The organism is Micromonospora globbae (genome assembly GCF_003610785.1).
GTDB lineage: Bacteria > Actinomycetota > Actinomycetes > Mycobacteriales > Micromonosporaceae > Micromonospora > Micromonospora globbae.
Window position 1 is genome coordinate 168920 of record NZ_RAQQ01000005.1, and the last position, 115343, is coordinate 284262.

General features: G+C 72.9%; 100 protein-coding genes, 1 pseudogene and 1 riboswitch (2 of these 102 running past the window's edge). Of the genes and pseudogenes, 34 read left to right on the forward strand and 67 right to left on the reverse strand.

What is annotated here, in order from left to right:
• On the reverse strand, positions 1–84 hold the start of the coding sequence (locus D7I43_RS08810; protein ID WP_120327925.1) for a TetR/AcrR family transcriptional regulator. 492 nt of this gene lie to the left of the window's left edge; only the first 84 of its 576 coding nucleotides appear in the window; the start codon lies at positions 82–84; the stop codon falls past the left edge of the window.
• Between the two features lie 224 nt (positions 85–308).
• On the opposite strand from D7I43_RS08810, the gene D7I43_RS08815 reads away from it, so the two are divergent.
• The 5 genes from D7I43_RS08815 to D7I43_RS08830 all read left to right on the forward strand — a co-directional run bounded on the left by D7I43_RS08815 (position 309) and on the right by D7I43_RS08830 (position 4967).
• Positions 309–1625: a D-arabinono-1,4-lactone oxidase gene (locus D7I43_RS08815; protein WP_120327926.1), complete on the forward strand. Its 1317-nt coding sequence runs from the start codon at positions 309–311 to the stop codon at positions 1623–1625.
• A gap of 223 nt (positions 1626–1848) precedes the next feature.
• A complete protein-coding gene (locus tag D7I43_RS08820) occupies positions 1849–2742 on the forward strand; it encodes an ABC transporter ATP-binding protein (protein WP_120327927.1) in 894 nt (297 codons plus the stop codon).
• Positions 2739–3791 (forward strand): ABC transporter permease, encoded by a 1053-nt coding sequence (locus D7I43_RS08825; RefSeq protein WP_240032863.1) that lies wholly within the window; start codon positions 2739–2741, stop codon positions 3789–3791. Before D7I43_RS08820 ends, D7I43_RS08825 begins: the two co-directional genes overlap by 4 nt.
• Positions 3791–4357: a hypothetical protein gene (locus tag D7I43_RS33540; protein ID WP_240032864.1), complete on the forward strand. Its 567-nt coding sequence runs from the start codon at positions 3791–3793 to the stop codon at positions 4355–4357. Before D7I43_RS08825 ends, D7I43_RS33540 begins: the two co-directional genes overlap by 1 nt.
• A gap of 121 nt (positions 4358–4478) precedes the next feature.
• Positions 4479–4967 (forward strand): GbsR/MarR family transcriptional regulator, encoded by a 489-nt coding sequence (locus D7I43_RS08830; RefSeq protein WP_120327928.1) that lies wholly within the window; start codon positions 4479–4481, stop codon positions 4965–4967.
• A gap of 122 nt (positions 4968–5089) precedes the next feature.
• Here the strand turns inward: D7I43_RS08830 and topA are convergent, their stop codons facing one another.
• The 6 genes from topA to D7I43_RS08860 all read right to left on the reverse strand — a co-directional run bounded on the left by topA (position 5090) and on the right by D7I43_RS08860 (position 13146).
• The gene (gene topA, locus D7I43_RS08835; protein WP_120327929.1) at positions 5090–7915 is read right to left on the reverse strand and encodes a type I DNA topoisomerase; all 2826 of its coding nucleotides are present in this window, start codon (positions 7913–7915) and stop codon (positions 5090–5092) included.
• Between the two features lie 415 nt (positions 7916–8330).
• On the reverse strand, positions 8331–9047 hold the full coding sequence (locus D7I43_RS08840) for a hypothetical protein (RefSeq protein ID WP_120327930.1): 717 nt from the start codon (positions 9045–9047) through the stop codon (positions 8331–8333).
• Complete coding sequence (locus tag D7I43_RS08845; RefSeq protein WP_120327931.1) at positions 9038–9580, reverse strand: hypothetical protein; 543 nt, start codon at positions 9578–9580, stop codon at positions 9038–9040. The genes D7I43_RS08840 and D7I43_RS08845 overlap by 10 nt, the downstream gene beginning before the upstream one ends.
• A gap of 102 nt (positions 9581–9682) precedes the next feature.
• On the reverse strand, positions 9683–12043 hold the full coding sequence (locus tag D7I43_RS08850) for a sodium-translocating pyrophosphatase (RefSeq protein WP_120327932.1): 2361 nt from the start codon (positions 12041–12043) through the stop codon (positions 9683–9685).
• Positions 12044–12355: 312 nt separating this feature from the next.
• Complete coding sequence (locus tag D7I43_RS08855; RefSeq protein ID WP_120327933.1) at positions 12356–12793, reverse strand: ATP-binding protein; 438 nt, start codon at positions 12791–12793, stop codon at positions 12356–12358.
• A complete protein-coding gene (locus D7I43_RS08860) occupies positions 12790–13146 on the reverse strand; it encodes an STAS domain-containing protein (RefSeq protein ID WP_120327934.1) in 357 nt (118 codons plus the stop codon). The genes D7I43_RS08855 and D7I43_RS08860 overlap by 4 nt, the downstream gene beginning before the upstream one ends.
• A 138-nt stretch (positions 13147–13284) precedes the next feature.
• On the opposite strand from D7I43_RS08860, the gene D7I43_RS08865 reads away from it, so the two are divergent.
• Both D7I43_RS08865 and D7I43_RS08870 read left to right on the forward strand, forming a co-directional pair.
• Positions 13285–15726: a DEAD/DEAH box helicase gene (locus tag D7I43_RS08865; protein WP_120328070.1), complete on the forward strand. Its 2442-nt coding sequence runs from the start codon at positions 13285–13287 to the stop codon at positions 15724–15726.
• A 210-nt stretch (positions 15727–15936) separates the two neighbouring features.
• The gene (locus tag D7I43_RS08870) at positions 15937–16515 is read left to right on the forward strand and encodes an LURP-one-related family protein (RefSeq protein ID WP_120327935.1); all 579 of its coding nucleotides are present in this window, start codon (positions 15937–15939) and stop codon (positions 16513–16515) included.
• Positions 16516–16996: 481 nt separating this feature from the next.
• Here D7I43_RS08870 and D7I43_RS08875 read toward each other — a convergent pair whose 3' ends face one another.
• The 7 genes and pseudogenes from D7I43_RS08875 to ssd form a co-directional block, all read right to left on the reverse strand.
• Positions 16997–17374, reverse strand: a complete 378-nt coding sequence (locus tag D7I43_RS08875; RefSeq protein ID WP_120327936.1) for an Rv3654c family TadE-like protein — start codon at positions 17372–17374, stop codon at positions 16997–16999.
• 155 nt (positions 17375–17529) lie between these two features.
• Positions 17530–17898 (reverse strand): TadE family type IV pilus minor pilin, encoded by a 369-nt coding sequence (locus tag D7I43_RS08880; RefSeq protein ID WP_120327937.1) that lies wholly within the window; start codon positions 17896–17898, stop codon positions 17530–17532.
• Positions 17895–18023, reverse strand: coding sequence for a DUF4244 domain-containing protein (locus D7I43_RS08885; protein WP_208418639.1), 129 nt, complete (start codon positions 18021–18023; stop codon positions 17895–17897). The genes D7I43_RS08880 and D7I43_RS08885 overlap by 4 nt, the downstream gene beginning before the upstream one ends.
• A 65-nt stretch (positions 18024–18088) precedes the next feature.
• The gene (locus D7I43_RS08890) at positions 18089–18688 is read right to left on the reverse strand and encodes a type II secretion system F family protein (RefSeq protein WP_240032880.1); all 600 of its coding nucleotides are present in this window, start codon (positions 18686–18688) and stop codon (positions 18089–18091) included.
• 278 nt (positions 18689–18966) lie between these two features.
• Positions 18967–19776 (reverse strand): annotated as a pseudogene (locus tag D7I43_RS08895) (type II secretion system F family protein); the annotation flags it as partial.
• 749 nt (positions 19777–20525) lie between these two features.
• Positions 20526–21722, reverse strand: coding sequence for a TadA family conjugal transfer-associated ATPase (locus D7I43_RS08900; protein ID WP_120327938.1), 1197 nt, complete (start codon positions 21720–21722; stop codon positions 20526–20528).
• Positions 21719–22819: a septum site-determining protein Ssd gene (gene ssd / locus D7I43_RS08905; RefSeq protein WP_120327939.1), complete on the reverse strand. Its 1101-nt coding sequence runs from the start codon at positions 22817–22819 to the stop codon at positions 21719–21721. The genes D7I43_RS08900 and ssd overlap by 4 nt, the downstream gene beginning before the upstream one ends.
• A 211-nt stretch (positions 22820–23030) precedes the next feature.
• Here ssd and D7I43_RS08910 point away from each other — a divergent pair, with 211 nt between their 5' ends.
• Positions 23031–24011 (forward strand): serine hydrolase domain-containing protein, encoded by a 981-nt coding sequence (locus D7I43_RS08910; RefSeq protein WP_240032865.1) that lies wholly within the window; start codon positions 23031–23033, stop codon positions 24009–24011.
• Positions 24012–24536: 525 nt separating this feature from the next.
• Positions 24537–25346 (forward strand): HAD family hydrolase, encoded by an 810-nt coding sequence (locus D7I43_RS08920; protein ID WP_120327942.1) that lies wholly within the window; start codon positions 24537–24539, stop codon positions 25344–25346.
• A 28-nt stretch (positions 25347–25374) separates the two neighbouring features.
• On the opposite strand, the gene D7I43_RS08925 is transcribed toward D7I43_RS08920, so the two are convergent.
• Positions 25375–26121, reverse strand: coding sequence for a Fic family protein (locus D7I43_RS08925; RefSeq protein WP_120327943.1), 747 nt, complete (start codon positions 26119–26121; stop codon positions 25375–25377).
• A 246-nt stretch (positions 26122–26367) separates the two neighbouring features.
• On the opposite strand from D7I43_RS08925, the gene acs reads away from it, so the two are divergent.
• The 5 genes from acs to D7I43_RS08950 all read left to right on the forward strand — a co-directional run bounded on the left by acs (position 26368) and on the right by D7I43_RS08950 (position 37984).
• Positions 26368–28356: an acetate--CoA ligase gene (acs, locus tag D7I43_RS08930; protein ID WP_120327944.1), complete on the forward strand. Its 1989-nt coding sequence runs from the start codon at positions 26368–26370 to the stop codon at positions 28354–28356.
• A gap of 265 nt (positions 28357–28621) precedes the next feature.
• Positions 28622–31417, forward strand: coding sequence for an immune inhibitor A domain-containing protein (locus D7I43_RS08935; RefSeq protein ID WP_120327945.1), 2796 nt, complete (start codon positions 28622–28624; stop codon positions 31415–31417).
• 403 nt (positions 31418–31820) lie between these two features.
• Complete coding sequence (locus D7I43_RS08940) at positions 31821–34127, forward strand: immune inhibitor A domain-containing protein (protein ID WP_120327946.1); 2307 nt, start codon at positions 31821–31823, stop codon at positions 34125–34127.
• A 325-nt stretch (positions 34128–34452) separates the two neighbouring features.
• The gene (locus D7I43_RS08945) at positions 34453–36858 is read left to right on the forward strand and encodes an immune inhibitor A domain-containing protein (RefSeq protein WP_120327947.1); all 2406 of its coding nucleotides are present in this window, start codon (positions 34453–34455) and stop codon (positions 36856–36858) included.
• 193 nt (positions 36859–37051) lie between these two features.
• Positions 37052–37984: an alpha/beta fold hydrolase gene (locus tag D7I43_RS08950; RefSeq protein WP_120327948.1), complete on the forward strand. Its 933-nt coding sequence runs from the start codon at positions 37052–37054 to the stop codon at positions 37982–37984.
• Between the two features lie 9 nt (positions 37985–37993).
• Here the strand turns inward: D7I43_RS08950 and D7I43_RS08955 are convergent, their stop codons facing one another.
• Together D7I43_RS08955 and D7I43_RS08960 are read right to left on the reverse strand one after the other, a co-directional pair.
• Positions 37994–38359: a hypothetical protein gene (locus tag D7I43_RS08955; protein ID WP_120327949.1), complete on the reverse strand. Its 366-nt coding sequence runs from the start codon at positions 38357–38359 to the stop codon at positions 37994–37996.
• Positions 38356–41400, reverse strand: coding sequence for an SseB family protein (locus D7I43_RS08960; RefSeq protein ID WP_120328073.1), 3045 nt, complete (start codon positions 41398–41400; stop codon positions 38356–38358). The genes D7I43_RS08955 and D7I43_RS08960 overlap by 4 nt, the downstream gene beginning before the upstream one ends.
• Positions 41401–41552: 152 nt before the next feature.
• Between D7I43_RS08960 and mycP the strand changes: the two genes are divergently transcribed.
• Positions 41553–42782, forward strand: a complete 1230-nt coding sequence (gene mycP / locus D7I43_RS08965; protein WP_120327950.1) for a type VII secretion-associated serine protease mycosin — start codon at positions 41553–41555, stop codon at positions 42780–42782.
• A 371-nt stretch (positions 42783–43153) separates the two neighbouring features.
• Here mycP and D7I43_RS08970 read toward each other — a convergent pair whose 3' ends face one another.
• Positions 43154–43447: a WXG100 family type VII secretion target gene (locus D7I43_RS08970; RefSeq protein ID WP_120327951.1), complete on the reverse strand. Its 294-nt coding sequence runs from the start codon at positions 43445–43447 to the stop codon at positions 43154–43156.
• A gap of 24 nt (positions 43448–43471) precedes the next feature.
• A complete protein-coding gene (locus tag D7I43_RS08975) occupies positions 43472–43792 on the reverse strand; it encodes a WXG100 family type VII secretion target (protein WP_120327952.1) in 321 nt (106 codons plus the stop codon).
• A 244-nt stretch (positions 43793–44036) separates the two neighbouring features.
• Here D7I43_RS08975 and eccE point away from each other — a divergent pair, with 244 nt between their 5' ends.
• The 4 genes from eccE to rarD all read left to right on the forward strand — a co-directional run bounded on the left by eccE (position 44037) and on the right by rarD (position 48081).
• Positions 44037–45935, forward strand: coding sequence for a type VII secretion protein EccE (eccE, locus tag D7I43_RS08980; protein ID WP_120327953.1), 1899 nt, complete (start codon positions 44037–44039; stop codon positions 45933–45935).
• 133 nt (positions 45936–46068) lie between these two features.
• Positions 46069–46455 (forward strand): phage holin family protein, encoded by a 387-nt coding sequence (locus D7I43_RS08985; protein WP_120327954.1) that lies wholly within the window; start codon positions 46069–46071, stop codon positions 46453–46455.
• Positions 46456–46618: 163 nt separating this feature from the next.
• Complete coding sequence (locus D7I43_RS08990) at positions 46619–47116, forward strand: GNAT family N-acetyltransferase (protein WP_120328074.1); 498 nt, start codon at positions 46619–46621, stop codon at positions 47114–47116.
• A complete protein-coding gene (gene rarD / locus D7I43_RS08995; RefSeq protein WP_120327955.1) occupies positions 47113–48081 on the forward strand; it encodes an EamA family transporter RarD in 969 nt (322 codons plus the stop codon). The genes D7I43_RS08990 and rarD overlap by 4 nt, the downstream gene beginning before the upstream one ends.
• Before the next feature lie 54 nt (positions 48082–48135).
• Here the strand turns inward: rarD and D7I43_RS09000 are convergent, their stop codons facing one another.
• Positions 48136–48825 carry an anti-sigma factor family protein gene (locus D7I43_RS09000; protein ID WP_120327956.1) on the reverse strand — a complete coding sequence of 230 codons (690 nt, stop codon included), beginning with the start codon at positions 48823–48825 and terminating at the stop codon, positions 48136–48138.
• Complete coding sequence (locus tag D7I43_RS09005) at positions 48822–49337, reverse strand: sigma-70 family RNA polymerase sigma factor (RefSeq protein ID WP_120328075.1); 516 nt, start codon at positions 49335–49337, stop codon at positions 48822–48824. Before D7I43_RS09005 ends, D7I43_RS09000 begins: the two co-directional genes overlap by 4 nt.
• A 240-nt stretch (positions 49338–49577) precedes the next feature.
• Here D7I43_RS09005 and D7I43_RS09010 point away from each other — a divergent pair, with 240 nt between their 5' ends.
• The gene (locus tag D7I43_RS09010) at positions 49578–51707 is read left to right on the forward strand and encodes a PhoX family protein (protein ID WP_120327957.1); all 2130 of its coding nucleotides are present in this window, start codon (positions 49578–49580) and stop codon (positions 51705–51707) included.
• A gap of 79 nt (positions 51708–51786) precedes the next feature.
• Here the strand turns inward: D7I43_RS09010 and D7I43_RS09015 are convergent, their stop codons facing one another.
• Positions 51787–52569: an IclR family transcriptional regulator gene (locus D7I43_RS09015; RefSeq protein ID WP_120327958.1), complete on the reverse strand. Its 783-nt coding sequence runs from the start codon at positions 52567–52569 to the stop codon at positions 51787–51789.
• 154 nt (positions 52570–52723) lie between these two features.
• Here D7I43_RS09015 and D7I43_RS09020 point away from each other — a divergent pair, with 154 nt between their 5' ends.
• Positions 52724–53911, forward strand: coding sequence for an MFS transporter (locus D7I43_RS09020; RefSeq protein WP_120327959.1), 1188 nt, complete (start codon positions 52724–52726; stop codon positions 53909–53911).
• 146 nt (positions 53912–54057) lie between these two features.
• Here D7I43_RS09020 and D7I43_RS09025 read toward each other — a convergent pair whose 3' ends face one another.
• From D7I43_RS09025 to paaA, 25 genes are all read right to left on the reverse strand, one after another.
• Positions 54058–55131 (reverse strand): polyprenyl synthetase family protein, encoded by a 1074-nt coding sequence (locus D7I43_RS09025; protein ID WP_120327960.1) that lies wholly within the window; start codon positions 55129–55131, stop codon positions 54058–54060.
• Between the two features lie 139 nt (positions 55132–55270).
• Positions 55271–56824 (reverse strand): NADH-quinone oxidoreductase subunit NuoN, encoded by a 1554-nt coding sequence (nuoN, locus tag D7I43_RS09030; RefSeq protein WP_120327961.1) that lies wholly within the window; start codon positions 56822–56824, stop codon positions 55271–55273.
• Positions 56821–58353, reverse strand: a complete 1533-nt coding sequence (locus tag D7I43_RS09035; protein WP_120327962.1) for an NADH-quinone oxidoreductase subunit M — start codon at positions 58351–58353, stop codon at positions 56821–56823. Before D7I43_RS09035 ends, nuoN begins: the two co-directional genes overlap by 4 nt.
• 64 nt (positions 58354–58417) lie before the next feature.
• A complete protein-coding gene (gene nuoL / locus D7I43_RS09040; RefSeq protein WP_120327963.1) occupies positions 58418–60376 on the reverse strand; it encodes an NADH-quinone oxidoreductase subunit L in 1959 nt (652 codons plus the stop codon).
• Positions 60377–60387: 11 nt separating this feature from the next.
• Positions 60388–60687 carry an NADH-quinone oxidoreductase subunit NuoK gene (nuoK, locus tag D7I43_RS09045; protein ID WP_120327964.1) on the reverse strand — a complete coding sequence of 100 codons (300 nt, stop codon included), beginning with the start codon at positions 60685–60687 and terminating at the stop codon, positions 60388–60390.
• Entirely contained in the window at positions 60684–61454 is a 771-nt protein-coding gene (locus tag D7I43_RS09050; RefSeq protein ID WP_120327965.1) for an NADH-quinone oxidoreductase subunit J, read from the reverse strand. The genes nuoK and D7I43_RS09050 overlap by 4 nt, the downstream gene beginning before the upstream one ends.
• Before the next feature lie 2 nt (positions 61455–61456).
• Complete coding sequence (gene nuoI / locus D7I43_RS09055) at positions 61457–62092, reverse strand: NADH-quinone oxidoreductase subunit NuoI (RefSeq protein ID WP_120327966.1); 636 nt, start codon at positions 62090–62092, stop codon at positions 61457–61459.
• Between the two features lies 1 nt (position 62093).
• On the reverse strand, positions 62094–63446 hold the full coding sequence (gene nuoH / locus D7I43_RS09060) for an NADH-quinone oxidoreductase subunit NuoH (RefSeq protein WP_120327967.1): 1353 nt from the start codon (positions 63444–63446) through the stop codon (positions 62094–62096).
• A complete protein-coding gene (locus tag D7I43_RS09065; RefSeq protein WP_120327968.1) occupies positions 63443–65899 on the reverse strand; it encodes an NADH-quinone oxidoreductase subunit G in 2457 nt (818 codons plus the stop codon). The genes nuoH and D7I43_RS09065 overlap by 4 nt, the downstream gene beginning before the upstream one ends.
• A 112-nt stretch (positions 65900–66011) precedes the next feature.
• Positions 66012–67328, reverse strand: a complete 1317-nt coding sequence (nuoF, locus tag D7I43_RS09070; RefSeq protein WP_120327969.1) for an NADH-quinone oxidoreductase subunit NuoF — start codon at positions 67326–67328, stop codon at positions 66012–66014.
• Positions 67325–68479 carry an NADH-quinone oxidoreductase subunit NuoE gene (gene nuoE / locus D7I43_RS09075; protein WP_120327970.1) on the reverse strand — a complete coding sequence of 385 codons (1155 nt, stop codon included), beginning with the start codon at positions 68477–68479 and terminating at the stop codon, positions 67325–67327. The genes nuoF and nuoE overlap by 4 nt, the downstream gene beginning before the upstream one ends.
• Positions 68480–68531: 52 nt before the next feature.
• Entirely contained in the window at positions 68532–69860 is a 1329-nt protein-coding gene (locus D7I43_RS09080; RefSeq protein ID WP_120327971.1) for an NADH-quinone oxidoreductase subunit D, read from the reverse strand.
• Between the two features lie 52 nt (positions 69861–69912).
• The gene (locus tag D7I43_RS09085; RefSeq protein WP_120327972.1) at positions 69913–70650 is read right to left on the reverse strand and encodes an NADH-quinone oxidoreductase subunit C; all 738 of its coding nucleotides are present in this window, start codon (positions 70648–70650) and stop codon (positions 69913–69915) included.
• Positions 70647–71327: a NuoB/complex I 20 kDa subunit family protein gene (locus tag D7I43_RS09090; RefSeq protein WP_120327973.1), complete on the reverse strand. Its 681-nt coding sequence runs from the start codon at positions 71325–71327 to the stop codon at positions 70647–70649. Before D7I43_RS09090 ends, D7I43_RS09085 begins: the two co-directional genes overlap by 4 nt.
• Positions 71328–71341: 14 nt before the next feature.
• Positions 71342–71707, reverse strand: a complete 366-nt coding sequence (locus D7I43_RS09095) for an NADH-quinone oxidoreductase subunit A (protein WP_120327974.1) — start codon at positions 71705–71707, stop codon at positions 71342–71344.
• Positions 71708–71842: 135 nt separating this feature from the next.
• A complete protein-coding gene (locus D7I43_RS09100; protein WP_120327975.1) occupies positions 71843–73120 on the reverse strand; it encodes a geranylgeranyl reductase family protein in 1278 nt (425 codons plus the stop codon).
• 139 nt (positions 73121–73259) lie between these two features.
• Entirely contained in the window at positions 73260–73484 is a 225-nt protein-coding gene (locus D7I43_RS09105; protein ID WP_120327976.1) for a hypothetical protein, read from the reverse strand.
• Between the two features lie 182 nt (positions 73485–73666).
• A complete protein-coding gene (locus D7I43_RS09110) occupies positions 73667–74395 on the reverse strand; it encodes a demethylmenaquinone methyltransferase (RefSeq protein ID WP_120327977.1) in 729 nt (242 codons plus the stop codon).
• Positions 74396–74499: 104 nt separating this feature from the next.
• Positions 74500–75798 carry a COG1361 family protein gene (locus D7I43_RS09115; RefSeq protein ID WP_120327978.1) on the reverse strand — a complete coding sequence of 433 codons (1299 nt, stop codon included), beginning with the start codon at positions 75796–75798 and terminating at the stop codon, positions 74500–74502.
• A gap of 244 nt (positions 75799–76042) precedes the next feature.
• Positions 76043–77233, reverse strand: a complete 1191-nt coding sequence (gene mqnC, locus D7I43_RS09120) for a cyclic dehypoxanthinyl futalosine synthase (protein ID WP_120327979.1) — start codon at positions 77231–77233, stop codon at positions 76043–76045.
• Between the two features lie 168 nt (positions 77234–77401).
• A complete protein-coding gene (gene paaE / locus D7I43_RS09125) occupies positions 77402–78511 on the reverse strand; it encodes a 1,2-phenylacetyl-CoA epoxidase subunit PaaE (protein ID WP_120327980.1) in 1110 nt (369 codons plus the stop codon).
• Entirely contained in the window at positions 78508–78984 is a 477-nt protein-coding gene (paaD, locus tag D7I43_RS09130; RefSeq protein ID WP_120327981.1) for a 1,2-phenylacetyl-CoA epoxidase subunit PaaD, read from the reverse strand. Before paaD ends, paaE begins: the two co-directional genes overlap by 4 nt.
• Positions 78978–79703 carry a 1,2-phenylacetyl-CoA epoxidase subunit PaaC gene (gene paaC, locus D7I43_RS09135; protein WP_120327982.1) on the reverse strand — a complete coding sequence of 242 codons (726 nt, stop codon included), beginning with the start codon at positions 79701–79703 and terminating at the stop codon, positions 78978–78980. The genes paaD and paaC overlap by 7 nt, the downstream gene beginning before the upstream one ends.
• A 76-nt stretch (positions 79704–79779) precedes the next feature.
• Positions 79780–80064, reverse strand: a complete 285-nt coding sequence (gene paaB, locus D7I43_RS09140; protein ID WP_120327983.1) for a 1,2-phenylacetyl-CoA epoxidase subunit PaaB — start codon at positions 80062–80064, stop codon at positions 79780–79782.
• A complete protein-coding gene (gene paaA, locus D7I43_RS09145; protein WP_120327984.1) occupies positions 80061–81131 on the reverse strand; it encodes a 1,2-phenylacetyl-CoA epoxidase subunit PaaA in 1071 nt (356 codons plus the stop codon). The genes paaB and paaA overlap by 4 nt, the downstream gene beginning before the upstream one ends.
• Before the next feature lie 369 nt (positions 81132–81500).
• Here paaA and D7I43_RS09150 point away from each other — a divergent pair, with 369 nt between their 5' ends.
• Positions 81501–82484, forward strand: coding sequence for a hypothetical protein (locus D7I43_RS09150; protein WP_120327985.1), 984 nt, complete (start codon positions 81501–81503; stop codon positions 82482–82484).
• Entirely contained in the window at positions 82484–83422 is a 939-nt protein-coding gene (locus D7I43_RS09155) for a serine hydrolase (protein ID WP_120327986.1), read from the forward strand. Before D7I43_RS09150 ends, D7I43_RS09155 begins: the two co-directional genes overlap by 1 nt.
• Positions 83423–83437: 15 nt before the next feature.
• On the opposite strand, the gene D7I43_RS09160 is transcribed toward D7I43_RS09155, so the two are convergent.
• The 3 genes from D7I43_RS09160 to D7I43_RS09170 are packed head-to-tail and all read right to left on the reverse strand — an operon-like array spanning position 83438 to position 86266.
• Positions 83438–84289, reverse strand: coding sequence for a menaquinone biosynthetic enzyme MqnA/MqnD family protein (locus D7I43_RS09160; protein ID WP_120327987.1), 852 nt, complete (start codon positions 84287–84289; stop codon positions 83438–83440).
• A gap of 33 nt (positions 84290–84322) precedes the next feature.
• A complete protein-coding gene (locus tag D7I43_RS09165) occupies positions 84323–85642 on the reverse strand; it encodes an MFS transporter (RefSeq protein ID WP_120327988.1) in 1320 nt (439 codons plus the stop codon).
• Between the two features lie 42 nt (positions 85643–85684).
• Entirely contained in the window at positions 85685–86266 is a 582-nt protein-coding gene (locus tag D7I43_RS09170) for an ArsR/SmtB family transcription factor (RefSeq protein ID WP_120327989.1), read from the reverse strand.
• A gap of 303 nt (positions 86267–86569) precedes the next feature.
• Between D7I43_RS09170 and D7I43_RS09175 the strand changes: the two genes are divergently transcribed.
• Positions 86570–88669 carry a HelD family protein gene (locus tag D7I43_RS09175; RefSeq protein ID WP_120327990.1) on the forward strand — a complete coding sequence of 700 codons (2100 nt, stop codon included), beginning with the start codon at positions 86570–86572 and terminating at the stop codon, positions 88667–88669.
• A gap of 46 nt (positions 88670–88715) precedes the next feature.
• Here the strand turns inward: D7I43_RS09175 and D7I43_RS09180 are convergent, their stop codons facing one another.
• From D7I43_RS09180 to D7I43_RS09195, 4 genes are read right to left on the reverse strand one after another with little or no spacing between them, the layout of a single operon-like run.
• Positions 88716–89315, reverse strand: coding sequence for a hypothetical protein (locus D7I43_RS09180; RefSeq protein ID WP_120327991.1), 600 nt, complete (start codon positions 89313–89315; stop codon positions 88716–88718).
• 4 nt (positions 89316–89319) lie between these two features.
• The gene (locus tag D7I43_RS09185) at positions 89320–89667 is read right to left on the reverse strand and encodes a YbaB/EbfC family nucleoid-associated protein (RefSeq protein ID WP_120327992.1); all 348 of its coding nucleotides are present in this window, start codon (positions 89665–89667) and stop codon (positions 89320–89322) included.
• A 9-nt stretch (positions 89668–89676) separates the two neighbouring features.
• Positions 89677–90603: a WXG100 family type VII secretion target gene (locus tag D7I43_RS09190; RefSeq protein ID WP_120327993.1), complete on the reverse strand. Its 927-nt coding sequence runs from the start codon at positions 90601–90603 to the stop codon at positions 89677–89679.
• Positions 90604–90614: 11 nt separating this feature from the next.
• The gene (locus D7I43_RS09195) at positions 90615–90935 is read right to left on the reverse strand and encodes a type VII secretion target (RefSeq protein ID WP_120327994.1); all 321 of its coding nucleotides are present in this window, start codon (positions 90933–90935) and stop codon (positions 90615–90617) included.
• A gap of 192 nt (positions 90936–91127) precedes the next feature.
• On the opposite strand from D7I43_RS09195, the gene D7I43_RS09200 reads away from it, so the two are divergent.
• The 3 genes from D7I43_RS09200 (at position 91128) to D7I43_RS09210 (ending at position 93727) form a co-directional block, all read left to right on the forward strand.
• Positions 91128–92117 carry an ABC transporter ATP-binding protein gene (locus tag D7I43_RS09200; RefSeq protein ID WP_120327995.1) on the forward strand — a complete coding sequence of 330 codons (990 nt, stop codon included), beginning with the start codon at positions 91128–91130 and terminating at the stop codon, positions 92115–92117.
• Positions 92118–92129: 12 nt separating this feature from the next.
• The gene (locus D7I43_RS09205; protein ID WP_120327996.1) at positions 92130–92867 is read left to right on the forward strand and encodes an ABC transporter permease; all 738 of its coding nucleotides are present in this window, start codon (positions 92130–92132) and stop codon (positions 92865–92867) included.
• A gap of 92 nt (positions 92868–92959) precedes the next feature.
• Positions 92960–93727 (forward strand): VOC family protein, encoded by a 768-nt coding sequence (locus tag D7I43_RS09210; RefSeq protein WP_120327997.1) that lies wholly within the window; start codon positions 92960–92962, stop codon positions 93725–93727.
• Between the two features lie 118 nt (positions 93728–93845).
• On the opposite strand, the gene D7I43_RS09215 is transcribed toward D7I43_RS09210, so the two are convergent.
• From D7I43_RS09215 to D7I43_RS09230, 4 genes are all read right to left on the reverse strand, one after another.
• Positions 93846–94649: an ABC transporter ATP-binding protein gene (locus tag D7I43_RS09215; protein ID WP_120327998.1), complete on the reverse strand. Its 804-nt coding sequence runs from the start codon at positions 94647–94649 to the stop codon at positions 93846–93848.
• Positions 94646–95761: a FecCD family ABC transporter permease gene (locus D7I43_RS09220; RefSeq protein ID WP_240032866.1), complete on the reverse strand. Its 1116-nt coding sequence runs from the start codon at positions 95759–95761 to the stop codon at positions 94646–94648. The genes D7I43_RS09215 and D7I43_RS09220 overlap by 4 nt, the downstream gene beginning before the upstream one ends.
• Before the next feature lie 13 nt (positions 95762–95774).
• Positions 95775–96710, reverse strand: coding sequence for an ABC transporter substrate-binding protein (locus tag D7I43_RS09225; protein ID WP_120327999.1), 936 nt, complete (start codon positions 96708–96710; stop codon positions 95775–95777).
• Between the two features lie 107 nt (positions 96711–96817).
• A riboswitch (cobalamin riboswitch) is annotated at positions 96818–96886 on the reverse strand.
• A gap of 170 nt (positions 96887–97056) precedes the next feature.
• Positions 97057–98922: a M14 family metallopeptidase gene (locus D7I43_RS09230; protein WP_120328000.1), complete on the reverse strand. Its 1866-nt coding sequence runs from the start codon at positions 98920–98922 to the stop codon at positions 97057–97059.
• A 215-nt stretch (positions 98923–99137) separates the two neighbouring features.
• Between D7I43_RS09230 and D7I43_RS09235 the strand changes: the two genes are divergently transcribed.
• Entirely contained in the window at positions 99138–100499 is a 1362-nt protein-coding gene (locus tag D7I43_RS09235) for a C39 family peptidase (RefSeq protein WP_120328001.1), read from the forward strand.
• A gap of 118 nt (positions 100500–100617) precedes the next feature.
• Here the strand turns inward: D7I43_RS09235 and D7I43_RS09240 are convergent, their stop codons facing one another.
• From D7I43_RS09240 to mqnE, 3 genes are read right to left on the reverse strand one after another with little or no spacing between them, the layout of a single operon-like run.
• Entirely contained in the window at positions 100618–100902 is a 285-nt protein-coding gene (locus D7I43_RS09240; protein ID WP_120328077.1) for a DUF4229 domain-containing protein, read from the reverse strand.
• Positions 100903–100947: 45 nt separating this feature from the next.
• Positions 100948–101370, reverse strand: coding sequence for a hypothetical protein (locus tag D7I43_RS09245; protein ID WP_120328002.1), 423 nt, complete (start codon positions 101368–101370; stop codon positions 100948–100950).
• Between the two features lie 24 nt (positions 101371–101394).
• Complete coding sequence (mqnE, locus tag D7I43_RS09250) at positions 101395–102564, reverse strand: aminofutalosine synthase MqnE (protein WP_120328003.1); 1170 nt, start codon at positions 102562–102564, stop codon at positions 101395–101397.
• A gap of 317 nt (positions 102565–102881) precedes the next feature.
• Between mqnE and D7I43_RS09255 the strand changes: the two genes are divergently transcribed.
• The 4 genes from D7I43_RS09255 to D7I43_RS09270 all read left to right on the forward strand — a co-directional run bounded on the left by D7I43_RS09255 (position 102882) and on the right by D7I43_RS09270 (position 108860).
• Positions 102882–104459 (forward strand): C40 family peptidase, encoded by a 1578-nt coding sequence (locus D7I43_RS09255; protein WP_120328004.1) that lies wholly within the window; start codon positions 102882–102884, stop codon positions 104457–104459.
• A 111-nt stretch (positions 104460–104570) separates the two neighbouring features.
• Positions 104571–106154, forward strand: a complete 1584-nt coding sequence (locus D7I43_RS33545; protein ID WP_240032867.1) for a hypothetical protein — start codon at positions 104571–104573, stop codon at positions 106152–106154.
• 346 nt (positions 106155–106500) lie between these two features.
• The gene (locus D7I43_RS09265) at positions 106501–108126 is read left to right on the forward strand and encodes a DEAD/DEAH box helicase (RefSeq protein ID WP_120328079.1); all 1626 of its coding nucleotides are present in this window, start codon (positions 106501–106503) and stop codon (positions 108124–108126) included.
• A gap of 104 nt (positions 108127–108230) precedes the next feature.
• Positions 108231–108860: a putative glycolipid-binding domain-containing protein gene (locus D7I43_RS09270; protein WP_240032868.1), complete on the forward strand. Its 630-nt coding sequence runs from the start codon at positions 108231–108233 to the stop codon at positions 108858–108860.
• Between the two features lie 15 nt (positions 108861–108875).
• On the opposite strand, the gene cds1 is transcribed toward D7I43_RS09270, so the two are convergent.
• The gene (gene cds1 / locus D7I43_RS09275) at positions 108876–109967 is read right to left on the reverse strand and encodes an L-cysteine desulfhydrase Cds1 (RefSeq protein WP_120328081.1); all 1092 of its coding nucleotides are present in this window, start codon (positions 109965–109967) and stop codon (positions 108876–108878) included.
• 10 nt (positions 109968–109977) lie between these two features.
• Positions 109978–110550, reverse strand: coding sequence for a redox-sensitive transcriptional activator SoxR (gene soxR, locus D7I43_RS09280; RefSeq protein ID WP_120328005.1), 573 nt, complete (start codon positions 110548–110550; stop codon positions 109978–109980).
• Between the two features lie 60 nt (positions 110551–110610).
• Here soxR and D7I43_RS09285 point away from each other — a divergent pair, with 60 nt between their 5' ends.
• Positions 110611–112044: an MFS transporter gene (locus D7I43_RS09285; protein ID WP_120328006.1), complete on the forward strand. Its 1434-nt coding sequence runs from the start codon at positions 110611–110613 to the stop codon at positions 112042–112044.
• Between the two features lie 89 nt (positions 112045–112133).
• Here D7I43_RS09285 and D7I43_RS09290 read toward each other — a convergent pair whose 3' ends face one another.
• Positions 112134–112592, reverse strand: a complete 459-nt coding sequence (locus D7I43_RS09290) for an Lrp/AsnC family transcriptional regulator (RefSeq protein WP_120328007.1) — start codon at positions 112590–112592, stop codon at positions 112134–112136.
• A gap of 269 nt (positions 112593–112861) precedes the next feature.
• Here D7I43_RS09290 and D7I43_RS09295 point away from each other — a divergent pair, with 269 nt between their 5' ends.
• Positions 112862–113128, forward strand: coding sequence for a BldC family transcriptional regulator (locus D7I43_RS09295; protein WP_120328008.1), 267 nt, complete (start codon positions 112862–112864; stop codon positions 113126–113128).
• A gap of 79 nt (positions 113129–113207) precedes the next feature.
• Here D7I43_RS09295 and D7I43_RS09300 read toward each other — a convergent pair whose 3' ends face one another.
• The 3 genes in view from D7I43_RS09300 to D7I43_RS09310 are tightly spaced (at most 14 nt apart) and all read right to left on the reverse strand, a layout consistent with a single transcriptional unit that may run on beyond the window.
• Positions 113208–113837: a UbiX family flavin prenyltransferase gene (locus D7I43_RS09300; RefSeq protein ID WP_120328082.1), complete on the reverse strand. Its 630-nt coding sequence runs from the start codon at positions 113835–113837 to the stop codon at positions 113208–113210.
• Between the two features lie 14 nt (positions 113838–113851).
• Positions 113852–114784, reverse strand: a complete 933-nt coding sequence (gene mqnP, locus D7I43_RS09305) for a menaquinone biosynthesis prenyltransferase MqnP (RefSeq protein WP_192902109.1) — start codon at positions 114782–114784, stop codon at positions 113852–113854.
• On the reverse strand, positions 114763–115343 hold the final stretch of the coding sequence (locus D7I43_RS09310) for a menaquinone biosynthesis decarboxylase (protein WP_120328010.1). The gene runs 880 nt beyond the window's last position; only the last 581 of its 1461 coding nucleotides appear in the window; its start codon lies beyond the right edge, outside the window; it ends in the stop codon at positions 114763–114765. Before D7I43_RS09310 ends, mqnP begins: the two co-directional genes overlap by 22 nt.

Genomic DNA, 115343 nt, shown 5'->3' on the forward strand with positions numbered 1-115343 from the left:
GACCTCGGCCCGCTCGGCGAGCAGGGTCGTCGTCAGCCCCTCGTACCCCACTTCGTCAACGAGTTCGGCGCAGGCGTCCAGCATCCGCTGGACCCGAGCGACACTTCGACCCTGCACCGGTACGCGGCGCAGTGGCCCGGTCGTGGCGGCTGGTGTGGACACTCGGCGCCACCCCCCTTCGACGGTGAACATATCTGCACGTCACTGTTCAGTGACTACCGGTCTAACGAATGGGACTCAGTTGCGGTATTTACCAGCGACAACGTTCTTGATATGAAGTCAGTTCATATTCATGTCGAGGAGTGCGCATGGCCGGCGGCACCGCAACGTCCAGCGTCCCGTGGTCGAACTGGGCCGGTAACCAGCGGGGCACCTCCACCATCCTGCGCCCCGGCACCACCGCCGAGGTCGTCGAGGCGGTCCGGGTCGCGCGGGCCGCCGGTGGCCGGATCCGGGCGGTCGGCAGCGGACACTCCTTCACCCCGGTCGCCCTCGCCGACGACCGGCGGATGGAGCTGGCGGCGCTGGACACCGGCGTACGGGTCGACCGGGAGGGTCGGCTCGTCACGGTACCCGCGGGGATGACACTGCGCGCGCTCAACGACCTGCTCGCGCGGCACGGCCTCGCCCTGCCCAACCTCGGCGACATCGACGCGCAGACGGTCGCGGGCGCCATCTCGACGGGCACCCACGGCACCGGCGCCGGGTACGGCTGCCTGGCCACCTTCGTGGAGGCGCTCACCCTCGTCACCGGCACCGGCGAGGTGCTGCGCTGCTCGGCCGAGGAGCATCCCGACGTCCTCGCCGCCGCCCGGGTGTCCCTCGGGGCGCTCGGTGTCGTCGTCGAGGTGACGTTGCGCTGCGTGGACGCGTTCGTGCTGCACGCGCACGAGCGTCCGGCACCGCTCGACGACGTACTGGCCGCACTGCCGGACCTGGTCGCCGGGCACGACCACGTCGAGTTCTACTGGTTCCCCTACACGACCCGGGTGCAGGTCAAGACCAACGACCGCGTGGCCGCCGACGACCGGCCGCTGCCCCGCTGGCGCGGCTGGCTCGACGACGAGTTCCTGTCCAACACCGTCTTCGCGGGGGCGTGCCGGGTCGGCCGCGCCGTGCCGGCCCTCGCCCCGACGATCAGCGCGATCTCGGCGCGGGCGCTCACCGAGCGCCGGTACACGGGCCGCTCCGACCGGGTCTTCTGCACCCCGCGCCGCGTCCGGTTCGTCGAGATGGAGTACGGGATGCCGCGCGAGGCGCTCGGCGAGGCGCTCGGCGCGCTCCGGCGGATCGTGGCGGAGCTGCCCTTCAAGGTGCTCTTCCCCGTGGAGATCCGCTTCACGGCCGCCGACGACATCTGGTTGTCGCACGGCTACGGCCGGGACTCGGCGTACGTGGCAATCCACCAGTACGTCGGCATGCCGTACGAGCCGTACTTCACGGCCTTCGAACGGGTCGCCGCCGGTCTGGGCGGTCGGCCGCACTGGGGCAAACTGCACTGGCGCGACGCGGCGTCGCTCGCCCCCGCGTACCCCCGCTGGGCCGACTTCCGGGCGGTGCGCGACCGCCTCGACCCCGACCGCGTCTTCACGAGCCCCCACCTGACCCGCGTCCTCGGCGACTGACCGTCCGCACGGCCGGCCCGGCCACGCAGATCCGGTCGCCACGATCACACCCCGACACGGAAGTAGTGGCTCCCGATCCCCGCGAGGCCACTACTTCACCGATCCAGCGCGATCATCAGCCCAGCGACGGCTCGCGCGGCGGAGTCTCTCCCCCCGATTTTTAACGCGTTTTATATGCTTCAGAGGTTTCACGATTTTGTGAAACCGGCGTAGCGTTCAGGGCATGACTGCTATCTCCGCCTCCGCGCTGGTGAAGACCTTCGGCAGGGTTCGCGCACTCGATGGACTGGATCTGCACGTGGACGTCGGCGAGGTGCACGGTTTCCTGGGCCCCAACGGCTCCGGGAAGTCCACCACCATCCGGGTCCTGCTGGGGTTGCTGCGGGCGGACGCCGGGTCGGTCAGCCTGCTCGGCGGCCCCTGGCGGGACGCCGTGGACCTGCACCGGCGCCTGGCGTACGTGCCGGGCGACGTGAACCTGTGGCCGAACCTGACCGGCGGTGAGGCGATCGACCTGTTCGGGTCGCTCCGGGGCGGCCTGGACCGGCGCCGCCGGGACGACCTGATCCAGCGGTTCCAGCTCGATCCCTCGAAGCGGGCGCGCACGTACTCGAAGGGGAACCGGCAGAAGGTCGCGATCGTCGCCGCCTTCGCCTCCGACGTGGAGCTCTACATCCTCGACGAGCCGACCTCCGGGCTCGACCCGCTCATGGAGGCGGCCTTCCAGGAGTGCGTACGCGAGGTGAAGAGCCAGGGCCGCACGGTCCTGCTCTCCAGCCACATCTTCTCTGAGGTGGAGGCGCTGTGCGACCGGGTGAGCATCATCCGGCAGGGCCGGACAGTGGAGAGCGGCACCCTCGCCGAGCTGCGGCATCTGACCCGCACCTCGGTCTCGGTGGACACCGCGCGTCCCATCACCGGGCTGGCGGAGCTGCCCGGCGTGTACGACGCCGTCGTGTCCACCACCCACGCGACGTTCGCCGTGGACACGGCCGACCTGAACCGGGTGCTGGAGTACCTGACCCGGTTCGACGTACGCGCCCTCGCCAGCGCCCCGCCGTCGCTGGAGGAACTCTTCCTGCGCCATTACGGCGACGAACTGGTGGGTGTCCGGTGAGCACCGCCTACACGGGCAGCGGCCGGCTCGCCCGCCTCGCGCTGCGGCGCGACCGCGTACAGCTGCCGGTCTGGATCCTGAGCACCGTCGCGCTCGGCGCGTTCGCCGGCTCGGCGACCGACTCGCAGTACCCCACAGAGGCCGACCGCCTGGCCGTCCTGCGCGTGGCCGTCGAGACGCCCGGACTGCTGATGTTCCGGGCCGCGCCCACCGGCACCAGCGACGGCCAGATGACCGCCTTCGGGATCCTGGCGTTCCTGGCCCTGATGGCGGGCTTCATGAGCACCCTCGCCGTCGTCCGGCACACCCGTCAGAACGAGGAGACCGGGCGTGCCGAGATGATCGGCGCGACGGCCGTCGGCCGGCACGCGAACCTGAGTGCCGCCCTGACGGTCGTGGTCGGCGCCAACGTCGTGCTCGCCGCGCTGATCGGGCTCGCCTTCACGGGCAACGGCCTGCCAGCGGCCGGTTCCTTCGCGGCCGGTGCCGGGGTCGGTGCCGCCGGCATCGCCTTCGCCGGGGTCGCGGCCGTCGCGGCGCAGCTGACCCAGGGAGCGCGGGCCGCCAACGGGATCGCCGCCACGGTGGTCGGCGTCGCCTACCTGCTCCGCGGCCTCGCCGACGTCTTCGGCGAGGTCCAGCCGGACGGTTACACCATGACCAGCGCCTGGCCCTCCTGGCTCTCCCCGATCGGCTGGACCATGCAGATGCGGCCCTTCGCGGGCGACCGGTGGTGGGTCCTCGTGCTCCCGGTCGCGCTCTTCGCGGTCCTGACGGCCGCGTCCTTCGCCCTGACCGCGCGGCGGGACGTGGGCATGGGCCTGCTCGCGGACCGCCCCGGACCGGCCCGCGCGTCCGCCGCGCTGCTCAGCCCGCTCGGACTGGCCTGGCGGCTGCAACGCGGCACGGTGCTCGGCTGGACCGTCACGATCACGGCGTTCGGGCTGCTCGTCGGCTCGATCGCCAACGCCGTCGCCGACGAGCTGGCGACGAACGAGAACGTCACGGGGAGGCTCGACGACCTCGCCGGTGGCGGGGGCACGCGGTGATGGACACGTTCTTCGCCGCGATGCTGACGACCATCGGTGTGCTGGTCGCCGGGTACCTGGTCCAGACGCTGCTCCGGGCCCGGGCCGAGGAGTCGAGCGGGCGGGCCGAGGCGGTGCTCGCCACCGCGACCGGCCGGCTGGCCTGGTTGGGCGGGCACCTCGTGGTCGCTACGGCGGGCGCCGTGGCCATGCTCGGGCTCGCGGCGGTCTCGATCGGCCTGGTGTACGGCGCGAGCGCGGGCGATCCCGCCGCCCAGGTCCGGCACCTGGCCGGCACGGCGTACCTCCAGCTGCCGGCGGTGCTGATCCTCGCCGGCCTCGCCGTGGCGCTCTTCGGGCTCGTGCCGCGGCTGTCGGTCGGGCTGGCCTGGTCCGGCTTCGTCCTCGGCCCGTACGGGTCGCTGCTCGGCGTGCCCGAGGCGGTCCGGGACGTCTCGCCGTTCAGTCACGTCCCGGCGGTGCCGGCCGACGCCACGCTGGCGCCGATGGCGGTGATGTCCGTCCTCGCGCTCGCACTCGGCGCCACGGGGCTGACCCTCTTCCGCCGACGTAACCTCGCCTCATGATCCAAGCTCCCCTGTCCGCGGCGCGGCCGGCTCGCCGGCCGCGCCGTCGGGTCGGCGGGCGGTGGGACGCCGCACCGGGCGATCGTTACAGGGACTTCAGAACGTGGTGAAAGATAGGACGATGCAGCCGCCAGGTCACCGCGACGAGGAAGCCGTACGCCGCTTCATCGAGCACTTCGCTCTCACGTTCAGCGACATGGGCGTACCGAGGATGCCCTCCCGGGTGCTCGCGGCGCTGCTGGTCGCCGAGGACACCGGGATGACCGCGGCGCAGATCAGCGAGCGCCTCGGGGTCAGCCCGGCCGCCGTCTCCGGCGCGGTGCGCTACCTGATCCACGTGGGCATGGCCGTACGCGAGCCCGCGCCCGGCTCCCGCCGGGACCTCTACAAGGCGGCCGAGTCCCGCACGTACACCGCGATGATCCGCAGCGGGATCTACACGAGGTTCGCCGACGTCGTGCACGAGGGCGTGGTGGCCGTCGGCGACGAGACGTCGCAGGCCGGCGCGCGCCTCGCCGAGCTGCGGGACTTCTTCCTCTTCGTCCAGGAGGAGATGAGCGCCGCCGCGGACCGCTGGGAGAAGATGCGCCAGGAGCGGCACGGCGGCTGACCGCCCCGGGGGCGTCCCGGACAGCCCCGGGCGGAGCGCGTGCCGGGCGGTGCGCGTCCCGGACAGCCCCGGCGGAGCGCGTCCTGGACGGTGCCGGGCGGTGCGCGCCCCGCCGTGGCGTCCTACTCGGTCGCGGTCGTGGCCTTCCGGGGCGCCGCCTTCTTGGCGGGCGCGGCCTTGGCCGTCGTGGCCTTCCGCGTCCCCGTCGACTTGGTCGCCGCCGCGGTCTTCTTCGCCGCCGTCGACTTCGCCGCGGTCTTCTTGGCCGGCGCCTTCTTGGCCGCCGCCTTCTTGCGCGGCGCCGGACCCTTGGCCCGCTTCTCGGCGAGCATCTCGGAGGCCTCCTCGATGGTCAGCGCCTCCGGGGTCTGGCCCCGCCGCAGCGACGCGTTGGTCTCCCCGTCGGTGACGTACGGGCCGAAGCGGCCGTCCTTGATGACCAGGGGCTTCTCCGTCAGCGGGTCGACGCCCAGCTCCCGCAGCGGCGGCGCGGCGGCCCGCCGCTGGCGGGTCTTCGGAGCGGCCAGCAGCGCCAGCGCCTCGTCCAGCGTGACGGTGAACATCTTCTCTTCCGAGTCCAGCGAGCGGAACTCGTCACCGCGCTTGACGTACGGGCCGTAGCGGCCGTTGTTGGCGACCACCTCGTTGCCCTCGGGATCGGTGCCGATCAGGCGGGGCAGGCTGAGCAGCTGCAACGCCTGGTCGAGGGTGAGCGTGTCGGGCGACTGCGAGCGCAGCAGCGAGGAGCGCCGCTCGCCGCTGGACACGTACGGGCCGAACCGGCCGGACTTGAGCAGGATCGGCTCGCCCGTGGCCGGGTCGTCGCCGAGCTTGCGCTCGCCGCCCCCGCCGAGGAACAGCTCGTGCACCTTCTCCGGGGTCAGCTCGTCCGGCGCCAGGCCCTCGGGGATCGGCGCGCGGTCGCCGTGGGCGCCGCCCTCCTCGCCCTCGGCCGGGGGCGCGGCCTCCTCGCCCGGCACCCGCCGTTCCAGGTACGGGCCGTACCGGCCGACCCGGACCACCACCTCCCGACCCTCGTCGTCGGTGAAGAGCGGGATCGAGTTGACGCTGCGCGCGTCGATCTCGCTGAGGTTCTCGGTGACCAGCTTCTTCAGGCCCCCGGCGTGGGCGATGGCCTGGTCGCCGGTGCCGTTCGTGCTGCCGAAGTAGAAGGAGGTGAGGAAGTCGACGGCCGCGTGGTCGCCGCCGGCGATCTCGTCCAGCTCGTTCTCCATGCTGGCCGTGAAGTCGTAGTCGATGAGGCGCGGGTAGTGCCGCTCCATCAGCCCGATCACGGCGAACGCCAGGAAGGACGGGATCATCGCCTGGCCGCGCTTGAAGACGTAGCCGCGGTCCTGGATGGTCTGCATGATCGACGCGTACGTCGACGGGCGGCCGATGCCCAGCTCCTCCAGCGCCTTGACCAGCGACGCCTCGGTGTAGCGGGCCGGCGGCTGGGTGTGGTGCCCCTGCGCGGCCAGCTCCTCGGCGGTCAGCGGCTGGTCCTTCACGAGCGTGGGCAGCCGCCGCTCGGCGTCCTCGGCCTCGGCGTTCTCGTCGTCGCTCGACTCGACGTACGCCCGCAGGAAGCCCGGGTCGGTGATCGTCTTGCCGGTGGCGCCGAAGTCGACCTCCTCGCCCGTGGAGGAGAGCGCACGGATGCGCACCGACACGCTGGAGCCCACCGCGTCGGTCATCTGCGAGGCGATGGTGCGCCGCCAGATCAGCTCGTAGAGCTTGAACTCCTCGGCCGACAGCTCCTTGGCCACGTCACCGGGGGTACGGAAGTTGTCCCCCGCCGGGCGGATCGCCTCGTGCGCCTCCTGCGCGTTCTTCACCTTGCCGGTGTAGCGGCGCGGCTCCGGCGGCACGCTGCGCTCGCCGTACAACTCGACGATCTGCCGGCGGGCCGCCGCGATGGCGGTCTCCGACAGGTTCACCGAGTCGGTACGCATGTAGGTGATGTAGCCGTTCTCGTAGAGCCGCTGCGCGGTGCGCATCGTCTGCTGCGACGAGAACCGCAGCTTGCGGGCCGCCTCCTGCTGGAGCGTGGAGGTGATGAACGGCGCGTACGGGCGACGGCGGTAGGGCTTCTCCTCGACGCGCGTGACGGTGAAGGGACGGCCGTCCAGGCGGGCGGCCAGCCCCCGGGCGCCGCTCTCGTCCAGGTGCACCACCCCGGCGCCGGGCCGCACCCGGCCGGTGGTCGGCTCGAAGTCCTTGCCGGTGGCGATCCGGTCGCCGTTCAGGGCGATCAGGGTCGCGTTGAAGGTACGCGGGCCCTCGCCGGCGTTCTGGACGGCCAGCGTGGCGAGGATGTCCCAGTACTCGGCGGTGCGGAAGGCCATCCGCTGGCGCTCCCGCTCGACGACGATCCGGGTCGCCACCGACTGCACCCGGCCCGCCGACAGCTTCGGCATGACCTTCTTCCACAGCACCGGGGAGACCTCGTAGCCGTACAGCCGGTCGAGGATGCGCCGTGCCTCCTGCGCGTCGACCAGGTCGCGGTCGATCTCGCGCGGGTTGGCCACGGCCGCCTGGATGGCCGGCTTGGTGATCTCGTGGAAGACCATCCGCTTGACCGGCACCTTGGGCTTGAGCGTCTCCACGAGGTGCCAGGCGATGGCCTCGCCCTCGCGGTCCTCGTCCGTCGCCAGGAGGATCTCGTCGACCTCCTTGGCGAGCTTGCTCAGCTTGCTGATCTGCTGCTTCCGGTCCGGAGAGACCACGTAGAGGGCGTGGAAGCCGTTGTCGACGTCCACCCCGAGCCGCGCCCACGGCTCACCCTTGTACTTGGCCGGTACGTCGGCGGCGTTGCGCGGAAGGTCCCGGACGTGGCCGAAGCTCGCCTCCACGACGTACCCCGGGCCCAGGTAGCCCGAGATCGTCTTGGCCTTCGCCGGTGACTCGACGATGACCAGACGGGTGGTTCCCGCGTTGCTCGGCACGTCTCTCCCTGACCTCACTCCTGCTCGTGACCGCTCGGTACCCGTTTCCGGCCGTGTTCGACCCGCCCGGACCCCGGCGGCCCGGATGTCCAACGTAACGCGCCGTCCGCGTTTCGGGTTTCGCGGGCGGCAAACCGCCCCGGCAGGGGTGGATCTGCCGGACGGCGCCACCGTACACCGTGGGTAGGCCCCCGAGCGGGCCACTGTGATGATGGCGGACCCTCGGCCGAGGTCCCGACTGCCCGTTTTCCGCCGGTATCGTCCCGGTCGTTGTCCGCGACCGGACAGCAGGTTCCCCGGTCACCGCCAGGGCTGCCGTCGGTGTCGGGCCCGCCTGCCGCGCCGGTCGGGTCGTCACGGCCAGGCCGGCGGCCCGGCGGGCGCGTCACGGCCAGGCCGGCGGCGGCCGGGCGCGTCACGGCCAGGCCGGCGGTGGCGCGGCGGCCGGGCGGTCGCCCACCAGCTCGGCGAGCCGGCGCAACCGGCGGCGCCCGGTGATCCGGTACGCCGGCCCGCCGGCGTCCGGGCCGACGAGGTCACCGGCGAGTCCGACCGCGGCCAGCGCCCGGCCGACCGGCTCCCAGCAGTGGTGATCGGCGGCACCCAGCCGCAGCAGGAACCCGGGCGGCTCGGCGACCCCGGCGGCGGCCAGCCAGAGCCGCAGCCGCCGGCCGGTGAGGTGGAAGCCGGCCGGCGGCCGCTTGGCCACCCCGTCCAGCCAGGCCACCGCGAGGGGCTTCAACGTCCGGGTGTACGACGTGCGCACCGCGTGCCGCTCGTCGTCGGTGGGCTCCCAGGTCGCCGACAGCCCCCGCTGACCCAGCTCGGACACGAGGACGTGCACCCGCCAGGCGGCGTCCACCACGACCGAGAGCCGCGCCGTGCCGCCCATGCGGACCACCTCGGCGGGGCCGGCGAGCAGCCCCGCGAGATCGGCCACGGACGGGTCGGCCGTCTCGGCGCCGAAGAAGACGAGTTGCCGTCCGGCCTCCTCCGGCCCCTCCGCGCGGACGGCGGCGGCCGGTCCCCGGGCGGATCGCGTCACGACGTCCGGCGGGGCGGTGTCGGGCACCGGGAAGAGCGCCGGGAGCGGGTCCGCCCCCGACGGTCCGTCGAGCCCGTTCAATGGCACTCCGGCACCTCGTCGAAGGCCCGTTTCAGCTCCTCCGAGTTGAGCCGGCTCGTGTCCAGCCCGCTGGCGTCGTACTCCTTGTTCAGCGCCTCCACGGCGGCCCGGACACCGTCGTAGAACTCGGTGGGCTCGCCGGTGTCCAGCCCGTCGATGGCGTCACCCGCGCGACCGTACGCGTCGCGCATCTTCGCCAGCGTGCTGCGGAAACCCGCCGAGATCTCCTCGCCGTGCTCGGTCTCCGGCACTCCGGCCTCCTCGACCTTGCGCCGGGCCGTCTCGCTGGCCTGCTCGGCGCCCTCGAAGAGACGCACCAGGTTCTCCTTGGCCTGCGCGGGAGTGGTCTGCGCGGTCATCTGCTGGTCGGTGCTGCTGGTCAGCCTGCTGATCTCCGACCGCCACGGTGCGAGCGCCGAGCAGACCGAGGCCGCCCAGGCACGGGGACTGGGCCCGCCGCCACAGCCGGCGACGACCAGGGTGAGCGTGGCCAGGACCACCGTGAGCTTTCCGACGGCAGTCGCCCGGCACGTACGCATGCGTTGCAGCGTACGACCTTCACCGGACGCCGGCACCGCTCAGGTTTGCGCGGAGGCCCCGGCCGGCGACGGACGCCAGCCGGGGCCCCGGTGCGGTACGGGTCAGGCCGGAACGGTCTCCGGCCGCTGGTCGGCGCTGCCCGAGCCGGTGCCGTCGCCGGCGTCCGAGTCGGACATCGCTACGCCCTTGCGCTTGCTGAACACCACGGCCGCGACGACGACCAGCGCGGCCACCACCGCGATGGTGACCCGCAGGCCGGTGTTCTTGTCGGTGCCCACGCTCCACGCCACCACGGCCGGCGCGATCAGCAGCGAGACCAGGTTCATCACCTTGATCAGCGGGTTGATCGCCGGGCCGGCGGTGTCCTTGAACGGGTCGCCGACGGTGTCGCCGATGACGGTCGCGGCGTGCGACTCGGAGCCCTTGCCGCCGTACGCGCCGTCCTCGACCAGCTTCTTGGCGTTGTCCCAGGCGCCACCGGAGTTGGCGAGGAACACGGCCATCAGGGTGCCGGCCCCGATCGCGCCGGCCAGGTACGCGGCGAGCGCGCCCGGGCCGAGGCCGAAGCCGACCGCGATCGGCGCCATGATGGCCAGCAGGCCGGGGGTCATCAGCTCGCGCTGCGCGTCCCGGGTGCAGATGTCCACGACCTTGCCGTACTCGGGCCGCTGGGTGCGGTCCATGATGCCGGGCAGCTCGCGGAACTGCCGCCGGACCTCCATCACCACGGCGCCCGCCGAACGGGAGACCGCGTTGATCGCGAGCCCGGAGAAGAGGAAGACCACCGCCGCGCCGACGATCAGGCCGACGAGGTTCCGCGGGTTGGCCACGTTGAGCGAGTTCAGGATCTCGGTGCCGACGTCGCCGACGCCCGCGTCCGCGTACGCCGTGCGCAGCGTGTCGGTGTACGACCCGAACAGCGCCGTCGCGGCGAGGACCGCCGTGGCGATCGCGATGCCCTTGGTGATCGCCTTGGTGGTGTTGCCCACCGCGTCCAGCTCGGTGAGCGTGCGCGCGCCGTGCTCGTCGATGTCGCCGGACATCTCCGCCACGCCCTGGGCGTTGTCGGAGATCGGGCCGAACGTGTCCATGGCGACGATCACGCCGACCGTGGTGAGCAGACCCGTGCCGGCCAGCGCGACCGCGAAGAGCGAGAGCGTGATGGAGCTGCCGCCCAGCAGGAACGCGCCGAACACGCCGGCGCCGATCAGCAGCGCCGAGTAGACGGCCGACTCGAGACCGACGCTGATGCCGGCGAGGATGACCGTGGCCGGACCGGTCTGCGAGCTCTTCCCGATGTCCTGCACCGGGCGCCGGTTGGTCTCGGTGAAGTAGCCGGTCAGCGCCTGGATCGCGGCGGCCAGCACGATGCCGATGACCACGGCGCCGATCGCCACCACGCGCGGGTTCTCGCTGACGCCCATCAGCCCGCCCTCCAGCTCGGCGAAGCTCGCCGGCAGGTACGCGTACGTGGCGATGGCCACCAGCACCGCGGAGACCAGCGCCGAGGCGTAGAAGGCTCGGTTGATGGCGGTCAGGCCGGAACGGTCGCTGGCCCGCAGCCGGGTGATGAAGACGCCGAGGATCGCGATGACCGCGCCGATGCCGGAGACGATCAGCGGGAAGACGAGGCCCTCCTCGCCGAACGCGGCCCGGCCGAGGATCAGCGCGGCGACCAGGGTCACGGCGTACGACTCGAAGAGGTCGGCCGCCATGCCGGCGCAGTCACCGACGTTGTCGCCCACGTTGTCGGCGATGGTGGCGGCGTTGCGGGGGTCGTCCTCGGGGATGCCCTGCTCGACCTTGCCGACCAGGTCGGCGCCGACGTCGGCCGCCTTGGTGAAGATGCCGCCGCCGACCCGCATGAACATGGCCAGCAGCGCGGCGCCGAAGCCGAAGCCCTCCAGCACGGTCGGGGCGTCGCCGCGGAACATCAGCACGACCAGCGCCGCGCCGAAGAGGCCGAGGCCGACGGTGAGGAAGCCGACCACGCCGCCCGTACGGAAGGCGATCTTCATGGCCGACTCCCGGCCACCCTCCCGCTCGCGGGCGGCGGCCGCCACCCGCAGGTTGGCCCGGGTCGCCAGCCACATGCCGGCGCCGCCGATGAACGCGCTGAACAGCGCGCCCACCACGAAGAACGCCGACCGGCCGATCTTCACGGCGGTCTCGCTGCCGTCGGTGTCGTGCACCGGGAGCAGGAAGAGCAGTACCACGGCGATGACGACGAAGATCGCCAGGGTGCGGAACTGCCGGAGCAGGTAGGCCGAGGCGCCCTCCTGGACGGCCCCGGAGATCTCCTGCATGTTGGTGGTGCCCTTGCCGGCCGCCAGGACCGCCCTGGTCAGGGCGGCGGCGAAGACGAGCGCCACCAGCGCGATCACCGCGGCGATGACGACGTACGTGACATTGGCTCCGGTAAGGGAAAGCCCGCCGCCCTCGGCGGCCAAGGTCTCGGACATCTGTGTCCTCCTGTACCGAACACGCCCCGGCCGGTGGAGACGCACCGGCCGGCGCCTGGATGCGGACTCGCAAGCGCCCGCCGAGCCCACCCCAGCGGACCAGCGATGAACACCGTCCCCGCTGGCTGCGGGATGGATCACTTGCTGACAACCCGGGTACTGTAGCCCTCCGCAGTGTCCGAGGTCACACCGAGGGTGCACCCCACCTCGATGATCTTCGTCGCTGTGTTATGAGGGAAAATCTGATATAGGAACGGGTCCATGCCAAAAGGCCGCGTTCCAGCGGGAACGCGGCCTGTGTGGATCCAGGAGTCAGCGGCCGACCGGCCAGACCATCCGCACCTCGGTGCCGATGCCCTCGTCGACGGGGCGGACCTGGAGGTCCTCCACGAACCCGGCGAGGAGCGCGAAGCCCACCCCGGTGGTGAGCGCCTCGTCCGTGAGCGACTCGTTGGCCAGCTCGTCGGGGGGAAGGGCGGCGAGGCCGACGCTCGCCTCGACGGGGGCCCGGTCGACGACCCGGACGGTGTACTGGCCCGCGTCGGACATCTCCACGAGCACCGGGTCGGACAACCCGTACTGGCGGTGCAGGGCGACGGCCCGGGTGCACGCCTCGCCGATCGCCAGGCGTACCTCGTCGAGCAGGTCCTCGCGGACCCCGGCCCGCCGGGCGACCGCGACGCCGACCAGGCGCGCGGTACGCACGTGCACCGGCGCCGGGGAGAAGGAGAGCTTGACCGTCGCCATCACGCGCCGGCACCGGCCGGGTCCGCGCCGACCGCCGCGTCGACCGTGGGATGCAGCGGGAACACCTGGTCGAGCGCGGTGATCCGGAAGATCTTGAGCAGTGGCTCCTTGTCGCAGACCAGGGCGAACGAGCCGCCCGCCGAGCGCAGCCGCTTCAACGCGCCGACCAGCACACCGAGCCCGGTCGAGTCGAGGAAGTCGACCCGGCCGAGATCCACCACCACGTGCCGGGCGCCACCGTCGATCAGTTCGAGGAGCCGCTCGCGCAACCGGGGTGCGGTGTAGACGTCCACCTCACCGCCGACCTCGAGCACCGTGTGCTCCCCCACGGCGCGGGTCGCCAGCGACAGCTCCATCGGTCCTCCTCGCAAGAGCCGTAAACTCTCCTCGGCATCTAACCACTACCGCCGAACGACGCAGTGGTCACCGGCGCAGCCCCCCATACCCCGGGCCCCGGCTTTTCATCTCCGAACACCAGTGCGAGAGTGCAGTACGTGACTTACGACGGCCCCGGACCGGCGCGCCTGGCGCCGCGCCACGACCTGGAACCGTCGTCCGCCGCCACCGTATCCGCCGGCGCCGCTCCCGCCCACCTGCCGGCCGGCCCCGGGCACTCGCCCGCCGACCTGCTGGCCCGGCTGCGCGCCCGCGCCGACGCCGACCCGGTCACCCACGTCGAGCGGGTGCCCGCCCGGGCGGGGCTGCCGGTGCCGTGGCCGGAATGGGTCCCCGAGGAGCTGCGCGCGGCGTTCGCCCGGCGCGGGGTGGTCGCGCCGTGGCGGCACCAGGCCGAGGCGGCCAGCCTGGCGTACGACGGCCAGCACGTGGTGGTGGCCACCGGCACCGCGTCCGGCAAGTCCCTCGCGTACCAGCTGCCCGCGCTCGCGACCCTGCTCGCCGACCCGCGGGCCACCGTGCTCTACGTGGCGCCCACGAAGGCGCTCGCCGCCGACCAGTTGCGCGCCGTCGCCGAGCTGGAGCTGGAGGGCGTACGCCCCGCCTGCTACGACGGGGACACCCCGCGCGCCGAGCGGGAGTGGATCCGTCGGCACTCCCGGTTCGTGCTGACCAACCCGGACATGCTGCACCACGGCATCCTGCCCGGGCACGCCCAGTGGTCGGGCTTCCTGCGCCGGCTCGCGTACGTGGTGGTCGATGAGTGCCACACCTACCGGGGCGTGTTCGGCTCGCACGTCGCCCACGTGCTGCGCCGGCTCCGCAGACTCAGCGGATCCGCGGGCCGCGCCTCCTCGCCCGCCGGCTCGCGCGACACACCCGTCTTCGTGCTGGCCTCCGCCACCTCGGGCGACCCGGCCACGTCGGCCGGACGGCTCACCGGGCTGCCGGTGGCCGCCGTGACCGAGGACACCTCCCCCCGGGGTGGTGTCACCTTCGCGCTGTGGGAGCCGCCGCTGCTCCCCTCGGCCGACACCTCGGCCGAGACCGCCGACCTCGCGCCGGTCCGCCGGTCCGCGCTGCGGGAGACCTCGGACCTGCTCGCCGACACGGTCGCCGCGGGCGTACGCACGCTCGCGTTCGTCCGGTCCCGCAAGGGCGCCGAGGTGGTGGCCGCGAACGCCCGGCGCGCGCTGGACGAGGCGGTGCCCGGGCTCGGCGACCGGGTGGCCGCCTACCGCGCCGGCTACCTGCGTGAGGAGCGGCGCGAGCTGGAACGGGCGCTGCTGGACGGGGACCTGCTCGGGCTGGCCTCGACCAACGCACTGGAGCTGGGCGTCGACCTGGTGGGGCTGGACGCGGTGCTGATCTGCGGCTACCCCGGCACCCGGGCCTCGCTGTGGCAGCAGGCCGGCCGGGCGGGCCGCTCCGGGCAGGAGGCGCTGGCCGTCCTGGTGGCCCGGGACGACCCGCTCGACACCTACCTCGTGCACCATCCCGAGGCGGTCTTCGGGCGGCCGGTCGAGGCCACCGTGCTCGACCCGGCCAACCCGTACGTCCTCGCGCCCCAACTGGCGTGCGCCGCGGCCGAGGCGCCGCTCACCCCCGCCGACCTGGCGCTCTTCGGCGACGGGGCGAAGGAGGCCGTCGACGACCTGGTGGCGGCCGGCGCGCTGCGGCGACGGCCCACCGGCTGGTACTGGCGGCACCGGGAACGGCCCGAGGTGGACCTGCGGGGCGAGGGCGGCGCGCCGGTGTGCGTGGTGGAGGCGTCCACCGGCCGGCTGCTCGGCACGGTCGACGGTGGCTCGTCGCACTTCCTGCTCCACCCCGGCGCCGTCTACCTGCACCAGGGTGTGTCGTACGTGGTGGACGAGCTGGACCTGGCCGACGGGTGCGCGCTGGTGCACGCCGAGGAGCCGGACTGGACCACGCACGCCCGGGACGTCACCGACGTCTCCGTGGTGTCGGTGCGCTCGTACGTCGACGCCGGGCCGGTCGGGATGTTCCTCGGCGAGGTGGACGTCACGAGCCAGGTGGTCTCCTACCAGCGGCGGCGGATCGCGTCCGGCGAGGTGATCGACACCCGCCCGCTGGACCTGCCGGCCCGGGAACTGCGCACGGTCGCCGTCTGGTTCACCCTGTCGCCGGAGTCGCTGGCGGCGGCCGGTGTCGAGCCGGCCGACGTGCCGGGGGCGCTGCACGCCGCCGAGCACGCGGCGATCGGGCTGCTGCCGCTGATCGCCACCTGCGACCGCTGGGACATCGGCGGGCTCTCCACCGCCGTGCACCCGGACACCGAGGCGCCGACCGTGTTCGTCTACGACGGACACCCGGGCGGGGCGGGCTTCGCCGAGCGCGCGTACGGCACGGCGGCCACCTGGCTGCGGGCGACCCGGGACGCGATCGCCGAGTGCGCGTGCGAGGCCGGCTGCCCGTCCTGCGTGCAGTCGCCGAAGTGCGGCAACGGCAACAACCCGCTGTCGAAGGCGGACGCGATCCGGGTGCTGGACGTGGTGCTGGCCAACCTGCCGTCCTGACCGCCCGCGCCCCGTGCGCGGCTGCCCTCTGGCGCCCTGTGTTCCTGGCGCTGGTGTCTGCGCGGGGCTCGCGGGCCCTGGTACGAACACGTCGCTCCCGGGCGCTTGATGTCATCGCCGTCCACAAGGGGGCGGATCGGGTGAACGGGTGGGCAGGCGGGGACGAGCGTGATGTGCAACACTCCGGCGACGTTTACGGAGGAGAACACGATGCAGCTCGACATGTTGCAGTCCCAGCAGCGGTTCCACATCCGCCAGCGGGTGCGGCTGATGGTCAACCAGTACGAGGTCCACGCGGTGGCGCCCGACGGCACCGAGGGTGAACTGCTGGCCTTCGCGCAGCAGAAGCGCCTCGCCTTCAAGGAGCAGGTGACCCTCTACACCGACGACACCAAGCAGCAGCCGGTCCTCGGCTTCCGGGCCCGTCAGGTCCTCGACCTCGGCGCCACGTACGACGTGACCGACGCCGCCGGCAACCCGATCGGCCTGTTCCGCAAGGACTTCGCCCAGTCCCTGCTCCGTTCCACCTGGCACGTCGAGCAGGCCGGCCTGCCGCAGATCACCGGTCAGGAGCGCAGCCTGCCCGTGGCGTTGCTGCGGCGGTTCGTCGACTCGCTCTCCTGGCTGCCGTACCACTTCGACTTCACCGCCGGCGGCCAGCCCGTCTTCTCGGTGGTGAAGAAGTGGGGCCTGCGCGACCGGTACGTCGTCGAGATCCAGCACCCGCAGATCGACCGCCGGCTCGTCATCGCGATGGCCGTGGCGCTGGACGCCCTCCAGGCCCGCTGAGCCGCCGGCCGGGACGCCGACGACGATCCGGCGTCCCGGCCCGCGTCCGCCCGTTGCGCGGGCACCCGGCCTCGGTCAGCGCCGGGCTGGTGGCGTCGGCTCACCGGCCGCGCCGGGGTCACCGGCGGTGCCGACGGCCGGTGCGCCCGCCGCGCGAAGGATTGGCCGGCAGCGCCCAGCGGGTCAGAACGGCCGGTACTGCCCGGCCGGCCGGAATGGGCTGTACTGCCCGGCCGGTCGGGATGGCCGGTGCTGGCCCGGTGGGTCGAAGCGGCGACCAGCACCCACGGCCGGTCGTGCGGGGACGGGGCCTGGGCACGGCGGTGGTGGCGGCGCGGAGCGGCCATCCGCAGGTCCGAACGCCCTCCGGCCGACCGCTCGGAGCGGCCACACTGCCCGGCGGGCCGGGCGCGGGTGGGGACCCGACGGTGCCGGGCGGCGGCGTGGCGTCGGCAGTTGACCGTGGGCGACCGTCCCGGCTTCAGCCGCGCACCGGGCCCGCCCGGGCGGTGGCCGTCGCGACACGGGTCAGGCCCGGGAGCGGGCTGACCGCGACCTCGGCGGTGACCACCACGTCGAGCCCGTCGAGCCGGCACGCCACCAGCCGCCCTCCGTTGCGCGCCGCGAGGTCGGTCGCCGTCGCGCAGGCGACCGGTTCACCATCGAGCGTCCTCGCCGCGCCGGCTAGTGCGCCGAGGTCCGCGGCCACCGCCGCCTGCTGCCGCGCCATCCGGGCGGCGCCGACCGTCGCGCCGAACACCCCGACCACCACGAACACCAACCCGACGGCGAGCAGGCACACGGTGGCGCCGCCCCGGTCGGGACCGTCCCGGACGGTCGGCGCCGACCGCAACGCCATGGGCTCGTGGCGCCCCCTGCGTGCGGCCACCTCGCCCGGCATTACACCGGCCCACCGCCAGGGTCGGCGCCCGTGTCCGACCACGTCACCCGGCTCCACGGCGACGCGCCGGCACAGCGAACCGCTCACGACGGCTCGCCGGCACCGCAGACCGCTCACGACGGCTCGCCGGGGACGCCGGGCTCGACGGCGGCGACCGCCGTGGCCACCACGGTGATCCGGGGAAGCCGGGTGCCGAGCGCCCGGACGGGCGCCCGTACCGTCACCTGCACCCGCTCGCCGCCCACGGCGACGGTGACGTCGGCGCCCGGCGGGGCGGCGCGGGCTCCGGCGGACGGACCGTCCTCGCCCCGGGAGGCCGCCAACGCCGCCTCCCGCGCCGCGTGCAGGCAGGCCGCCCGGGTGCTGACGGCGTCGACCGCGGTCAGTCCGGCGAGCAGGAGCAGCAGCAGCGCCGGCAGGCCGGCCGCCAGCTCGGCCGTGAACGAGCCGCGGTCGCGGCCGGCCAGCCGGCGCCTGATCACTTGAGCGCCCGGTCGATGACGGCGGTCAGCGCGGACTGGACGTTCCCGGACGTCAGCACCTTCAGCAGGATGCCCGCGAAGGCGACCGCCGCGAGCGTGCCGACGGCGTACTCGGCCGTGTTCATCCCGGCGTCCCCGCGCAGGCGGGCGAGCAGTTTGCGCACGTCACGTACCCCTTTCTCGATGGGTGTCACAGCACGTCGCCGAGGACGGCGACGATCACCGGCACGAGGCCGGCGAGAATGAAGGCCGGCAGGAAGCAGAGCCCCAGCGGCAGGACGATGAGGACGCCAGCCCGGCGGGCCGACGCCTCGGCCGCGGTGGCCCGGTCCGCCCGCAGGTCGTCGGCGAGCCTGGTGAACGCACCGGCCAGTGCGGCACCGCTGTTCGACGACCGGTACGCGGCCGAGGCCAGCCGCTCCGCCCCCGGTACGCCGTCGAGCGCCGACCACGCCTCCTCCGGGCCGCCACCGAGTTGCAGCGTGCGGCCGACCCGCCCGAGCCGGACGGCGAGCGGGCCGTCGAGCGCCTCGGCGACGGCCAGCACGGAGCGGTCCACCGGTGCGCCCGCCCGCATGGCCGCGGCCAGCAGGTCGGCGGCGAGCGGCAGGTCGGCCGCCTCCTGGAGCCGCCGGGCGCGGACCGCGGGCGACTCGATCCGCCGGAGCAGCCGGTCGAGCAGCACCGCACCGGGCACCGCGCCGAGCAGGCCGAGCCAGCCGCCCACGATCACGGCCACCGCAAGCCCGCCCAGCGCCGCGGCGAGTCGGATCCGGTCCGGCCGCCACAGGGACGTCCCCCGGCCGGCCGAGACGTCGTCGCCCCACGGGTGGCCGTCGCCCGCAGGGACCGCCGCGCTGGACAGCGGGCCGGCCGCAGCGGCCGTGGTACCGGCGGATGCCGCACCGCCGGATCGCCCCGGACCGCCGCCACCGAACCCGCCACGGGACGTGCCGCGCCCGCTGCCGTCCCCCAGGGCGCGCAGGCGGCGCAGCGGGCGCCGCCCCGTCGCGCCGACCACGAGTGCCGCCGCCACCAGACAGCCCGCGGCCAGCGTCGCCCGCGACATCAGGCGGCCCGCCCCGGCGCACCGAGCCGTTCGGCCCAGAACAGCCCTGCCGCCTGGAGGGCGACCGCCAGCACCGTGCACACCGCGCCGACCGGGGTGTGCAGGAGCACCTGCACCGGGTCCACTCCGATGCCGTAGCCGAGCCCGATGCCGCCCAGCGGCAGGGCAGCCAGCAGCCAGGCGGTGGCTCGCGCGCCGGCCGCCTGGGCCGCCGCGGCGGCGAGCCCACGATCGGTCGACCGGGCATCGGCCTCGATCCGCTCCAGGAGATCGGCGAGGGGTGCGCCGGTGCGGTCGGCGAGGCGTACGGCGGCCGACGCGAGCCGGTCGAGCCGGTCGGATGTGCCGTTTTCCTGCGGCTCGGTCATCGCGCCGCCCGGTCCCGTCGGTGGCGCGTCCGCCCCGGCCGACGTTCTCAGGGGCGCCGGTCCGGGTGACGTCATGAGGTCGGTCAGCATGGTCGCCGGCAACCCCGCGCGCAGATCAGCGGCGAGGCCGCACAGGCCGTCCAGCCGCTGCCGCCGGGTCTGCTCGGCCCGCCGGGTCGTCTGCCAACCGATCGCCGCGCGGACGCCGATCGCGCCGTACGCCGCGAGAGCGACGGCGGCGACCGGCCCGGCGAGCAGGCCGCCTGCCCCGGCGCCGGCCAGAGCCGCGAGGATCAGGGCACGTCGCGGTGCACGGACCACGAGGTTCGCCCACCGGGTGCGGGCTCCTGCCTGGGGCGCGGCGAGAGGCCATCGGCGGCCGACGGCCGCACCGGCCGACGGCATACCGCCCAGCCCCGCCGGACCCCGACCGTCCCGGCGCCCCGGTGGTCGGGCCGCACCGGAGGGACGACCGGGCCCCGGCCGGCGGTGAGACGGGTACGGCGTCCCCGGCCGGGTGACGTGTGCGGCTCGGGAACCGGTGCCTCCGTCGGGGACGGCCGCCCGGGGATCCGGGATGGACACCGCTCGACCCGGAGGCGCTGCCAGCGGCGGTGCGGCCGCCGGCGCCGGGAGTGCGCTCCCCGGGGCCGGCGGCGTTCCGGCCGGCGCGGTCGTGACTCGTGTCGAGTGGACCTCGGTCCGCTCGCTCACCGCCGGTGCCCCGATCACCGGAGCCCCACCACGGTGCCGGCCGGACATCGACGCCGCGTTGGCGTCCCGTCCCGACGACGAGGCATCGGGATCCCGGCCCGACGGCCTGCCGCGGTCCCGGCCGGACAACGACCCGCCGCGATCCCTCCCCGACGGCACACCGACATCCCGGCCCGACGACGACCCGCCGGGACCGCGCCCCGAGTGCGCACCGATGTCGCGGCCCGACGACGACCCACTGGCGTCCCGGCCGAAGGGCGACTCACCGGCATCCCGCCCGGACAGCGGACCGCGCGGGCCGTCGAGCGTCCGCCCCAACTCGGCGATCCAGCCGACCAGGGGATCCTCGGCCGCCCGACGGGGACCACCCGCCGCACCCGCCACCGCGCGGCGTCGCGCCCGAGCGCCGCGCAGCGGCCCGGCGACGAGCACAGCCGCCGCGAGCAGCACCGCCGCGGCGGACCACACCACGGTGCTCATGCCGGACCCGCCGATCCGTGGAGGATCGGTGGCACCGGCACGCCCCGCTCACGCAGGAGGGTGGCGAGCGTCGGGGCGGCCGGGCCGGGCCCCGGCCCGCGTGTCCAGGCGGGCACCACGGTCACGAGCCGGTCCGGCCCTTCGGGCAGCAGCAGACAGACCGATTCCAGCACCCGGCCGCGGTCGCTCCGGCGTACCTGCAGGAGCACCTGGAGCGCGGCGGCCACCTGGGCGTGCAACGCGGCGCGCGGCAGGCCGCCGAGCATCCCCAACGCCTCCAGGCGCGCCGGTACGTCGGACGGCGCGTTCGCGTGCAGCGTCCCCGCGCCGCCGTCGTGGCCGGTGTTCAGCGCGGCGAGGAGGTCCACGACCTCCCCGCCGCGGCACTCCCCGACGACCAGGCGGTCCGGTCGCATCCGCAGCGCCTGTCGGACCAGGTCCGACAGCCCGACCACGCCCGACCCCTCGACGTTGGCCGTCCGCGCCTGGAGCCCCACCACGTGCGGGTGGGTCGGTTGCAGCTCGGCGGCGTCCTCCACGAGCACGATGCGCTCGGTCGCCGGCACCAGGCCGAGCAGCGTGTTGAGCAGGGTCGTCTTGCCTGACCCCGTACCGCCGGTGACCAGGTACGCGAGCCGGGCGGCCACGACGGCGGCGAGCAGGGATGCGACCGGACGGGGCACCGTGCCCTGCCGGACCAGTTCGTCCAGGGTGAACGGTCGTTGGCGGAACGTCCGCAGCGACAGGTACGGTCCGTCGGTCGCCACGGGCGGCAGCACGGCGTGCAGCCGTGTGCCGTCGGCGAGCCGCGCGTCGGCGTACGGGGAAGCGTCGTCGAGCCGCCGCCCGGCGCTCGCCGTCAGCCGCTGCGCCAACCGCCGTACGTCGTCGACCGACCCCACCGGCACCGCCACCTGGTGCAGGCCCTCGCCGCGGTCGACCCAGACGCGCGTGCCGTTGACCAGCACGTCCGTCACCCGCGGGTCGGCCAGCAAGGGGGCGAGCGGGCCGGCCCCGACCAGGTCGTCACGGACCTGGTCGGCCATCCGGAGCACGGTGGTGTCGCCGAGGATCGCGGCGGTGGACTCGGCGCGTACGGCCGAGACGATCGCGGCCGGTGTGACCGGTGCCGCCGTGGCCGCGATCCGCTGCCGCACCCGCGCGGAGAGACCGTCGTCCCGCGGCCCGGTCATGCCGCACCCGCCGTGGCCGTGCCCGTCACCTCGGCGACGATCCGCTGGCACAGGGTGGCCAGCGGACCGCGACCGGTGGCCGTGGGGGCCTCGCCCCGCTCGAGACCCCGGGTGATCGCCGGCTCCGGCCGGAGCGTGCCGGCCAGCGGCAGATTCAGCGCACGCGCCACCTCGTCCGCGCGGAGCCGTCCGGGCGCCGGCCCGCGGACGATGACCGAGAGGTCGGCGCAGTGCGGTGCCGCGGACGCCGCCACCCGCGCCGCCGCGGCGGTGGCGCGCAGCTCCGCGGGCACGACCACGTACGCCCGGTCGGCGGCCTGGAGCGCGACGACGGCGGCGTCGTCGAGCTGTCGGGGCAGGTCGACCGCCACGAAGTCCCGGCCCCGCCGTGCGGCGTCCAGGGTGGCCGCCATCGCGGGGGCCGGGAGCGGGAGCAGGTCGCCCCGGTCCCAGGAGAGGAGTACGAGGTCACCCTCGCGGGGCAGGGACCGGACGAGTGCGGGTGCGTCCACCCGGCCGTCGGCGCCCGTGAGCGCCGGCCAGCGGAAACCGTCCATCTGCTCCCAGCCAAGGACGAGGTCGAGCCCGCCGCCGAGCGGGTCGGCGTCCACGAGCAGGGTGCGCAGCCGGGCACGGGCCGCGGTGACCGCGAGCCCGCCGGCCAGGATGCTCGCCCCCGCGCCGCCCCGGCCGCCGATCACGGCGACGATCCGGGCGGCCGCCACCGGGCGGTCGGTGCCGTGCTCCGCGAAGCGGTCGACCAGCCACGGCTCGGCCGCGGGCAGGATGGCCACGTGCTCGGCGCCGATCAGCTCGGCGATCTGCCAGCCGGGATCGAGCTGCCCGGTCTGGCCGACCAGCACGAGTCGGGGCCGGTGCGGCAGCCGTGCCCGCAGGCAGGGTTGGGCCTGGTCGACGCCGACCAGGACGAGCGGCGCGGGCAGCCAGCGGGTGCGGGCGGCCGCCGGGTCGGAAGCGAGCTCCACCTCGGTGCCGCTGGCGGCGGCGAGCCGGAGCAGGTCATCGAGGAGGTCACCGTCGCCGGTGACGACGAGCGGTCGCCGGCCGGGTGACGGGGCAGACGTACGGGGTGGCATCGCGGCCTCCAGCGGTCAGGGCTCGAAGGTGCTGAGCCAGACCCTGCTCGCGATGCGCGCCGCCGGCCGTCCCGCCGACATGATCTGTGGACAACTCCGCCGGCTGTGGACAACGCCCGCCGCGGCCGTCGATCTGCTATGGCAGCGATACCGGCGAGACCCCCGGCGGCGGCGCCACGCCAGGTGGATCGCCGCGGCCTGCGCTGGAAAGATGCCTGCCGTGAGTCTTCAGGACGTGCTCGACACGCGGGCTGATCTTCACGGCGTCCCGGCCGTGGTAGCGGGGCTGTCCGTCGCGGGGACACGACGTGTGGCCACTCGCGGGACGGTCCGGGCGACCTCGGATTCGTGCTTCCGGATCGCGTCGTTGACGAAGACCTTCACCTCGGCCGCGCTCGTGCTGGCACTGCGAGAGCAGGGCGTCCCACTGAGCACCCCCGCCGTCGAACTCCTTCCCCATCTCGCGCCCGACTGGCGGGCCGACGCGAGTCTCACCGTCGAACAGATCCTCGGGCAGGTCTCGGGGCTGCGCGAGTCCGTGGACGCGACGGCCGTGGCCGGTCTGGGTGGGGACCACGCGGTCGACGAGGCGGCCCGGCTCGTGGTGCGCGCCGGGAACGACCGGGAGCCCGGGGCCCGCTGGTCCTACTACAACGGCAACTACTTCCTGGCCGGCGCTCTCCTCGCGGCTCTCGACGGCGCGCGGTACGAGACGGCACTGAAGAAGACGCTGCTCGAACCGTGGAACCTCGACCGAACGGGTTTCGACGCACCGGGTGACCCGATCACCGGATGGGACGGTCCGACCGAACTTCCAGCGGCCGACTACCCGCGCTCGCGCCGCCCCAGCGGAGGCTTGTGGTCGTGCGTCTCCGACCTCCTGACGCTCGGGGAGGGACTGCTCGGCGACAAGGCCCTCCTCGAGGAGGTCCGCCGGCCGCGCACGAGGCCCGACGACCCCATGACGTACGGCCTCGGTTGGGCGCTCGGCCCCTCGGGCCAGATGTACCTCAACGGACGCCTGCCGGGATACCGAGCCGCGATGCTGCTCGTCCCCGACACGGACCACGTGAGCGTCGTCCTCACCAACCAGCAGCACGCGCTTCCCGCCGCGGCAGGGATCCTCAGCGAACTGCAACGGCCCCTGACCGGGGACGACCTCGCGACAGCCATCGACCGCTTCGCGGCCTGAGACGGGGCTCACACGCGGCCGGCCGCGCCCCCACCGAGTCCGGCCGTCCGACGGTATCTCGATCATGGTGGCGGTCATGGGCGACCGTCAACGAGGCTCAATCGTTATACGAAGAGCCCCGGCCGCTGCCCGCGCCAGGAGCGGGCACCGCGACGAGTTCCGGGCTACGGTGACCTGCGGCGGAGCGGTCTGGGCGGAAAGGGACGACCCCCGTCGGGGGGAGACGGGGGTCGTCGGGAGGTTCGGCTCCGGGGGGGGTCGAGCCGAACCAACTCAGCGGTTACGGGGGGTGCAACCGCCGAGGGCCTGCTGCTGTCCGAGATATGAGTACTCGTCGTGCGCACAAGTCTGCCTGAGCGGACCTGTTACGTCGAGTGCTGTTCACTCCACTCCCTGCGAATTTGTTTCCGCAGAGTGTGATCGCGATCACTGTGCGCGGAGCCGACCGCGTCGATCCACCCATCTGGAGATCAACGGACCCCGGGCACCCGCCGACCATAGACCATCCGGCTAGACTTTCGCGCCGTGGGCCAAGGTGCCGCTTTTTTCGATCTGGACAAGACCGTCATCGCGAAGTCGAGCGCCCTGGCGTTCGGTCGCCCGTTCTACCGGGACGGGCTAATCACACGCCGTGACGTGGTCAAGTCGGCGTACGCGCAGCTGATGTTCCGGCTGGGCGGCACCGACGAGCAGACCATGGCCCGCACACGGGACTACCTGGCCACGCTCTGTAAGGGCTGGCAGGTCGAGCAGGTCCGCCAGATCGTCGCGGAGACGCTGCACGAGCTGATCAACCCGTACGTGTACGCGGAGGCCGCCGCCCTCATCGAGGAGCACCAGGCGGCGGGCCGGGACGTCGTGCTCGTCTCCGCCTCCGGCGAGGAGATGGTGCGCCCGATCGGCGAACTGCTCGGGGTCACCGACGTGATCGCGACGCGGATGGCGGTGGAGGACGGCCGGTACAGCGGCGAGGTCGAGTTCTACGCGGCGGGCCCGAGCAAGGTCGAGGCGGTCACCCGGCTGGCCGCCGAACGCGGCTACGACCTGGCCGACTCGTACGCCTACTCCGACTCGTACACCGACCGCCCGCTCCTGGAGTGCGTCGGCCACCCGACCGCCGTGAACCCGGACCGTCAGCTCCGCAAGCTGGCCACCGAGAACGCCTGGCCGGTGCTGGAGTTCCGCCACCCGATCCCGCTGGGCCGGCGGCTGCGCGAGCGCCCGGCCGTGCCGATGGCGGCGGCCGCGCTCAGCGTCGGTGTCGGGGTGGCCATCGGCATCGCCTGGTACGGCCGACACCGCCGCACCCGGTCCGCCTCCACCACGACGGCCTGACCGGGGCGACCGCGGGCGAGCCTCGGCGTCAGGAGGCGGCGAGCACCTCGTCGCCGATGCGGGTGAGCTGGTCGGCGCCCACCTCGACGGCCGTCATGTAGTGCCGCAGCCAGGAGCGGAGACCGTCCGGTGTGCCGGTGGCGAAGGCGCCGGCCGACCCCACGTACTCCGGTTCCCGCTCATGGTGGCCGACGTCGACGGCGAGCAGGCCGCGCGGGTCGGTGCCGGTGGACAGGAGCACCAGCCGCGCCGCGCCGCGGGCCACCACGCCGGACGGGCCGGCGAACGGCCGCAGCGCCAGCAGTTCCCCGTGCACGACGGCCGCGAGCACCAGCGGGGAGACCTTCGTGCCGCCGGCCACGAGGGCGGCGAGGCCGTCGAGGCGGGCGCCGACCACCGGCTCGGGCACCGGCCGCCCCAGCTCCGGCTCGGGTACGACGTCACGGGCGGCCAGCACGTGCAGCCGGGCCAGCACCTGCCGGGGCGCCTTCGGCCACAGTTCGGCGAGCCCGGGCAGCGCCCCGGCGACCCGCAGCGCGCCCTGGAGCACCGGATCGGTGACGGTGCCCGCCCGGACCGCCTCGCGCTCGTGCGCGTACCCCTCGAGCGCGGCGCTCGCCACCGCGGACCGGAGGCTGACCTCGGCCGCGACCTGGCCGCCGTGCCGGCGCAGCGCGCGGTGCCGCAGCGCCTCGTCGAACCGGTCCCGCGCCTGGCGTACGGCGGGCGCGATGTCGGCGAGGTCGAGCAGCGGGGCGAGCGGATCGGTGGTCACCCCGCCACGCTAGCGACCCGCCCTGCGGCCCAGTGACCAACCGGCCGCGAATATCGCCCGGGCCACCGGGCGAGGCGCGTCAGGACGAGGGGTCGACGATCGGTCGGCAGGGGCCCCACGTGCAACTGGGCGCGGCGCGGCGGCCGTTGAGCGCGGTGCGGGCGGCCGGCGGTCGCCACCGTTGGGCGGCCGGACTAACCTCTCCCCCAGACGAGACGCAGGTCACCCGAGCGACGAGGAGTACGGATGAGCGAGGCATTGGCCAACTTGCTGAACGAGACGCGCCAGTTCCCGCCACCGGCCGAACTCGCCGCGAACGCCAACGTGAAGGCCGACGCGTACGACGAGGCGGCGGCCGACCGGCTGGCCTTCTGGGAGCGGCAGGCCGGGCGGCTGACCTGGGCGAAGCAGTGGGACCAGGTGCTCGACTGGTCGAACGCGCCGTTCGCGAAGTGGTTCGTCGGCGGCCAGCTCAACGTCGCGTACAACTGCCTGGACCGACACGTGGAGGCCGGCCGCGGTGACAAGGTGGCGATCCACTGGGAGGGCGAGCCGGGCGACACGCGGACGCTCACGTACGCGGATCTGCACAGGCTGACCTGCCAGGCGGCGAACGCGCTGACCGACCTGGGCGTCACCGCGGGCGACCGGGTGGCCATCTACCTGCCGATGATCCCGGAGGCCGCGGTCGCGATGCTCGCGTGCGCCCGGATCGGCGCCACGCACAGCGTGGTCTTCGGCGGCTTCTCGGCCGACGCGCTGACCAACCGGATCCAGGACGCCTCCGCGAAGGTGGTCATCACCGCGGACGGCGGCTTCCGGCGGGGCAAGCCGTCGGCGCTGAAGCCGACCGTCGACGAGGCGGTGGCGAAGTGCCCGTCGGTGGAGCACGTGCTGGTGGTCCGCCGCACCGGGGAGGACGTCGCCTGGTCGGAGAAGGACCACTGGTGGCACGAGACGGTCGAGACGGCCTCGCCCGAGCACACCGCGCAGCCGTTCGACGCCGAGCACCCGCTGTTCATCCTCTACACCAGCGGCACCACCGCCCGGCCGAAGGGCATCCTGCACACGACCGGCGGCTACCTCACGCAGACGTCGTACACGACGCACGCGGTCTTCGACCTGAAGCCGGAGACGGACGTCTACTGGTGCACGGCGGACATCGGCTGGGTCACCGGCCACTCCTACATCGTGTACGGGCCGCTCTCCAACGGTGCCACCCAGGTGATGTACGAGGGCACCCCGGACACGCCGCACAAGGGCCGGCTGTGGGAGATCGTCGACAGGTACAAGGTGACGATCCTCTACACGGCGCCGACCCTGATCCGCACGATGATGAAGTGGGGCGAGGACATCCCGGCCGGGTACGACCTCTCCTCGCTGCGGCTGCTCGGCAGTGTCGGGGAGCCGATCAACCCGGAGGCGTGGATCTGGTATCGCCAGCACATCGGCCGGGGTGAGCTGCCCGTCGTGGACACCTGGTGGCAGACCGAGACGGGAGCCATCATGATCTCCCCGCTGCCGGGCGTGACCGAGGCGAAGCCGGGCAGCGCCATGACGCCGCTGCCGGGGATCGTCGCCGACGTGGTGGACGACCAGGGCGCGTCGGTGCCGAACGGCGGCGGCGGGTACCTGGTGCTTAAGGAGCCGTGGCCGTCGATGCTGCGGACGGTCTGGGGCGACGACAACCGCTTCCTCGATACGTACTGGTCGCGGTTCGGCGCGGGCGCCAACAGCGGCGGCGACTGGGTCTACTTCGCCGGTGACGGCGCGAAGAAGGACGACGACGGGCACATCTGGCTGCTCGGCCGGGTGGACGACGTGATGCTGGTGTCCGGGCACAACATCTCCACCACGGAGGTCGAGTCGGCCCTCGTCAGCCACCCGTCGGTGGCCGAGGCGGCGGTGGTCGGCGCCACCGACCCGACCACCGGGCAGGCCATCGTGGCGTTCGCCATCCCGCGCGGCAGCGCGGAGACCGGCGGCGAGGCGGGCGAGCAGCTCATCGCCGACCTGCGCAACCACGTGGCGAAGACGCTCGGCCCGATCGCCAAGCCGCGGCAGATCATGCTGGTGCCCGAGCTGCCGAAGACCCGCTCCGGCAAGATCATGCGCCGGCTGCTGCGGGACGTGGCCGAGCACCGGTCGCTGGGGGACGTCACCACCCTCCAGGACTCCTCGGTCATGGAGCTGATCTCCGCCGGCATGGGCGGCGGCAAGTCCGACGAGGACTGACGCAGGTCGTACACCGTGGAGGGTGGCGGTCCGGTGGGCCGCCACCCTCCGTCGTGTCTTACGGTCCGCAACCACACCCGGTACGCGGTGTCACATCGGTCGGTCGGAGGAACCGCGAGAAGCTGAACGGACACAGGCAGGCTTCGACCCCTGTCGCTGCGGTCCCCTCGTGCTTTAGGTTCACGCAGGCCGCGTCGTTTCGACGGATGTCACTTCGACGGGACGGCCGGCAGTCCTGCCTCCCATGCCCGAGAAACGGAGCGGCATGAACAGACAACCGCAGTCCGGGTCGCGCCGGCGCCTACTCGTCGCGCTACCCGCCATCGCCCTCGCTGCCACGTCACTGACCGTGGCGGGCAGCGCGGCGGCCGAGACGACCTCGGCCGCCCCCCTGGCGGTGATCGGAGCCGACGAGCACTACATCAACTACGCCGAACCGGAGGTGCAGCCGGACACGGCCGGCCGCGAGGTCAAGGGCAAGGACGGCGTGTACGTCCCGAAGTTCGACGACCTTCGCGAGTTCGACCGTAAGCACGCCCGCGGCAACCCGCTGGCCGCGCGGGAGCTCGCCCGGATCGAGGCCAAGTCGATCAAGACCGGGAAGAACCCGCGGAACATCAAGCGGGCCCCGTCCACCCAGACGGCGAAGCTGCTGACGCTGCTGGTCGAGTTCAACGACCAGGCCAACGACGACTTCACCAACGTCATGGTGCCGAGGACGGTGTTCGAGGACCGTACCTGCGTCCCGGGCACCGTGCAGAACGGCCCGAAGCACAACAACATCCCGAACCCGGCGAGCCTGCCCCACAAGGACAACAACTCCATGTGGGTGCCGGACTTCTCGCCGCAGCACTACGACAAGATGCTCTACACGAAGCGGGGCATCACCGAGCGGGTGCGCAAGGACCTGCGGGGCCCCGACGGCCGGCCCGGCATCGACATCTCCGGTCGCACGATGCACAACATGTACCTGGAGATGTCCAAGGGCGCGTACACGGTCGACGGGCAGGCCAGCCCCTGGATCACCGTGCCGCACTCGGAGGCCTGGTACGCCGCGAACCGCTGCTTCCAGGACGAGAACGGCAACTGGGTCGCCGGCCGTGAGCAGTCGATGAACGGCCACCCGGAGAACCCGGCCGGCGTGGGCCGGCTGGCCACCGACGCGATCGACGCCCTGGCCGCCATGGACCCGGACTTCCCGTGGGCCGACTACGACATCGAGGACCAGGGCGACCGGGACGGTGACGGCAACGTCTTCGAGCCGGACGGCGTGATCGACCACCTGGTGCTGGTGCACGCCGGCAAGGGCAAGTCGAGCGGCGGTGGCGCGCAGGGCGTGTACGCCGTCTGGGCGCACTCCTCGACGGTGACGGGCGGCTACCGCATCCCGGGCACCAACCTCCAGGTGTCGAACTACATCGTCCAGCCGGAGGACGCCGGCGTCGGTGTGTTCGCCCACGAGTTCGGCCACGACCTCGGTCTGCCGGACCTCTACGACACGTCCGGCGCGGCCGACTCCGACGTGGACTTCTGGGACCTGATGGCGTCCGGGTCGCACTCCGGTGAGATCTTCCAGGCGCTGCCGACCCACATGGGTCTGTGGGACAAGTGGGTCCTCGGCTGGGCCGACCCGCTCACCATCGCCCCCGGCTCGAAGTCGCGCACGGTGAAGGTCGGGCAGACCTCGCGTACGCCGCGCGGCACGGAGGACGGCATCAAGGTCGACCTGCCGGACAAGGTCATCACGCTGGCCACGCCGCACAGCGGGTCCAACATGTGGCACGGCGGCAACGACCAGGACTGGGCCGACGTCAAGCTGACCCGTTCGGTCGACGTGCCGGCGGCCGCGGACGCGAAGTTCTGGATGTGGAACAACTACGTCATCGAGCAGGACTGGGACTACGGCTTCGTCGAGGTCTCGACGGACGGCGGCACCTCCTGGACCGAGCTGAAGGTGTACGACGAGGCCGGCAACCTGGTCAGCACCGATGACAACTACCAGGACCCGAACGGCCGCATGCACGACTTCGGCGGCAAGAAGTACGGCCTGACCGGCACCACCGACGGCTGGCGCCACGACTACGTCGACCTGTCGCCGTACGCGGGGACGACCGTCCAGCTGCGGCTGCGTCAGGCGACCGACGAGGCGTTCGTCGAGCGGGGCTGGTTCGCCGACGACTTCTCGGTGACCGGCGGCGGCGCCACCACGTGGAGCGACGACGTGGAGAGCGGCGCCAACGGCTGGACGGCGACCGGCGGCACCTTCGTCGACACCAGCGGCACGGGCTGGCGGATCACCAGCGGCACCGAGGTCCAGGCCCACTACTACCTGGCGGAGTGGCGCAACTTCGACGGCTTCGACAAGGGCCTGAAGTACGCCTACGACACGGTCTACTCGCGCGACGCGTGGAAGGTCGACCGGATCGCGTACAACGCCCCGGGCATGCTGGTCTGGTACCGGGACACCACGCTCGGCGACTCGAACGCGGTCACCGGGCAGCTCACCGCTCTGCCGAGCTACGGCGCGAAGGGTGGTCTGCTGATCGTCGACTCGCACTTCGACCCGCTGCGTCGTCGCGGCACGGCGGCCGAGAAGGACCCGTCGGTGCAGGACAACCTGCCGAGCCGTCCGCAGTCGTCGAACGCGGCGTTCTCGCTGAACCCGACCTACCCCTTCCAGGAGTGCCTGGAGGCCGCGGGCGAGCCGTACAGCGAGTACTGCACCAAGTTCGGGCCGCAGGCGCCGGTGAAGACGTTCACGGACGCCAAGGGGTGGTACCCGGGCATCGAGATCCGGGACGGCGCGGCGTACGCCCGTGACGTCGACGCGTCGGTCGTGCTGCCGTCGCGGAACAACGCGCCGTACACCACCCGGGTGACCCACCCGGACGGCACGCCGGCGCCGGAGTTCTACGGCGTGACGCTCGGTGGCGGGGCCATCGTGCTGGGCACGGGCAACCCGGGTGACCAGGGCGTCAACTTCGGCGTCTCGCTCACCGTCAAGAAGGCGGCGAGGGACAACTCGTACGCCATGATCCAGGTGACCCCGGCGCGGAACTGACCGACCGGCCGAATCCGTGCGGCCCGTCCGGAGCGTGTGCTCCGGGCGGGCCGCTCGCCGTCGCGGTGTTCCGTAGGACCAGGGGACCCGTCCCTCACACCCGGCGCGCCTTCGGTCGGCGTTCGGCGTGACATTTTCGGGAGCCCCAGCGCTCCACTCTCGGGCACCCCATAACCATCGTCACGCTGCGTGTCCGTGACCTAAACGTAACGTTTACTGTTGCCTCGGGCTACGGTCGCTTTGCCCTGAATTTCCCGTCCATATCTGGGCGAAACAGCGAACCGGCACCGGCAATTGACCCGTGACAAGCGCCTACTCCTCTGTAAGGGTGAGTGACGCTTCTCATGACAGTCGCTGCGTTCGAGCATCCTGTCATGTAACAGATCCACAAAGGAGGGACCCTTTGAGGAGACGAGTCACAGCCGGCCTGGCCACCGCCACGGCCGCGCTGCTGGCGGCGGGAGTCGTGGCGACGCCGGCCTCCGGCGCCCCGGCGGCGGGCCCGACCCCCAGTTCCGACAAGGCCAAGCACGGCAGGGACAACCTCCCCGATCCGAAGGCGGATCAGCAGCGGGAGATCCGGAAGCAGGCCATCGCCGACCTGCTCTCCGGCAAGGCCAAGCTCCAGACGCGCAACGGCTCGAAGGTCATCAAGGTCAAGGACGACGTCTTCGTCGAGTACCAGCAGCCCCCGAAGGTCGACCCCATCTTCACGATGCTCGTCAACTTCGGTGACAAGATCGACCCGCGGACCGGCGGCGCCCCCGGCCCGGTGGTCAACCAGATCCCGGAGCCCGACCGCGACTGGGACGGCAGCGCCACCGACGACAACAGCACGATGTGGCGACCCGACTTCCACCGCGAGCACTACGTCGACATGTTCTACGGCGACGGCGAGTCGATGCGGGACTTCTACCTGAAGCAGTCCGGCGGCCGCTACACCGTCGGCGGCGACGTCACCGACTGGGTGACCGTGCCGTTCAACGAGGCCCGGTACGGCTCGAACAACATCCCGGAGAGCGACGGCTACTGGAACTTCATCAAGGACAGCGCCAGCGCGTGGTACGACTCCCAGGTCGCCGCGGGCAAGAGCCCGGAGCAGATCAAGGAGTACCTGGCGCAGTTCGACGTGTGGGACCGGTACGACTTCGACGGCGACGGCGACTTCAACGAGCCCGACGGCTACATCGACCACTTCCAGGCCGTGCACGCCGGTGAGGGCGAGGAGGCCGGTGGCGGCGCCGAGGGCGAGGACGCCATCTGGTCGCACCGCTGGGCCGCGTTCCCGAACCTGGCCGGCAGCGCCGGCCCGGCGAACAACAAGGCCGGCGGCGTGCAGATCGGCGACACCGGCATCTGGATCCGCGACTACACCACCGAGCCGGAGAACGGCGGCCTGGGCGTGTTCGCCCACGAGTACGGCCACGACCTCGGCCTGCCGGACCTCTACGACACCGCCGGCGGCGACAACGGCGTCGGGTTCTGGAGCCTCATGGCGTCCGGCTCGTGGCTGGGCCACGGCACCGAGGACATCGGGACGACCCCCGGCTACATGGACCCGTGGTCGAAGCTCTTCCTCGGGTGGCTGAACCACTACACCGTCGAGTACGGCGAGGGCACCACCCAGGTGACGCTCGGCCCGGCCGGTGACAGCGACGGCCCGAAGGCCCAGGCCGTCGTGGTGAACCTGCCCGCGCAGACCCAGACCACCGAGTACAACACGCCGTACGGCGGGTCGTACGAGTGGTGGGGCGGCAGCGCCGACGACCTCAACACCACCCTCACCCGGCAGCTCGACCTGACCGGCGCCACCTCCGCCTCGATCAACGCCAAGGCGTGGTACGACATCGAGGAGGACTACGACTACCTCTACGCCGAGGTGTCGACCGACAACGGCGCGAGCTGGACGCCGGTGAGCAGCCCGCTCATCGACGCCGGGGAGACCGGTGTCGACGGCTCGTCCAGCGGCGCCTGGGTGGACCTGAACTACGACCTGTCGGCGTACGCCGGCAAGGTGGTCCAGTTCCGCTACCGCTACCAGAGCGACGGCGGCGTGCACCTCGCCGGCGCGTTCCTGGACGACATCTCGCTGGTCCGCGACGGCGCCGTCGCCTGGACCGACGACGCCGAGACGCTCGCTCCCGAGTGGACCGCCCGCGGCTTCACCCGGATGGGCGGCGCGGTGACCGCCGAGTACCCCCGCTTCTACATCGCGGAGAACCGGACCTACTTCGGGTACGACGACACGCTGCGGACCGGTGGGTACAACTACGGCTTCACCAACACCCGGCCGAACTGGGTCGAGCGGTTCGCGAACCAGCCCGGCATGCTGGTCTGGTACGTGAACTACGCCTACGGCGACAACAACACGTCCGAGCACCCGGGCTACGGCCTGAACCTGCCGGTCGACGTCCGTCCGGGCCCGATCGTGGTTCCCGGCCAGGGCACCATCACCAACCGGCGCAGCACCTTCGACGCGACGTTCAGCCGCAAGCAGAAGCCGGCGCAGACCTTCCACCTCAACGGGGTGGGCGTCACCGTGCCGAAGCTGAAGGCCAACCCGGTCTTCGACGACAGCGTGGTGGACCGCTACTGGTCCCCGCAGAACGAGCAGAACTCGGTGAAGGTGGCCGGTACCGGCACCCGCATCGAGATCGTGCAGCAGGGCATCCACGCGAGCGACGACATGGTCGTGCGGATCACCAACTGATTCACACGAGCGACCCGGGGGGCCGGTGGCGGAGACGCCACCGGCCCCTTTTCGTACGCCTCGACCAAAGTGATCGAAATTTGTCAGTGCACGTGCGCCCTGAGACGGATCCGCTGCTCACGCTGCGCGCCGACGCCTCCGGGATGTGACGCAGAGCGACGTCGCCAACAAAATCTTGCAACAAATCGACCCGCGCATCTTCCCACGCGTCACACCAGTGTCTATGTTCACCATTGATCCCACCCGTGGGGTCGATCTTCACCGGTCCATATCCCCGAAGGGCCGGTTCCTTCATCACCGGAGGTACCACGTGCGCAAAGTCGCAGTGGGTCTGCTCGGGCTCTCACTGACGGCGACAGGCCTCGTCTTCGGCCCGTCCGCCTCGGCGGCGCCCCAGCCCAATCTGCCGGCAGCAGCTCCAACCACCGCCGAACCGCAGGCAGTTTCGGACGAACTCCCCGACAAGCTCGAGGACAAGCGCCGCGAACTGCGCCAGCAGGGCCTTTCCGACGTCCTGAGCGGCCGCAGCAAGCCGGTCGAGCGGAACGGCAGCACGGTCGTCAAGGTCGGTGAGACGAACGGCACGGGCACCAACGCCCGCACGTTCGCCAGCGGCAAGAAGAAGAAGGACCAGTACGTCGAGCTCAAGCGCGAGCGCACCGACAAGATCTTCGTGATCCTGGCGGAGTTCGGCAACCAGCGCCACCCGTCCTACCCGGACAAGGACATGAACCCGGACATCGCCGGGCCGACGACCTTCGACGGGCCGCTGCACAACCAGATCCCCCAGCCCAACCGGGCGGTGGACAACTCCACGGTGTGGCAGCCGGACTTCAGCCCGGAGCACTTCCGGCAGCTGTACTTCGGCACCAACCCGGGTGACGAGTCGCTGAAGCAGTACTACGAGGCGCAGTCCTCGGGCCGCTACAGCGTCGACGGCATGGTCACCGACTGGGTGAAGGTCCCCTACAACGAGGCCCGCTACGGTCGGTCCGACGACCCGAAGTCCGACGACGACCCGACCGGCGACCCGGCGGTCTGCTCGGACAACGTCTGCTCGAACACGTGGGCGCTGATCCGGGACGCCATCAACGTCTGGTACGCCGACCAGAAGGCGAAGGGCCGCACCGACGCGCAGATCGCCGCGGACCTGAAGTCGTACGACACCTGGGACCGGTTCGACTACGACGGCGACGGCGACTTCAACGAGCCGGACGGCTACATCGACCACTTCCAGATCGTCCACTCCGGCGGCGACCAGGCCGACGGCGACCCGCACCAGGGTGAGGACGCCATCTGGAGCCACCGCTGGTCGGCGTTCAACAGCTCGCCCGTCGGCCCGCCGAACTTCCCGATCGGTGGCACCCAGATCGGCAACACCGGTCTCTGGGTCCGCGACTACACGATCCAGCCGGAGAACGGCGGCCGCAGCGTCTTCTACCACGAGTACGGCCACGACCTCGGTCTGCCGGACGACTACGGCTCGGCGGACAACAACAACGAGCACTGGACCCTGATGGCCCAGAGCCGGCTCGGCGCCAAGAACGACGCCGGCATCGGCGAGCGCGGCGGCGACCTGGGTGCGTGGAACAAGCTCCAGCTCGGCTGGCTCGACTACGAGGTCGTCGTGGCGGGGCAGAAGCGCACGCTCGACCTCGGCCCGCAGGAGTACAACTCGAAGAAGGCGCAGGCCGTGGTGGTGGTGCTGCCCCAACGGGAGTACACCTTCAACTACGGCCAACCGTTCGAGGGGTCGAAGCAGTACTTCTCGGGCAATGACGACGACCTCAACAACAGCATGACGAGGACGTTCGATCTGACCGGGAAGTCGACGGCCAGCCTGTCGCTCAAGGGCAAGTACGCCATCGAGGAGGGGTACGACTACCTCTACTTCGAGGCGTCCACCGACGGCGGCCAGACCTGGACCGACCTCGACGGCACCGTCAACGGCCAGCCGATCGGCGTCGACGGCGCCGGCCGCCCGGCCCTCGACGGCAGCAGCAACGGCGCCTGGGCCGACATCAACATCCCGCTGGACTCCATCGCCGGCAAGGTGGCGCAGGTCCGCCTGCACTACGTCACCGACGGCGGCGTGGCCGAGGGCGGCTTCTTCGGTGACGCGATCACGGTGACGGCCGACGGCCAGACCGTGTTCACCGACGGCGCCGAGACCGCCGACGCGGGCTGGACCCTGCAGGGCTGGCAGGCCGTGGGTGCCACCTACACCCGCCTGTTCGACAACTACTACATCGCGGGCAACCGGTCGTACGTCTCGTACGACAAGTACCTGAAGACCGGGCCGTACTTCTTCGGTTACACGAACACCCGCCCGGACTGGGTGGACCACTACGCGTACCAGGAAGGCCTGCTCATCTCGTACTGGAACACCCGCTGGCCGGACAACAACACGGCCGCGCACCCCGGTGAGGGCCGCAACATGTACATCGACGCGCACCCGCGCCCGATCTACAACCTCACCGGTCAGCCGTGGCGGGCCCGGGTCCAGGTGTACGACGCGCCGTTCAGCCTGAAGAAGGCCGACTCGTTCACCCTGCACCTGAACAGCCAGCCGCAGTACATCCGGGGCCAGGACGCCCAGCCGCTGTTCGACGACACCAAGAAGTACTTCTACGAGGAGCTGCCGAACCACGGCGTCAAGCTCCCCGCGGTCGGTGTCAAGATCAGGGTGCTGGAGCAGGACGGCACCTCGATGAAGATCCGCATCTCCTGATCCGGTGACACGGCGACGGCGCCCGGGGGTTCCCCTCGGGCGCCGTTGCCGTTCCGGGCGGCGGAACCGGTGGCCGGGGCCCCGCCAGCGGACAGCCCCGGCTACCGGACAGCCCCGACTGTCGGCGGCCCCGACCGCCCCTCGGCCGGACGGCCCCGACCGCTGATCGAGTCGGGGCCCTAGTCTGAGACACATGACCGACCAGTACGGCGGGCCCGTCGACGAGTCCTGCGTCCTCACCGAAGGGCCCTGGACACACCGGTTCGTCGGCGCCAACGGCAGCCGGTTCCACGTGGTCGAGGCCGGCACCGGGCCGATGGTCCTCTTCCTGCACGGCTTTCCCGAGCACTGGTGGGCGTGGCACGACCTGCTTCCGGCCGTGGCCGACGCCGGCTTCCGGGCGGTCGCCATGGACCTGCGCGGGTACGGCGCCAGCGACAAGCCGCCCCGAGGGTACGACGGTTACACCCTCGCGGCCGACGTCGCCGGCCTGATCCGCGCCCTCGGCGAGCGCTCCGCCACCCTGGTCGGCACGGGGGCCGGCGGCCTGATCGCCTGGACGGCCGCCTCGTTCCACCCGCAGCTCGTACGCCGGCTCGTGGTGCTCGGCGCGCCGCACCCGCTGCGGCTGCGCGCCGCCATCTTCGCCGACCCGCGCGGCCAGTTCGCGGCGTCCACACCGGCGCTGAAGTTCCAGCTCCCCCGGTACGAGCACGTGCTGACCCGCGACGGCGGGGCGGTCGTCGAGGAACTGCTGCGCCGCTGGGGCGGCCCGGAGTGGGTGGCCAGCGCCGGCTTCGCCGCGTACGCGGAGCGGTGCCGGGAGGCCATGCGGATCCCCCAGGCCGCCTTCTGCGCGCTGGAGGGCTACCGCTGGGCGTTCCGGTCGGTGCTGCGCCTGCACGGCTACCGCTTCGTGAAGCTCATGCAGAAGCCGCTCGTGACCCCGACCCTGCAACTGCACGGCGCCGCCGACGTCGCCTCGCTGCCGCGTACCGCCCAGGGGTCCGGCCGGTACGTCATCGCGCCGTACGAGTGGCGTCTGCTCGACGGGGTGGGGCACTTCCCCCACGTCGAGGCCCCCGACGTGGTGCTCGGCGAGGTCCTGCGCTGGACGAAGTCCTGACCGCCGCGCTCAGATCCGCTGTTCGCGCAGGTCGGTGACCTCGGCGGCGGGCGCCCAGCCCTGGTAGACGCCGAAGTCGAAGACCTCGAGCCGCATGGCCTGGGCGACCGGCCACCGCCCACCGGTGTACTCCACCCGCAGCCAGCCGTCGTGCTCGCCCAGCACGATGAACGGCTGCCCCTGCCAGGTGCAGGTGGTCCGCACGTACGCCAGATCCTCGACCTCGGCCATCGGCAGCACCCGCACGTACCGGCCGGGGCGCACCTCCTCGAAGCCCTCGCCCGGATCCGGCTGGTAGAGGCGGACGTCGTCCCCGTCCGGGCTGGCCTGGTACTCCCGGCCACGCCAGCGGGCCACGTAACCGTCGCGGATCACTGCGCCTCCACCTCCCGCCAACGCAGCGCGTCGCTGTCGAGGACGGCCACGACCCGCTCGGTGCCGTCCGCTCCGATGCGCCAGAGCTGGGCGCCGTGCGGGAGGCGGGCGCTGTCCACCTTGAACTCCGCCACGACGTCGCTGCTCTCCCCGGGCGCGAAGCCGTTGCCGCGGAACGGCGGGCGCTCGATGACCCAACCCTCCATGGCCCGCATGGCGGCCTCGGTCTGCCCGCCGTAGGGGATGCGGTAGAGGCTCGGGCGGTACGCCGGCCACCGCAGCACGTAGATCTCCTCGGCGTCCCGGGAGAAGGGCGAGTCCGGGTAGCCCAGCCCCAGCGCGTCGTACAGCTTGGCCGGGGTGTTCAGGTGGGCGACCTCGGGGGCCCGGTGCACGAAACCGGAGACCCGGTCGTAGCCCCGCTCCAGGTAGTACGCCACCTGACTGGGCGCCACCGCCTTCTGCATGAGCACCGGCCGGGACGGGTCGGCGGGCTTCGGCGTCGACCGGGGCCGCTCGACCGGTTCGGTGACGGCCGCCGCGTCCTCGAACTCCGTGTCGTCGCCCAGGCCGACCTCGGCGGCCCAGTTGGCCAAGCCGATGATCTGCTCGCCGGGCAGCTTCGCGCCGACCGGCGTGCCCGGGTTGACGGCGAACGACCACGCCTCGTCCGGCCAGCGGCGGATGAGCTGCACGAACTTGACCTGGACGGTCTCCACCCCGCCGTCGACGTGGTCGGCCATCCGCTCCGCGGAGGTGTAGACCACCACGAAGGTCTCGCCGTCCAGTTCCTCCGTACGCCACACGAACCCCGGGTCGCCGGGACGGCTGCCGGGGGCCGAACCGGCGGCCACCGGCAGCAGCACCCGCGCCAGCAGCAGCGTGGAGAGGAAGGTGTCCGTGCTGCCGGCGCCCGCCGCGGTCAGCAGGTCCTCCTCGACGGCGTTCGCCGGCTGGAACTCGACGGCCGGCTGTCCGGCGCGGTCGGGGGCGGCGGAACCGGTGGGACTCGTACCCGCGGTGGGGCTCGTCCCCGGAGTTCCGGCGGCGGCCGGGTCCGACGTCACCGGTGCGCCGCCGGCGGCCGGGTGCGACGTTCCGGCGTCCGCGGCCGGGTCCGAGGTTCCCGCCGCGCCGGTGGACGTTCCCGTGGTCGGGCCGCCGGCCGTCGGGCCGGACGCCGAGGTGACGGAGTCGTCGGTCGTGGCGGCTCGGGACTCGGCCGCCGACGTGTCGCTGGCCGCTCCGGCGGCCGAACCACCCGGCGCGGGGACGGGGGACGGACGCTCGTCGTTTCCGGCGCGAGCGGGACTCGTGGTGGTGGTCGCGGTGCTCCCCGCCGGCACGCCCAGGTTGACCGTCGCGTCCTCGGACCCGGGCGAGCCGGCACGCGTCGCGGAGACGTCGCCCGACGCGCCGGCCGTCCACAGGGCGCCACCCGCCGACGTTGCGGTCGTACCACCCGCCGACGTCCCGGTCGTGCCGGCGCCGGCCGGGGAGGTCGGGCGGGACGCTGACCAGAAGTCGGCCTCGCCGGAGCGGGCTCGGGGGGCGGCGGTCCACGGGTCGGCGCCCTCCGTACGCCCTCCGGAGCCGGCCGTCGACGGGCCGGCGGAGGCGGCGGTCCCCGGCCCGCCGGCTCCCGGCGGGTCGAGATCCCGGGACTCCACGATCGTGCCCTCGATGACGATGGGCGTGAAGCCGCGGCGGGGGGCCGGTGGGCCGGACACCGGCTCCGCGGCGGATGGCGGCAGTTCCTCGACGGGGCCCGGATCGGGCTCCACCCGGGGACGCGGCGGCAGCGGCTGGGTCGGCTCGCCGCCCAGGTCGGTGCCGGGGCGGCGGCCTGGTGGCGGAGGCGGCACGGACAGGCCGAAGGCCCGCGTGGGCTCGTCGGCCTGTGGGTCGGGCCGCCGGTAGCGCAAGGGCTGGGTCGCCTCGGCACTGTCCCCCGCCCGCCCACCGCCGGAGGACGGCCGGGGAGCGGGCGTCGGCTGCCGGGCCGGGGTGAAGAAGGCCTGGGTGGCCTCCGCGTCCTTCGGCCCGTCGACCGGGCCACGGCGAGGGAACGGCTGGTCGCTACGGCCGAACCGGGACGGCGGCGCCGCCCGGTCGGCCGGATCCCGGGACGCCGACCGCCGCCCGGAGGCGGGCTCGAAGAAGGAGCGGCGCGGCGGCTCGGCGGGGCCGCCCGCCCTCGTGCCGTTGCCGCCCGCCGCCTCGACCGCGCCCGGCCGCGTCGCAAGCGGTCGTCCCGGATCCGGGCCGGGTCGGCCGCCGGGGGCGAGGAACGGCGGTGGCGGGGTGGGTCGCTCCCCACCGGTCGTCGGGGCCGGATCGGCGCCGGACGGCCGCCAGGCGGCCGGAGGCGCGTCGCCCGACCGGCGCGGGAGCGCCGCGGGTGCGGGTGCGGGTGCGGGTGACGGTACCCGGGACGCGGGCCCGGCCGTCTCGACGAGCGGCAGCCCGGCGGTCGGCGCGGCACCCCGGAACGACGTCCGACCCGGCAGGCCGACGGCACCGGCATCGGGTGACGGCGCGGCGCCCGGACCCGTGACCGGCGACGGGGACGTGTCCCGACCGGTGGCCGCAGCTCGGGCCCGGGCCAGCGACTCCACCCGCTCCAGGCGGGCACGGGCACCGAGGGTACGACCGGGCAGCCGTACGTCGCCGCGGGAGAGCTGGGCGACGTACCAGGCCGGCAGGTAACCCTCGATGGGCAGGCCGGGGTTCACGGCCAGCCACCATTCCGGGTTGGGCCATCCGGCGGCGAGCTCCGCGTACGGGGTGCGGCGGTGACCACCGGCGCTCTCGCCGAGGCACGCCCGCAACGCGGTGGCGGAGGTGAACGCGAGCACGTGCGTGCGACCGCCGCTGGTCCAGGTGCCCCATCCGGTCGGCGCCTGACCGGCCGTCGGCTGTGCCACCGGGAGGAGGAGATCCGTCCGGGCCAGGATCCGGAAGTATCGTTCCTGGTCGTGGGCGCGCAGCGCGTCCCGCATCGCCGCCTCGACCTCCGTGGCCGGCTCCCATTCGGTCACGGCCACCTCTCCTCCCGAGAACAGGCCACAGGCATCGCCTACAACCTACAAGGTAGTAACAAGATCACAATGGCAGGCCGTCGGCGGTGCGCCGCCGCGCACGAGAGGCGATAACATCCCGTCGCGGAGCCGACACGATACGGAGGCGGTCGATGTCCCGGGCGTTGGTGTGGCCCGCTGCGGCAGCTCTGACGGCCACCCTGATCACCGGCGCACCGGCCACCGCAGCGGCCCGGCAGGCCGCTCCGCCGACGGTCGCGGCCCTCCGGGCGGCGCCCGGCTGCCCGACTCCGCCGGCCGCCGTCCGGCCCGTCGCGGCCCTCCCGTGGCCGCAGCAGCGGTACGCCCCCGAGCGGCTCGCCTCCCTGACGACGGGCACCGGCGTGACCGTGGCGGTGGTGGACTCCGGGGTGGACCGGGAGCATCCGCAGCTCGACGGCCGGGTGCTCGACGGCACGGACCTGCTCGACGCGGGCGGCGACGGCACCCGGGACTGCGCCGGTCACGGCACGGGCGTGGCGAGCATCATCGCCGCGACCTCCCGGCCGGGCGTCGCGTTCCGCGGGTTGGCGCCGGGCGCCCGGATCCTGCCGGTACGCGTGAGTGAGCAGCAGGTGGTGGACGGACGGGAGTCGGGGCGTACGGTCAGCGCCGCCGAGTTCGCCCGGGCGATCCGGTGGGCGGTGGATCACGGTGCCGACGTGCTGAACCTCTCCGTCGTGCTCTACGTGGACAGTCCGGCCGTCCGGTCGGCCGTCGCGTACGCCCACGCGCACGACGTCGTGGTGGTGGCCGCCGCTGGCAACCTGCACGAGGCGGGCGACCCCACGCCGTACCCGGCCGCGTACGACGGGGTGCTCGGGGTCGGCGCCATCGCCCCGGACGGGTCGCGTGCCTCGTTCTCGCAGGCCGGCCCGTACGTCGATCTCGTCGCCCCGGGCAGCGAGGTGCTCATGGCGGCACCCGGCCACGGGCACCGCCGCGCCGAGGGGACCAGCTACGCGGCGCCGTTCGTCGCCGCCACCGCGGCCCTGCTGCGCGCGTACCACCCCGACCTGACCGCCGCCCAGGTGGCGGAGCGGATCGTCGCGACCACCGATCCGGCACCCGACGGCGGGTACGGCGCCGGCGTGCTCAACCCCTACCGGGCCGTCACGGAGACTCCCGGCGGCGCGCCCGTCCGCGCACGTCCGGTGGCGGCGTTGGCCGACGAGCGGGTCGACCCGGCGCGGCGGGCCCAGCAGGCCCGCCGGGCAGCCGCCCGGGACCGGGCGCTGGTCGTGGCGGCGGCCGCCGGCGCGGTGGCCGCCGCGGTCGTGCTGCTCGCCCTCGTGCTGCCCCGCGGCACGCGCCGGCGCTGGCGCCCGGCTGACCCGGCCTGAACGCCGTTCCCGTGGGCCAGCCGGCCGACCCGGCCGGAACGCCGCGCCGGTGGGGCAGCCGGCCGGCCCGGCCTGAGCGCCGTTCCATGGGGCAGTACGCCCACGGCGGCACCGGCCGTGCGACTCACGCTGCCCGGCAGGCCGGGTGATCCGGCATGCCGGTCCCGCAGGGGTGGAGCCGGCCGGAGACGACCGGCTCCACCATCGACGCGCCGGTGCTGCCACCGAGCGCGCCACACCAGCCGACGCCGCCACCGAGCGGACGCCGCACCAGCCGACGCTGCCACCGAGCGGGCGCCGCACCAGCCGGCACCGCCGGAGCGGGTGCCGATCGGTCGCCCTGCTCCGGTGCGGCGCCGGCGGCGTCGCCGTCACTGGAACAGGCCGACGTTCCTCTTCTCGGTGTCGAGGTAGTCGGAGGCCGATTCGTCGACCGCGATCTTGATGTCACGCAACATGGCCTGCAGGTCCTGCGAGGCCGCGCGCCACCGTGCCTGCCGCTGCTCGTACGCCTGCCGGGCGTCACCCGTCCAGCTGGCCACCAGCGGCGCGGCGTCGCGCTCCAGTTGGCCGAGCTGCGAGTCGAGCGTGTTGAGTGCCTTCTGGATGTCCGCGCTGGCCTGTTGCAGCGCGGCGAAGTTGACGACCAGTACGCCGTTGTCCACCTGCGGATCCCTCCCCTGGATCGGTCAGAGCGGCAGCTGGATGCCGCCGCGGTTGGCGCCGGCGACCCGGCCGGCCGCCTCGGTGTCGGAGGCGTCGTACTGCCGCCCGGCCGTGCGGATCGCGCCCGCGGTCTCCCGCAGGGCCCGCTGCAACGCCGCCTGGTCCTGCGCCCACTGCTGCTTCACCTGCTCGAACGACCGCCCACCGGCGCCACGCCAGGCCTGCTGCAACACCTCCAGCTCGGCCATCAGGCTGCTGAGCATCGACTGCAGGGACTGGTCCACCTGCTCGAACTTCGCGGCGGTCTGCTGCATCACCGCGGCTTCCGCCTGGGTCTGCGACACTCCGGACCTCACCTCGCATCTCGGTCGTGGCTGGCCATCGGCGCGCCCGCTCCGGGGACGCGCCGCTCGCGCCCGGGATGTCGGGCACGGTGGGCGCGGGGCTCAGCGGAACTCGTGGCTGACGGTAGCCGTCCGGTTGCTGTTCTGCTACCCCACTCCGATCCCCTGTGGACAACGCGGGCACGGACACTCCCCTACGATGTGCGTCAGCAACGTAGCGGTCGGTGATCGTCGGGGAGGCGTGATGACGGCGGGCGGCATCGTCGACTCCCGCCCCGCCGCGCGCCGCGATGCGGCCCCGGTCTCCGGTCCGCCGGTGGCCGCCGGACCCACCGGTCGTACGCCGTCGCCGCGGATCGCGGTCCGCCGGTCCGCGCGTGTCCGGGCGGGTCAGATCGCCGCCGCGCAGGTGGCGCTGGCGCTGCCGGTGGCCGCCCTCGGCCGGGGGCCCGGGCTGCTGGTGGGCGCCACGTCGGCAGCCGCGCTGCTGCTGGCGCTGGCCTGGCTGCCGGTCCGGGGCCGCTGGCTCTTCGAGTGGGCGGCGAGCGGGCTCGGTTACCTGACCCGACGCCGGGCCCTGCCCGCGCAGGCCCCACCGGCCGCCCTGCTCGACCTGGTCGACCCCGGTGCCGCCGTCCGTCCCGCGGAGCTGGCCGGCGCGCCCGCCGCCGTGCTGGACGACGCGACGGGCCTCGTGGCCCTGCTGGAACTCGGTGATCCGGGCGACCTGCTCGGCGACGGGCACCGGCCGCTCCCGGCGCCCTCGGCGCTCCTGCCGTCCGCCCCGGCGGACGCGCCGCCGATCCGGATCCAGCTCGTGGTCACGGCGCTGCCCGCACCCGCCGTGGGCGGTGCGGCCGGCACGTCCTACCGGCAGTTGACCGACGGGCGGTTGCCCGGCCGGGAGCGGGCCGTCCTCGCGGTGCGCGCGTTGCGGGTCGACGGATGGTCGCCGGAGGAGCTGCGCCAGGCCCTCGCGGGTGCCGTCCGCCGGATCGTGCGGCGGCTGCGGCCGCTCGACGCACGTCCGCTCGGCGTCACCCCCGCACTGCGGTTGCTCACCGAACTGGCCCATCACGAGGGCGGACCCGTCCGTGAGGAGTGGACGGTCGTGCGCACCGGCGAGCTGCACCAGGCCACCTTCGGGCTGGAGCGGTGGCCCGACGTGCCCGACGACCGGCCCGGGCGGCTCGTGGCCCGGCTGCTGGCCCTGCCGGCCGCCGCCACGACCGTGTCGCTCCACGCCGGCCCGGCGGCCGGCGGCGAGACGCTTGCCGTACGCCTCGCGGCCGGGTCTCGCCACGCGCTGTCGATCGCGGCGCAGGAGCTGGACCGGCTCGTCACGGCGCTCGGCGGGCACGCCCGCCGGTGGGACGGCGCGCACGCGCACGGGTTGGCCGGCACACTGCCGCTGGCGCTGGGCGGGCCGCCAGTCGGCTCCGGGCCGGCACCGGACGCACTGGACCTGACGCTGGGCGCGGCCGGGCTGATGATCGGCACCAACCGGCACGGCGCCGCGCTGACCGTCCGGCTGTTCCGCCCCGAGGGCACGCGGGTGGTGGTGGTCGGCGGCGTACGCGTCGCGCAGCTCGTGGTGCTGCGGGCGCTGGCGCTCGGCGCCCGCGTGGTGGTGCGGACCGCGCGGCCACGGGTGTGGGAGCCGTTCGTGCGTGGCGTCGGCACGCCGACCGGGTCCATCCCGCTGCTGCCACCCGGCCGGCCGGTCCCCACCGGGGCGGGCACCCCGCTGGTTCCGCTGCTCGTGGTGCTCGACGCGGGCCCGGTGCCGGCCGGCGCCGAACCGGAACGACCGTGGGGGTCGACGCTCGTGGTACGCGACGAGCTCACTCCGTCCGACGTGGACGCCCTGGGCCGCGCCGACCTGGCCGTGCTGCAACCCCTGCACCCCGGCGAGGCCGCGCTGGCCGGCACCGCGCTCGGGCTCGGCGACTCGGCGCAGATGCTGACCCGGATCCGGGACGACATGGTGGCGGTCGTCAACCGTCGGGCGCTTCGGTGGGCGCGGCTCTCGCTCACCCCGGTCGAGGCGCATCTCGTCGGTCACCCGTCCCGCCGGTTCCCGTTGGCGCCCACCCTCCCGGTTTCCGGGGAAGCCGCACCCGCTCCGGGCTGTCAGCCGTGATGCCGGCCGCCGCCCACGCATCCACCGATCGCCCGGCCGCCGGCCGCACGGCGCGTTGTCGGCCGCCCACCGACCGCGCTCGACGGATCTTCACGGGTTCCGCCGGTGGTCGCCGCATGGCACGATCCCCGCCATGGGTTTTCTGAAGGGCCTTCTGATCCGGCTGGCCACCACGGCGCTCGCCTTCTGGTTGGCGACCCTGCTCATTCCCGGCATCACCCTGGACGCGGACTCCGTCGCCGGGACGGTCACCACCCTGATCCTGGTGGCGGCGATCTTCGGCGTGGTCAACGCGGTGCTCCAGCCGATCATCAAGACCGTCGGCTGCGGCTTCTACCTGTTGACCCTCGGCCTCATCGCGCTGGTCGTCAACGGCCTGCTCTTCCTGCTCACGAGCTGGATCGCCGGCGAGGCCGGGCTGCCGTTCCACGTGGACGGCTTCTGGCCGGAGGCGGTGCTCGGCGCGCTCCTCGTCAGCGTCGTGACCTGGATCCTCGGCGCCGTCCTCGACCGCGACTGACCGGCACCGGAGCACCCCGCCCCGGCTGGGCCGCCGCGAAGCGCTCCGTGGCGGCGGACGACCGCGCGACCCGGAGGGCGCTGCGGGCCTGGAGCGCGCCGCGACGACCAGACTGCGGGAATTGGCCCCCGCGGTGACCGGCCGGCGGGGTTACCGTCTCGGGATGTTCACCCTGACCCGTGACGACGGTTACCTGCTCAGCACCGATCCCGACCGGCTCGACCTGGCCCGGGTACACCAGTGGCTCAGCGCCGACGCGTACTGGGCGATGGGGCGCGACCGGGACACGGTGGAGCGGGCCTTCGCCGGGTCGATTCCGTTCGGCGTCTACCGGCCCGGCGACGGCCGGCAGGTCGCCGTCGCCCGGGTGGTCACCGACCGGGCGACGTTCGCCTGGCTGTGCGACGTCTACGTCGACCGGACCGAGCGTGGGCGCGGCCTCGGCACCTGGCTGGCCGGTGCGGTCCGGGACCACCTGGCCGACCTGGGCGTACGGCGCATCGTGCTGGCCACGAACGACGCGCACGGCGTGTACGCGAAGGTCGGCTTCACGCCGGTGCTTCCGGAGCGCTGGATGGAGTACGACGGGCGCGACAGTCAGGTGACGCCCGTCACCGGACATGAGTCAAACGGCGGGTCACCCCTTACGGTGGAGGCGTGACACCGCAGCGTCTGGGATATCTCTACGGCTTCGGCGCGTACCTGCTCTGGGGTTTCTTCCCGATCTACCTCAAGCTGCTGCGACCCGCCGGGCCGCTGGAGATCCTGGCCCACCGGATCGTGTGGTCGGTGGCCTTCGTGGCGCTGCTGCTCGCCGCCCAGCGCAACATCGGTTTCCTGCGGGCGCTCGCGCGGCGGCCCCGCGCCCTCGCGGGGATCGGCGCCGCGGCGGCCCTCATCGCCGTGAACTGGGGCACCTACATCTACGGCGTCAACTCCGACCGGGTCGTGGAGACGGCGCTCGGCTACTTCATCAACCCGCTCGTGGTCGTCCTGCTCGGCGTGACCGTGCTGCGTGAACGGCTCCGACCGGCGCAGTGGGTGGCGCTGGGCGTCGGCGGCCTGGCCGTGGCGGTGCTGACCGTCGACTACGGGCACGTGCCCTACCTCGCGCTCACCCTCGCGCTCAGCTTCGGCGGTTACGGCCTCGTGAAGAAGCGGCTCGGCCTGCCCGCGGCGGAGGGGCTCTTCGTCGAGTCGGCGGTCCTGGCGCTCCCCGCGCTCGGCTACCTCGGCTGGCTCGCCGCGAGCGGCGACGCCGCCTTCGGGCACGTCTCCGCCGGGCACACCGCGCTGCTGGTGCTGGCCGGCGCGGCCACGGCCGTTCCGCTGCTGCTCTTCGCGGGTGCCGCCAACCGGTTGCCGCTGACCGGCCTCGGCATGCTCCAGTACCTCGCCCCGATCCTCCAGCTCGGCTGCGGCGTGCTGATCTTCCACGAGCCGATGCCGCCGGCCCGGCTGGCCGGTTTCGCGCTGGTCTGGCTCGCGCTGATCGTCTTCACCGTCGACGCGCTGCGCCAGACCCGTCGGGCCCGCGCCGCCTCCCGGCTGGCAGCCGCGGTCCCCGAGCCCGCCCCGCCCCCCTCCGCGATCTTGCACTTCCTGCCCCGGCAAACCGGGCAATAGCCCCGTATCAGGGGCCGAAACTGCAAGATCGCGGAGGGTTGCGGCGCCGAGGGCTCAGCGGACGTCGTAGGTCAAGACCGGGGTGCCGTCGGCGCGCAGCAGCTCCAGGCGGACCAGTTCGGCACCGGTGAACCGCGTGACGCCGGTGAACCGCACGTCGTCGCCGGGCGCGGCCAGCCAGGACCCGACCTGCTCCGTGGCGCCGTCCGGGCCGTGCGCCACCAGCCGGAAGGTGTACGCCCTGGCGTAGCCGGCGCGACGCTCGTACCCGCAGTGCATGGTCACCTCGGTGCCCCAACCGGTGCCGGTCAACCCCACCTCGGCGTGCACCGGGACGGTGCCGGCCACCGGCTGCATGGCAACCATCCGCACCTGCTCGGCGGGCGGGGCGGTCTCCCGGGGCGCCACGACGGCCGCACCGACGCCCGCCACCAGGGCCAGCCCCGCCGCGGCGAGGGCCGTCAACGCGTACCGCCGGCGGTTGGCGGCCCGCTCGCGGCGTCGCCGTTCGCGGGCCTCGTCGAGCAGCGCCGGCAGCGACGGACCCGACGTGGGCACGAGGAACTGCTCCAGCCCGGCCGGGTCGAGCCGGCCGAGCAGCCCGGGCAGCACGGCGATCTCGGCGACCGCCTCGCGGCACTCCGCGCACCCGGCCAGGTGCCGCTCGTACGCGGCCCGCTCGGCGGGGGCGAGCGCTCCCAGCACGTACGCGCCGTCGTCGTGCGCGAACTCGCACCGGGTCATCCCGTCACCCCCATCTCCGCCAGGACCAACCGTAGTGAGCGCAGCGCGTAGTGCGTCCGGGACTTCACCGTGCCCGGCGGCACGCCCAACCGGGAGGCCGCCTCGGCCACCGACCGGCCCTGGTAGAAGCACTCGACGAGCACCTCACGGTGGGTCGGGCTGAGCCGGTTCAACGCCTCGGCGACGGTCCACGCCTCCACGGCGCGTTCGGCCTCGTCCACGACCTCCGGCGGCTCGGGCAGTTCGTCGGTGTAGACCTCACCGACGCGGGTGGCCCGCCGCCGCCACGCGTCGATCGCCAGGTTCCGTGCCGTGGTGAAGAGCCAGGCGCGGACGGAGCCACGCCGCGGGTCGAGCGACTCGGGGTGCCGCCAGGCGCGCAGCAGCGTCTCCTGCACCAGGTCCTCGGCGCGCTGCCGGTCGCCGTTGACCAGCCGCAGGGCGTGGGCGTACAGCGCCTCCGCGTGCTCGTCGTGCAGCGCGCGGAGCAGGTCGGCGTCGTGGTCGCTGATGGCGGTCTCCTCGCTTCCGTCGCGAGTCCGACGGTGCGTTCGCCCGGGAATACGCGCGGCCACCGCGATCGGTTCAGTCCGAGGTCAGCACGGCTGCGCCACCGGCCGTCCCGGCGAGGTGTTCACGCCCGGTTCACGTTCACGCCGACGGTCGCTCATCACGCCCTCCTAGCGTCCCGCCGGTACGCCCACAACGTCGGGCCCCGCACACCACCATGACCCCTCGTCAGGAGGCTCCCCATGACTGACCGCCCCCGGCTGCTCCCACTGCTGGGCAGCACCCGCCACGGCAGCCGTGACGCCATGACCTGTCTCTACCGCTGTGGCAACGCCTGCGACCACCCCGTGCCGAACACATCGGACAACGCGTACTTCGGCGACGTCGTGAACGCCGAGGTCTCCCGGCGCGGCGTCGTCCGGGCCGGCGCGGTCGGCGCGCTGGTGCTCGGCTTCGGCGGCGCGGCGGCCGGCGCGCTGGCCGGCGCGGCCCCCGCGGCGGCCGCCGGCGCGGCGACCGCTGGTACGGCGGCCCCCGCCCGCGCCGGCCGCCCGGGCGGTGGGGTCGGCAACGGCGCGCTGACCTTCACGCCGATCCCGCCGAACAAGCTCGACACGCTCGTGGTGCCGAACGGGTACGACCACGCCGTCGTCATCAAGTGGGGTGACGAGGTGGTGCCCGGCGCGCCCGAGTTCGACCTCCACCGGCAGACCGCCGCGGCGCAGGCGAAGCAGTTCGGCTACAACAACGACTTCGTCGGTGTGCTGCCGCTCGACAAGCACGGCCGGCGGGCGCTGCTCGTGGTCAACCACGAGTACACCAACGAGGACCTGATGTTCCCCGGCTTCCCGGGCCTGGACAACCTCTCGGTGGAGCAGATCCGCGTGGCGATGGCCGCGCACGGCATGTCCGTCGTGGAGTTGGAACGCGTCGACGAGACCGGGCAGTGGCGCCCGGTCGGCAAGGGCCGCCGGCCGTACAACCGGCGGGTCACCGCACTGGGCACGACCTTCGACCTCACCGGCCCGGCGGCGGGCTCGGCCTGGCTGCGTACGGCGGCCGACCCCAAGGGCCGCACGGTCGTCGGCACGCTCAACAACTGCGCCGGCGGGGTGACCCCGTGGGGCACGGTGCTCTCCGGCGAGGAGAACTTCAACCAGTACTTCGTCGGCGGCGACGGCGCGCCGGCCGAGCTCAAGCCGAAGCTGGAGCGCTACGGGATCCCGACCACCACCCGCTACCCGAGCGGCAGCCGGAAGTGGGACCGCGCCGACGAGCGCTTCGACCTGGCCCGGCACCCGAACGAGGCGCACCGCTTCGGGTGGGTCGTCGAGATCGACCCGTTCGACCCGGAGAGCCGCCCTCGCAAGCACACCGCGCTGGGCCGGTTCAAGCACGAGGGCGCCAACGTGATCATCGCGAAGAGCGGTCACGCGGTGGCGTACATGGGTGACGACGAGCGGTTCGACTACCTCTACAAGTTCGTCTCGGACAAGAAGTTCATGCCGGGCGACTCGGCGGTGGCCCGCCGGCACAACCTCACGCTGCTGGAGTCCGGCACGCTCTACGTCGCGAAGCTGGAGGGCAACAGCGCCGGGGAGATCGACGGCTCCGGCACGCTCCCCTCCGACGGCGCCTTCAACGGCCGGGGTCGCTGGATCAGGCTGGTGAGCGGCAACCGCTCGTACGTCGACGGAATGACCGCCGCCGACGTGCTCACCTTCACCCGGCTCGCCGGCGACAAGGTCGGCGCGACCAAGATGGACCGTCCCGAGGACGTCGAGCCGAGCAGGCTCACCGGCAAGGTGTACGTGGCGCTCACCAACAACACCAACCGGGGCGTCGGCAGCAACCCGAAGGCGGACGAGGCCAACCCGCGCAACGCCAACAAGCACGGGCAGATCCTCGAACTCGTCGAGGACCGGGGCGACAACAGCGCCGAGACGTTCGCCTGGTCGCTGCCGATCGTCTGCGGCGACCCGAGCGACCCGTCGACGTACTTCGCCGGGTACGACAAGACCAGGGTCTCGCCGATCTCCTGCCCGGACAACGTCGCCTTCGACGCCACCGGCAACCTCTGGATCTCCACCGACGGCAACGCGTTGGGCAGCAACGACGGCCTCTTCGCCACCGCCCTCGAAGGACCGGAGCGGGGTCACCTGAAGCAGTTCCTCACGGTGCCGCTCGGTGCGGAGACCTGCGGCCCGTTCATCACCGAGGACAACCGGTCGGTCTTCGTGGCGGTCCAGCACCCGGGTGAGATCACCGGCGCGTCGGTCGAGAAGCCCGCCTCCACCTGGCCGGACGGCGACTTCGCCAAGCCGGGCGTGGTCGTCACCTGGCGTCTCGACGGCCGCCCGGTGGGCAGCTGACCTTCTCCGGCGGTCCGGCAGCGGACCGCCCCGCGGGGCCCTCTCCCAGCCGGGGGGAGGGCCCCGTGGCGTACGCCGGTCAGTGCTCGGCGGCGATGCTGTCGGCGACCGCCCGGGCCGCGGTGAGCAGTTTGGCGCGGACCACCCGGGCGGAGGTCATCATCTCGCTCGCCGGCAGCGCGCACGCGAGCACGGCGCGGCGTTCCATGTCCTTGTCGGGACTCACGAGCACGGCGGCGCACGCGACGCCCTGGCGGAACTGCCCCAGCTCCAGCTGCATGCCGCGCCGCTCGCCGGCGGCCAGGTCGGCCTCGAATGCCTCGGCGGTGGTGAGCGTGGCGGTGGTGAACGGCCGCATGCCGTACTCGCGCAGATAGCGGAAGCGCTGCTCGGCCGTCAGTGTGGCGAGCAGCGCCTTGCCGAGCGCGGTGGCGTGCGCCCCCTCGTCGAAGCCGGGGACCAGGTCCTCCAGGTACGGTGACCGCGGCCCCTCGGCCATCGCGGTGATCGCCACCTGCCCGCCGACGAACCGTCCCAGGTAGTGGCTGTAGCCGGTCTCCGTGGCGGCCCGGCGCAGCGTCTCCCCGACCGCGGGCGGCCCGCGGAAGGCGGCCACGAGTTCCCGGTACCGGTCGGCGACCTCCAACCCCACGATGTAGGTGCCGTCCTCGCGCCGGATCACGTAGCCCTCGTACGCCAGGGTCCGGACAAGGTGGTAGGTCGTGGCGACGGTCAGCTCACACCGCCGGGCGATCTGCTTGACGGTCAGGCCCTTGGGGGCACGACCGACCGACTCGAGCACTCGTAGCGCGCGGGAGACGCTGCGGATCAGATCCGAAGGTTCCGCCAAGGGGTCGCGCACAACCACCTCCGCCGCCGGGGACTTACACCATATGAAATTCCGCGCTCCTGCGGAACGACTGTTCGGTTCGAGGATGCCAGATCCTCATCGACGCCCCGTACTCCGACGGACACGATCCGTGGTCCCGCGAGGGCTGGCGTAGGTTTGCCTGACGATGACCGAGATCGCCGCCACCCCCCTCGCCGACCCCGCGCCCACCCGACCGGTACGGGCCAGCGCCAGCGCCATCGCCGTCACGATCGCCTGCGTCCTGCCCGTCTTCCTGGTCGGGGGCCTCGCCGTCCAGCTCGGTGACGACCTGCACTTCTCCCCCGCCGGCCTCGGCCTCGCCGTGTCCGTCTACTTCGGGGTGGGCGCGCTCGCCTCGGTGCCGTCCGGTGCTCTCGCCGAGCGGTACGGCCCGGCGGTGGTCGCCCGCGCCGGCATCCTGCTCTCGGCCGTCTGCCTGCTGGCCATCGCCACGCTGGCCCGCTCCTTCCCCGTCCTGCTCGGCCTGCTCGCCGTCAGCGGCACCGCCAACGCGCTCGGCCAGCTCGCCAGCAACGCCGCCCTCGCCCGGCACGTCCCGCCGCACCGGCAGGGGCTCTCGTTCGGTGTCAAGCAGGCGGCCATCCCGGTCTCCACCCTGCTCGCGGGCGCCGCCGTACCGACCATCGCCCTCACCGCCGGGTGGCGCTGGGCGTTCGTCGCGGCGGCGGCGGCCGCGCTGACCGCCCTGCTGGCCGTGCCCGCCCGGGAGGCCGGTGCGGCGCGGCGGTCCGGCGGCACGAGGGCCGGCCGGGGCACCGGCGCCCTGGTGGTCGTCGGCGTGGCCGCCACGCTGGCCGCGGGGGCCGCCAACGCGCTGGGCACCTTCGTGGTCGACTCCGCCGCGGCACGCGGCCTCGCACCGGGGCTGGCCGGACTGACGTTGACGCTGGGCAGCGCCGTCTGCGTGGCGGCGCGGGTCGGCTCCGGATGGCTCGCCGACCGCCGCTCCGGCGGGCACGTGGCCGTCATCGCCGGCATGCTGCTGGTCGGCGCGGCCGGGCTCGGGCTGCTCGCCGTGGCCGGCCCCCTGCCGCTGGTGGCCGGCGTCGTGCTCGGCTTCGGCCTCGGCTGGGCCTGGCCGGGGCTCATGAACTTCGCGGTGGTCCGGCTGCACCCGCAGGCACCGGCCGCCGCCACCTCGATCACCCAGACCGGGGTGTACGCCGGCGGCTGCCTCGGCCCGCTCGGTCTCGGCGCGGTCGCCGCCCGGGCCGGCTACCCGGCCATGTGGGGCACCGCGGCGGTGTCGATGCTGCTGGCCGCCGCACTCATGCTGACCGGCAGCCGCCTCCTGACCCGCCCCCATCCCTGACCCGCTGACCCGCTGACCCGCTGACCCGCGTCGATCATGAGGTTGGCGGGCGGAACGATCTCCGAATCCCCCGTCAACCTCATGATCACCGGGGTGAGCCGGCCGGGGTGAGCCTGCTGGGGAGGGCGCGCCGGGGCGGGCGGTGGTCAGCTGGTGCGGTCGGCTACGAAGTCGCAGAGGGACTCGAGCGCCCGGCGGGCCGGGCTGTCGGGCAGCGGCGCGAGCTTGGCCCGGGCGTCCTCGGCATAGCTGCGAACCGTCTCGCGTGCCCGCTTCAGGGCCGGGCTCTCCCGCAGCAGGCCGAGCGCCTCGGCGTGCAGGTCGTCGTCGGTGACCGCGCCCGCGGCGAGGATCTCCCGCAGCCGTACGGACGCGGCGTCGGAGTCGTCGCCCGCCCGCGCGTACAGCACCGGCAGCGTGGGCACGCCCTCGCGCAGGTCCGTGCCGGGTGTCTTGCCCGACTGGACCGACTCGGAGGCGATGTCGAGCAGGTCGTCGGAAAGCTGGAAGGCGACGCCGACCGTCTCGCCGTAGCCGGCCAGCGCCTCGATGTGTTCCGGTGTCGCACCGCCGAACATGCCGCCGAAGCGCGCCGACGTGGCGATCAGGGAGCCCGTCTTCCCGGCGATCACCTGCAGGTAGTGGGCCACCGGGTCCTCACCGGGACGCGGGCCGACGGTCTCGGCGATCTGACCGTGCACCAGCCGGGAGAACGTGCGCGCCTGCAGGCGTACGGCCTCGGTGCCGAGGTCGGCGGCGATGTCCGCGGCCCGGGCGAAGAGGTAGTCGCCCACGAGGATCGCTACCGAGTTGGTCCACCGCGAGTTGGCGCTGGGGGCGCCCCGGCGGACGGCCGCCTCGTCCATCACGTCGTCGTGGTAGAGCGTCGCCAGGTGGGTGAGCTCCATCACGACCGCGGCCGGGACGACCTGCGGCGCGGTCGGGTCACCGAACTGGGCGCCGAGGGCCACCAGGAGGGGCCGGAACCGCTTGCCGCCGGCCTCGACGAGGTGCCGGGCGGCCTCCGTGACGAACGGGTCGGCGCTCGCCACGCTGGCGCGCAGTTCCGTCTCGACGTCGTCCAGCACGGACAGCACGGACTCCTCGAGGCGTGGATCGGCGAGATAGAGGCCGAGCGCCCCGAACTGACCCGCACCCTGCCGGCTCCGACGGCCGCCGGAGCCGGTGGCACCTGTACCCTCGCCTGCCGGATTCACCACGCCTCAACCATGCCACACGCGTTCGAGCAGCACGGACGGGGGATGCGTGCCCGCGACCGGCACGACGGCCGGGTCGGAGCCGGCGCATACGACGGGGGCCGGTACGCCACCGCGTACCGGCCCCCTGTCACGGCGAGCGTCATCTGACGAATTCGGCGGCGCCGGTCGCCAGGTCGAGCAGCGGGGCCGGGGCGACGCCGAGGACCAGGGTGGCCACCACCCCGATCATGAGCGCGGCCGAGGTGAGCCCGCCCGGCACCGCGACGGTCGGGGTGGAGTCGCCCGGCTCGGAGAGCCACATCATCACCACGACCCGCAGGTACGGGAAGGCCAGCACCATGCTGGTCAGCACACCGGCGACCACCAGCCACGCCCGTCCCTCGGCCAGCGCCGGCCCGAAGACCGCGAACTTGCTCGTGAAGCCGCTGGTCAGCGGGATACCGGCGAACGCCAGCAGGATGAACGTGAACAGGCTGGCGTAGAACGGCGACCGCCGGCCCAGCCCGGCCCAGCGGGACAGGTGGGTGGCCTCCCCGTCGCCGTCGCGGACCAGGGTCACCACGGCGAACGCGGCCAGCACCGAGAAGCCGTACGCCACGAGGTAGAACATCGTGCCGGAGAGGCCGTCCTTCGACGGGGCGAGCACCCCGACCAGGAGGTAGCCGGCGTTGGCGATCGACGAGTACGCCAGCAGCCGCTTGATGTCGGTCTGGGTCACCGCGAGCACCGCGCCGACCAGCATGGTGAGCACCGCCACCACGCCGAGCACCGGCGTGAAGTCCCAACTGGCGCCGGCGAAGGCGACGTGGAAGACCCGGAGCAGGGCGCCGAACGCGGCGACCTTGGTGCAGGCCGCCATGAACCCGGTGACCGGGGTGGGCGCGCCCTGGTACACGTCCGGCGTCCAGACGTGGAACGGCGCCGCGGCCGCCTTGAACAGCAGGCCGATGGCGAGCAGCGCCATACCGGCGAAGAGCAGCACCCGGCTGGACGGCGAGTCGCTCACCGCCGCGTTGATCGTGGCGAAGTCGACCCCGGCCGAACGGCCCGGCGTACCGGCCGTGAAGCCGTAGATCAGGGCCACACCGAACAGGAAGAAGGCGGAGGCGTACGCGCCGAGCATGAAGTACTTCAGCGCCGCCTCCTGGCTGAGCAGCCGCCGGCGGCGGGCCAGCGCGCAGAGCAGGTAGAGCGGCAGCGAGAAGACCTCGAGCGCGATGAACATGGTCAGCAGGTCGTTCGCCGCCACGAAGATCAGCATGCCGCCGATGGCGAACGTGGTGAGCGGGTACACCTCGGTGGCCCCGTTGGCGCTCTCGGCCTGCCGGCGGTCCTCGACGGACTCGGCGGTGATCGCCGCGTGGGCCACGAAGGCGCCGCCCCGCTCCACGACGCGCTCACCGATCAGCAGCAGCGCCATGGCGGCGAGGACGAGGATGCCGCCCTGGAGGAACAGCGTCGGCCCGTCCACGGCGATCGCCGTGCCGGCGGTGAGCAGCCGGTCGTCGGCGTTGAGCACCACCATGGTCAGCGCGGCGAGCACCGCGAGCAGCGCCAGCGACAGCTGCACCAGGTGCCGCCGGTGCCGCGGTACGAACGCCTCGACCAGGATGCCGACCAGCGCGGCACCCAACATGATCAGGATTGGGGCGAGCGCCGCGTAGTCGATCGACGGCAGCTTCAGTTCGGTCACTTTGAAGCCTCCTGGACGGTGCCCACCGACGGGGCGGGGTCGGTCCGGCCGATGTCGTCCATGGTCGCCTGGACGGCGGGGTTGATCACATCGGTGACCGGCTTCGGGTAGAAGCCGAGCAGCACGATCAGCGCGATCAGTGGCGCGACCACGACCTTCTCGCGCAGGTTGAGGTCACGGCGCATCCCGTCGACCTCGGTCAGCGCCGGGTTGAGGGTGCCCTGGGTGGTGCGCTGCACCATCCACAGGACGTACGCGGCGGCCAGGATGATGCCCAGGGTGGCGATCACGGCGACCGGCTTGTTCACGGTGAACGCGCCGATCAGCACCAGGAACTCGGAGATGAACGGCGCCGTGCCGGGCAGCGCGAGCGAGGCGAGACCGGCGAAGAAGAGCACGCCGGCCAGCACCGGCACCAGCTTGCCGGCGCCGCCGAAGTCGCTGATGAGGGCCGAGCCGCGGCGCGCGATCAGCATGCCCACCACGAGGAAGAGCAGGCCGGTCGCGAGACCGTGGTTGACCATGTACAGCACCGCGCCCGTGCCGGCCTGGGTGGTGAAGGCGAAGATACCCACCCCGATGAAGCCGAAGTGCGCGATCGAGGTGTAGGACACCAGCCGCTTGAGGTCGTTCTGTCCCACGGCCAGGAGCGCCGCGTAGATGATGCCGATCAGCGCGAGCGCGAGCGCCCACGGGGCGAACCACTTGGCGGCGTCCGGGAAGAGCGGCAGGCAGTAGCGGAGGATGCCGAACGTGCCGACCTTGTCGAGCACACCGACCAGCAGGGCCGCCGCGCCGGCCGGGGCCGCGCCACCGGCGTCCGGCAGCCAGGTGTGGAACGGGAAGAACGGCGCCTTGATCGCGAACGCGACGAAGAAGCCCAGGAACAGCCAGCGCTCGGTGCCGGTGGAGATGTCCACCTGCGACAGCGCCTGCCAGTCGAACGTCTTCCCGCCGACCACCCACAGGCCGATCACCGCGGCGAGCATGAACAGGCCGCCGACCAGCGAGTAGAGGAAGAACTTCACGGCCGCGTACTGGCGCTGGTGGCCGCCGTAGCTGCCGATGAGGAAGTACATCGGCACCAGCATGACCTCGAAGAACACGTAGAACAGGAAGACGTCGGCGGCCGCGAAGACGCCGATCATCGTGCACTCGAGGACGAGCAGCAGCGCGAAGTAGATCGGCACGGAGCGCTTCGACGACTCGGCGTCGTGCCACGACGCCAGGATCACCAGCGGCACCAGCACCGCGATCAGCATCAGCATGACCAGCGCGATGCCGTCGGCCGCGAAGGTGAAGTGGACGCCCCAGTTCGGGATCCACGGGTACGACTCGCGGAACTGGAAGCGGTCACCCCCGACCTTGAAGGTGATCCACATCAGCACCGAGAGCACCAGCACGAGCAGCGACCAGACGAAGGCCACCTGCTTGGCCAGCTCCGGGCGGCGCCGCGGCAGGAGGGCCACCACGAGGGCGCCCACCAGCGGCGCCACGGTCAGCACCGAGAGGAACGGGAAGTTGGACATTATGCGGCCTTACCTCCGTCGTCACTGCGTGGTCCGCCGGCGGGGGCGGCCGGGAAGAGGTCGATCACGCCAGCCACCCCGCCTGTACGGCCAGGAACGCCGCCACCACGAGCAGCGCGCCGGTCAGGATCGAGGTCGCGTACGACCGGACGAAGCCGGTCTGCAGCCGCCGGAGCCGGCCGGAGCCGCCGCCCACACCCGCGGCGAGGCCGTTGACCAGCCCGTCGATGCCCCGGTTGTCGAGGTAGACCAGGGCCCGGGTGAGGAAGATGCCCGGCTTCTCGAAGACCGCCTCGTTGAAGGCGTCGGTGTAGAGGTTGCGGCGGGCGGCGGTGACCACCACACCGGCCGGCTGCGGCGCCGTGGCCGTGCCGTTGCGGAACAGGAACCAGGCGAGCCCCGCGCCGAGGACGGTCACCAGGAGCGACAGCGTGGTGATGAGGGCGTGCGGCAGCACCGACTCGTGCTCCCCGTGCTCGCCGCCGAGCCCCGCGGTCGCCGTCAGCCAGTCCGGCACCGAGGTGGACAGCAGGAAGCCCGCCCCGACCGAGCCGATCGCCAGCAGGATCAGCGGGATCGTCATCAGCTTCGGCGACTCGTGCGGGTGGTCGATGTCCTCGGTCCACCGCGCCGGCCCGTGGAAGGTGAGCACGAAGAGCCGGGTCATGTAGAACGCGGTGAGCCCGGCGCCGAGCAGCGCCGCCCCGCCGAAGAGCCAGGCCGTCCAGTCCTCCCGCGCGAACGCGGCCGCGATGATCGGCTCCTTCGAGAAGTAGCCGGAGAACGGGAACATGCCGATGATGGCGAGCCAGCCCATCATGAACGTGATCCAGGTGATCTTCATGTGCTTCGACAGCCCGCCGAAGCGGCGGATGTCCACCTGGTCCTTCATGCCGTGCATGACGGAGCCGGCGCCGAGGAACATGTTGGCCTTGAAGAAGCCGTGCGCCAGCAGGTGCACGATCGCCAGGGCGTACGCCCCGCCGCCGAGGCCGACGCCGAGGAACATGTAGCCGATCTGGCTCACCGTCGACCAGGCCAGCACCCGCTTGATGTCGTCCTTGGCCGCGCCGATGATGCAGCCGATCAGCAGCGTGAGCGCACCGACGCTGACCACCACGAGCTGGAGGGTCGTGTTGGCCGAGAAGATCGGGTTGGACCGGGCGATGAGGTAGACGCCGGCGGTGACCATGGTCGCCGCGTGGATGAGCGCGGAGACCGGGGTCGGGCCCTCCATGGCGTCCGGCAGCCACGCCTGGAGCGGGAACTGGCCGGACTTGCCGGTCGCGCCGAGCAGCAGGAGCAGGCCGAGCACCAGTACGGTGCCGCCGGCCAGTGCGCCGACGCCGGAGAAGACCTCGTCGTACTGGGTCGTGCCGAGGGTGGCGAACATGATGAAGATCGCGATGGCGAGGCCGGCGTCACCGACCCGGTTCATCAGGAACGCCTTCTTGCCGGCGGTGGCCGCGCTCGGCCGCTCGTACCAGAAGGAGATGAGCAGGTACGACGCGAGACCGACGCCCTCCCAGCCGACGTACAGCATCACGTAGTTGTTGCCGAGCACCAGCAGCAGCATGGCGGCGACGAACAGGTTGAAGTACCCGAAGAACCGCCGGCGACCGGCGTCGTGCGCCATGTACTCGACCGCGTAGAGGTGGATCAGGAAACCCACCCCGGTGATCAGCAGGACGAAGACCGCGGACAGCGGATCGAAGAGCAGGCCGAAGTCCACCCGGAGCCCGCCGACCGCGATGAAGTCCCACAGGCTCAGCTCGACCGACTTGTTCTCCAGTCCGCGGAGCTGGAAGAACGAGGCGAGGCCGAGGACGAACGACGCCCCGATCGCGGCCACGCCGAGCCAGTGCCCCCAGCGGTCGGCCCGCCGGCCGAGCAGCAGCAGGATCGCCGCGCTGACCAGCGGGATCGCCACCAGCAGCCAGACGCTGCCGAGCAGACCGTCCGCCGTCGCGTAGGTGACGGCCCCTGCCGGCTCCGCCGGGGCGTTCGTCAGAATCTCTCCCACCGCAGGCCCCTCTAGTACTTGAGCAGGTTGGCGTCGTCGACGCTCGCCGAGCGCCGGGTCCGGAAGATCGCCATGATGATCGCGAGCCCGACCACGACCTCGGCCGCGGCCACCACCATCACGAAGAACGCCATGATCTGGCCGTTGAGGTCACCGTTGATCCGGCTGAAGGTGACCAGCGCCAGGTTGGCCGCGTTGAGCATCAGCTCGACGCACATGAACAGCACGATCGCGTTGCGGCGGATGAGCACCCCGGCGGCGCCGATGGTGAAGAGCACCGCCGCGAGGACGAGGTAGTAGTCCGGTGTCACTTGTCCGTACCCTTCGGCGAGGCCTCCTGCGCGGTCAGCTCGCGGAGCGGCAGGATCTCCGGCGTGCTCCGCTCGGTGAACCGGCCGTCCGGCAACCGGGCCGGGGTCGCCACCGAGCTGGAGGTGGCGAAGACACCCGGGCCGGGCTTGGGGCCGGGGTAGTTGCCGGGCCGGAAGCGGGCCTTCATGGTGGCGATCTGGTCCATCTTGTCCTGCTTGCGCCGCTCGATGTGCGCCAGCACCATGGCGCCCACCGCGGCCGTGATCAGCAGCGCCGAGGTGAGCTCGAAGGCGAAGACGTACTTGGTGAAGAGCAGGCGCGCGATGCCCTGCACGTTCCCGTCGGCGTTGGCCTGGGTCAGGCCCACCGCCGTGGTGCCCTCCAGCGCCCGGTAGACACCGCCGCCGACGAGCCCCGCGAAGCCGAGACCGAGCAGCACGGCGGCCGCCCGCTGCCCGCGCAGCGTCTCGATCAGCGAGTCCGACGAGTCCCGCCCGACGAGCATCAGCACGAACAGGAAGAGCATCATGATCGCGCCGGTGTAGACGATGATCTGCACCATGCCGATGAATGGCCCGGCCTGCAGGACGTAGAACACGCCCAGGCAGAGCATCGTCAGCACCAGCCAGAGCGCCGAGTGCACGGCGTTGCGGGCGGCCACCATCCCGATCGCGCCGATCAGCGCGAGCGGGGCGAGGATCCAGAAGGTGACCTCCTCGCCGCCCGACACCCCGCCCGCCGCGGCCAGCACGGTCTGCGTGGTCATGTTCACTCCCCCTTGCCGGCGGCGGCCCGCTGGGCGTGCTGCTCGGCGCCCGGGAAGGTCACACCGGGGTGCTCCTCCACCTGGTACCGGCCCGGGCTGTTCGCCGCGCGCTCCGCACCGGCCGACGTGCCCGGGTTGGTGAGCCCGCCGACGTAGTAGTCCTTCTCGCTGTCGCCGAGCCGCATCGGGTGCGGCGGCTGCTCCATGCCGGGCAGCAGCGGCGCGAGCAGCTGCTCCTTCGTGAAGATCAGGTCCTGCCGGTTGTCCCGGGCCAGCTCGTACTCGTTGCTCATGGTGAGCGAACGGGTCGGGCAGGCCTCGATGCAGAGCCCGCAGAAGATGCACCGCGCGTAGTTGATCTGGTAGACGCTCGCGTACCGCTCACCCGGCGAGAAGCGCTGCTCCTCGGTGTTGTCGCCACCCTCCACGTAGATCGCGTCGGCCGGGCAGGCCCAGGCGCACAGCTCGCACCCGATGCACTTCTCCAAGCCGTCCGGGTGCCGGTTGAGGATGTGCCGCCCGTGGTAGCGCGGCGCCGAGACCGGCGGCTTGAACGGGTAGTCGGTGGTGACCACCTTCCTGAACATGTGGGAGAAGGTGACCCCGAAGCCCTTGAACGTTCCGGTGATCGCGCCCACGTCACACCTCCCTGGACTCCGGGCCGGCAACGGTGTTGGCCGGCTCCCGCTCGGCGACCACGCGCCTGGTGCGCGGGCTCGGTGGAACCTGAAGGTCCATCGGCGGCAGCGGGAAGCTGCCGTGCGGACGGTTGTTGACCTGCTCCTGGACGGTCGGCCTCGGCTGCGGCTTGCGGCTCGGCCAGAACAGCGTGGCGAGCAGCAGCAGGCCGGCCGGGATCCCGACGGCGATCAGCTTGCCGCGGGTGTCCCAGTCCTCGATCGACCGCAGGCCGCTGAGGACGAGGATCCAGACCAGGTTGATCGGCAGCAGCACCTTCCAGCCGAAGCGCATGAACTGGTCGTAGCGCAGCCGGGGCAGCGTGCCGCGCAGCCAGACGAACACGAAGACGAGCATGATGACCTTGCCGAAGAACCACAGCATCGGCCACCAGCCGGAGTTCGCGCCCTCCCAGAGCGTGATCGGCCACGGCGCCCGCCAGCCACCGAGGAACAGCGTCACGGTGACCGCCGACATGGTCACCATCGACACGTACTCGGAGAGCATGAAGAGCGCGAACTTCAGCGAGCTGTACTCGGTCATGAAGCCCGCCACCAGCTCGGACTCCGCCTCCGGCAGGTCGAACGGCGCCCGGTTCGTCTCGCCGACGATGGCGATGAAGAAGATGACGAAGCTCGGCAGCAGCAGGATCGCGTACCAGCCGGGCGCCGGGATCTCCGTCCCGAACACGGTGACCCGGGTGGCGTCACCCTGCGCGGCGACGATCCCGCTGGTGCTCATCGTGCCGGCCGTCATGAAGACCGCCACGATGCTGAGCCCCATCGCGACCTCGTACGAGATCATCTGGGCGGTGGACCGCAGACCGCCCAGGAGCGGGTACGTGGAGCCGGACGCCCAGCCGCCGAGCACGATGCCGTAGATGCCCATCGAGGAGCAGGCCAGTAGCACGAGCACCGCCACCGAGACGTCGGTGACCTGCAGCGGCGTCCAGTGGCCGAAGATGCTCACCATCGGGCCGAACGGCACCACCGACAGCGCGGTGACCGCGCAGATCACCGAGATCGTCGGCGCGAAGAAGTAGACGACCTTGTCGGCGGCCCGCGGCAGGATGTCCTCCTTGAAGGCCATCTTCAAACCGTCGGCCAGCGTCTGGAGCAGGCCGAGCGGGCCGACCTGGTTGGGGCCGGGCCGCACCTGCATGAAGCCGACCACGCGCCGCTCGAACCACACGCCGAGCAGGGTGGCCAGCACCGCGAAGACGAAGGCGAAGAGCACCTTGCCGACGACCAGCCACCACGGGTCCCGGCCGAAGTCGGCCAGGGTCGGGTCCTGGGCCAGGTAGATCGCTCTCACTGGACGCCCCCTCCGTTCACGACAGGGGCCGCCGTGGCGGCCGAGATCCGCACCACCGTGCCGGAGGTCGCGCCGAGGCTGCGCCGGACGGTCGCGCCGGGCGAGTTGGTCGGCAGCCAGACGACGCCGTCCGGCATCTCGGTGATGGCGACCGGCAGCGTCAGCGCGCCCCGGTCGGTGCCGACCGTGACCGCGTCGCCGTCCGCGACGCCGAGCGCCTCGGCGGTGCCCTTGCCCAGCCGGACCAGCGGCGGGCGGGCGGTGCCGGCGAGGTGCTCGTCGCCGTCGAGCAGGCTGCCCAGGTCGATGAGCTGGTGCCAGGTGGCGAGCACCGCCTCGCCGGCGCCCGGCTGCGGCACGGCGGCCGGCTCCACGGCCGGGGCGGCGGGGCGGGTCGTCCGGGTCGGCGGAAGCGAACCCAGCTCCCGACGGATGCTCGGCACGTCGCCGGTGCCGAGCCGCACGTCGAGCTGGGCGGCGAGCGCGTCGAGCACCCGGGCGTCGGTCATCGCGCCGGTCTGCAGCACCGCCTCGAAGGTGCGCAGACGCCCCTCCCAGTCCACGAAGCTGCCGGCCTTCTCGTCCACCGGGGCGACCGGGAACACCACGTCGGCGCGCCGGGCCACGGCGCTGTTGCGGAGCTCCAGGCTGACCAGGAACGGCACGGTGTCCAGTGCCTGCTCCGCGAGGCGCGGGTCGGCCAGGTCGGCCGGGTCGACGCCGGCCACGACCAGGGCGCCGAGCTGCCCGTTGGCGGCGGCCGTGATGATGCCGTCGGTGTCGCGGCCGGCCTGGCTCGGGATCACGCCGGCCGGGATGTCCCACGCCTCGCCCAGCTCGGCGCGGGCGGCCGGCTCGGTGACGAGCCGCCCGCCGGGGAGCAGGTTCGGCAGGCACCCGGCGTCGACGGCGCCTCGGTCACCGGCGCGCCGCGGCACCCAGGCCAGCTTCGCGCCCGTACGCCGTGCGACGTCGGCGGCGGCGGACAGACCACCCGGCACCTCGGCGAGCCGCTCGCCGACGATGAGGATGGCGCCCTCGGCGCTCAGCGCCTCGGCGACCGTGGCGTGCTCGGCGAGCACGCTGGCCTCCTCGCCCGGCACCACCCGGGCGAGCTTGGCGCCGAGCTTCTCCAGGCCGCGGGTGGCGAACGGGGCGATCGCGTACACCGTCAGCGTCTTCTTCAGGTACGCCTTGCGCAGCCGCAGGAAGAGGACCGGGCACTCCTCCTCCGGCTCCAGCCCGACCAGCACGGCGGCCGGCGCCTTCTCGACGTCGGCGTACGTCACGTCGGTGACGCCGGCGACCGAGCTGGCCAGGAAGTCGGCCTCCTCGCGGGAGACCGGCCGGGCGCGGAAGTCGATGTCGTTGGTGTTCAGGGCGACCCGCGCGAACTTCGCGTACGCGTAGGCGTCCTCGACGGTCAGCCGGCCGCCGGTGAGCACCGCCGTGCCCTGCCCGGCGTCCCGGGCGGCGCGCAGCCCCTCGGCGGCCACGGCGAGGGCCTCGCTCCACGACGCCTCCCGCAGCTCACCGGTGCGCTCGTCGCGGACCAGCGGCGTGGTGAGGCGGTCGAAGGCGCGGGTGTACTGGAAGCCCCACCGCCCCTTGTCGCAGTTCCACTCCTCGTTCACCGTCGGGTCGTCGCCGGCAAGGCGGCGCAGCACCTTGCCCCGCCGCCAGTCGGTGCGCTGGGCGCAGCCGGCCGAGCAGTGCTCGCACACGCTCGGGCTGGAGACCAGGTCGAACGGGCGGGCCCGGAACCGGTACTGGGCGCCGGTCAGCGCGCCGACCGGGCAGATCTGCACGGTGTTGCCGGAGAAGTAGGAGTTGAACGGCACGTCGCCGGTGTCGCCCTCGGCGCCGTACGCGTCGTCCCGGTAGATGTTGATCTCCTCGGCGGACGACCGGTTCATCAGGTCGATGAACTTGTCGCCGGCGATCTCCTCGGAGAACCGGGTGCACCGCTGGCAGAGCACGCAGCGCTCCCGGTCGAGCAGCACCTGGGTGCTGATCGGCAGCGGCTTCGGGTACTCCCGCTTGTGCTCGTGGAACCGGGAGTCGGTGCGCCCGGTCGACATGGCCTGGTTCTGCAGCGGGCACTCGCCGCCCTTGTCACACATCGGGCAGTCGAGCGGGTGGTTGAGCAGCAGCAGCTCCATCACACCCTCCTGCGCCTTCTTGGCGACCGGGGAGGTGAGCTGGGTGCGGACCACCATGCCGTCGGCGACCGTCTGCGTGCAGGAGGCGACGGGCTTGCGCTGTCCCTCCACCTCGACGAGGCACTGCCGGCACGCGCCGGCCGGCGCCAGCAGCGGGTGGTCGCAGAACCGCGGGATCGCGATGCCCATCTGCTCGGCGACCCGGATCAGCAGCGCCCCCTTCGGAGCGGTGACCTCGACGCCGTCGATGGTGAGGGTGACCGTGTCGGTCTTCTTGGCTACGTCGGTCATCAGAGTCGCCTTCCACTCGCGACTGTGCCTGCGTCTGCTCGCGACTGCGAGGCTCGCTGCGCTCTCTCCTCGCGCTCGCGGCTGGGACTCGCAAGCTCGTTCCTCGCGCTCATCAGTGGGCCCCTACCAGGGTCTTCTCCGACAGCTTCGGAGCGGTGCGGCCCTCGATGTAGTCGAGGTAGTCCTGCTTGAAGTACTGCAGCGACGAGGTCACCGAGCTGGTCGCGCCGTCGCCCAGACCGCAGAACGAGCGCCCGAGGATGTTGTCGCAGGTGTCGAGCAGGGTGTCCAGGTCCTCGTAGGTGCCCTGGCCGGAGAGGATCCGCCGGTACACCCGGACCATCCAGTAGTTGCCCTCACGGCACGGCGTGCACTTGCCGCACGACTCGTGGTGGTAGAACTCCAGCCACCGGTACGTCGCGTAGACCGGGCAGTCCTGGTCGGAGAAGATCTGGGTGGCCGTGGTGCCGAGGATCGAGCCGGCCGCCGCCACGGACTCGAAGTCGAGCGGCACGTCCAGGTGCTCGGCCGTGAGCAGCGGCGTCGACGAGCCGCCCGGCGTCCAGAACTTCAGGTTGTGCCCCGGCTGCATCCCGCCGGCCAGTTCGAGCAGCTCGCGCAGGGTGATGCCCATCGAGCACTCGTACTGGCCTGGGTTCACGATCCGGCCGGAGAGCGAGTAGATCATCGGCCCGGAGGACTTCTCCGTGCCCATGGTCTTCCACCACTCGGCGCCGCCCAGCACGATGTAGGGCACGCTCGCGATGGTGCCGACGTTGTTGACCACCGTCGGGCTCGCGTACAGGCCGTGGGTCGCCGGGAACGGCGGGCGGAGGCGGGGCTGACCCCGGAAGCCCTCCAGCGAGTCGAGCAGCGCCGTCTCCTCGCCGCAGATGTACGCCCCGGCGCCCGAGTGCACCACCAGTTCGAGGTCGAAGCCCGAGCCGAGGATGTTGCGGCCGAGGTAACCCTTGGCGTACGCCTCCTGCACGGCGTTGCGCAGCCGCCGCGCGGCGTGCACGGCCTCGCCCCGGATGTAGATGTACGCGCGGTTGGCGCGGATCGCGTACGAGGCGATGATGACGCCCTCGACCAGCGAGTGCGGGTCGTACGTCATCAGCGGCAGGTCCTTGCAGGTGCCCGGCTCGCCCTCGTCGGCGTTGACGACGAGGTAGTGCGGCTTCCCGTCACCCTGCGGGATGAAGCCCCACTTGAGACCGGTGGGGAAGCCGGCACCGCCGCGCCCCCGCAGCCCGGAGTCCTTCACCAGCTGGATCAGGTCGTCCGGGTGGGCCTTGAGCGCCTTGCGCAGCGCCGCGTAGCCGTCCAGCTTCTCGTAGGTGCCGATCCGCCAGGCGTCCGGCGACAGCCAGCGCTTGGTGAGCACCGGCGTGAGCTTCGCCAGCGTCTCCGGCCGAGGAGTGGTCACTTCTGGCCCCCCGTCTCGCTCGCGACGGCCGGGCCGGTGCCCGTGGCACCCTTCCCGGCCTCCGCTTCCTTGAGGTTGCGCTCCTGCGCCCCGGCCTCGTCGCCGGCGGGCTTGCCGTCACCGGCCGGCGGGTTGGCGGCCGCGCCGGCGGCCTCCGCCTCCTGCGCGTCGCGGGGCGCCGGCGGCACCGGGTCCGAGGGGACCTTGGTGCCGGGGGCGTCCGGCACGGCCGTGGCCGCGTCGGGCTGCCGGGTCTGGGCCGTACGCACCTGCGGCGAGGTGTCGTCGGGCGCCTTGACGTCCCGCGTCGTGCTGCCGGCGGCCTGCTCCGGCGTCGCCGTCTCGACCCCGGTCGGGGCCGACGCGCCGTCACCGCCCTTGGCCTGGACGGCCGGGGCGGCGGGCTCCGCCTTGGCCTTCTCGGCCTCCGCCCGGGCCTTCGCCTCGGCGGCGGCCTTCTCGGCCTCGGCCTTGCTGCGGATCGGGGTGTTCGGGTCGAAGCCCGGCACCGAGATGCCGTGCTGCTGCGCCAGGCGCAGGCCGCGCAGGCTCGGCTCGCCCGGTCCGCCGTCGGCCACCGCGCCCTCCCGCTCGTCGGCGAAACCGGCGAGCTGGACGGCCATCTCCTTGAGCGTGCAGAGCCGGGCGCCCCGGGTCGGCATCGGCCGGCCACCGGCGCGCAGCTCGTCGACCACACCGACCGCCGTCTGCGGGTCGACGTTGTCGAAGAAGTCGTAGTTGACGGTCATGACCGGGCCGTAGTCGCAGGCGGCCAGGCACTCCGCGTGCTCCAGGGTGATCTTCCCGTCGGCGGTGGTCTCGTCGTGGCCCACGCCGAGGTGCTCGGAGAGGGTGTCGTAGACCTCCTGGCCGCCGAGCACGTTGCACATGGTGTTGGTGCAGACGCTGACCAGGTAGTCACCGGTCGGCCGGCGCTTGTACATGGTGTAGAAGGTGGCCACGGCGCCGACCTGGGCCTTGTTCAGCCCCAGCACCTCGGCGCAGAACTCCACGCCCGCCGGGGAGACGTACCCCTCCTCGGCCTGCACGAGGTGCAGCAGCGGGAGCAGGGCCGAGCGGGACCGGTCCGCCGGGTACCGGGCGATGATCTCCCGCGCCCGCGCCCGCGTCTCTTCAGTGAACACAGTCATCAGAGCCGCCTTCCGTTCGCGACTGCGGGGCTCGCAAGCTCACTCCTCGCACTCACCGGTCACAACCACCCATCACGGGGTCCAGGGAGGCGCCGCCGGCGATCACGTCGGCGATCAGGCCGCCCTCGGAGATCGCCGGGAGGGCCTGGAGGTTGACGAAGCTCGGCTCCCGGTAGTGCACCCGGTACGGCCGGGTGCCGCCGTCGGACACCGCGTGGACGCCCAGCTCGCCGCGGGGCGACTCGATGGCGACGTACACCTGGCCGGGCGGGACCCGGAAGCCCTCGGTGACCAGCTTGAAGTGGTGGATGAGCGACTCCATCGACTGGCCCATGATCTTCGCGACGTGCTCGAGCGAGTTGCCCATGCCGTCGATGCCGATGGCGAGCTGCGCCGGCCAGGCGATCTTGCGGTCGGCGACCATCACCGGGCCGGGCTTGGCCAGCCGGTCCACCGCCTGCTCGACGATCTTCAGCGACTCCCGGATCTCGGCCAGCCGGACCTGGTAGCGGCCCCACACGTCGCCGTCGGTGTGCGTCGGGACGTCGAACTCGTACGTCTCGTAACCGCAGTACGGCATGGTCTTGCGCAGGTCCCAGGCGAGACCGGCGGAGCGCAGGACCGGGCCCGTGACGCCCAGCGCCAGGCAGCCGGTCACGTCGAGCACCGCGACGTTCTTCGTCCGCTCGATCCAGATGGGCTGGCCGGAGAGGAGGTCCTCGTACTCCTTGAGCCGCTTCGGCATCAGCTTGAGGAACTCGCGGATCTTGATGATCGCGTCCTCCGGCACGTCCTGTGCCACGCCGCCGGGGCGGACGTACGCGTGGTTCATCCGCAGACCCGTGATGATCTCGAAGATCTCGAGGATGTACTCCCGCTCGCGGAAGCCGTACAGCATGATCGAGATCGCGCCGAGCTCCATGCCGGTGGTGGCGATCCAGACCAGGTGCGAGGAGATCCGGTTGAGCTCCATCATGAGCACCCGGATGGTGTTGGCCCGCTCGGTGATGTCGTCGCTGATGCCGAGCAGCTTCTCCACCGCGAGCGCGTACGCCGTCTCGTTGAACAGCGGCGACAGGTAGTCCATGCGGGTCACGAACGTGCTGCCCTGGACCCAGGTGCGGTACTCGAGGTTCTTCTCGATACCGGTGTGCAGGTAGCCGATGACCGAGCGGGCCTCGCGGACCGTCTCGCCCTCCAGCTCCAGGATCAGCCGCAGCACGCCGTGGGTGGACGGGTGCTGCGGACCCATGTTGACGACGATCCGCTCGTCGTTGATCGGGTCGGTGCCGGAGACGACCGTGTCCCAGTCCCCACCGGTGACGGTGAAGACCTTGCCCTCGGTGGTCTCCCGCTCGGTCGCGTAGTTGGAAGTGGTCATTTCAGCCCTCCGATCGGGACTGCGGGGCTCGCAAGCTCACTCCTCGCACCGATCACTGGTACGACCTCCGGCGGTCTGGCGGTGGAATCTCGGCGCCCTTGTACTCGACCGGCACACCGCCCAGCGGGTAGTCCTTGCGCTGCGGGTGCCCCTCCCAGTCGTCCGGCATGAGGATCCGGGTCAGGCTGGGGTGGCCGTCGAAGACGATGCCGAACATGTCGTACGCCTCGCGCTCCTGCCAGTCCGCGGTCGGGTAGACCGCGGTGACGCTGGGCAGGTGGGGGTCCTCGACGGGGACCGCGGCCTCCAGCCGGACCCGGCGGCGGTACGTCATCGAGGTGAGGTGGTAGACGACGTGCAGGCGGCGCTCGTCCGCCCCCAGGTAGTCCACGCCGGACACCGAGGAGCAGAGTTCGAACCGCAGCGCCAGGTCGTCGCGCATCACCTGGCAGACCTCGGCGATCCGCTCCGGGCGGATGTGCAGGGTCAGCTCGCCGCGGTCGACCACGACCTTCTCGATGGCGTCGGCGAAGCCCGGGTACGCCTCCTCGAGCGCGTCGTACACCTCGTCGAAGTAGCCGCCGAACGGCCGCGAGGCCGCCTCGATCGGCCGGCGCTGGCGGACGAGCCCTCCGTAGCCGGAGACGTCGCCCGAGCCCTGGTTGCCGAACATGCCGCGGCCGGCGGGGCTCGACGGCGGGTGCTCGGCGGGCGCGCCGCTGCTGGCACCGGCCGGGGTCACCGGTACCGGCACACCGCCGTCGTTCGGCTTGTCCTGCGGTGCGGTCACTTCCTCACGCCCCCGTACTGCTGCACATGGTTCTGGGCCTTCATCCAGTTCTCGATCCGCAGCTGCTCCTCGCGGCCCTCGCGGACGGCCTTGGTCCACTCGGCGCGGCGGGCCTTGTCACTGCGGTACGACGACGGCATCGAGCCGTAGGGGACGATGGGAACGTCGCCGCGCTCCTTGCGGGCCTCGAGCATCTTGCGCCCGTTCGGGCCGAGCGGCTCGTGCATGATCTTCTCGCGGAGCTTGAGGATCGCGTCGATGAGCATCTCGGGCCGGGGCGGGCAGCCGGGCAGGTACATGTCGACCGGCACGATGTGGTCGACGCCCTGCACGATCGCGTAGTTGTTGAACATGCCGCCGCTGCTGGCGCAGACGCCCATCGAGAGCACCCAGCGGGGCTCGGCCATCTGGTCGTAGATCTGGCGCAGGACCGGTGCCATCTTCTGGCTCACCCGGCCGGCCACGATCATCAGGTCCGCCTGCCGGGGCGAGGCGCGGAACACCTCCATGCCCCAGCGGCCCATGTCGTAGTGGGGGCCGCCGGCCGCCATCATCTCGATGGCGCAGCAGGCCAGGCCGAACGTGGCGCCCCAGAAGGACGACTTCCGGGACCAGTTGACCAGCTTCTCCACCGAGGTGAGCAGGATGCCCGCGGGGAGCTTCTCCTCGATGCCCATCTGACGTTCCTTCCTCAGTCCCAGTCCAGGCCGCCGCGCCGCCAGACATAGGCGTACGCGACGAAGACCGCGACGATGAACAGGACCATCTCCACGAAGCCGAAGATCGGCAGGGCGTCGAACGAGACCGCCCAGGGGTAGAGGAAGATGATCTCGATATCGAAGACGATGAACAGCATCGCCGTCAGGTAGAACTTGACCGGGAACCGCCCGCCGCCCACCGGCTGCGGGCTGGGCTCGATGCCGCACTCGTACGCCTCGAGTTTGGCCTTGTTGTAGCGCCGGGGACCGGCGAAGCGGGCGGCGGCCACGGAGAACAGCGCGAACGCCGCGGCGAGGGCGAACAGCCCGACGATGGGTGCGTAAGGCGAGAGCGACATCTTCTTCTCCTGCTCGTCCTTCCCTGCCCTCGTGGTTGACGAGAATCACACTATTCACGTCCCCCGAACCGTCCTCGGCCGGGGGCGGGTCCGTCCTTCGCGGTCCGCTTCCCTCGCAGGTCACGGCCGCCGTCCTCACACCGCTGGCGCCACCTTCGTCATCGCGTTGATGACCCGGTCCATCGCGTCTCCGCCGCGCGGATCGGTGAGGTTCGCCAGCAGCTTGAGCACGAAGCGCATCAGCGTCGGGTGCGGCATCCCGTGCTTGGTCGCCATCCGCATGATCTCGGGGCGGCCGATCAGCTTCACGAAGATGCCGCCGAGCCGGTAGTAGCCCCCGAACCGGGCCTTCAGCTCGGCCGGGTAGACCTGCAACGCCCGCTCGCGGTCGGCGCCCGCCGGCCGGGCGAGCGCCTGCACGGCGACCTCGGCGGCCAGTTCGCCGGACTCCATGGCGTACGCGATGCCCTCGCCGTTGAACGGGTTCACCATGCCGCCGGAGTCGCCGACCAGCAGCACGCCCCGCGTGTAGTGCGGGACGCGGTTGAAGCCCATCGGCAGCGCGGCACCGAGGATCGGGCCGTCGGCGTTCGCCTCGTCGGTCATGCCCCAGTCGGCCGGGGTGTTGGCGAGCCAGTCGGTGAGCAGCCGGCGGTAGTTGGTCTTGCCGAACGCGGAGGACGAGTTCAGCACACCGAGGCCGACGTTGACCCGGCCGTCGCCGAGGCCGAAGATCCAGCCGTACCCGGGCAGGAGGTTGTCCCCGCTCTCCTTGCTGCGCAGCTCCAGCCAGGACTCGAGGTAGTTGTCGTCGTGCTTGGCCGGGGACCGGTAGTAGCGGCGTACCGCCACGCCGATCGGCCGGTCCTCCCGCTTGGCCAGCCCGAGCGCGAGGGGGAAGCGGCCGGAGACGCCGTCGGCCGCGACGACCAGCGGGGCGTGGAACGTCGCGGGGGCCTTCTCCGGGCCGACCTCGGCCTGCACGCCGATCACCCGCCCGTCCGCGTCGAGCACCGGGCCGGTGACGTTCGCGCTGGTGCGCAGCGTGGCGCCCGCGGCGACGGCCCGCTCGGCGAGCAGCTGGTCGAAGTCCATCCGGGTGCGGACCAGGCCGTAGTTGGGGAAGCTCGCGAGGTCGGGCCAGTCCAGCTCCAGCCGGACGCCGCCCCCGATGACCCGCAGGCCCCGGTTGTGCAGCCAGCCCGCCTCGGGCGAGGTGTCGACGCCCATCCGCACGAGTTGGCGTACGGCGCGGGGGGTCAGCCCGTCGCCGCAGACCTTCTCCCGCGGGAACTCGGTCTTCTCCAGCAGCAGCACCCGCACCCCGTGGCGGGCGAGGTGGTACGCGGTCGCCGACCCACCGGGCCCGGCACCGACGACGATCACGTCGGCGTCATGCTCCACCGCGGTCATCCGTGCCTCCTCCCGCGTGCTCGTGAAATGCTTCACAAGCCAGACGCTGGGAGTCTATGACCGACGTCTCAACCGGGTCTTATCAGGGGGGCCTAAGTTGCCGATGTGACGCCTGAGATGCGCGAAAACGCACTCGGTGTCACGCTCGGCTGGGCGCGTCCAGCCCCGCGTCGACGCGGATCGTCTCGGGCAGGTGCTCGCGCAGGGCGCCGCCGGCGGCGCGGTCGAGCGCGGCGAGCACCTCGGCGACCACCTGACGGACGTCGGCCGGGTCCGCGCCGGCAAGCTCCCGCAGTTGCGCGATGAGTTCGGCGGCGTCGTCGTCGGTGGCGTCCACCCTGTCCGCCGGCTCTGGTCCCGTCATGGGGGCGAGCTTACGCGCAAAGTGGACGAAAATCGGATATTCACGAAAAAGAGGAAGGCGCGGCTCGGGTGCGCCCCGACCGGGCCTCCCTATGACGCCTTACCGGCACCCCCGCTGGCGGCCGGCACCTGGTCGCCGGCACCGGGCTGCCGGCACCTCGGCCGGCGGCCATCGGCACCTGGTCAGCGGCCCGCCGGCACCTCGTCGCGGACGGCCCGGTGCAGGGCGACGATCCCGCCGGTGAGGTTGCGCCAGGCCACCTGCCGCCAGCCGGCCGCGCCGATGCGCCCGGCGAGCGCCGCCTGGTCGGGCCAGGCCCGGATCGACTCGGCGAGGTACACGTACGCCTCGGGGTTGCTGGAGACCGCGCGGGCCACCGCCGGCAGCGAGCGCATGAGGTACGACAGGTAGACGGTGCGGAACGCCGGGTTGACCGGGGTGCTGAACTCGCACACCACCAGCCGGCCGCCGGGGCGGGTGACCCGGGCGAACTCGCGCAGGGCGGCGTCGGTGTCGGCGACGTTGCGCAGCGCGAACGAGATGGTCACCGCGTCGAAGCTGGCGTCGGCGAAGGGCAGCCGCAGCGCGTCCCCGGCCAGCAGCGGCACGCTCGGGCGGGTGCGCTTGCCGGCGTACAGCATGCCGAGCGAGAGGTCCGCGCCGACCGCGTACGCGCCGGACTGGGCCAGCTCCTGCGTGGAGACCCCGGTGCCGGCACCCACGTCGAGCACCCGCTCGCCGGGACGCAGCCCGAGCGCGGCACGGGTGGCGCGCCGCCACGAACGGTCCTGGCCGAAGGAGAGGATCGTGTTCGTCAGGTCGTAGCGCGCCGCCACGCCGTCGAACATCGCGGCGACCTCGTGCGGCTGCTTGTCGAGGCTGGCGCGCTGGCCCTGGGGGGTACGACTCACCCCTCCACTCTGCCAGCCACCGTCACGGTGACCGTCGGGTGGGTCCGCGTACACGCAGGGGCGGGGTGGTACGCACCACCCCGCCCCTGTCGGTGAGTGTCCGCTCAGTCGGTCGACTCCTCGTCGCCGGGGTTCACGAGCACGACCCGGCGGCGCCGCGAGAGCAGCAGCAGGACGGCGCCGGCCAGCACGACGGCCGCGCCGACGCCACCGATCAGGCCGACCTGCACGCCGGTCACCGGCAGGCCGCCGCCACCGTCGCCGCCGCCCCCACCGCCGGGGCCCGGCGTCGTGGTCACGGTCGCGCTCGGCGTGACGCCCGGCGTGGTCGTGGTACCGGGGGTCGGGGTCGCCGTCGGGGTGACGGTGGGCGTGACCGTCGGGGTGACGGTCGGCGTGACCGACGGGCTCGGCTGCGCCGTGAGGTCCACGAACGCCTCGAAGGTCGTGTGGTTGTCCAGCATGTCGACCTCGGTGAAGGTCTTCCGCTGCCGCTGCGTCGCGACCCGCGGCTCCTCCAGCGGCTCGCCCTCGGCCACGTCCAGGCCGTACGCGAAGAGGTCGCCCTCGTGGAGCACCGGCTCGGTGACGTCCTCGCCGACCTTCACCCGGACGTCCGCCGTGTAGTACTGGCCCGGCTTGACCACGGCCCCGGCGTCCTCGCAGAAGAGCTGGGCCTTGCCGAGGAACTCCTGTTCGAGGCAGCCCTCCGGCTTCTGCACGAAGCTCACGCCGGCCGGCAGGGTCAGGCCGTAGAAGATGCCGGTGGCCTTGCGGCTGCCGTCGTTGTAGACCGCCCAGTCCAGCGGCACGGTCTCGCCGCGCGGGACCGGCTTCAGGTCGGGCTCGTCGGCGACCGCACCGTTGACGACGACGTTGGCCTGCACGTCCTGCACCCAGGCCGTCAGGTCGTAGCCGGGCTTGCCCACGTGGACGGGCACCTCGACGATCTCGTCGCCGAGGTCGCGCTCCGGGGTGGTGGTGGCGACCCCGACCATGAGCACGCCGCCGTCGCCCCTGCCGCCCGTGCTGAACAGCGGCACCCCGACGTCCTCGCTGGTGCCGGCCGGCAGGGTTCCGAGGCTGCACTGGTACATGTCGGCGTCGATGACGAAGCAGCCGTCGGGCACCACGAAGCCGACCCGCTTCGGCTTGAGGTCGGTGGTCTTCACCCGGAAGCTGACGTTCTCCGCGTCGACGGTGCCGACGTTCCGGACGGTGAACTTGAAGGGCTTGGCCTTGGCTTCCTTGACGCCCTTGGCCAGCTCGGTGCTGATGGGAATGACGGCGAGGTCCGGCGTGTCGGCGGCGTGCGCCGGCGCGGCCACGGTCGCCAGGCCGCCGGCGGCGAGCAGAGCCACGGCGCCGGCGCGTGCCAGCGCCGAACGGTGGATGAGTCTCATCGGTCCCCCGGGGTTAGGGATGAGAAGGAGGAATGGTGTGACGAACCCGTGGGACGTTATCGAAGGTCGATCTTTGACGCCAGCGGCGGCCGGGCGAATTCATCCACTCGGACGGGACCGGATGGACGGTGCGGGCGGGATGGTGACCCATCCCGCCCGCATCGCCCTGCGTTATGTGAACGGCCCTCATGGGCCGATGGAGGACTCGCCCGTCCCGGCGAGCCGGTCGCGTCGTACGGCCAGGCTAGTTGACCTGGACCAGCGGCAACGGCTTTCCGGCGCCACCACCCGGCAGGGCGATCGAGGAGAAGTGCGAGACCACCCGGTCGTCGGTCGGGTCGTCCTCCGGGGTCCAGTGGACGGCCAGCCGGTGGTAGAGGGTGTCCCGCTGGGCGGGGATCCGGTCCGCGGACCGGATCATCCCGATCAGCTCGTGCAGGTTGGACCGGTGCCGGGCGCCGGCCGACGAGATGACGTTCTCCTCCAGCATGATCGACCCGAGGTCGTCGACACCCATGTGGAGCGCGAGCTGCCCGACGTCCTTTCCGGTCGTCAGCCAGGACGCCTGCAGGTGCGGCACCGTCTCGAAGAAGAGCCGGGCCACCGCGATCAGGCGCAGGTACTCCACCGTGGTCGCCTGCGTACGCCCCTTGAGGTGGTTGTTCTCCGGCTGGTACGTCCACGGGATGAACGCCCGGAAGCCGCCGGTGCGGTCCTGCACGTCGCGGATCATCCGCAGGTGCTCGATGCGCTCGGCGTTGGTCTCGCCGGTGCCCATCATCATGGTCGCGGTCGACTCCAGGCCCTGGCGGTGCGCCAGCTCCATGACCTCCAGCCACCGCTCGCCGGACTCCTTCAGCGGGGCGATGGCCTTGCGCGGCCGCTCGGGCAGCATCTCGGCGCCCGCCCCGGCGATCGAGTCCAGGCCGGCGGCCTTGATCCGGGCGATCGCCTCGTCGAGGCTCACCCCGGAGACCTTGGCCATGTGCAGGATCTCGCTCGGGCCGATGGAGTGGATGGCGAGCTGCGGGTACGCCTGCTTGACGGCCGAGAACAGCTCCTCGTAGTACTCCACGCCGTAGTCCGGGTGGTGCCCGCCCTGGAGCATCACCTGGGTGGCGCCGAGTTCGACCGCCTCGCCGCAGCGGCGCAGGATCTCCTCGGTCGGGTGGGTCCAGCCCTCCTTGTGCTTCGGGGCACGGTAGAAGGCGCAGAACTTGCACGCCGTCACGCAGACGTTCGTGTAGTTGATGTTGCGGTCGATCAGGTACGTGACGATGTTGTCCGGGTAGCGCCGCCGGCGCACCGCGTCGGCCGCCTCACCGAGGGCGTGGAAGGGCGCGTCGGTGTAGAGGAGCAGTGCCTCCTCGGGCGTGATCCGCCCGCCGTCCGCGCCGCGCTGCAGGATGTCGTCGATCTCCCGGCTCACCGTCACGCTCCCGAGCCTACGTCGCCCCACGGTCCCCGCCACGGCGGTGTCCCCGCCCGTGTCACGCACCCCACGCCCCCACCCCCCGCGATCTTGCACTTTGCGCCCCCGTCCTGTCCGGATTCGCGGCAAAGGTCGGGGCAGCAACTGCAAGATCGCGGGGAACGGGGTGGGTCACGCGTCGTAGTCCACGACCAGCCTGTCCGTCAGGGGGCTGGACTGGCAGGTGAGGATGTACCCGGCGGCCACCTCGTCCGGCTCCAGCGCGTAGTTGCGGGCCATCGTGACCTCGCCCTCCACGACCTTCGCCCTGCAGGTCGAGCACACCCCGCCCTTGCAGGCGTACGGCAGCTCGCCGCGGACCTTCAGGGCGGCGTCGAGCACCCGCTCGTCGCGGCGCATCGTGAGGCTCGACGACCGGCCGTCGAGCATGATCGTCACCTCCGTACCGGCGCCGGCCTCCTCGGCGGGGCGGCGCGGCGGCTCGGGCGGGGCGTCGACGTGGAACAGCTCGGTGTGCACCGCCGAGTCCGGCACACCCCGCGCGGCGAGCACCTCCTGGACGTCGACGACCATCCCGTACGGGCCGCAGAGGAACCACTCCTCGATCCGGTCGCCGGGCACGAGGGTGTCCAGCAGCCGGCCCATCCGGTCGGCGTCGATCCGGCCGGAGAGCAGCGGCGACTCGCCCTGCTCGCGGGAGAGCACGTGCACCAGGTGCAGCCGCGTGGGATACCGGTCCTTCAGGTCGGCCAGCTCCTCGGCGAACATCACGGTGTTCGCCCGCCGGTTGCCGTACACCAGGGTGACGGTGCTCTCTGGCTCGACCGCGAGCGCCGTCGCGACCAGCGCGAGCACCGGGGTGATGCCGGAGCCGGCGGCCACCGCGCCGTAGTGGCGGGCCCGACCGGGGTCGAACGCCGTGGTGAAGTGCCCGAGCGGGGACAGCACCTCGACGGTCTCGCCTCCGCGCAGCGACCCGCAGGCGAAGGTGGAGAAGGCGCCGCCGGGCACCTCCCGTACGCCGATCCGCAGCCGGCCGTGGCGGGCCAGCTCGTCCGGCGTGGAGCAGATGGAGTACGACCGGCGCACGTCCGTGCCGTCCTCGGTGACCCGCCGTACGGTCAGGTGCTGCCCGGCGCGGAACGCGTAGGTCTCCCGCAGTTCCTCGGGCACGGCGAACGTGATCGCCACGGCGTCGTCGGTGAGCCGGTCGACGGCGGCGACCGGCAGGGGGTGGAAGACCGGCCGGCGACGGACCGGCCGCTTGATGGTGACAGTCACAACGCCTTCAGGTGGTCGAAGGGTTCGGAGCAGGAACGGCACCGCCAGAGCGCCTTGCAGGCGGTCGAGCCGAAGCGGCTGAGCTGCTCGGTCTCCGGGGAGCCGCAGCGCGGGCACCGCACGCTGAGGGTCAGCGGGACGACGCCGCGCGGGCGTACCGGCGCCGGCGGGGCGATGCCCGCGCCGGCCAGCTTGGCGCGACCCGAGTCGGAGATCCAGTCGGTGCTCCAGGCGGGGTGGTGGACCGTGCGGACCTCCGCGTCGGGATGGCCGGCCGCGGCGAGCGCCCTCCGGATGTCGGCGCGGATCACGTCCATGGCCGGGCACCCGGTGTAGGTGGGTGTGATGGTGACCACCACCCGGCCGGTCGCCGGATCCTCCTCGACCGACCGCAGGATGCCCAGCTCGTCGATGGTGAGCACCCGGATCTCGGGGTCCACCACCGCGGCCACGGCCTCCCTCGCAGTCACCATCTCGCCCCCGGATGGGCCCGGTGCAGCACCTGCATCTCGGCGAGCAGGTACGACAGGTGCTCCGTGTGCAGGCCGTCCCGCCCGCCGGCGGGCGCCCAGCCGCTCTCCGGCCGGGTGAGCGTCGCCTCGGCCAGCACCTCGGTGACGACCCGCTCGAACTCCGGCCGCAGCGTCGACGGGTCGACCGGCGCGCCCGGGTCGGGGGCGAACAGCTCCGCCGTGTACGGCCAGATCTCGTCGACGGCGGCCTGCATCCGCCGGTGCGACTCCTCGGTGCCGTCGCCGAGCCGCCGCACCCAGAGCGAGGCGTGGTCCAGGTGGTACGCCGACTCCTTGCGCGCCTTCGCCCCGATGGCGACCAGCCGCTCGTCGGCGCCGCCGGCCAGCGCGGTGTAGAGGGGCAGCTGGTACGCGGAGAGGAACAGCAGCTTCGCCATGGTGACGGCGAAGTCCCCGTTGGGCAGCTCGACCAGGAGGCAGTTGCGGAACTCCCGGTCGTCGCGCAGGAACGCCAGCGCGTCCTCGTCCCGGCCGGCGCCCTCCAGCTCGCCCGCGTACGTGAGCAGCAGCCGGGCCGCGCCGAGCTGGTCGAGGGCGATGTTGGCCAGGGCGATGTCCTCCTCCATCTCCGGCGCGCGGGTGGTCCACTCGGCCAGCCGCTGCGCGGCGATGAGCGCGTCGTCGCCGAGCCGGAGGGTGAACTCGAAGGGGCCGTTCACGCCGTCACCTCGCTCCGCTCGCCGGCGGCGCGAAGCGCCCCGTCGCCGAGCTGGCCGGTTCGCTCGCTCCGCTCGCTCACAGGTGCGCCACCCCGTCCGGCACCTCGTAGAAGGTGGGGTGGCGGTAGACCTTGTCGGCGGCGGGGTCGAAGAAGGCGTCCTTCTCGTCCGGGCTGGACGCGGTGATCGCGCCGGCGGGCACCACCCAGATGGACACGCCCTCCTGCCGGCGGGTGTAGAGGTCCCGGGCGTTGCGCAGGGCCAGCTCCGCGTCGGGGGCGTGGAGGCTGCCGACGTGGGTGTGCGACAACCCGCGCCGCGCCCGCACGAAGACCTCCCACAGAGGCGACGGATCGCTCACGCTGCCACCTTCTCCTTCTTCTCCGCCGCGCGCTTCGCGGCGTACGCCGCCGCGGCCTCCCGTACCCAGGCGCCCTCGGCGTGGGCCCGGCGGCGGTGCGCCATCCGCTGCCGGTTGCAGGGCCCGTCCCCGGAGATCACCCGCATCAGCTCGTCGTAGTCGGGCTGCGTGAAGTCGTACGCCTGGCGCTCCTCGTTCCAGCGCAGGTCCGGGTCGGGGATGGTGAGCCCGAGGACCTCGGCCTGCTGCACGCACATGTCGACAAAGCGCTGGCGCAGCTCGTCGTTGGAGAAGCGCTTGATCTTCCACGCCATCGACTGCGCGGAGTGCGTCGACTCGCCGTCCGGCGGGCCGAACATGGCCAGCGACGGGTACCACCAGCGGTTCACCGCGTCCTGGGCCATCGCCTTCTGCGCCGGGGTGCCGTGCGACAGCGAGTGCAGGATCTCGTAGCCCTGCCGCTGGTGGAACGACTCCTCCTTGCAGATGCGGATCATCGCCCGGGCGTACGGCCCGTAGGAGCAGCGGCACAGCGGCACCTGGTTGACGATCGCCGCGCCGTCGACCAGCCAGCCGATGGCACCGACGTCGGCCCAGGTGAGCGTGGGGTAGTTGAAGATCGAGCTGTACTTCTGCCGGCCGTTCAGCAGCAGGTCGACCAGTTCGTCCCGGCTCACGCCGAGCGTCTCGGCGGCCGCGTAGAGGTAGAGCCCGTGGCCGGCCTCGTCCTGGACCTTGGCGAGCAGGATCGCCTTGCGCTTGAGCGAGGGCGCCCGGCTGATCCAGTTCCCCTCCGGCTGCATGCCGATGATCTCGGAGTGGGCGTGCTGGGCGATCTGCCGGATCAGCGTCTTCCGGTACTTCTCCGGCATCCAGTCCCGTGGCTCGATCTTCTGATCGGCCTCGATGACCTCGGCGAAGTATCCCGCCAGGTCGTCGTCGGAGGCGGGTGCGCCGCGGCGCTGGCGGGCCGCCGCCTCCCGCAGGGCGGCTTCGGCCGCCTCGACCTCACCGAGCAGGCCGCCGCCGGGTGCCTCCTCCGGGGGGCCGAAGTCGTTGCCATACATGAGGTCAAGTGTTACAGCTTGCGGCTGATGACACCAGAGGGTGTAACAGGGAAACCGGCGTCCGACACCCGCCCTCGGCGGCCGATCCTTACGGACGCTTAAGAGTGGGCGTATAACGTGCGTCACGAAACAAAGATGAATGCCCCCAGAAGCCTCATAACGGTTCGATATCCCGTCTTCATGGCAACTTGCCAGGCGCCGGACTCTGGCATATCGCACTTCCGGACGTAGACTTTCGGCGGCACACCGCCGGCTGCGACAGTCGCCGTCCCCAACGGGCCACGCACCCTCCCGGCCCGGGCGAGCCAGCCGGTCCCTTCGGCAACACAGCCGGTCCCCCCGGCCCTGACATCTGGAGCTCACCCACTCATGCGTTCCCGCGTGACCATGGTGCTCGCCGTCGTCGCGGTCCTCCTCGGTGGCGTCCTGCTCGTTCCGGCCGCGTACGCCCGCCTCGCCGGCGACGACGGCGGAGAGGGCGGCGCCGGAGGCGGATCCAGCGTGGCGGCGCCCGCGCCCACCCCGCCCCCACCGCCGACCCTGGCCGCCGGTCCGGTCTCGGTGAACTTCAAGGGCGAATTCTTCTCCTGGGCCCTCATGGACCGCACGACCGGCGAGATCTCCGGGTCGAAGAACATGGCCTCGACCAGTTCGACGGAGTCGATGATCAAGGCCTGGATCGTCAGCGACTACCTGCGCGAACTCGGCGACAAGAAGCCGTCGGACGCGCTGCTGAAGGCGGCCAGCCGCGCGATCCGGGACAGCGACGACACCGCCGCCAACAAGGTGTGGGCGGCGACCGGCGGCTCCTACAGGGTGTACCCGAACGGCCAGCCGAACCCGGTGATCAAGCGGGCCATCAGCATCTGCGGCCTCACCGACACCAAGCGCGGCAACGTGTCGGGGTACGAGGGCTGGTGGAGCTTCACCCGCATGTCGCCCCGGGACGCCGTCCGGCTCGGTGACTGCATCGCCGACGGCAGGGCGGCCGGCCCCACCTGGACCAAGTGGGTGCTCACCGAGATGAGCAAGGTCCGCGGCAGCGTGTCGGACCAGCACGCCACGTACGGCGGCGGGAAGTGGGGGATCGTCGACGGCCTGCCGGCGTCGATCAAGGCGCAGGGCCCGGTCAGCATCAAGAACGGCTGGACCCCCCTCATGTACGACGGCAACTGGCACGTCAACTGCCTCGCGGTCACCGACAAGTGGAGCCTGGCCGTGATGATGCGGTACCCGCAGAAGAGCGGCCTCAGCTACGGCGCGAAGGTCTGCGCGAGCGTGGCCAGCCAGCTCGTGACCCCGCAGCCCGGCGCCGCGCTCAAGGTGCCGCAGCAGCCGGTCGGGAAGCTCTGATGGCCGGCGGCCGGCGGGGCGGCGAGGCCTCCCCGCTGCGGCTGATCGCCGTCGCGGTGATCCTGATCGGACTGGTGCTCGTCTCGCTGCGCCTGCTGCCGGGTTCCCCGTTCCAGTCGGAGGCCGCGGCACGGTGGGGTTCGCCCACCGGCCAGTCCGCGCGCTCCACCGGCACCCCCGGTGACCGCAGCACGCGCCCGTCGGCGCAGCCGAGCCCCAGCCCCTCGCTCGCCCCGCTGCCGTTCGAGGCCAGGGATCTCGACCTCGACATCGAGGGCTGGTACGGCTGGGCCGTGCTGGACCGCCGCACCGGCGAGATCATCGGTTCGGACACCATGGACGAGACCAGCACGACGGCGTCCCTCATCAAGTCGTGGATCGTGGCGGACTACCTGCGCCGCGCCGACGAGAAGGGGCAGACGCCCAGCGACGCGAAGCTGGCCGACGCCACCCGGATCATCCGGGACAGCGACAACACCCGCGCCGAGCAGTTCTACGACACCGTCGGCCGGTCGGCCTCGATCAAGCGGGCGATCTCGATGTGCGGTCTCACCGACAGCAGCGTCGCCGCCGACGGCGGCTGGAGCCGTACCGCCCTCTCACCACGCGACGTCGCCCGGCTCGGCGACTGCATCGCCGACGGCAAGGCGGCCGGGCCCGAGTGGACGGACTGGCTGCTCGACGAGATGCGGCAGGTCCGCGGCACCGGCGACTTCGGCATCCGCAAGGCGTTCCCCGCCGCGGAACGGAAGCAGATCGCCATCAAGAACGGGTGGATCGACCGGACCAGGGAGCAGGAGATGCACATCAACTGCCTCGCCATCGGCGACACCTGGACGATGGGCGTGATGGTCCGGTACCCGATCGGCATGGGCTACGACTACGGCATGAAGAACTGCCAGAAGATCACCGAGGCCCTGCTCCGCCCCGGCGTCTGACGGCGTCGGCCGCCGTCAGCCGGCGAAGAACTCGGGACCGCCGGCCGGCAGGGCCGGGGCCTCGCCGAGGGCGGCGGCCCGGCGGGCGAACTCCCGCAGACCGGCCACCTGCCGCTCACCGAGGGAGAAGTCCAGGGTCCGGAAGTACGTGGCCAGCGTCTCCGCGTCGAACGGCTCCCACCGGGCCCCGGCCGCGGCCACCTGGTCCAGCTCGGCGAGGCAGAGGTCACGCGAGCGCAGGAACGCCTCGTGCACCTCCTTCACGAGGCCCGGGTGGGCGGCGGCGAAGTCGCGGCGTACGGCCCAGACGGCGAAGACCATCGGCAGCCCGGTCCAGTCGCGCCAGGCCTGCCCCAGGTCGGTGACCTCGAGACCGCGCTGCGGCGCCTCGTAGAGGGCACGCAGCGCCACGTCACCGATCACCACGGCCGCGTCCGCCTCCAGGAGCATCTGGGTCAGGTCGGGCGGGCAGCGGAAGTAGTCGGGGCGTACCCCGTACCGCTCGCCGAGCAGCAGTTGCGCGAGCAGCACCCCGGTCCGCGAGGTGGAGCCGAGCGCGACCCGCGCCCCGTCCAGCTCCGCGAGCGGCCGGGTGGAGACGATGTTGACCGACAGCACCGGCCCGTCGCTGCCCACCGCGAGGTCCGGCAGGAGCAGCAGTTCGTCGGCGTGGCGCAGGTACTCCAGGTTCGAGATGGGCCCGATGTCCAGGTCGCCGGCGACCAGCGCGGCGTTCAGCCGGTCCGGCGTGTCCTTGTGCAGGTCCACGTCGAGCAGGGCGCCGGAGCGCATCAGCCCCCAGTAGATCGGCAGACAGTTCAGGAACTGGATGTGTCCGACCCGCGGGCGGGCGATGCGTTCAGCCATGACCCGACCGTAGCCCCGCCCGGGACGGCCGGCTCAGCGACCCGGCGCCGGAGTGGCCAACCCCGCATCCGGCTCCCGTGCCGACCGCGGTCCCACGGCGGGCTCCACCGCCGCCACCGCGGCGCGCGCCGCCCGCTCCGGCAGCCGGGCCGCCCGCTCCGCACGGGCCGCCCGGGAGAGAGGTACGAGCAGCACGGCGACCGCCACCAGCCCGGCGAGCCCGGCGGCGGCGACCAGGGGCCGGGGGTCGAGCAGTTCGAGCAGGAGCCCTCCGGTCAGGTAGCCCACCATGGCCGCGCCCTGGACGGCGCCGCCGTAGATCGCGAAGGCCCGCCCGCGCGCCGTCTCCGGCACCCGGCGCGCCATGAGCACGTTCCCGAAGACGTTGTTGCCGCCGTTGAAGGCCCCGCCGACGAGGAAGATCGGGATGATCAGCAGGGCAGTGGGGACGGCCGCCGCGGCCAGCACCATGAGGCAGCAGCCACCGAGCATGGCGAGCCCCGCACGGGCGAGCGCGCCGTCCTGCCGGAACCGCGCGACGGCCCGGGCGAAGATCCATGCGCCGACCAGCACGCCGAGCGTCCAGGAGCCGGTGACCAGCCCGTACATGGTGGTGCTGCTGCCCAGCGTCTCGCGGATGAAGAAGACCTCCACCACGTTGATGGCGCCCACGGCGGCGATCACTCCGGCCACCCCCGTGACGGTGGCGAGGAGCAGCGGGTCGCGCCGCAGGCGCCACGCGACCGCCGGGGTGCCGCCGGCCGCCGGCGCCGGCCGCGCGCCGCCCCGCCGCGTCCGGATCAGCAGCCCGGCCGCCACGAGGACGAGGTAACTGGCGGCGTCGACCAGCAGGGGGATGCGGGTGCCGAAGCTACCGACCAGCACCCCGGCGAGGGCGGGACCGGCGAGCGCGCCGAGCGTGCCGGCGGTCTGGTGCAGGGCGCTGGCGCGCGGCAGGTCCTCGCTGCGCACCATCGCGGGAACCAGCGCGGCGAGCACCGGCTGGGTCACGGCGAGCCCGGCCGCGAGCAGTCCGACCAGGACGATCACCAGCGCCGGATGCCCGGTGTAGGCGAGTGCGAGGGAGACGCCGGACTGCGCCAGGCCGGCGACGACGAGCAGGGTGCGGCTGTCCACCCGGTCGGCCAGCCGCCCGGTCAGCGGTGCGAGCACGACCAGCGGCAGGGTCGCGGCCATGAGCAGCCCGGAGACGGCGAGGCCGCCGGCGCCGGCGCTCTGCAGGGCGAGCGTGAGCGCGCTCGCGGCGAGGAAGTCCCCGCAGCTCGAGATGCCTCGGGCGGCGGTGACGAGCCAGACGTCCGACCAGCGCGACGCCACAGGTGTGAAGGACATACTTCGAAAATAATCCTTCACACCCGTGATGGGCAACCCCCGTCACTCCACGGGCAGCGCCTTGTAGTGGATCGAGACGGTCCGGGCACCGGCCGGCGGGTCGGTCCGCGTCCGCTTGCGGTACGGCTCCAGCAGCCGGTCGATCGCGTCGTTCAGCTCGGTCAGCTCCTCCGCCGTGAGCAGCAGTTGGCTGTCGGAGAGGCGGGCGGCCGCGTACCACTCGGGCGGCTCGGTCGACGCCCGCCGCAACCAGCCGCGGCTGCGATCCAGCTCGCGGCCGAGCCACGCCTCGATGAGCGCGGTCTGCGCCGCCACCGCGTCGGGCTCGGCGTCACGCCCGGCATCCACCTCCCAACTGGAGCCGACCGTCCGCCAGACCCGCTCCCGCGCGTCACCCCGGCTCGGCGCCGGCTCCACGAGCCCGGCCTTGGCCAGTTCCCGCAGGTGGTAGCTGGTGGCGCTCGGCGACTGGCCGACGATCTCCGCGCACTCGGTGGCCGTCGCACCCTCCGGGAGCGAGCTCAGGTGTTCCATGATCGTGAGTCGGGCCGGATGGGCCAGCGCCCGCATCACCTGCGGATCGCTGATCCTCACCCCGCGCCGCTCCGCACGCGGCTCGGTCATCCCCCCATGATCCCGGCCGGGCCCCCGACCCGTCATCCGCCCCGCGTGACGCGTCGCCGGCGATCACCCGGCCCGCCGCGGGAAGCCCCGCCGGCCGGGGCGCGGGGGCGGCGACCAGCCGGAACCGGGCCGGCGGCCGGACGCTCCGAAAATCGGTGGCCGTGAGCCGGCTCCCCGCGTAGGGTGGACGACCGCGCGCTGAGGCGCGCCCTCTGCCTGCGGGCACAGCCGGCACCGCGTCGACGGAGCGCCGGGCGGCCCAGGTCAACCGATCACACGAAACGCACCGGAAGGTCGCCTCGGATGACCCTTGCTGCCCAGACCTCGGACAACCCCGCCCCACCGGCCCCCCTCGACCGCGAACTGGCCGCCGAACGGTCCCATCTCGACGCGTCGCGGGACGCGCTGCGCCGGATGCGGGAACGCGCGGAGGCCCTGTTCGCCACCGGTGACAAGGTCGCCGGGGACGCGTACACCGCCGAGCAGCTCGGTCGGCACATGGCCCGGCGGGTCAAGGAACTGGCCGACGACCCGACCACCCCGCTCTTCTTCGGACGGCTCGACTTCGGCGACGGTGACCCGGACCATGCCGGCCGGTGCTACCACGTCGGGCGGCGGCACGTCACCGACGAGGCGGGCGAGCCGATGGTGCTGGACTGGCGGGCGCCCGTCTCGCGGTCCTTCTACCGGGCCAGCGCCCGCGACCCGCAGGGGGTGGCGGTCCGGCGCCGGTTCGGGTTCAGCGCGGGCGTCCTGACCAGCTTCGAGGACGAGCACCTCGACCGGGGCGAGGAACTGGGCACGGCGAGCCGGATCCTGACCGCCGAGATCGAACGGCCGCGCGTCGGGCCGATGCGCGACATCGTGGCCACCATCCAGCCGGAACAGGACGAACTCGTCCGCGCCGGCCTCGCGGACTCGATCTGCGTCCAGGGCGCGCCCGGCACCGGAAAGACCGCCGTCGGGCTGCACCGCGCCGCGTACCTGCTCTACCAGCACCGGGAACGGCTGCGCCGGGCCGGCGTGTTGATCGTCGGCCCGAACCGGGCCTTCCTGTCGTACATCGCGGCCGTGCTGCCCGCGCTCGGCGAGGTCGAGGTCGAACAGTCCACGGTGGAGGACCTGGTCGCCCGGGTGCCCGTGCGGGCGGTCGACGACCCGGACACGGCCGCGCTCAAGCACGACGTGCGCATGGCGGAGGTGCTGCGCCGCGCGCTCGACGCCCACATCGGCGAGCCCACCGAGCCGATCATGGTTTCCGACGGCTCGTTCCGTTGGCGGATCGGGCTGGAGCCGCTGCACCGGGTGGTCGAGGAGACCCGCCGGGAGGGCCTCCCGTACGGCGTGGGCCGGGAGCGGGTCCGGGCCCGGGTCGTGAGCCTGCTGCAACGGCAGGCCGAGGCGCGGCGCGCCGAGTCGCCGAGCGACGCCTGGCTGCGCCGGATGGCGAAGTGCCGGCCGGTGGCCGCCTTCGTCGACGCGGTCTGGCCGGCGCTCACCCCGGAGGGGCTCGTGCACACCCTGCTCGCCGACCCGGCCACGCTCGCGGCGGCGGCCGACGGGGTGCTCACTGCCGACGAGCAGGCGCTGTTGCAGGGCCGAGCCGCCGACCGGCCGGCGGGTCGCGGTGGCAGCGGCACGAAGCTCGGCCGCACCCCGAAGGCGACGCGGTGGACGGCGGCGGACGCGGTGCTCGTCGACGAGGCGGCCGGGCTGCTCGAGCGGGCCGCCGGGTTCGGCCACGTCGTGGTGGACGAGGCCCAGGACCTCTCCCCCATGCAGTGCCGGGCCATCGCGCGCCGCAGCGAGCACGGGTCCATCACCCTCCTCGGCGACCTGGCCCAGGGCACCGCCCCCTGGGCCGCCACCGACTGGCGGGAGACCCTGGCCCATCTGGGCAAGCCGGACGCCGCCGTGGTCCCGCTGACCGTCGGCTTCCGGGTGCCGGCCGCCGTGGTCGCGTTCGCGAACCGCCTGCTCCCGGCACTCGCCGTGGACGTGCCCCCGGCCGAGTCGCTCCGCCGCGACGGTGAACTCGCCGTGCGTACGGTGACCGACCTGACCGCCGCGACGGTGGCCGAGGTGCGCGCGGCGCTCGCCCACGACGGCTCGATCGGTGTGATCGCCACGGACGACGCCGTGGACGGACTGCGGTCGGCGCTCGCCGACGCGGGCGTGACCACCGCGACCGCCGACGACGTGGAGGCCGCGGCGCGGGTCACCGTGGTGCCGGCGACGCTGGTCAAGGGCCTGGAGTACGACCACGTGGTGGTCGTCGAACCCGCCGCGATCGTGGCCGCCGAGCCGCGCGGCCTGCACCGGCTCTACGTGGTGCTGACCCGGGCGGTGTCCCGGCTGTCGGTGCTGCACCGGGAGCCGCTGCCGGCCCTCCTGGCCGACTGAGCGGCCGACGGGCCGCGCCGGCTGACCGGCCTGGCCCGCGACCCGCTCAGCGGGACAGGGCGGCGGCGACCTCGCGCAGCGAGCGTCCCGACTCGGCGATGGGCACGGTGAAGGCCAGCCAGGAGCCGTCGGCGAAGTCGAGGCGCAGCCGCTTCGGGTTGAGCCGGTGCCAACCCACCCGGGCCGACACCACCTCGACGCGCGGCGCCGACCAGGCGACCTGGGTCTCCGCCAGGGAGCGCTCCTCGTCCTCCCGCCGGGACAGCAGCTTCATCGGCCCGCTCACGCAGACCAGCAGCCGCCGGTCCGTGGCGGCCACGACGACGTCCCGCACGGACACGTCCGCCCGGGGCCGCAGTGCGTGGTGCAGCCGGGAGGCGGCCGAGCCGGGCTCGCCCCGACCCGCGATCCCCCAGACGATCCGGTCCACGAGCCGGTCGCCCCTGGCCCAGCTGACCAGGGGGGTGACCAGGTTGAGCAGCACGGACCCGGCGCTCACCCGGCCGGCGGGCGCCCCCGCCCCCGCCGCGTCGGGCGGAGGGGCCGGCGTGGCGCCGTGCGCAGGCTCGGCCTTCGCGTACGCCAGCACCTGCTCGCCCGGCTCGACGAGCTCACCGATCCGACGGCGGTACCTGGACTCGTCCATCGGTTCAGTATCGGCCGTAACCGTCGTCGGGCCGGCGGTCGGCGCCCGGGGCGTCGCCCATGACCTCCCCGACGATCTCGCGCACCCGGGCCGCGGCCGCCTCCTGCGCGCGGTTCGCGGCGGCGGTGAACTCCTCGGCGAGGGTGTACGAGTCGAGCCGCATTGCCCGGGCGTTGATCTCCGTGGAGAGGATCTTGCCGTCGGCCGCGGCGGTCACCGTCACCAGCCCGGAGTCGCTCACCCCCTGGGCGCTGCTCTGCTCCAGCTCCGCCATCCGGTCGGCGAGCTGGCGCTGCCAGCCGTCCAGGTTGCGGGCCAGCGCCTCGATCCGGTCCAGGGCGGGGAAGGTCATGGCTGCCTCTCAGTTCACGATCGAGTCGAAGACGTTCTGCACACCCGTGGTGTACGGGCCGAGGTCCTCCCGGTAGGTGCCGTCCACCAGGTAGTTGCGGTCCTTCTGGCCGTCGGAGACGTCGTGCAGACCGACGCCGGTGTCCAGGAGCGCGCCGCCGATGCCGGGCACGTTCACCGGCGAGGCCTGGTTGATCGCGAACCGGCCCGGGAAGAGGATCGCGGCCCGTTTCACCTTGAACTCCAGCGCCTCCCGGGTGTAGCCGGACTTGTTCCACGCCCGGTACGCCTTCTTGGCCTTGCGCAGCTCCATGACGACCCGGCGGTACTTGGTGAGCAGCTCGGCGACCTTCTCCAGCTTGGTCACGAGCTTCGTGAGGATCTCGGCGAACCGGGCGACGATCTTGCACATGCGGCCGACCGTCGTGGCGAGGCGGGCCAGCACCCGGACCACGGTGGCGGCCAGCGTCACGCCCGCGCTGAGCACGGCGGCCACCGCCGCGATGATGACCTCGGTGAGGAACCAGAGCAGGAACTCCAGGATCAGCTCGACCAGGAGGTTGAACGCCTCGACGGCCGCGTTGGCCGCGTCGACCAGCACCTCCTTCGTACCGTCCAGGCCCTTCGCCAGCTCCTCGATGGCCTCCTCGACGGACTCCATCGACTCGTGGAACTTCTCCGCCGCGTCGCCCGTCCACGCGCCGCGCAGCCGCGCCCGGTCGGCGATCTGGTCGCCGGCGATCTGCCGGACCGCCTCGCCGGTGGTCAGCGCGAGCTGCGCCGCCTTCATGAGGTCGTCGGGCTCACCGGCGACCAGCTCCAGCAGCTGCTCGAACGGCCAGAGCACGGCCTCCGAGAGCGGCTTGAACGGGTCGGGGGTGCCCGACACGATCTGCTCGAAGTAGGTCTTGTTGCGCTGGAGCGCCTCGGTGCTCACTGAACCCCTCCTCAGGAGCCCGGCGTGAACATGTCGTTGTTGGCCACGTCCGTCCCCGTGTACGCGTCGGCCGTGTCGGTGAGCCCGTCGGCGATGTCGTCCATCATCTCGGCGCCCTCCTCCAGCCCCTGCAGGCACGCCTCGAACTGCTCGGCGTACGCGGCGGCGAGGCTGAACGACGCCGGCATGATCCCGAAGGCGTGCCGGGGCACGTGCCCGTCGTGGAACACGCGCCGCAGCTCGCGGAACCGGGTGGCCCGGTCCCGGGAGGCGGCGGCGAACGCGGTGAGCGCCTCCGGTTGGACGTCGAGATTCCTGCTCGGACTCGTCACGGACCCTCCCCAGTGCCCAGTCGCCACCCGCGCGTGGACGTCGCGGTACGTGGCCGACGGGGAACCACCCTAAGCGATCCGGGAAATTCGTGCGCCGCCCCGGCCGTTCGGGGGGCGACGCGGGTGGCGTCGGCACGGTAGACAGGGAGCCGGCCGGTCCACCGGCAGCCCGCCCGGCAAAGGAGATCCCGCATGATCCTGGCCCGCGCCGTACAGGCCAGTCGCCGCTACGGCGACGTCCTCGCCCTCGACCGGGTCGACCTCGACGTCCGCGCCGGTGAGTTGGTCGGTCTGCTCGGCCCCAACGGCGCCGGCAAGAGCACCCTCATGAACCTGCTCGTCGGGCTGCGCCGCCCGACCTCGGGCCGGGTCGAACTCTTCGACGGCGATCCCCGGGACCCGGCGTCGCGACGGCAGGTCGGTGTGACGCCACAGGAGACCGGCCTGCCCGGCACGCTGCGCGTCGGGGAGGTGGTCGACTTCGTGGCCGCCCACTACCCCGACCCGGTGCCCCGCGGCGAACTGCTCGACCGGTTCGGCCTGAGCGACCAGGTGCGGCGGCAGACCGGCGGCCTCTCCGGCGGGCAGCGCCGGCGGCTCGCCGTGGCGCTCGCCTTCGTGGGCCGGCCCCGCCTCGTGCTGCTCGACGAGCCGACCACCGGGCTCGACGTGGAGGCGCGGCACACCCTCTGGGACGCCGTCCGGGCGTTCCACGCCGACGGCGGCACGGTGCTGCTCAGCAGCCACTACCTGGAGGAGGTGGAGGCACTGGCGCACCGCGTCGTGGTGATCGGGCAGGGCCGCGTGCTCGCCGACGACACCGTGGACGCGGTGCGGGCCGTGGTCGGCGTACGCCGGGTCAGCCTGGTCGCCGACGACCTGCCGGAGCTGCCCGGCGTGGTCCGCACCGAGCGGGTCGACGGCCGGGTCCACCTGCTCACCACCGACGCCGACCAGCTCGTCCGGGAGCTCGTCACCGCCGGGGTCGCGTTCACCGACCTGGAGGTGCGCCCCACGTCACTGGAGGAGGCGTTCCTCGCCATCACGGCCGAGGAGCAGCCGGGCGGCGGTACGCCGGCCGCCCGCCAGGGAGACGGCCCGCCGGATGCCGGGAGCCGGCCGTCCGGACCCGGTGACCGCCCGACCACCGCCGCCGCGGGCGGCCGACCGGCAACCGCCTGAGGAGACGGCCCCATGCACCTCGCCCTGGTCCACACCCGCTACCAGCTCCTGGAGATCGTCCGGATCCCGGTCGCCATCTTCGGCAGCGCCTTCTTTCCGGCCGCCGCGATGCTCTTCTTCGTGGTCCCGTTCGCCGGCAAGGACCCGGTCGGCGCCACGTACGCCACCGCGTCGATGGTGACCTTCTCGGTGATGAGCGCCAACATCTTCCAGTACGGCATCGGCGTGGCCGAGGACCGGGACCAGCCCTGGAACCCGTACACCCGGACCCTGCCGGCCGGGTCGGCGCCGCGGTTCGCCGGCCGGGTGCTCGCCGGCCTGGTGATCACGTACGTCTCGCTGATCCCGGTGGTGGTGATCAGCGCGACGCTCACCGCGGCGCGGATCACCCCGGCGGCGTTCCTGCTGGCGGCCGTCACCGTCGCCGTGGTGTCGGTGCCGTTCACGTTGATGGGGCTCGCCATCGGCTACTCGCTGCCCAGCAAGGCGGCGATCGTGGTCGCGCAGCTCGTGTTCTTCCCGCTCGCGTTCGGCGGCGGCCTGCTCTCCGCCCCGGACGAGGCGCCGGGGTTCATCGAGGCGGTCGCCCCCTACCTGCCCACCCGGGGCGCGGTCGAACTCATGTGGGCGGCCGTCGGCGACTACCCGGTGCGTCCGCTGTCGCTGGCCATGCTCGGCGTCTGGGTGGTCGTCATGGCAGGGCTGGCCGGCTGGGCGTACCGGCGGGACGAGGGTCGCCGGTTCAGCTGAGCATTTGTCCGTTTCCACCCCGTACGCGGGCGGGACGGTGCCAGGATTCCGGCAGGAGGGCGGCGCACCGCCCCGAGCCGAGAGGGGTCCACGTGAGCACCGTCCCGCCGGGTACGCCCTGCTGGGCCGACCTCGCCACCCCTGACCTGGACGACGCGCGCCGGTTCTACCCGGAGCTGTTCGGCTGGACCGGACGGGTGGCGCCGGAGCCGGAGGCGGGCGGCTACACGGTCTTCCAGCTCCGGGGGCGGGCGGTGGCCGGAGCGGGGCCGCCGGCGATCCCCGACCAGGTGCCGATCTGGTCGACGTACATCGCCACCGACGACGCCGACCTCGTGGCGGGCCGCGTCGAGCGGGCCGGCGGGCAGGTGGTGGTGCCGCCCTTCGAGGTGTTCGACCGGGGACGGATGGCCGTCTTCAGCGACCCGGCCGGCGCCTCGTTCAGCGTCTGGCAGCCGATGGCGATGCCCGGCGGCGAGGTGTTCAACACCCCGGGCGCGATGGCGTGGAACGAGTTGGTCACCCCCGACCCGGAGGGCGCCAAGGTCTTCTACGAGCTGGTCTTCGGCTGGCAGCCCGACGACCAGGTGGTCGGTGACATGACGTACACCGGCTGGCGGCTGGGGGCGCAGATCGTGGCCGGGATGATGCCGCCGCTGGGCGACGGTTTCCCCGACGACCTGCCGGCGTACTGGACCGTGTACTTCGCGGTCGCCGACGCGGACGCCGCCGCGGCCCGCGCCGCGGCGCTGGGCGGGTCCATCCTCGTGCCGCCCCGCGACATCCCGACGGGCCGGTTCGCAGCACTCCGCGACCCCCAAGGAGCACTCTTCTCCGTCATCGACATAGGCACGGAGTAACCGCGCCCCGCGCCCCCGCCCTCTCTCCCCCGCGATCTTGCAGTTTGTGCCCCTGATACGGGCGGATTGTCCCGGTTCGCCGGGGCAGAAAGTGCAAGATCGCGGGGGTGAGAGAGGGTTAGGGGCGGCGGACGGGGACGACCAGGGGGCCGTGCTCGCCGTCGACCACCCGGACCGTCGCGCGGTAGTGCTCGGCGAGCAGCCGCTCGGTGAGCACCTCGCGAGGTGTCCCGGCGGCGGCCACCCGGCCGGCGGCGAGCAGCACGAGACGGTCGGCGTACTCGCCGGCGATGGAGAGGTCGTGCATCGTGGCGACCACCGTCAACCCGTGCTCGCGGCGCAGCTGGTCGACGAGTTCCAGCACCTCCTGCTGGTGACCGATGTCGAGGGCGCTGGTCGGCTCGTCGAGCAGCAGCAGCGTGGCGCCCTGGGCGAGCGCCCGGGCCAGGAAGACGCGCTGCCGTTCACCGCCGGAGAGGGTGGCGAGCTCGCGCTGGGCGAAGCCGCCCAGGTCCAGCCGCCCCAGCACCTCGTGCACGGCGGCCAGGTCGGCGGCCGACTCCCGGCCGAGCGGAGGGATGTACGGCGTGCGGCCGAGCAGGACGTAGTCCAGCACGGACATGCCGGGCGGCACCACCGGGGACTGCGCCACGGTGGCCACGATCCGGGCCCGGTCCCGCCGGCGCAGCGACCCGATCGGCGTACCGAAGAGGCTGACCCCGCCCGACGCGGGCAGCAGTCCGCCCACGACGCGCAACAGGGTCGACTTGCCGGCGCCGTTCGGGCCGATGACGGTGACCCACTCGCCGGCGGCGACGGTCAGGTCGATCCCGGCCAGGACGGGCGTCCCGCCCAGGGACACGTGCAGATCGCGTACGACGACGGCCGGCGTGTCGCCGGGGCGCCCGGCGGCGGCGCTCACGTCAGCACCCGCCGGGCGGTGCGCAGGACCAGGACGAAGAACGGGCCGCCGAGCAGGGCGGTCACCACGCCGATCGGGATCTCGGCGGGCGCCGCGGCGGTACGCGCCACCACGTCGGTGAGCGCCAGGAACGCCGCGCCGAACAGCAGCGAGAGCGGCAGGATCACCCGGTAGCTCGACCCGGCGAGCAGCCGTACGGTGTGCGGCACGATGATGCCGACGAACCCGATGAGGCCGGTGGCGGAGACCGCCGCGGCCGTGCCCAGCGAGGCGGCGGCGATCAGCAGGTAGCGGGAGCGCTGCGGGTGCAGGCCGAGGCTGCTCGCCTCGTCGTCGCCGACGGAGAGCACGTCCAGCTCCCGCCCGTGCAGGAGCACCACCACGGTGGTGAGCACGGCGTACGGCAGGACGAGCAGCACGTCGTGCCAGCCGGCGGTGGCGAGCCGGCCGAGCAGCCAGGAGTAGACGGCCTGGATGCTGTCGGCGTTGCGTTGCAGCAGGTACGTCTGGCCGGCGGAGAGGAACGCGGAGACCGCCACGCCGGCGAGGATCAGCATGGCCGGGGACCGGCTTCGGCCGCCCGCCGCACCGAGCAGGTAGGTCAGCGCCACGGCGCCCAGCGAGCCGACGAACGCGGCGAGCGGGATGGTCAGGGGCAGGCCGGTGAGCGCGCCCTCGGTGCCGGCTCCGCCGAGCGCGATGACGGCGGTCACCGCGAGGCCGGCCCCGGCGGCGACGCCGAGCAGGTACGGGTCGGCCAGCGGGTTGCGGAACACGCCCTGGTAACAGCCGCCGGCCAGGGCCAGCAGCCCGCCGACCAGCAGGCCGAGCACCACCCGTGGCAGCCGCAGCTCCGTCACGATGGCGATCTCCCGCTCGCTGAGCCCGCTCTCCAGGTGCACGCCCGGCAGCAGGTTCAGCAGTTCGGCGGCGACACTGCCCGGGGGCAGGGTGACCGGGCCGAGCGAGACACCGGCCACCAGCGCGACGAGCACCGCCACCACCCCGCCGACCAGCCAACGCGGGCGCAGGCCCGCCGGCCGGGACACCGGTGGCGTCCCGGCCGGACGGGCGGGCGGTGCGGCGGGGGCCACGGGAGCGACCCGGGTCATCGGCGACCGACCGTCACGCGGGCACCTTGGCGACGGCGTCCACGATGGCCCGCAGCATGTCCACGACGCGCGGCCCCCAGCGGGACGCGATGTCGTCGTCGAGCGCGACCACCTGGTTGTTCTTCACGGCGGTCAGCCCGGACCAGCCGCTGCGCGCCTTCACCGTGTCGGGGCCCTGCTTGCAGCACTTCGTGTCGGCCAGGAAGATGAAGTCCGGGTCGGCCTTGACGATGACCTCCTGCGAGAGCTGCGGGTAGCCACCGTTGCGGCCGTCGGCGTCCGCCGGGTCGGCGATGTTCTCCAGCCCGGCCATGGCGTATAGCGAGCCGATGAAGGTCTTGCTCGTCACGCTGTACAGCTCCGGGCCCAGCTCGTGGTAGTAGGTGAGCTTCTCCGACCGCTGCGGCAGGTCCTTCACCAGCTTGGCGATGTCGTCACGCATCCGCTGCGTCACGTCGGCCGCCTCGTCGGGGTGGCCGGTGAGCGTGCCCAGGTCGGTGATCTGCCGGTACGTGTCGTCCAGAGTGGTGGCCGCCGGGGTGAGGTACACGGGGATCTTCAGCTTCCCGAGCTGGTCGACGATCTTGTTGCGGTCGTCGGAGATCACCACGAGGTCCGGGTTCTTCGCGGCGATGGCCTCGGCGTTCGGCTGGAAGCCGGAGAGGTCGGTCTTCGGCGCCTCCGGCGGGTAGTTCGAGTTGTCGTCGGCGGCGATCACCTGCGGGCCGGCGCCGATGGAGAAGAGCATCTCGGTCGCGGACGGCGACAGCGAGACGATCTTCTCGGGGCGCTTGTCGAGGGTGACGTCGCCGACGGTCACCGGGAAGGCGGCGGTCGACTGGCCGCTGCCGGCGGCGGGGGTGTCGTCGGTCTTCTCCGCGCACGCGCCGAGGGCGAGCGCGGCGACCGCGAGGGTCGCGGCGAGGAGCCGGGGGGTACGTCTGGACATCGGTCCTCCTGTCGGTCGAGGAGCGTGGGCTTCGCCGACAGGGACACTGCGCCCGTCCGCGAGGCGCCCTTCCTCGAGAGCGCGGGTCGCGACCGATCCGCAGGCGACCTGGCTGATCCCCACCACACGGGCGGTGGGGCATCACAGTTGCGGGACAGCGCCGGGTTCGCACCGGCTTCGCTGCGGGACGGTCGGTAAGACGGTAGCGCACCGGCCGACCGGGCCCGAGCGATCAGGCGACCGATCGGGCCCGGCCGATGGGGGACGCGGGAGTTGGCTGCCGGATTGTCCCGTTCCGGCAGCCGGTGGCGGGGCCCCGACGGGGGCGGGACGGGGCCCCACCGGCTCAGGAGGCGGTGATGGTGATGTTGTCCACAGCCGCCTCGACGAGGCTCGCGCCCGAGGCGTCCGCCGCCTGCACGAGGATCCGGACCGTCTGCCCGGCGTACGGGGTGAGGTTGGCGCTCGACACGGTCCAGGCGCCGTTGCGGTTGGTCGCCGCGCCGGCCTGGTTGAGCAGGGTGGTCGTGCCGCCGTTGTGCACCACGCTGACCCGGAGGTAGTCGGCCGACGAGGAGTTCGAGCCGTGCGCCAGGTACCAGGCCAGCGAGAGCGTCAGCGTGCCGCTGGCCGGCAGGGTCACGGCCGGCGACCGGGCGCTGGTCACCCCGCCGTCGACGTCGTGGTCGCCCGCCGCGGCGCCGGCCAGCCGGCCGGTGACCAGGTCGTTGCCGCCGGCGTACGGGGTGAGCTGCTTCGCCCCGCTCGACGTGGTGGCCTGGGCGGCGCCCCGCTCGAAGACGCCCGCCGTCGCGGTGTCCGTGCCCGACGGGTCGACCGTCCACCCGGTGTCCGTCTCGAAGGTGTCCGACCAGACCGTGGTGCCGCCGCCACCGCCGCAGTACTGCGCCTGCTTGCCGATGGCCCGGTACGGGCAGTCGGCGTACTCGCTGAGGATCAGCACGGCCTCGCGGTTGCGGGAGGTCTGCGCCGGGATCACCTCGTCGGGCGGGTAGAAGCCGCCGCCGGATGCCGATCCCGGGTACATCTCGAAGGTGTACGCCCAGATGCCGTGCTGGCCCCACATCCAGTCGATGCTGTCCCCGTCGGTGATGTAGAGGTCGCTCGACTGCTCGGGGGTGTAGCCGTTGGTGGCGGCCATCTGCTGGCCGATGGTGGCGAACGTGTTGTACTGGTCCGCCGTCATGCCGGGGGCGGTGTTGTTGTACGTGTAGCCGAACGGCCAGAGCACGAGTTCCGAGTACGTGTGGAAGTCGATGTTGGCCTTGATCTGCTGGACGCCGCCGACGACCCGGCTGTTGACGAAGTTGCGCAGCGCCTGCGTCTCCGGCGCGGAGAACGCCGACGGGCCCCGGTAGGTCTCCGACGAGGTGGAGCCGGACGAGCCGCCGCAGCAGCCCCACTGGTAGCCCCAGTTGCGGTTCAGGTCGGTGCCGACGTACGACGAGCCGCTGTTCGGCTGCCGGTTCTTGCGCCAGGACCGGTAGGAGCCGGTGGCGATGTCGTACTCGCTGCCGTCGGGGTTCATCGTCGGCACGATCCAGATCTCGCGGCTGTTCACGACGTTCGTGATCCGGGAGTCGCTGCCGTAGCCGTCGGTGAAGAGGTTCAGCAGGTAGATCGCCATCTCGACGGTCAGGTGCTCGCGGGCGTGCTGCTGCGAGTTGAAGAGGATCTCCGGTTCGTTCTCGTCGGTGGCGACGTTGTCGGAGATCTTCACGGCCATGAGGTCGCGGCCCTCGTACGAGGAGCCGATGCTGAGCTTGCGGGCGATCGTCGGGTGGTCGGCGACGACCCGGTTCACGACGGCGGTCAGTTCGGCGTAGTCGTGGTAGTTCGAGTCGGCGGGCGGGAAGGCGAAGGTGCCCACGTCGCCGTGGGCGGCCGGTGGCGCGGCGACCCGCTCCAGGCGGAAGCCGAGCCGGGCGATGGCCGCGGCCTCGGCGGACGTCGCCGAGACGTGCAGCACACCGTGCTCGCTGTAGTCGATGGCCGCGCCGGTGCGGGCCACGGCGGTGCGGTCGGCGAGCGTACGGGGGCCGAGCACCCGGTACTCGGCGGTCGCCGGTGCGCCGGGTTCCGGAGCCGGGCGGGCGGAGACCGGCCCGGTGGCGACGGTGACGAGTCCGAGCGCGGCGGCGACGGCGAGCGCCAGGGCGCGACGGAGACGGACGGGCGTGCGGAAGGCCATGGACAACCTCCTCGGGGTGCGGGAGATCCCGCTCGGTGGAGCACACTCCACCACCCGTCACATGGTCATATCAATATCTATCGTTGTCTCTTCCATGCCAGGCGGATCATCACCCCGGCAATGATTTTTCATACATCCAGATATGGCGAAACTTTCCTCCGAGCGGGAGACTGACCCGCAACGATGCCCGTTCCCCCGACACCCGCGGAGCACTCATGGCCAGAACACGCCTGCGCGCGGCCGCCCTCGCCGGCGTCACCGCGCTGACCCTCCTCGGCACCGCCGTACCCGCCACCGCGGCCGCCGTGGCGCCCGCGGCCGGCACCGCCGCCCGCCCGGTCAGCCACGACGAACAGATCACGTTCGACGAGTGGTCCCGCTACCCGGACTGGCGCCGGGGCACCCACGACGGCACCCGCGCCGTTCCGGGCGCCCGCCCGGGCCTGACGCTGGCCCGGCCGGCCGGCACCACCGACTACACCGACCCGCACACCGGCGTCACCCGCTCCTGGGAGTACGCCACCTGGACCTCGCCGGTCACCGCGATCGGCTTCGACGCGACCGAGCTGGTCGCCTCCTGGAACGCGAAGACCCCCGCCGGCACCTGGATCCAGGTGGAACTCCAGGGCCGCTACAACACCGGCGTCACGACCCCCTGGTACGTGATGGGGCGCTGGGCCTCCGGCGACGCCGACATCAAGCGGACCACCGTCAACCGGCAGGGCGACCCCTGGTCGACGATCTGGACGGACACGTTCAGCATCGACGACGCGTCCGTCGGGGTGCTGCTGCGGTCGTACCAGCTGCGGCTGACCCTCTACCGGGCCCCGGGGCAGGCCGCCGCGCCCGTGGTGCACATGCTCGGCGCCATGAGCTCGAACGTCCCGGACCGGTTCACCGTCACGCCGAGCGCCGGCCACATCGCCTGGGGCGTCGAACTGCCCGTGCCGCGCTACTCCCAGAACGTGCACTCGGGCCACTACCCCGAGTACGACGGCGGCGGCGAGGCCTGGTGCTCCCCCACGTCCACCGAGATGGTGATCGAGTACTGGGGACGGAAGCCGTCCGAGGCGGACACCGCCTGGGTCGACCCCACCTACCCGGACCCGACGGTCAACCACGCGGCGCGGATGACCTACGACTACGCGTACGACGGCGCCGGCAACTGGCCGTTCAACACCGCGTACGCCGCCAGCTTCCCCGGGCTGGAGGGGCGGGTCACCCGGCTGCACTCCCTTGACGAGGTGGAGCGGTTCATCACCGCCGGCATCCCCGTCATCACCAGCCAGTCCTTCCTCGCCAGCGAACTCGACGGCGCGAACTACGGCACCTCCGGGCACCTGTTCGTGATCGTCGGCTTCACCGCCGACGGGGACGTGATCGTCAACGACCCCGCCTCGTCGAGCAACGACGTGGTGCGCAACGTCTACCAGCGCGAGCAGTTCGAGCAGATCTGGCTGCGGACCAAGCGGATCAACGCGAGCGGCGGGATCTCCGGTGGCTCCGGCGGCGTCGCGTACCTCATCAAGCCGGTCCACAAGCCGTGGCCGCACGTTCCGGGCTCCACCAACTGGTGACCTGACCGACCGCGCCCCGGCCGCCCCGTCCAGGCGGCCGGGGCGTCGTCGTCACCGGCCCGGCGGCCCGGTCAACGTCTCGTGCCCGGCGGCCCGGTCAGCGTCGTCGGCGGCCGGGTCAGCGCGCGTCGTCGCGCGGCGGTTCGGACCCGCCCGGCTCGTCCTCGCCGGCCAGGGCGGACCGCAGGCGCTCCTTCTCCGCCCGGCGGCGCTCCGCGGCGCTCGCCATCTCCTCGGCCATCTCGTCCCGCCAGCCCTTGAGCAGGAAGAACGACAGCGCGGCGGAGAACACCAGCGCCAGCATCAGCTTGAGGAAGACGTTGATGTCGACCAGCCAGAGGGCCGCCAGCACGAGGACGAACAGCCCGATCCGGCCCAGCGTGTACTTGACCGCCGCGCTCACCTGCACCACTCCGTTCTCGTACCGCCGGACCGTCCGGCGTACGGCTCAGCCCGTCCGGCGGGCCAGCCAGCGGACGCCCGGAAACCACACCACCGCGTACGCCACGGTGAAGGCGGCCGCCGCCAGCGCGCCCGTCAGCAGCCCGGGCAGCCCCGCCGCGAAGCCGGCCACCACCAGGCCGACGACGACCGCGACCGCGACTCCCACCACCGCCGCGATCACCCGCGCGGCGCCGAACTCCCAGGCGCGGAAGTCCTCCCAGAAGAGCCAGACCGGCAGGATGACGGCCAGCCACCCGTTCGCCCGCCCGAACTCCCCGGCGCCGACCGTCGCGAACCCCCAGTCGAACACCAGGAGGGCGAGCACCCCGATCAGCCAGCCGGCGAGGCTCACCCCGATCAGGTCGCCGAGGAAACGAATTCGACCCTCGTCGTCCCGCCGGGGGAAACCGCTCTGCTGCTCCGTCATGGCCCTACGAGGGTACGTGCCGGCTCAGGCCCACACGCGCTGCGGTTCGGCGCGCCGCTCCGCCAGCGACGGTGCGGGGTCGTACTCCCGGACCACGTCGTAACGGGTGTCCCGCTCGACGGGGCGGAACCCGGCGTCCCAGATGAGGTCGAGCAGGTCCTCCCGGTGCATCGTGCTGGGCGTGCCGTACGCGTCCGCGTCGTGCGTGATCTTGTATTCGACGACCGACCCGTCGAGGTCGTCCACACCGAAGTTCAACGAGAGCTGCGCGACCGAGAGGCCGTGCATCACCCAGAAGCACTTCACGTGCGGCACGTTGTCGAAGAGCAGGCGGGAGACCGCGAACGTCTTCAGGGACTCCGCCGGGGAGGCCATCGTGGTGCGGGCCTGGAGCCGGTTACGGATCTTGCCGTCCGCCGAGTCCACGAAGTCGTGCTGGTAGCGCAGCGGGATGAAGACGACGAAGCCGCCGGTCTCGTCCTGCAGCTCGCGCAGCCGCAGCACGTGGTCGACCCGGTGCCGCGGCTCCTCGATGTGGCCGTAGAGCATCGTGGCCGGCGTCCGCATGCCCTTGCTGTGGGCGAGCCGGTGGATGCGCGACCAGTCCTCCCAGTGGCAGTCGTGGTCGACGATGTGCTGGCGGACCTCCCAGTCGAAGATCTCCGCGCCGCCGCCGGTCAGCGACTCCAGGCCGGCGTCCATCAGTTCGTCGAGGATCTCGTCGGCGGAGAGGCCGCTGATCTTCTCGAACCACTGCACCTCGGTCGCGGTGAACGCCTTGAGCTTGACGTTCGGCAGCGCCGCCTTCAGCTCGCGCAGCACCTTCGGGTAGTAGCGCCACGGCAGGGTCGGGTGCAGGCCGTTGACGATGTGCAGCTCGGTGAGCTGCTCGTCCTCCATCTCCTTGGCCTTGCGGACCGCCTCGTCGACGCGCATCGTGTAGGCGTCCTTCTCACCCGGCTTGCGCTGGAACGAGCAGTACGCGCACGACGCGGAGCAGACGTTGGTCAGGTTCAGGTGCCGGTTGACGTTGAACATCACCCGGTCGCCGTTGCGCTCGGTGCGCCGGTGGTGGGCCAGCCGCCCGAGCCAGACCAGGTCGTCGCACTCGTAGAGGGCGATCCCGTCCTCACGGGTCAGCCGCTCACCCGCGTACACCTTCGCTTCGAGCTCGCGCTTGAGTCCGGCGTCCATGCACGTCCCTTCCACCTGCGGTCCCAGCCGAGCGTACGTCGGGCGGCCGGCGGCACCGCCGGCACGGTCGGCGACGCCTCCCGTTCGCCGCATTCTCAGCCTTCTGTTACCCGACCACACATCGACAAGGCTGCGTCGGCTGAGGTAAGACAGGGTGGGGAGCGACACACCGAGCCCTTCTCGACCTCCCCTGGGGGTGTTGCGCCCGCAGGTGAGGGCCGGGGCGCACACACGGCCCCGGGGCGAGGAGGGGCACTGGTAGCGTCCCCCACCGCCGCGTCCACCGGCGCGGTGACGCGAGCCGGACGGGGAGCGGGATGGTCGACAGCGGGCGCGGGCGACGGCAACGACGACGGAGCCCGGTGGTCTCGCCGGTGCTGCGTCCGCGGCTCTGGTCGGCCCTGCTCGGCGCCATCGCCGCCGCGGCGCTCGCCGCCCCGGTGTACGCCGATCCGGCCGCCCCGACGACCGTGCCGGACTCGGGCGTCCGCCCGGCCGTGACCGGCTCGCTCCAGCTTCCCGGCGGCGCACCCGTGACCGGCGCCCCGGTGACGCCGGCCGCGCCGGTCGGCAACCTCGGCAGCGGGCCCCTCGCCAGCCAGATCTACGCCGCCGAGGCCGAGGTGGGCAGGCTCGGCGACACACTGCTCCAGCTCCGGCAGAAACGCGCCGAGGTCGAGGCCCGCCTCGCCGCCGCCGACGGCGAGCTGAAGATCGCCCGCGACGCCCTGGTCCGGGCCCAGGAGCGGGCCGACCAGGTCGCCGCCGACGCGCTGAAGGCCGCCGCGGCACTGCCGCCCGCCGAGTTCGCCGAGGACCTCGAAGGGCTCAGCCGGCTCCAGCGGATCACGCGGGGCGAGAAGGTCGAGGGCTCGACCACCGCCGCCGAGGGCGAGCTGTCCCGGGCGCGGGCCGCCGAGCAGGCGGCCTACCAGGCGTACGCGGCGGCCGAGGCGGAGCTGCGCACCGTCCAGGCGGAGTACGCCTCCGGCGAGAAGGCGCTGCGCGACGCCGAGGCGAAGCTGCTGAAGCTCCGCAAGGACAACGCCACGCAGCTCGTCGCCATCGAGCGCCAGCAGGAGGCCGCCGAGCAGCGGCTCGGCGCCGAGTTCGTCCAGGGCCAGAGCGCCAACGGGCTGACCGCCCACCCGCGGGCGATGGCCGCCGTACGCTACGCCCTCGCCCAGCTCGGCGACCCGTACCTCTGGGCCGCCGAGGGCCCGGACCGGTTCGACTGCTCCGGTCTCATGTGGGCGGCCTACCGGTCCAAGGGTGCGGACTACTTCGACCTGCCGCGGGTGTCGCGCGACCAGTACTACGCCACCCGTGGCCGTACGGTGGCGCGCACCGCGCTGCTCCCCGGTGACCTGCTCTTCTTCGCCTCGGGCAGCAGCTGGACGTCGATCCACCACGTCGGCATGTACATCGGCAACGGCAAGATGGTGCACGCCCCGACGACCGGTGACGTCGTGAAGATCTCGACGGTGACCTGGTCCCGGCTCTACGCGGCGACCCGGGTGATCGGTGCCGTGCCGGACACGACCACCACCCCGCCGAGCAGCCCGAAGCCGACCCCCAAGCCGACCCCCAAGCCGACGCCGAAGCCGACGCCCACGCCGAAGCCGTCCGGCTCGGCGACCCCGACGCCGAGCGGTTCCGCCACGCCGACGCCCAGCGAGTCGGTCACTCCGACCCCCACCGAGTCGGTCAGCCCGACGCCGACCGAGACGACGAGCGCGGACCCCGACGACAGCGACCAGCCGAGCCCGTCGAGCAGCACGACGACCAGCCCGCCGGCCTCCCCGGATGCGAGTTCGCCGGCGGCGACCCGCAGCGCGGAGACCAGCGGCAGCCCGTCGGCGAGCGGATCGCAGAGCCCGGACACGGACAGCTGACCCGCAAGCGCGGACTCCGGGTGTGTCAGCGGGGCGGAATGTGGCACCGTGACATCCAGGCACGCCCGGCCACGGCCGGGTCCGGGCGCGAGCGTGGTGCGGAGGGCGAAGATGGCCGAGCAGAAGGATCCGGCGGAGGCGACGACCGAGCCTGGTGCCACGCTCGTCGACGGGACGGACGCCGCGCCACCCGTCCAGCGTGGGAATACCGCTTCCGGCGACCCGTCGGCAGCCGCCACTGACCAGGCCGGCGACACGGCCGCCGGCAGCGAGCCGGCCGCCACCACGGACAGCGTCGGCGGCGAGGCGCCCGACACCGCCGAGGAACCGGCCGCCGCCACGGACAGCATCGCCTCGACGGACAACGCCACCGCCGAGGCTGCCGACGCCACGGACAGCGCCACCTCGACGGACGACGCCACCGCCGAGGCACCCGGCACCGCCGACGAGCCGGGCGACACCGTGGGCGGGACGTCCACCACCGCCACGGAGAGCGCCTCCGGCGCGGACGGCACGCCGACCGGGGACTCCGCGGCTGCGCAGCCTCCGGCGACTCCCGTACGCGCGCGGGCCAGTGTCGCCGCCGCCCTCACGTCGCCCTCCGGTGCGCTGGCCAGGCTGACCGCCGGCACGACGTACCAGGCGGCCGGAGCGGTCCCGCCGGGCACCGGGCTGCCGAGCCAGCGGGACGGCTCCGCCGCACCCGCCCGCGCCAGCGCCGCCGTCCCCACCCGGACCACGACCGACGACGTGCCCGCGCGCGCCAGCGCCACCGTGCCCGCCCCGACCACGACCGACCAGGCACCGGCACGCGCCAGCGCCGCCGTCCCCGGCCGGACGACCACCGACCCGACCCCGGTCCGCGCCAGCGCCACCGTCACCAGCCGCACCCCGGCCGACGAGGCGCCGGCCCGCGCCAGCGCCTCCGTTCCCACCGCCAGCCGGCCGGCGGCGGCCGGCGTGCAGACCGGCACGGGCGCGTGGCCGGCCGTTCCGGCCGTCTACCGGTCCGCCCCCGTGAACCCCGAGCCGCCCGAGCCGGCCCAACCTCCGGAGCCGGCGCAGCCGCCGAAGCCGCCGGTTCCCGAGCCGGAGCCGGCGCCCGCCCCCACGCCGCCCGTGCCGGGGCCGACTCCCCCGTCGCCCGCGCCGCCGGTGCCGCATCCGACACCGCCGGTGCCCGGGCCGTACCCGCCGGGACCGCGCCCCACACCGCCCGCACCCGGTCCCGTGCCGCCGCCACCGGGGCCGCCGGTACCCCCGCCGGGGCCGCCCGTGCCTCCGCCGCCGCCACCGCCCGCCCCCGCGCCGGCGCCCCCGTTCCCGCCGCCCCCGGCCACGTCCCGGGCGGCGGCGACCGCCCCCGGAGCGGGCGTCACGGCACCGTCCGGGGCACGCTCCGGCGGGTACGACGGCGGTCCGGACCTCGCCGGCACGGTCTACGGAGGCGGCACGGACGGTCCGGCGTTCGCCACCGTCGCGCTGCCGACGAACGCCGTCGAGAACTCCGGTTCGCTGACCGGGCACATCCTCGCCCAGGGGTGGGCGGACACGCCGGCCGAGAAGTCCCGGTCGACCCGCGCGATGATCGTCCTCGCGGTCGCCCTGGGCCTGCTCGTGCTGATCAGCGTGCTGCTCGTCCTGGTCGCGGGCGACGCCGTGAGCGGCCTCGTCGGCAACGTCCTCGCTGCCTGACCGCGCCGCCGGGCCCCTCCGCATCGACGGCGGCGGTTCGACGAGCCGGGGCATCCGGGGGCCCGCTGGTTCGACGAACCGGGGCACCCGGGGGTCCGCCGGCCGGGTGAGCCCGCCCACTGCCGAATCCGGCCGGGTGGCGGCTCGCCGTGATCGCCGTACACTTGACGGTGATCATTCACCTGGCGCGTGTCCTGCGCGCCCATGGGCGATCTTGCGGGCGATTCGCGCGGCGTACAGCTGCGGCGGGCCATCGCGAAGATTCGCCCCGCTCGAAAGGCACTTCTTGACCACCTTTGCTGACCCCAGCACCTTCCCGTCCGCTCTTGGCCGCACCCCGGCCGACCTGAACGACACCACCGCGCAGCCCACCGACCCGACCGACGGCCCCGCCCCGGACTTCGCCGCGCTCGGCCTGCCGCCGGCGCTGGTCCGCGCGCTGGCCCGGCAGGGCATCACCGCACCGTTCGAGATCCAGCGTGCGACCGTGCCGGACGCGCTCGCCGGCCGGGACGTGCTCGGCCGGGGCCAGACCGGCTCCGGCAAGACCCTGGCCTTCGGCCTGCCGCTGCTCGCCCGGATCGCATCCGGTGACCGGGCCCGGCCGCTGCACCCGCGCGCCCTGGTGCTGGTGCCGACCCGGGAGCTGGCCATGCAGGTCAACGACGCCCTGCTGCCGCTCGGCAAGGCGGTGGGCGTGTTCCTCAAGACCGCCGTCGGCGGTGTGCCGTACGACCGGCAGATCGACGCGCTGCGCCGGGGCGTGGAGATCGTCGTGGCCACGCCCGGGCGGCTCCGCGACCTGATCGACCGGGGCGTGTGCCGCCTCGACGACGTCGAGATCACCGTCCTCGACGAGGCCGACCAGATGGCCGACATGGGCTTCCTGCCGGAGGTCACCGAACTGCTCGCCAAGACCCCGGCGGACGGGCAGCGGCTGCTGTTCTCCGCCACTCTGGACGGTGACGTCGACGCGCTGGTCAAGCGGTTCATGACCGATCCGGTGACGCACTCGACGGCCCCGCCGACCGCCGCGGTGTCGACCATGGACCACCACGTGCTGCTCATCCCGCCGAGCGACAAGTTCCCCGTGGCCGCGTCGATCGCCGCCCGGGACGGCCGCACCATGGTCTTCGCGCGTACGCAGCTCGGCGTGGACCGGCTCGTCGACCAGCTCGCGGCCGTGGGCGTACGGGCGGGCGGGCTGCACGGCGGCAAGACCCAGCGGATGCGCATCCGCACCCTCGCCGAGTTCCGCGAGGGCCGGATGAACGTGCTCGTCGCCACGGACGTGGCCGCGCGGGGCATCCACGTGGACGGGGTGTCGCTGGTGCTGCACGTCGACCCGCCGAAGGACCCGAAGGACTACCTGCACCGGGCCGGCCGGACCGCCCGGGCCGGCGAGTCCGGGGCGGTGGCCACGCTGGTGCTGCCCAAGCAGCGGCGCACCACGCTCGCGATGCTCCAGAAGGCCGGCGTCGAGCCGGCGGAGACCCCCGTCCGGGCCGGTGACCCGGTGCTCGCCGAGCTGACCGGCGCCCGGGAGCCGAGCGGTGTCCCGGTCCGCGACGAGCCGGAGCCGCCGCGGCGGCACGGGGCGCGCTCCGGCGGCCCCCGCCGCTTCGGCGACCGCCCCGAGCGCCGGTTCGCCGACCGCGGCGCCGACCGGCGGTACGGTGACCGCCCGCGCGGCGAGCGGCCGTTCGACGGCCGGGACGACCGGCCCGGCCGGGCTGCGGACCGTCCGCGAGGCGAGCACCGCTTCGGCGACCGGGACGAGCGCCGGCACGCCGACCGGCCGTACGGCGAGCGCCGCTACGGCGACCGTGACGAGCGCCGGTACGCCGACCGCGCCGGTGACGGCGGGGCCGGGCGGCGGGGCGGGTTCCGGGCCGACGGCCGGGCCCGCGACGACCGCCCGCGCGACGAGCGCCGGAGCTTCGGCGGCCGGACGCCGGCGCGTACGCACTGAGGGACGGACCACCGACCCGCCGGAGGCCGCCGCGGAGCACGCGTTCCGCGGCGGCCTCCGCGCATGCGCTGCCGGCGGCGGCCCGGTCGCGTAACGTCCGGCTCATGCCGAGCATGCCGAAGTCGCGCTTCTGGACCCGCACCGACACGGCCGGAGCGGAGCACGCCCTCCTCGACGACGGCCGGGGGCTCGCGGCCCGGGGCACGATGCTCGCCGTCGACCCCGTCCCGTGGACCTGCCGCTACCAGGTGACCACCGACCCGGACTGGATCACCACCCGGCTGGAGGTCGAGGTGGAGGGGACGGGCTGGCTGCGCAGCGTACGCCTGGAGCGCGCGGCCGACCGGTGGCGGGTGACCACGGCGGAGCAGGGTGACCTGGACGCGGCGCTGGCCGCGGCCGGGCACGCCCCGGCCGGTCTGCCCGGCACCGACGACCCGGACCGGCTGGCCGACGCGCGGGACGTCGACCTCGGCGGCTCCCCGCTGTTCAACACGCTGCCGGTACGCCGGCTCGGGCTGGCCGGCGCGCCGGCCGACACCACGCACCGGATCACCGTGGCCTGGGTGCTCGTGCCGAGCCTCGCCGTGGTGCCCGCCGAGCAGGTCTACACGTCACTGGGGCCGGGGCGGGTGCGGTTCGCGAGCGACAGCTTCAGCGCCGACATCGACCTGGACGCGGAGGGGTACACGCTGCGCTACCCCGGGCTCGCCGGGCGGGGCGACGGGCGCTGAGGCACCGGCCGCGGGTCAGGCCGGCCAGGCGCCGCTGGCGAGGAAGCGGTCGACGACGTCCAGGTACGGCTCCAGGTCGAGGCCCTGCGCGGCCACCCAGCCGTCGTCGTAGTAGGTGTCGGCGTACCGGTCGCCCGCGTCGCAGATGAGGGTGACCACCGAGCCCGCCCGGCCCTCGGCGAGCATCTCGGCGATCAGCCCGAACGCGCCCCACAGGTTCGTGCCGGTCGAGCCCCCCAGCCGCCGGCCGAGCACCGCCGAGCCCGCCCGCATCGCCGCGAGCGAGGCGGCGTCGGGCACCTGCACCATCCGGTCCACGACGGAGGGCAGGAACGACGGCTCGACGCTCGGGCGGCCGATCCCCTCGATCCGGGAGCCCTTGCCGGTGCGGACCGTCCAGTCGCCGGCCACCCAGGCGGGGTAGTACGCCGAGTTCTCCGGGTCGACCACGCACAGCCGGGTCGGCAGCCGGCGGTAGCGGGTGTAGCGGCCGATGGTGGCGCCCGTGCCGCCGGTGCCGGCGCCCACCACGATCCAGGCGGGCACGGGGTGCCGCTCCCGGTCGAGCTGGCTGTAGATCGACTCCGCGATGTTGTTGTTGCCCCGCCAGTCGGTGGCGCGCTCCGCGTAGGTGAACTGGTCCATGAAGTGGCCGCCGGAGTCGTCGGCGAGCCAGCGCGCCTCCACGCACACCCGCGCCGGGTCGTCGACGAGGTGGCAGCGCCCGCCCTGGAACTCGATCTTCGCGATCTTCTCGGGCGAGGTCGAGGCGGGCATCACGGCGATGAACGGCAGCCCCAGCATCCGCGCGAAGTACGCCTCGGAGACGGCCGTGGAGCCGGAGGACGCCTCGACGATCGTGGTCCGCGGCCCGATCCAGCCGTTGCAGAGCCCGTAGAGGAAGAGCGAGCGGGCCAGCCGGTGCTTGAGCGACCCGGTCGGGTGCACCGACTCGTCCTTGAGGTAGAGGTCGATCCCCCATTCCCGGGGCAGCGGGAAGGGCAGCAGGTGCGTGTCGGCCGACCGGTTGGCGTCCGCCTCCACGGCCGCCACCGCCTCGGTCACCCACGCCCGGCCGGCCTCGTCGCAGCGGTCCAGGTGGGTCACGTTCCGCAACCTAGCAGGCACGTTCACGTTCCGCGCGTTCGCGTAGGTCGGCGCTGTCCGTCTCCACCACGATGTTGCTGCTGGCCGGTAGGGCGACCGCGCTGCGCGGGGAGGGTCGACGGCGACGGCTCACGGCCTGCGCGCCGAGCCGGCGCGGTCCCGGCCCGTACGCCGCGAGCTCGTCGTCGGGGTTGAGCAGCCGGCACGCGTCCATCGACAGGCAGCCGCACCCGATGCACCCGGTCAGCTCGCGCTGCAACTGCTCGATCTCGCGCTTCTTCGCCTCCAGCGCGGTCTGCCAGCGCCGGGACACGCGCTGCCAGTCGCGGATCGTGGGAATCGTGTCCATGGGGAGGGTGGCGAACACGTCACGCACGTCCGCGAGGCTGATCCCCAGCCGCTTCGCGACCAGGATCAGGGAGATCCGCCGCAGCATGTGGCGGGGGAAGCGGCGTTGGTTGCCCGCCGTGCGACTGGCCGCGATGAGACCCATCTGCTCGTAGTAGTGCAGCGCGGACGCGGCGACGCCCGTACGCCGTACCACCTCGCCGATCGAGAGCGAGTCGTCCGGTTCCTTCGGCACCGGTGACCTCCGACATAACCGGATTGACCTCAGGTTCACTTGAGATTTTACGGTCGCCGCATGTCCACTGTTGCTGACCGGTCAAGCGGCACCTGGCGCGATCTCCTCGGCCCCGGGCACATCGGCACGTCCGTCGTCCTCGCCGGCGGGGTCGGGCTGCACGCGACCAACGTCTTCCTCACCACCAGCCTGTTGCCGACGGCGATCGACGACATCGGAGGCGAACGGCTCTACGCGTGGAGCAGCTCCGTGTTCATGATCGCTTCGGTGATCTCCTCCATGCTCGTCAGCCGGCTGCTGGGCGGACGCGGGCCGGCCCAGGCGTACCTGGTCGCCCTGGTGCCGTTCGTCGTCGGCACCGTCGTCTGCGCGGTGAGCCCCACGATGGTGGCCCTGCTGTGCGGCCGCGCGTTGCAGGGCGTCGGCGGAGGCATCCTGGCCGGGCTCGGCTACGCGGTCGTCCAGGCCGTGCTGCCGGAGAACCTCTGGGCGAAGGCGACCGCCATGGTGTCGGCCATGTGGGGCTTCGGCACCCTCGCCGGCCCCGCGGTCGGGGGTCTCTTCGCCCAGTTCGACGCGTGGCGCCTCGCGTTCGTCACGCTCGCCGTGCTGGGGGTGGTCGTCGCCGCCCTGGTGCCGCGGGTCCTGCCCCGCCGGGACCGGTCGGCCGTGGCCGAACCGATGCCGGTCGTCTCACTGGCGCTGCTGACCGCGACCACCGCCGTCATCAGCGTCGCCAGCCTGCTGACCCGGCCGTGGCAGCTCGCCGGCGCGGGACTGCTGGCGGCGCTGCTGCTGGCCGGATTCGTGGCGTGGGAGCGCCGGGCCGACACCCGCGTCCTGCCCGCGACGACGTACTCCGCGGCCAGCCCTCTCAAGTGGCTCTACCTGACGATCGCGATCCTGGCCGCCGGCACCGCCACCGAGGCGTTCACCCCGCTGTTCGGCCAGCGGCTGGCCGGCCTGGAACCAGTGGTGGCCGGCTTCCTCGGTGCCGCCGTCTCCCTCGGCTGGTCGGCGACGATGGTGTTCAGCGCCAACGCCTCCGATCCGGGAACCGTCCGCCGGCTGCGTGTGCTCGGCCCCGCCGTGCTGGCCGCCGGCCTCGCGGTGACCGGACTGACCCAGTGGGACGGCGCGGGCCCGGTCACGGTCGCCGTCTGGTTCGGCGGGCTCGTCGTCGCCGGCGCCGGCATCGGGATCGCCTTCCCCCACCTGATCGTGGCCACCATGGGCGTCTCCGACGACCCGGCGGAGGCCGGCAAGGCTTCGGCCGGCGCCAACACGGTGGAGCTGATCGCCCTGTCGTTCAGCTCCGCCCTCGGCGGGGTCCTGATGAACCTCGGCGCGCCGTCGACGACCCGATCCGCGCAGCTCCTGCTCCTGGGCTTCGCGATCATCGCGGTGCTCGGTTGCCTCACCGCCCGCAACGCACGGGACGCCGACGAGCCACGGACGCAGCCCGACGCCGGCGGCCACCTCGTCGCCTCGTGAGCGACCCGCGGGACGGAACGAGCACCCCGGGGGCGTGAACCCGAACGTGGCGCCCGGCGGCGGCACCGAGCCGCCGCCGGCCGCGCCGGTCAGCCGGCGGGCGGAGTGACCGGTTGCGGCCGGTTCTCCCACTTCGTGGAGAGCGCGATCCCGGTCCGGGTGGAGGCCACCCCGGGTGTCCGGTTCAGCCGTACGATCAGCCGCTCCAGCTCGGCGATGGTGCCCACCCGGGCCTTGAGCAGGAACGACTCCACGCCGGCCATGAAGTAGCACGACTCGATCTCGGGCATGGCCCGGAACGCCTCCAGGACGTCGTCGGTGTCGGCGCCGGAGTCCTCGACGATGCCGATGAGCGCCGTGACCCCGAGCCCTATCGCCTCCGGCGCGACGTCGGCCCGGTACGCCCGCAGCACACCGCTGGCCTCGAGCTTGCCGACCCGCTCGTGCACGGCGGGCGCGGACAGGCCGACCTGGCGGGCCAGCTCGGCGTAGGAGAGGCGGGCGTTGTTGCGCAGCAGCTCCACGAGGCTCAGGTCGATCGCGTCCACGGACTGTGACCCTAGCCCCTGGGGGCGTAACGCCGGGACGAGGGCGTCCGTTGGACATGACAGCAGGTGACAGTTCACTTACGCAGGGTCAAGGGAGCGCGACGCCGGTACCATTGACTAACTTCCCACTCAGTGCGTTTTTCGCGTTTGGCGGACAGGCCAGGTCGCTGGTGCTGTAATTGCCATACGTCCCTCATGACGGCTCTGGGCTCGCACCGGCCGGGGGCAGTGTGTTCAGCCGGGGGCTTCGTCGACGCGAGGAGGGGGCTGTGGACACTGGAGATCGCCTGCTGACACCGGGTGAGGTCGCCGCGCTGTTTCGGGTTGACCCGAAGACTGTGACGAGATGGGCGGCGGCGGGTCGGATCGGCAGCATCCGGACTCCAGGCGGGCATCGCCGGTTTCGGGAATCCGAGGTGCGGGCCCTGCTTGAGGGGGAGGGCATGCTGGACGAGACCGACGAGGCGGGCAAGGCACGCAACGCGGGTCCGGCCGCCTCGACCGGTCCTGGTCCGGCCAACGCCGGCATGTACTGAGGTTCGCCGCGGAGGTCGTCACGCGGGCCGGGCGCGCGGTCCGGTCCGCGTCCCCGCCCGGCGTGGGTGACCGGTGGCGTCAGCCCCGGGCCGCGCCGAGTTCACCCGACCAGCGACGGAACAGCGTGTGCGGCACACCCAGTGCGTCCAGCACCTTGCCGGCGACGAAGTCGACCAACTGCTGGGCGGAGGCCGACGCCCCGGCGCCGTAGAAGCCGGGGCTCGCGGGCAGCACGACCGCTCCGGCGTCGTGCAGCGCGATCAGGTGTTCCAGGTGGCTGCGGGTCACCGGGGTCTCCCGGGGTACCACCACCACCGGTCGCCGTTCCTTCAGGTTGACCTCCGCGGCGCGTTGCAGCAGGTCCTTGGAGAGCCCGATGGCGATGCCCGCGCACGCCGCGGTGCTCGCCGGCACCACGGCCATCCCGCGGACCCGGTACGAGCCGCTGCTGGGCCCGGCGGCGAGGTCACCCGCCGGCCAGTACCGCACGTCGGCGTCGGCCAGGTCCCGGTCCAGCCAGCCGGCCAGGTCCTCGGCCCAGTGCCCGTCCCGGAACGGACGGCCGGTCTCGTCGAGCAGGGTGAGCCGGGCCGCCCGGGACACGATGAGGTCCACCGCCTCCCCGGCGTCGAGCAGCCCGCGGACGACGGCCGCCGCGTACGGCGTGCCGGACGCCCCGGACACCCCGACCACCCACGGTTCGCGCATGCCGTCCCGCCCCGTCACGGCCGCAGGCCGAGCCGGACCACCAGGTCGAGGAGAGCGAACGCGAACAGGACGATGCCCACGAACCCGTTGGCGGTGAAGAACGCCCGGTTGACCTTGCTGAGGTCGGTCGGGCTGACCACGAGGTGCTGGTACGCGAAGGCCACGGCGGTCAGCGCCAGCCCGATCCACCAGAGCCAGCCGAAGCCCACGAGCGCGCCGAACCACAGGAAGAGGGCGAACGTCACCACGTGCGCGACCGTGGACGCGTGCAGCGCGAAGCGCAGGCCGTACCGGGCCGGGACGCTGTGCACCCCGATCTGGCGGTCGATCTCGGCGTCCTGGCAGGCGTAGATCAGGTCGAAGCCGCCGATCCACAGCCCGACGGCCGCGCCGAGCAGCCAGGCCGGCCCGGAGCCCTCGAACGTGCCGGTCACCGCCAGCCACGCGCCGACCGGACCGACGGCCTGGGCGATCCCCAGGATGGCGTGCGGCCAGTTGGTGAACCGCTTGCCGTACGGGTAGACGACCAGCGGCACCACGGCGAGCGGCGCGAGCGCCAGGCAGAGCGGGTTCAGCAGGGCGGCGGCGGCCAGGAAGACCACCAGCGCGACCACGGCGCCGGTCCAGGCCGTCCGCACGCTGACCGCCCCGGTGACCAGCTCCCGGCCGGCGGTACGCGGGTTCCGCGCGTCGATCCGCCGGTCGAGGATCCGGTTGGCGGCCATCGCGAACGTCCGTGCCCCGACCATCGCCACCGTGATCCACAGCAGGTCGAGCCAGCGTACGTGGCCGCCGTGCACCTGCATGGCGGTGAGCGCGGAGAGGTAGCCGAAGGGCAGGGCGAAGACGGAGTGCTCGATGGTGACCAGCCGGAGGAAGGACTTCACCCGGCCCGGCCGCTCCGCCGGCGCGTCGAGGACCGCCATCAGATCCCGTACTCCTTCCATCGCTTGTCGACCAGCGACACCACCTCGGGCGACATCCGCATCTCCTCCGGCCAGCCCCGGGTGTAGCCCTCCTCGGGCAGCTTGCGGGTCGCGTCGATGCCCGCCTTGCCGCCCCAGAACTGCTGGTACGACGAGTGGTCGAGGTGGTCCACCGGCCCCTCGGTGAGCAGCAGGTCGCGCGCGTAGTCGACGTTGCCGAACGCGCGGAAGGCCACCTCGTTGTAGTCGTGCACGTCGCAGTCCTCGTCGACGATCACGATGAGCTTGGTGAGCGACATGAGGTGCGCGCCCCAGATGGCGTTCATCACCTTCTGCGCGTGCTTCGGGTAGCGCTTGCGGATCGACACGATCGCGCAGTTGTGGAAGACGCCGGCGGCCGGCAGGTCGTAGTCGACGATGTCCGGGATCAGCAGCTTGAGCAGCGGCTGGAAGATCCGTTCGGTGGCCTTGCCGAGGCCGTGGTCCTCCTGGGGCGGCTTCGAGGTGACGATCGAGTGGTAGACCGGGTCGCGCTGCATGGTCATCACCTCGACGTGCAGCACCGGGAAGGGCTCGACCG

Bases quoted from the DNA above. Each gene is read 5' to 3' on its own strand.
- D7I43_RS08815 (WP_120327926.1), top strand. From the start codon at position 309: ATGGCCGGCGGCACCGCAACGTCCAGCGTCCCGTGGTCGAACTGGGCC.
- D7I43_RS08820 (WP_120327927.1), top strand. From the start codon at position 1,849: ATGACTGCTATCTCCGCCTCCGCGCTGGTGAAGACCTTCGGCAGGGTT.
- D7I43_RS33540 (WP_240032864.1), top strand. From the start codon at position 3,791: ATGGACACGTTCTTCGCCGCGATGCTGACGACCATCGGTGTGCTGGTC.
- D7I43_RS08830 (WP_120327928.1), top strand. From the start codon at position 4,479: ATGCAGCCGCCAGGTCACCGCGACGAGGAAGCCGTACGCCGCTTCATC.
- D7I43_RS08845 (WP_120327931.1), bottom strand. From the start codon at position 9,580: ATGCGTACGTGCCGGGCGACTGCCGTCGGAAAGCTCACGGTGGTCCTG.
- D7I43_RS08850 (WP_120327932.1), bottom strand. From the start codon at position 12,043: ATGTCCGAGACCTTGGCCGCCGAGGGCGGCGGGCTTTCCCTTACCGGA.
- D7I43_RS08860 (WP_120327934.1), bottom strand. From the start codon at position 13,146: ATGGAGCTGTCGCTGGCGACCCGCGCCGTGGGGGAGCACACGGTGCTC.
- D7I43_RS08870 (WP_120327935.1), top strand. From the start codon at position 15,937: ATGCAGCTCGACATGTTGCAGTCCCAGCAGCGGTTCCACATCCGCCAG.
- D7I43_RS08875 (WP_120327936.1), bottom strand. From the start codon at position 17,374: ATGGCGTTGCGGTCGGCGCCGACCGTCCGGGACGGTCCCGACCGGGGC.
- D7I43_RS08885 (WP_208418639.1), bottom strand. From the start codon at position 18,023: ATGAACACGGCCGAGTACGCCGTCGGCACGCTCGCGGCGGTCGCCTTC.
- D7I43_RS08900 (WP_120327938.1), bottom strand. From the start codon at position 21,722: ATGACCGGGCCGCGGGACGACGGTCTCTCCGCGCGGGTGCGGCAGCGG.
- ssd (WP_120327939.1), bottom strand. From the start codon at position 22,819: ATGCCACCCCGTACGTCTGCCCCGTCACCCGGCCGGCGACCGCTCGTC.
- D7I43_RS08910 (WP_240032865.1), top strand. From the start codon at position 23,031: ATGCCTGCCGTGAGTCTTCAGGACGTGCTCGACACGCGGGCTGATCTT.
- acs (WP_120327944.1), top strand. From the start codon at position 26,368: ATGAGCGAGGCATTGGCCAACTTGCTGAACGAGACGCGCCAGTTCCCG.
- D7I43_RS08935 (WP_120327945.1), top strand. From the start codon at position 28,622: ATGAACAGACAACCGCAGTCCGGGTCGCGCCGGCGCCTACTCGTCGCG.
- D7I43_RS08950 (WP_120327948.1), top strand. From the start codon at position 37,052: ATGACCGACCAGTACGGCGGGCCCGTCGACGAGTCCTGCGTCCTCACC.
- mycP (WP_120327950.1), top strand. From the start codon at position 41,553: ATGTCCCGGGCGTTGGTGTGGCCCGCTGCGGCAGCTCTGACGGCCACC.
- eccE (WP_120327953.1), top strand. From the start codon at position 44,037: ATGACGGCGGGCGGCATCGTCGACTCCCGCCCCGCCGCGCGCCGCGAT.
- D7I43_RS08985 (WP_120327954.1), top strand. From the start codon at position 46,069: ATGGGTTTTCTGAAGGGCCTTCTGATCCGGCTGGCCACCACGGCGCTC.
- D7I43_RS08990 (WP_120328074.1), top strand. From the start codon at position 46,619: ATGTTCACCCTGACCCGTGACGACGGTTACCTGCTCAGCACCGATCCC.
- D7I43_RS09000 (WP_120327956.1), bottom strand. From the start codon at position 48,825: ATGACCCGGTGCGAGTTCGCGCACGACGACGGCGCGTACGTGCTGGGA.
- D7I43_RS09010 (WP_120327957.1), top strand. From the start codon at position 49,578: ATGACTGACCGCCCCCGGCTGCTCCCACTGCTGGGCAGCACCCGCCAC.
- D7I43_RS09020 (WP_120327959.1), top strand. From the start codon at position 52,724: ATGACCGAGATCGCCGCCACCCCCCTCGCCGACCCCGCGCCCACCCGA.
- D7I43_RS09035 (WP_120327962.1), bottom strand. From the start codon at position 58,353: ATGTCCAACTTCCCGTTCCTCTCGGTGCTGACCGTGGCGCCGCTGGTG.
- D7I43_RS09050 (WP_120327965.1), bottom strand. From the start codon at position 61,454: ATGACCACGCAGACCGTGCTGGCCGCGGCGGGCGGGGTGTCGGGCGGC.
- D7I43_RS09065 (WP_120327968.1), bottom strand. From the start codon at position 65,899: ATGACCGACGTAGCCAAGAAGACCGACACGGTCACCCTCACCATCGAC.
- nuoE (WP_120327970.1), bottom strand. From the start codon at position 68,479: ATGACTGTGTTCACTGAAGAGACGCGGGCGCGGGCGCGGGAGATCATC.
- D7I43_RS09080 (WP_120327971.1), bottom strand. From the start codon at position 69,860: ATGACCACTTCCAACTACGCGACCGAGCGGGAGACCACCGAGGGCAAG.
- D7I43_RS09090 (WP_120327973.1), bottom strand. From the start codon at position 71,327: ATGGGCATCGAGGAGAAGCTCCCCGCGGGCATCCTGCTCACCTCGGTG.
- D7I43_RS09095 (WP_120327974.1), bottom strand. From the start codon at position 71,707: ATGTCGCTCTCGCCTTACGCACCCATCGTCGGGCTGTTCGCCCTCGCC.
- D7I43_RS09100 (WP_120327975.1), bottom strand. From the start codon at position 73,120: ATGACCGCGGTGGAGCATGACGCCGACGTGATCGTCGTCGGTGCCGGG.
- D7I43_RS09105 (WP_120327976.1), bottom strand. From the start codon at position 73,484: ATGACGGGACCAGAGCCGGCGGACAGGGTGGACGCCACCGACGACGAC.
- D7I43_RS09115 (WP_120327978.1), bottom strand. From the start codon at position 75,798: ATGAGACTCATCCACCGTTCGGCGCTGGCACGCGCCGGCGCCGTGGCT.
- paaD (WP_120327981.1), bottom strand. From the start codon at position 78,984: ATGGTGACTGCGAGGGAGGCCGTGGCCGCGGTGGTGGACCCCGAGATC.
- paaA (WP_120327984.1), bottom strand. From the start codon at position 81,131: ATGTATGGCAACGACTTCGGCCCCCCGGAGGAGGCACCCGGCGGCGGC.
- D7I43_RS09150 (WP_120327985.1), top strand. From the start codon at position 81,501: ATGCGTTCCCGCGTGACCATGGTGCTCGCCGTCGTCGCGGTCCTCCTC.
- D7I43_RS09155 (WP_120327986.1), top strand. From the start codon at position 82,484: ATGGCCGGCGGCCGGCGGGGCGGCGAGGCCTCCCCGCTGCGGCTGATC.
- D7I43_RS09160 (WP_120327987.1), bottom strand. From the start codon at position 84,289: ATGGCTGAACGCATCGCCCGCCCGCGGGTCGGACACATCCAGTTCCTG.
- D7I43_RS09165 (WP_120327988.1), bottom strand. From the start codon at position 85,642: ATGTCCTTCACACCTGTGGCGTCGCGCTGGTCGGACGTCTGGCTCGTC.
- D7I43_RS09170 (WP_120327989.1), bottom strand. From the start codon at position 86,266: ATGACCGAGCCGCGTGCGGAGCGGCGCGGGGTGAGGATCAGCGATCCG.
- D7I43_RS09175 (WP_120327990.1), top strand. From the start codon at position 86,570: ATGACCCTTGCTGCCCAGACCTCGGACAACCCCGCCCCACCGGCCCCC.
- D7I43_RS09180 (WP_120327991.1), bottom strand. From the start codon at position 89,315: ATGGACGAGTCCAGGTACCGCCGTCGGATCGGTGAGCTCGTCGAGCCG.
- D7I43_RS09185 (WP_120327992.1), bottom strand. From the start codon at position 89,667: ATGACCTTCCCCGCCCTGGACCGGATCGAGGCGCTGGCCCGCAACCTG.
- D7I43_RS09200 (WP_120327995.1), top strand. From the start codon at position 91,128: ATGATCCTGGCCCGCGCCGTACAGGCCAGTCGCCGCTACGGCGACGTC.
- D7I43_RS09205 (WP_120327996.1), top strand. From the start codon at position 92,130: ATGCACCTCGCCCTGGTCCACACCCGCTACCAGCTCCTGGAGATCGTC.
- D7I43_RS09220 (WP_240032866.1), bottom strand. From the start codon at position 95,761: ATGACCCGGGTCGCTCCCGTGGCCCCCGCCGCACCGCCCGCCCGTCCG.
- D7I43_RS09225 (WP_120327999.1), bottom strand. From the start codon at position 96,710: ATGTCCAGACGTACCCCCCGGCTCCTCGCCGCGACCCTCGCGGTCGCC.
- D7I43_RS09230 (WP_120328000.1), bottom strand. From the start codon at position 98,922: ATGGCCTTCCGCACGCCCGTCCGTCTCCGTCGCGCCCTGGCGCTCGCC.
- D7I43_RS09235 (WP_120328001.1), top strand. From the start codon at position 99,138: ATGGCCAGAACACGCCTGCGCGCGGCCGCCCTCGCCGGCGTCACCGCG.
- D7I43_RS09245 (WP_120328002.1), bottom strand. From the start codon at position 101,370: ATGACGGAGCAGCAGAGCGGTTTCCCCCGGCGGGACGACGAGGGTCGA.
- mqnE (WP_120328003.1), bottom strand. From the start codon at position 102,564: ATGGACGCCGGACTCAAGCGCGAGCTCGAAGCGAAGGTGTACGCGGGT.
- D7I43_RS09255 (WP_120328004.1), top strand. From the start codon at position 102,882: ATGGTCGACAGCGGGCGCGGGCGACGGCAACGACGACGGAGCCCGGTG.
- D7I43_RS33545 (WP_240032867.1), top strand. From the start codon at position 104,571: ATGGCCGAGCAGAAGGATCCGGCGGAGGCGACGACCGAGCCTGGTGCC.
- D7I43_RS09270 (WP_240032868.1), top strand. From the start codon at position 108,231: ATGCCGAGCATGCCGAAGTCGCGCTTCTGGACCCGCACCGACACGGCC.
- D7I43_RS09285 (WP_120328006.1), top strand. From the start codon at position 110,611: ATGTCCACTGTTGCTGACCGGTCAAGCGGCACCTGGCGCGATCTCCTC.
- D7I43_RS09300 (WP_120328082.1), bottom strand. From the start codon at position 113,837: ATGCGCGAACCGTGGGTGGTCGGGGTGTCCGGGGCGTCCGGCACGCCG.
- mqnP (WP_192902109.1), bottom strand. From the start codon at position 114,784: ATGGAAGGAGTACGGGATCTGATGGCGGTCCTCGACGCGCCGGCGGAG.